At 68.1% G+C, this 102195-nt stretch carries 94 protein-coding genes; 32 read left to right on the top strand and 62 right to left on the bottom strand.

The genetic code is table 11. From position 1 onward, the window contains the following. A partial coding sequence (locus tag A5732_RS09485; RefSeq protein ID WP_076102045.1) for an SDR family NAD(P)-dependent oxidoreductase occupies positions 1-510 on the top strand: 510 nt, incomplete at its 5' end. Between the two features lie 34 nt (positions 511-544). Beyond that, positions 545-1420 (top strand): ABC transporter substrate-binding protein, encoded by an 876-nt coding sequence (locus A5732_RS09480; RefSeq protein WP_076102044.1) that lies wholly within the window; start codon positions 545-547, stop codon positions 1418-1420. 62 nt (positions 1421-1482) lie between these two features. On the opposite strand, the gene A5732_RS09475 is transcribed toward A5732_RS09480, so the two are convergent. The 5 genes from A5732_RS09475 to A5732_RS27460 all read right to left on the bottom strand — a co-directional run bounded on the left by A5732_RS09475 (position 1483) and on the right by A5732_RS27460 (position 7002). Then, positions 1483-2766: a fatty acid desaturase family protein gene (locus A5732_RS09475; RefSeq protein ID WP_076055996.1), complete on the bottom strand. Its 1284-nt coding sequence runs from the start codon at positions 2764-2766 to the stop codon at positions 1483-1485. Positions 2767-2863: 97 nt separating this feature from the next. After that, positions 2864-4024: a ferredoxin reductase gene (locus A5732_RS09470; RefSeq protein ID WP_076102052.1), complete on the bottom strand. Its 1161-nt coding sequence runs from the start codon at positions 4022-4024 to the stop codon at positions 2864-2866. A 137-nt stretch (positions 4025-4161) separates the two neighbouring features. Next, positions 4162-4683, bottom strand: coding sequence for a DUF6912 family protein (locus A5732_RS09465; RefSeq protein ID WP_076055979.1), 522 nt, complete (start codon positions 4681-4683; stop codon positions 4162-4164). Between the two features lie 4 nt (positions 4684-4687). Further along, on the bottom strand, positions 4688-5539 hold the full coding sequence (ppk2, locus tag A5732_RS09460; protein ID WP_076055977.1) for a polyphosphate kinase 2: 852 nt from the start codon (positions 5537-5539) through the stop codon (positions 4688-4690). A gap of 41 nt (positions 5540-5580) precedes the next feature. Beyond that, on the bottom strand, positions 5581-7002 hold the full coding sequence (locus A5732_RS27460) for a WS/DGAT/MGAT family O-acyltransferase (RefSeq protein WP_076055976.1): 1422 nt from the start codon (positions 7000-7002) through the stop codon (positions 5581-5583). Positions 7003-7214: 212 nt separating this feature from the next. Here A5732_RS27460 and A5732_RS09450 point away from each other — a divergent pair, with 212 nt between their 5' ends. Beyond that, complete coding sequence (locus A5732_RS09450) at positions 7215-7775, top strand: Rv3235 family protein (RefSeq protein ID WP_253189033.1); 561 nt, start codon at positions 7215-7217, stop codon at positions 7773-7775. Between the two features lie 13 nt (positions 7776-7788). On the opposite strand, the gene A5732_RS09445 is transcribed toward A5732_RS09450, so the two are convergent. The 3 genes from A5732_RS09445 to mddA are packed head-to-tail and all read right to left on the bottom strand — an operon-like array spanning position 7789 to position 10258. Beyond that, entirely contained in the window at positions 7789-8946 is a 1158-nt protein-coding gene (locus A5732_RS09445; protein ID WP_076055974.1) for a cation:proton antiporter, read from the bottom strand. 4 nt (positions 8947-8950) lie between these two features. Continuing rightward, positions 8951-9433: a cation:proton antiporter regulatory subunit gene (locus A5732_RS09440; RefSeq protein ID WP_064954854.1), complete on the bottom strand. Its 483-nt coding sequence runs from the start codon at positions 9431-9433 to the stop codon at positions 8951-8953. A 57-nt stretch (positions 9434-9490) separates the two neighbouring features. Continuing rightward, entirely contained in the window at positions 9491-10258 is a 768-nt protein-coding gene (mddA, locus tag A5732_RS09435) for a methanethiol S-methyltransferase (protein WP_076102043.1), read from the bottom strand. A gap of 188 nt (positions 10259-10446) precedes the next feature. Between mddA and A5732_RS09430 the strand changes: the two genes are divergently transcribed. Then, a complete protein-coding gene (locus A5732_RS09430; RefSeq protein WP_081396017.1) occupies positions 10447-12168 on the top strand; it encodes an ABC transporter ATP-binding protein/permease in 1722 nt (573 codons plus the stop codon). Positions 12169-12263: 95 nt separating this feature from the next. Here A5732_RS09430 and A5732_RS09425 read toward each other — a convergent pair whose 3' ends face one another. The 13 genes from A5732_RS09425 to A5732_RS09365 all read right to left on the bottom strand — a co-directional run bounded on the left by A5732_RS09425 (position 12264) and on the right by A5732_RS09365 (position 28456). Beyond that, a complete protein-coding gene (locus A5732_RS09425) occupies positions 12264-13067 on the bottom strand; it encodes an adenylate/guanylate cyclase domain-containing protein (protein WP_076102042.1) in 804 nt (267 codons plus the stop codon). A 68-nt stretch (positions 13068-13135) separates the two neighbouring features. Beyond that, positions 13136-14686, bottom strand: a complete 1551-nt coding sequence (locus A5732_RS09420) for an HD domain-containing phosphohydrolase (protein WP_076102041.1) — start codon at positions 14684-14686, stop codon at positions 13136-13138. Positions 14687-14885: 199 nt separating this feature from the next. After that, on the bottom strand, positions 14886-17714 hold the full coding sequence (gene secA, locus A5732_RS09415; RefSeq protein ID WP_076055968.1) for a preprotein translocase subunit SecA: 2829 nt from the start codon (positions 17712-17714) through the stop codon (positions 14886-14888). Positions 17715-17793: 79 nt separating this feature from the next. Further along, entirely contained in the window at positions 17794-18456 is a 663-nt protein-coding gene (gene hpf / locus A5732_RS09410) for a ribosome hibernation-promoting factor, HPF/YfiA family (protein WP_076055966.1), read from the bottom strand. A 333-nt stretch (positions 18457-18789) separates the two neighbouring features. Then, positions 18790-19422, bottom strand: coding sequence for a ComF family protein (locus A5732_RS09405; protein ID WP_076102040.1), 633 nt, complete (start codon positions 19420-19422; stop codon positions 18790-18792). A gap of 50 nt (positions 19423-19472) precedes the next feature. Further along, positions 19473-20135 carry a hemerythrin domain-containing protein gene (locus tag A5732_RS09400; RefSeq protein ID WP_253189036.1) on the bottom strand — a complete coding sequence of 221 codons (663 nt, stop codon included), beginning with the start codon at positions 20133-20135 and terminating at the stop codon, positions 19473-19475. Between the two features lie 193 nt (positions 20136-20328). After that, complete coding sequence (locus tag A5732_RS09395) at positions 20329-21552, bottom strand: cytochrome P450 (protein WP_076102038.1); 1224 nt, start codon at positions 21550-21552, stop codon at positions 20329-20331. A 264-nt stretch (positions 21553-21816) separates the two neighbouring features. Beyond that, positions 21817-23433, bottom strand: a complete 1617-nt coding sequence (locus A5732_RS09390; protein WP_253189035.1) for a GMC family oxidoreductase — start codon at positions 23431-23433, stop codon at positions 21817-21819. Between the two features lie 108 nt (positions 23434-23541). Further along, positions 23542-24348 (bottom strand): SDR family NAD(P)-dependent oxidoreductase, encoded by an 807-nt coding sequence (locus A5732_RS09385; RefSeq protein ID WP_364298345.1) that lies wholly within the window; start codon positions 24346-24348, stop codon positions 23542-23544. Continuing rightward, the gene (locus A5732_RS09380; protein WP_076102035.1) at positions 24284-25267 is read right to left on the bottom strand and encodes a nitronate monooxygenase; all 984 of its coding nucleotides are present in this window, start codon (positions 25265-25267) and stop codon (positions 24284-24286) included. Before A5732_RS09380 ends, A5732_RS09385 begins: the two co-directional genes overlap by 65 nt. A 31-nt stretch (positions 25268-25298) precedes the next feature. Further along, a complete protein-coding gene (locus tag A5732_RS09375) occupies positions 25299-26180 on the bottom strand; it encodes a Crp/Fnr family transcriptional regulator (RefSeq protein ID WP_081396015.1) in 882 nt (293 codons plus the stop codon). Between the two features lie 166 nt (positions 26181-26346). After that, positions 26347-27594, bottom strand: coding sequence for a condensation domain-containing protein (locus A5732_RS09370; RefSeq protein WP_171974994.1), 1248 nt, complete (start codon positions 27592-27594; stop codon positions 26347-26349). Positions 27595-27622: 28 nt separating this feature from the next. Then, positions 27623-28456 carry a class I SAM-dependent methyltransferase gene (locus tag A5732_RS09365; protein ID WP_076102034.1) on the bottom strand — a complete coding sequence of 278 codons (834 nt, stop codon included), beginning with the start codon at positions 28454-28456 and terminating at the stop codon, positions 27623-27625. Positions 28457-28658: 202 nt separating this feature from the next. Between A5732_RS09365 and A5732_RS09360 the strand changes: the two genes are divergently transcribed. From A5732_RS09360 to A5732_RS26755, 3 genes are all read left to right on the top strand, one after another. Further along, positions 28659-29651 carry a helix-turn-helix transcriptional regulator gene (locus A5732_RS09360; RefSeq protein ID WP_076102033.1) on the top strand — a complete coding sequence of 331 codons (993 nt, stop codon included), beginning with the start codon at positions 28659-28661 and terminating at the stop codon, positions 29649-29651. A gap of 69 nt (positions 29652-29720) precedes the next feature. Continuing rightward, the gene (locus tag A5732_RS09355; protein ID WP_081396012.1) at positions 29721-30824 is read left to right on the top strand and encodes an LLM class flavin-dependent oxidoreductase; all 1104 of its coding nucleotides are present in this window, start codon (positions 29721-29723) and stop codon (positions 30822-30824) included. A gap of 82 nt (positions 30825-30906) precedes the next feature. After that, positions 30907-31299 (top strand): PaaI family thioesterase, encoded by a 393-nt coding sequence (locus tag A5732_RS26755; RefSeq protein WP_171974993.1) that lies wholly within the window; start codon positions 30907-30909, stop codon positions 31297-31299. Between the two features lie 14 nt (positions 31300-31313). Here the strand turns inward: A5732_RS26755 and A5732_RS09345 are convergent, their stop codons facing one another. The 13 genes from A5732_RS09345 to A5732_RS09285 form a co-directional block, all read right to left on the bottom strand. Beyond that, positions 31314-32309, bottom strand: a complete 996-nt coding sequence (locus A5732_RS09345) for an AraC family transcriptional regulator (protein WP_171974992.1) — start codon at positions 32307-32309, stop codon at positions 31314-31316. A 35-nt stretch (positions 32310-32344) separates the two neighbouring features. Beyond that, positions 32345-33391, bottom strand: coding sequence for an AraC family transcriptional regulator (locus A5732_RS09340; RefSeq protein WP_076102030.1), 1047 nt, complete (start codon positions 33389-33391; stop codon positions 32345-32347). Between the two features lie 144 nt (positions 33392-33535). After that, positions 33536-34429, bottom strand: a complete 894-nt coding sequence (locus A5732_RS09335; RefSeq protein ID WP_253189032.1) for a class I SAM-dependent methyltransferase — start codon at positions 34427-34429, stop codon at positions 33536-33538. Between the two features lie 322 nt (positions 34430-34751). Continuing rightward, positions 34752-36506: an MtrAB system accessory lipoprotein LpqB gene (gene lpqB, locus A5732_RS09330; RefSeq protein ID WP_170880151.1), complete on the bottom strand. Its 1755-nt coding sequence runs from the start codon at positions 36504-36506 to the stop codon at positions 34752-34754. After that, positions 36506-38182 (bottom strand): MtrAB system histidine kinase MtrB, encoded by a 1677-nt coding sequence (gene mtrB, locus A5732_RS09325; protein WP_076055942.1) that lies wholly within the window; start codon positions 38180-38182, stop codon positions 36506-36508. The genes lpqB and mtrB overlap by 1 nt, the downstream gene beginning before the upstream one ends. A gap of 46 nt (positions 38183-38228) precedes the next feature. Next, entirely contained in the window at positions 38229-38915 is a 687-nt protein-coding gene (mtrA, locus tag A5732_RS09320) for a two-component system response regulator MtrA (RefSeq protein WP_065054460.1), read from the bottom strand. A gap of 111 nt (positions 38916-39026) precedes the next feature. Beyond that, entirely contained in the window at positions 39027-39683 is a 657-nt protein-coding gene (locus A5732_RS09315) for a dTMP kinase (RefSeq protein ID WP_076102028.1), read from the bottom strand. 58 nt (positions 39684-39741) lie between these two features. Next, on the bottom strand, positions 39742-41214 hold the full coding sequence (ahcY, locus tag A5732_RS09310) for an adenosylhomocysteinase (RefSeq protein WP_065054458.1): 1473 nt from the start codon (positions 41212-41214) through the stop codon (positions 39742-39744). 98 nt (positions 41215-41312) lie between these two features. Next, positions 41313-41909 (bottom strand): TetR family transcriptional regulator AlkX, encoded by a 597-nt coding sequence (alkX, locus tag A5732_RS09305; RefSeq protein ID WP_076055985.1) that lies wholly within the window; start codon positions 41907-41909, stop codon positions 41313-41315. An 86-nt stretch (positions 41910-41995) separates the two neighbouring features. Continuing rightward, positions 41996-42181: a rubredoxin gene (locus A5732_RS09300; protein WP_076055939.1), complete on the bottom strand. Its 186-nt coding sequence runs from the start codon at positions 42179-42181 to the stop codon at positions 41996-41998. Then, complete coding sequence (locus tag A5732_RS09295) at positions 42178-42351, bottom strand: rubredoxin (protein WP_076102027.1); 174 nt, start codon at positions 42349-42351, stop codon at positions 42178-42180. The genes A5732_RS09300 and A5732_RS09295 overlap by 4 nt, the downstream gene beginning before the upstream one ends. After that, positions 42348-43598, bottom strand: coding sequence for an alkane 1-monooxygenase (locus A5732_RS09290; protein WP_076102026.1), 1251 nt, complete (start codon positions 43596-43598; stop codon positions 42348-42350). Before A5732_RS09290 ends, A5732_RS09295 begins: the two co-directional genes overlap by 4 nt. A 99-nt stretch (positions 43599-43697) precedes the next feature. Then, positions 43698-45215, bottom strand: coding sequence for an APC family permease (locus tag A5732_RS09285; protein WP_076102025.1), 1518 nt, complete (start codon positions 45213-45215; stop codon positions 43698-43700). Positions 45216-45309: 94 nt separating this feature from the next. Between A5732_RS09285 and A5732_RS09280 the strand changes: the two genes are divergently transcribed. After that, a complete protein-coding gene (locus A5732_RS09280; protein WP_142256583.1) occupies positions 45310-46692 on the top strand; it encodes an FAD-dependent oxidoreductase in 1383 nt (460 codons plus the stop codon). Here A5732_RS09280 and manA read toward each other — a convergent pair. The 4 genes from manA to A5732_RS09260 all read right to left on the bottom strand — a co-directional run bounded on the left by manA (position 46670) and on the right by A5732_RS09260 (position 50974). Then, the gene (manA, locus tag A5732_RS09275) at positions 46670-47896 is read right to left on the bottom strand and encodes a mannose-6-phosphate isomerase, class I (RefSeq protein WP_076055930.1); all 1227 of its coding nucleotides are present in this window, start codon (positions 47894-47896) and stop codon (positions 46670-46672) included. The two genes, A5732_RS09280 and manA, sit on opposite strands and share 23 nt — an antisense overlap. A gap of 8 nt (positions 47897-47904) precedes the next feature. Continuing rightward, on the bottom strand, positions 47905-49026 hold the full coding sequence (locus A5732_RS09270) for a TobH protein (protein WP_076102023.1): 1122 nt from the start codon (positions 49024-49026) through the stop codon (positions 47905-47907). Further along, complete coding sequence (locus A5732_RS09265; RefSeq protein WP_076055927.1) at positions 49023-50420, bottom strand: phosphomannomutase/phosphoglucomutase; 1398 nt, start codon at positions 50418-50420, stop codon at positions 49023-49025. Before A5732_RS09265 ends, A5732_RS09270 begins: the two co-directional genes overlap by 4 nt. Before the next feature lie 119 nt (positions 50421-50539). Beyond that, a complete protein-coding gene (locus tag A5732_RS09260) occupies positions 50540-50974 on the bottom strand; it encodes a DUF3499 domain-containing protein (RefSeq protein ID WP_216351574.1) in 435 nt (144 codons plus the stop codon). Between the two features lie 188 nt (positions 50975-51162). Here A5732_RS09260 and A5732_RS09255 point away from each other — a divergent pair, with 188 nt between their 5' ends. After that, a complete protein-coding gene (locus tag A5732_RS09255; RefSeq protein ID WP_044484176.1) occupies positions 51163-51585 on the top strand; it encodes a metallopeptidase family protein in 423 nt (140 codons plus the stop codon). A gap of 71 nt (positions 51586-51656) precedes the next feature. Here A5732_RS09255 and A5732_RS09250 read toward each other — a convergent pair whose 3' ends face one another. Continuing rightward, a complete protein-coding gene (locus A5732_RS09250) occupies positions 51657-51995 on the bottom strand; it encodes a WhiB family transcriptional regulator (RefSeq protein ID WP_064954875.1) in 339 nt (112 codons plus the stop codon). Positions 51996-52384: 389 nt separating this feature from the next. On the opposite strand from A5732_RS09250, the gene cofD reads away from it, so the two are divergent. Genes cofD through A5732_RS09225 form a run of 4 tightly spaced genes read left to right on the top strand, consistent with a single transcriptional unit; the run spans position 52385 to position 56847 of the window. Further along, the gene (cofD, locus tag A5732_RS09240) at positions 52385-53380 is read left to right on the top strand and encodes a 2-phospho-L-lactate transferase (RefSeq protein ID WP_076055922.1); all 996 of its coding nucleotides are present in this window, start codon (positions 52385-52387) and stop codon (positions 53378-53380) included. Next, complete coding sequence (locus A5732_RS09235) at positions 53377-54729, top strand: coenzyme F420-0:L-glutamate ligase (RefSeq protein ID WP_076102020.1); 1353 nt, start codon at positions 53377-53379, stop codon at positions 54727-54729. The genes cofD and A5732_RS09235 overlap by 4 nt, the downstream gene beginning before the upstream one ends. A gap of 10 nt (positions 54730-54739) precedes the next feature. Continuing rightward, positions 54740-56314 carry a class I SAM-dependent methyltransferase gene (locus tag A5732_RS09230; RefSeq protein ID WP_076102019.1) on the top strand — a complete coding sequence of 525 codons (1575 nt, stop codon included), beginning with the start codon at positions 54740-54742 and terminating at the stop codon, positions 56312-56314. Beyond that, positions 56311-56847: an NUDIX hydrolase gene (locus A5732_RS09225; protein WP_076055917.1), complete on the top strand. Its 537-nt coding sequence runs from the start codon at positions 56311-56313 to the stop codon at positions 56845-56847. The genes A5732_RS09230 and A5732_RS09225 overlap by 4 nt, the downstream gene beginning before the upstream one ends. A 78-nt stretch (positions 56848-56925) precedes the next feature. On the opposite strand, the gene A5732_RS09220 is transcribed toward A5732_RS09225, so the two are convergent. Genes A5732_RS09220 through rfbD form a run of 3 tightly spaced genes read right to left on the bottom strand, consistent with a single transcriptional unit; the run spans position 56926 to position 59807 of the window. Beyond that, positions 56926-58017 (bottom strand): sugar phosphate nucleotidyltransferase, encoded by a 1092-nt coding sequence (locus A5732_RS09220; RefSeq protein WP_076102018.1) that lies wholly within the window; start codon positions 58015-58017, stop codon positions 56926-56928. Between the two features lies 1 nt (position 58018). Next, positions 58019-58909 (bottom strand): glycosyltransferase family 2 protein, encoded by an 891-nt coding sequence (locus A5732_RS09215; RefSeq protein WP_065055838.1) that lies wholly within the window; start codon positions 58907-58909, stop codon positions 58019-58021. Continuing rightward, on the bottom strand, positions 58902-59807 hold the full coding sequence (gene rfbD / locus A5732_RS09210) for a dTDP-4-dehydrorhamnose reductase (protein WP_076102017.1): 906 nt from the start codon (positions 59805-59807) through the stop codon (positions 58902-58904). Before rfbD ends, A5732_RS09215 begins: the two co-directional genes overlap by 8 nt. A gap of 98 nt (positions 59808-59905) precedes the next feature. On the opposite strand from rfbD, the gene A5732_RS09205 reads away from it, so the two are divergent. Together A5732_RS09205 and A5732_RS09200 are read left to right on the top strand one after the other, a co-directional pair. Beyond that, positions 59906-61378, top strand: coding sequence for an LCP family protein (locus A5732_RS09205; RefSeq protein ID WP_076102016.1), 1473 nt, complete (start codon positions 59906-59908; stop codon positions 61376-61378). Then, the gene (locus A5732_RS09200) at positions 61366-62082 is read left to right on the top strand and encodes a TIGR03089 family protein (RefSeq protein WP_216351573.1); all 717 of its coding nucleotides are present in this window, start codon (positions 61366-61368) and stop codon (positions 62080-62082) included. The genes A5732_RS09205 and A5732_RS09200 overlap by 13 nt, the downstream gene beginning before the upstream one ends. 57 nt (positions 62083-62139) lie before the next feature. On the opposite strand, the gene A5732_RS27735 is transcribed toward A5732_RS09200, so the two are convergent. Next, positions 62140-63516 carry a PPE family protein gene (locus A5732_RS27735; protein ID WP_076055913.1) on the bottom strand — a complete coding sequence of 459 codons (1377 nt, stop codon included), beginning with the start codon at positions 63514-63516 and terminating at the stop codon, positions 62140-62142. 50 nt (positions 63517-63566) lie between these two features. Then, entirely contained in the window at positions 63567-64955 is a 1389-nt protein-coding gene (locus tag A5732_RS09190) for a PPE family protein, SVP subgroup (protein ID WP_076102015.1), read from the bottom strand. Between the two features lie 354 nt (positions 64956-65309). Between A5732_RS09190 and A5732_RS09185 the strand changes: the two genes are divergently transcribed. Continuing rightward, positions 65310-65591 carry a DUF1490 family protein gene (locus A5732_RS09185; protein ID WP_009978763.1) on the top strand — a complete coding sequence of 94 codons (282 nt, stop codon included), beginning with the start codon at positions 65310-65312 and terminating at the stop codon, positions 65589-65591. A gap of 10 nt (positions 65592-65601) precedes the next feature. Continuing rightward, entirely contained in the window at positions 65602-67833 is a 2232-nt protein-coding gene (gene ctpC, locus A5732_RS09180; protein ID WP_076102014.1) for a manganese-exporting P-type ATPase CtpC, read from the top strand. A 4-nt stretch (positions 67834-67837) separates the two neighbouring features. On the opposite strand, the gene A5732_RS09175 is transcribed toward ctpC, so the two are convergent. Beyond that, positions 67838-68494, bottom strand: a complete 657-nt coding sequence (locus A5732_RS09175) for a cation transporter (RefSeq protein WP_076055908.1) — start codon at positions 68492-68494, stop codon at positions 67838-67840. Positions 68495-68632: 138 nt separating this feature from the next. Between A5732_RS09175 and A5732_RS09170 the strand changes: the two genes are divergently transcribed. Both A5732_RS09170 and A5732_RS09165 read left to right on the top strand, forming a co-directional pair. Further along, complete coding sequence (locus tag A5732_RS09170) at positions 68633-69550, top strand: class I SAM-dependent methyltransferase (protein ID WP_076102013.1); 918 nt, start codon at positions 68633-68635, stop codon at positions 69548-69550. Between the two features lie 13 nt (positions 69551-69563). Further along, positions 69564-70757, top strand: a complete 1194-nt coding sequence (locus A5732_RS09165; RefSeq protein ID WP_076102012.1) for a CoA transferase — start codon at positions 69564-69566, stop codon at positions 70755-70757. Between the two features lie 3 nt (positions 70758-70760). Here the strand turns inward: A5732_RS09165 and A5732_RS09160 are convergent, their stop codons facing one another. From A5732_RS09160 to A5732_RS09125, 8 genes are all read right to left on the bottom strand, one after another. Beyond that, positions 70761-72755, bottom strand: a complete 1995-nt coding sequence (locus A5732_RS09160) for a serine/threonine-protein kinase PknD (RefSeq protein WP_076102011.1) — start codon at positions 72753-72755, stop codon at positions 70761-70763. Positions 72756-72776: 21 nt separating this feature from the next. Further along, on the bottom strand, positions 72777-73880 hold the full coding sequence (pstS, locus tag A5732_RS09155) for a phosphate ABC transporter substrate-binding protein PstS (RefSeq protein WP_076102010.1): 1104 nt from the start codon (positions 73878-73880) through the stop codon (positions 72777-72779). A 289-nt stretch (positions 73881-74169) separates the two neighbouring features. After that, positions 74170-74619, bottom strand: coding sequence for a response regulator (locus A5732_RS09150; RefSeq protein WP_076053725.1), 450 nt, complete (start codon positions 74617-74619; stop codon positions 74170-74172). Further along, on the bottom strand, positions 74616-76214 hold the full coding sequence (locus tag A5732_RS09145; RefSeq protein ID WP_076102009.1) for a sensor histidine kinase: 1599 nt from the start codon (positions 76212-76214) through the stop codon (positions 74616-74618). Before A5732_RS09145 ends, A5732_RS09150 begins: the two co-directional genes overlap by 4 nt. Then, a complete protein-coding gene (locus A5732_RS09140; protein WP_076102008.1) occupies positions 76214-77404 on the bottom strand; it encodes a PP2C family protein-serine/threonine phosphatase in 1191 nt (396 codons plus the stop codon). Before A5732_RS09140 ends, A5732_RS09145 begins: the two co-directional genes overlap by 1 nt. A gap of 203 nt (positions 77405-77607) precedes the next feature. Next, positions 77608-78777, bottom strand: a complete 1170-nt coding sequence (locus A5732_RS09135) for an acyl-CoA dehydrogenase (RefSeq protein WP_076102007.1) — start codon at positions 78775-78777, stop codon at positions 77608-77610. 15 nt (positions 78778-78792) lie between these two features. Next, a complete protein-coding gene (gene purE / locus A5732_RS09130; RefSeq protein ID WP_076053714.1) occupies positions 78793-79311 on the bottom strand; it encodes a 5-(carboxyamino)imidazole ribonucleotide mutase in 519 nt (172 codons plus the stop codon). Continuing rightward, complete coding sequence (locus tag A5732_RS09125) at positions 79308-80627, bottom strand: 5-(carboxyamino)imidazole ribonucleotide synthase (protein WP_076102006.1); 1320 nt, start codon at positions 80625-80627, stop codon at positions 79308-79310. Before A5732_RS09125 ends, purE begins: the two co-directional genes overlap by 4 nt. A 110-nt stretch (positions 80628-80737) precedes the next feature. Between A5732_RS09125 and A5732_RS09120 the strand changes: the two genes are divergently transcribed. Beyond that, entirely contained in the window at positions 80738-81397 is a 660-nt protein-coding gene (locus A5732_RS09120) for a GtrA family protein (RefSeq protein WP_064954826.1), read from the top strand. On the opposite strand, the gene A5732_RS09115 is transcribed toward A5732_RS09120, so the two are convergent. Genes A5732_RS09115 through A5732_RS09105 form a run of 3 tightly spaced genes read right to left on the bottom strand, consistent with a single transcriptional unit; the run spans position 81352 to position 84311 of the window. Beyond that, positions 81352-81870, bottom strand: a complete 519-nt coding sequence (locus tag A5732_RS09115; RefSeq protein WP_076053733.1) for a PH domain-containing protein — start codon at positions 81868-81870, stop codon at positions 81352-81354. The two genes, A5732_RS09120 and A5732_RS09115, sit on opposite strands and share 46 nt — an antisense overlap. A gap of 42 nt (positions 81871-81912) precedes the next feature. Continuing rightward, entirely contained in the window at positions 81913-82737 is an 825-nt protein-coding gene (locus A5732_RS09110) for a biotin--[acetyl-CoA-carboxylase] ligase (RefSeq protein ID WP_076102005.1), read from the bottom strand. Positions 82738-82754: 17 nt separating this feature from the next. Then, positions 82755-84311 carry an FAD-binding protein gene (locus A5732_RS09105; protein WP_076102004.1) on the bottom strand — a complete coding sequence of 519 codons (1557 nt, stop codon included), beginning with the start codon at positions 84309-84311 and terminating at the stop codon, positions 82755-82757. Between the two features lie 39 nt (positions 84312-84350). Between A5732_RS09105 and A5732_RS09100 the strand changes: the two genes are divergently transcribed. The 8 genes from A5732_RS09100 (at position 84351) to A5732_RS09065 (ending at position 91347) form a co-directional block, all read left to right on the top strand. After that, positions 84351-85991: an acyl-CoA carboxylase subunit beta gene (locus tag A5732_RS09100; RefSeq protein WP_064877572.1), complete on the top strand. Its 1641-nt coding sequence runs from the start codon at positions 84351-84353 to the stop codon at positions 85989-85991. Further along, a complete protein-coding gene (locus tag A5732_RS09095) occupies positions 85988-86260 on the top strand; it encodes an acyl-CoA carboxylase subunit epsilon (protein ID WP_076102003.1) in 273 nt (90 codons plus the stop codon). Before A5732_RS09100 ends, A5732_RS09095 begins: the two co-directional genes overlap by 4 nt. Then, on the top strand, positions 86257-86898 hold the full coding sequence (locus A5732_RS09090) for a Maf family protein (protein ID WP_076102002.1): 642 nt from the start codon (positions 86257-86259) through the stop codon (positions 86896-86898). The genes A5732_RS09095 and A5732_RS09090 overlap by 4 nt, the downstream gene beginning before the upstream one ends. A 66-nt stretch (positions 86899-86964) precedes the next feature. Next, complete coding sequence (locus A5732_RS09085; protein WP_076053703.1) at positions 86965-87453, top strand: pyridoxamine 5'-phosphate oxidase family protein; 489 nt, start codon at positions 86965-86967, stop codon at positions 87451-87453. 39 nt (positions 87454-87492) lie between these two features. After that, a complete protein-coding gene (locus tag A5732_RS09080) occupies positions 87493-88383 on the top strand; it encodes a sulfurtransferase (RefSeq protein WP_076053701.1) in 891 nt (296 codons plus the stop codon). 10 nt (positions 88384-88393) lie between these two features. After that, complete coding sequence (locus A5732_RS09075) at positions 88394-88813, top strand: SufE family protein (protein ID WP_064954818.1); 420 nt, start codon at positions 88394-88396, stop codon at positions 88811-88813. Positions 88814-88938: 125 nt separating this feature from the next. Next, positions 88939-90735 carry an acetyl/propionyl/methylcrotonyl-CoA carboxylase subunit alpha gene (locus A5732_RS09070; protein WP_076053699.1) on the top strand — a complete coding sequence of 599 codons (1797 nt, stop codon included), beginning with the start codon at positions 88939-88941 and terminating at the stop codon, positions 90733-90735. 183 nt (positions 90736-90918) lie between these two features. Then, positions 90919-91347: an STAS domain-containing protein gene (locus A5732_RS09065; protein WP_076053697.1), complete on the top strand. Its 429-nt coding sequence runs from the start codon at positions 90919-90921 to the stop codon at positions 91345-91347. On the opposite strand, the gene A5732_RS09060 is transcribed toward A5732_RS09065, so the two are convergent. The 6 genes from A5732_RS09060 to A5732_RS09035 form a co-directional block, all read right to left on the bottom strand. Continuing rightward, entirely contained in the window at positions 91318-92106 is a 789-nt protein-coding gene (locus A5732_RS09060) for an RNA polymerase sigma factor SigF (protein ID WP_076053695.1), read from the bottom strand. The genes A5732_RS09065 and A5732_RS09060 overlap by 30 nt on opposite strands. Beyond that, on the bottom strand, positions 92103-92540 hold the full coding sequence (locus tag A5732_RS09055; RefSeq protein WP_065029813.1) for an ATP-binding protein: 438 nt from the start codon (positions 92538-92540) through the stop codon (positions 92103-92105). The genes A5732_RS09060 and A5732_RS09055 overlap by 4 nt, the downstream gene beginning before the upstream one ends. Before the next feature lie 410 nt (positions 92541-92950). After that, positions 92951-93262 carry a protein UsfY gene (gene usfY / locus A5732_RS09050; protein ID WP_064950936.1) on the bottom strand — a complete coding sequence of 104 codons (312 nt, stop codon included), beginning with the start codon at positions 93260-93262 and terminating at the stop codon, positions 92951-92953. Between the two features lie 47 nt (positions 93263-93309). Continuing rightward, positions 93310-93693: a hypothetical protein gene (locus A5732_RS09045; protein ID WP_064950937.1), complete on the bottom strand. Its 384-nt coding sequence runs from the start codon at positions 93691-93693 to the stop codon at positions 93310-93312. A 158-nt stretch (positions 93694-93851) separates the two neighbouring features. Further along, positions 93852-95189: an L-lysine 6-transaminase gene (gene lat, locus A5732_RS09040; RefSeq protein WP_076102001.1), complete on the bottom strand. Its 1338-nt coding sequence runs from the start codon at positions 95187-95189 to the stop codon at positions 93852-93854. A gap of 51 nt (positions 95190-95240) precedes the next feature. Then, entirely contained in the window at positions 95241-95693 is a 453-nt protein-coding gene (locus A5732_RS09035) for an Lrp/AsnC family transcriptional regulator (protein WP_064950939.1), read from the bottom strand. Positions 95694-95723: 30 nt separating this feature from the next. On the opposite strand from A5732_RS09035, the gene hglS reads away from it, so the two are divergent. From hglS to A5732_RS09015, 4 genes are all read left to right on the top strand, one after another. Then, entirely contained in the window at positions 95724-96977 is a 1254-nt protein-coding gene (gene hglS, locus A5732_RS09030; protein WP_076102000.1) for a 2-oxoadipate dioxygenase/decarboxylase, read from the top strand. Between the two features lie 53 nt (positions 96978-97030). Continuing rightward, on the top strand, positions 97031-98554 hold the full coding sequence (gene amaB, locus A5732_RS09025; protein WP_076102046.1) for an L-piperidine-6-carboxylate dehydrogenase: 1524 nt from the start codon (positions 97031-97033) through the stop codon (positions 98552-98554). A 46-nt stretch (positions 98555-98600) separates the two neighbouring features. Further along, the gene (locus tag A5732_RS09020; RefSeq protein WP_064950941.1) at positions 98601-99272 is read left to right on the top strand and encodes a TetR/AcrR family transcriptional regulator; all 672 of its coding nucleotides are present in this window, start codon (positions 98601-98603) and stop codon (positions 99270-99272) included. A gap of 37 nt (positions 99273-99309) precedes the next feature. Then, on the top strand, positions 99310-102195 hold a 2886-nt coding region (locus A5732_RS09015), incomplete at its 3' end, for a DEAD/DEAH box helicase (protein WP_142256580.1).

Genomic DNA, 102195 nt, shown 5'->3' with positions numbered 1-102195 from the left:
GTGTTTGAGGGACGGCTCGTGCACAACGCGCTCATCCCCTACGACGTCACCTCGTTCGCCGATCTGAGCTGGGAGCAGCTCGGCGGCAAGCTGGACCGCGAACTGCATGCCGCCTTCCTCGTGACCAAAGCCGTTGTCCCCGATATGATTTCGCGAAGATATGGCCGGCTGATCTATCTCACCACGATATTGTCGCGCCGGCCCAGGCAGGGCATGATCACGGTGGGAACCGCCAAGGCGGCAATGGACCAGTTTGTCCGCTACGTCGCACTCGAGCTGGCTCCGCACCAGATCACCGCCAATCTCGTCTCACCCGCCACCGTCGCCGATCCCACGGCGAACGCTCTGTTGACGGCCGAGGAGATACAGCAGCTCGGCGCGGCGAATCCCATGGGGCGGCTCGTCAGCCCCGAGGAGGTGGCCAACACGGTGGCGTTCCTGGCGGGCGAGGATTCCGGCTTCATCACCGGCCACTGCCTGGAGGTCAACGGCGGCCTCGCCATGGACTGACAGCGGATTCTGCGACCGGGAAAGGGGGTTCGGCGTGCAGACGATCGATCTCGCTTACGTCGGGCGGGGCATTCACGAGGAGCTGGTCGCCCATGTCGCCGATCAGGAGGACTACTACCGCGACGAAGGTGTCCACGTCGCCATCCGAGATGGGGTCGGCTGGAGCGCGCAGCGGCTGCGCCACGTCGCGGTGATCGGCCTGGGCCGGGCCCTGCTGTCGCGGCTGCACGACGGAATCGGCTGGAAAGCGTTGAGCGTCAATACGGATCGTCCGTTGTTCTGGTTTCTCGGCAACTCCGACGTGACGTCCATGGCGGACCTGCGCGGCCGGCGCCTGGCCGTGCACGCCGCCGACAACCCGCCGGGCACGTTCGCCCGGATCGTTCTGCGTATGCACGGCTTGGACCCCGACCGCGACCTGCACTGCGTGGTGCGGCACCCCGGCGACTACCAGATGGACCTGCGCCGGATGCGCGACGGCTCGATCGATGCGGCCTATGTCGGCAGCACCCTGTCCCCCGAACAGGTCGCCACCGAAGAGGGGTTTCATCTGCTGGCCTGGGTCGGCGATCACTTCCATATCCCCACGGTGGGCGTCGCCGTCGACCCCGCCCACATCCCCCCGAACAGCCCCGCGCTGCGGGCCATGATGCGGGCCCACCAGCGGGCGCTGCGGCTGCTCGTCGAACAACCCGGCCGCGCCGTCGAATACATCAACTGGTTCCTCGACCGGCTCACCGCCGATGAGGCGAAACGGCACTACGAGCGCTACGTCGGCCCGCACTTCACCCCGCACTATCGGGTGGACATGCGCCTCGCGCAGCGGGCGATCGACGCGGTCGCCGGCGAACTCGGCGTCGCCCCGATTGTTGCTACGGACTTCTATAAGTTTGGCATCGGCGAGCTGTAGCCAGGCGTGTCAAAATCGACCATTCCCGTCGATAACGGCGGGCCCGAAAAGCCAACGGGCGGTTAGGCGGCCAGGCCTTCGCCGGCAGGGCGGGCCACGGTTGCCCGCTTCCCGCGCCGCCAGCCGCGCACGGCGGCGATCGCGGACTTCAGGCCGCGGCGGCGGCCGGTGGCCGGATCGGTGCCCAGGAAACCGGGCTCGAGCTCGGCGAACATCCGCTCGCTGCGGGTCTCCGGCGCGTTGTCGGCGTCGTCGCGCAGGTACTTGTTCGGCAGCGACAGCTTGGCCAGCGTGCGCCAGGTCTTCGCGTACTGGAACAGGAAAGAGCCTGTGGTGTAAGGCAAGTCGTACTTGTCGCACACCTCGCGCACCCGCACCGAGATCTCGTGCAGCCGGTTGCTCGGCAGGTCCGGGTAAAGGTGGTGCTCGATCTGGTGGCACAGGTTGCCGCTCATGAAGCGCAGCGCCGGGCCGGCCTCGAAGTTGGCGCTGCCCAGCATCTGACGCAGGTACCACTGCCCCTTGGTCTCGCCGATCATGTCGGTCTTGGTGAATTTCTCTGCGCCGTCAGGGAAATGGCCGCAGAAGATCACCGCGTTCGCCCACACGTTGCGGATCACGTTGGCCGTCGCGTTGGCTGTCAGGGTCGACCGGTAGGTCGCGCCGGGTGACAACGAGGTCAGCGCGGGGAACGCGACATAGTCCTTGAGCACCTGCCGGCCGGCCTTGGCCAAGAACTCGTCGACCCGCTGCCGGGCTTCGTCGTTGTCCATCCGGCGCTTGGCGATCTTGCCGAGCTCCACATGCTGCAGGCCCACTCCCCATTCGAAGAGCAGCGCGAGCAGGGTGTTGTACACCAGGTTGAAGATGTTGAAGCGCTTCCAGCGCTGGTCGCGGGTGACGCGCAGCAGGCCGTAGCCCACGTCGTCGTCCATCCCGAGGATGTTCGTGTACTTGTGGTGCACGAAGTTGTGGGTGTAGCGCCAGTGCTTGGACGACCCGCTCATGTCCCACTCCCACGTCGAGGAGTGAATTTCGGGGTCGTTCATCCAGTCCCACTGGCCGTGCATGACGTTGTGGCCGATCTCCATGTTCTCGACGATCTTGGCCACGCCCAGCGTCACCGTCCCCGCCCACCAGGCCGAACGGCGCGAGCTGGCGGCCAGCAGCAGCCGCCCGGTCACCTCCAGCGCGCGCTGGGCCGCGATAGTGCGGCGGATGTAGCGAGCGTCCCGCTCGCCGCGTGAGTCTTCCACGTCCTGGCGGATGGCATCGAGCTCAACGGCCAGGTTTTCGATATCGGCGTCCGTCAGATGGGCGAATACGTCGACGTCTGTGATCGCCATCGTCGTCATCTCCCTGCGGTCGTTTGTTCGGTCCTTAACGTGTTCCAGACCTACGCTATCGTAACCTACGAAGCCGTAGGTTACCTATGAGTAGCCTTTAAATGTCGAGCATGCAATCGCCGGAAGCGGCGGACACACAGGTCTGCACCCGGGTCCCCGGGTCATGCTCCTGGCCGGTGCGCAGATCACGCACGTGACCCTCCACGAGGTTGACCACGCACGACTGGCAGATCCCCATCCGGCACCCGAAGGGCATCTGCACGCCGACGCCCTCGCCCGCGTCCATCAGCGACGTGGCCGCGTCGGCCTCGACGGTGCGTCCGCTTCGGGCGAAGGTGACGGTGCCGCCGGCGCCGGTCGGTGCGGCCTTGGACACCGCGAACCGCTCGAGGTGCAAGCGCTCACCGATACCCGCGGCCGACCATACCCGCTCGGCCTCGGCGAGCATGCCTTCCGGACCGCAGGCCCAGGTTTGGCGTTCGCGCCAGTCCGGCACCTGTTGGTCCAGCACGGAAAGGTCCAGTCGGCCCTGGGTGCGCGTCTCGCGCAGCCGCATCCGATAGCCGGGGTGCTCGGCGGCCAGCGCGGCCAACTCGGCGCGAAACATGACGTGGGACTGGGTGGGTGCCGAGTGCAGGTGGGCGATGTCGCCGATTTGGTTGCGGCGCACCAGGGTTCGCAGCATCGACATCACCGGCGTGATCCCGGAGCCGGCGGTGAGGAACAGGATCGACGCGGGCGCCGGATCGGGCAGCACGAAGTTGCCCTGCGGCGCGGCCAGCCGGACGATGGTGCCCGGCTCGACACCGGCAACCAGGTGCGACGACAGGAACCCCTCCGGCATCGCCTTCACGGTGATGGTCACGGTGCGCGCCGAGCCTGAGTCGGAGCGCGAGCCTCGGCCGGCCGGGGCCGAAGTGAGCGAATACGACCGCCAGCGCCAGCGCCCATCCATCAGCAGTCCGATGCCGATGTACTGGCCCGGCTGGTAGTCGAAGTTGAAGCCCCAGCCCGGCTTGATGACCAGCGTCGCGGAATCTTCGGTCTCGCGGCGCACCTGCAGGATGCGGCCCCGCAGTTCGCGTGCCGACCAGAGCGGGTTGGCCAGGTGCAGATAGTCATCGGGCAACAGCGGCGTCGTGATGCGCGCGGCGAGCTTGCGCAGCGCATGCCAGCCAGGGTGCCGGTCTGCGCCGGCGACAACAGGTCGCGTGGTATCGACGACGTTGCCCGTGATCGATGGGTTACGTCTGCCCAGGGAAAGCTCCTGCTCACGATGCGGCGTCTGGCTTGCCCTCACATTGTGATCGATTCTGTGCGCTTCACGAAACCTACGGTACCGTAACTTACGGTGTCGTAGCTAGCGCTGCCGCCGGGTTTGCCTCACATTCGGCGTCACATCAGCTCCAGCAGGAACGGCAGCTCCTGGTTGGCGTACCAGGCCAGATCGTGGTCTTGCGCATCGCCGACGATCAGGTCGGCGTCCTCGTCGCCCAGGTCGGCGGCGTCAACCGCTTCGATGGCCCTCGCGACCGCCGGTTCGGCCCCGGCGTTGTCGACGTAGGCGGCGATCACGTCGTCGATCGGCACCGGCCCGGCCAGCCGGACCACGGCGTCGTCGAGGTCGGGACGGTACGTGACGTCCTCCACCTCGGCGGCCAGCACCGCGCGGCGGGGCGGCGGTGGCTCCGACGACTCGTCGCCACCTTCGGCTTCCGAACCCGCCAGCAGCCGCAGCGACGCCAGCGCCGCCTCGCGCAACGCCACGTCGGCGAGCTCGTCGTCGTCGCCCTCGGCGTAGGCCTCGCGCAGCCTCGGCGTCAGTGCGAACGCGGTGCCGCTGACCGGCCACAACGAACCGTCGGCGACGAGCTGCGCCAACATGGGCAGCGTGGCGGGGATGTAGACGACCGTCATGGGGCTAGATCAGCGTGGCCGCGTAGTCGTCGACATACGTCGACAGCTCCCGCGGCGGGCGCTGGTAGTTGCCGCTGACGACGGGATGCGCCGGCAGCTTGACCTTGGGCGTCTCGACATCGTGGTACGGGACGGTGGACAACAAATGGGCCATCATGTTCAGTCGCGCGTGCTTCTTGATATCCGATTCCACGACATACCACGGGCTTTCCGGGGTGTCGGTGTGCACCATCATCTCGTCCTTGGCCCGTGAATAGTCCTCCCACCGGTATACCGATTCCAGGTCCACCGGGGACAGCTTCCAGCGCCGGACCGGATCGTTGCGCCGCGCCTTGAACCGGCGCAGCTGTTCGGCCTCGGAGACCGAGAACCAGTACTTGCGCAGCAGGATCCCGTCGTTGATCAGCATCTGCTCGAAGATCGGCGTCTGCCGCATGAACAGCGCATACTCGTGCGGCGTGCAGAATCCCATGACCTTTTCGATGCCCGCCCGGTTGTACCAGGACCGGTCGAAGAGCACGATCTCGCCCTTGGTGGGCAGGTGGGCGATGTAGCGCTGGTAATACCACTGGCCGCGTTCACGATCCGAGGGCACCGGCAGGGCGGCGACGTGGGCGACCCGCGGGCTGAGGTACTCGGTAATCCGTTTGATGGCACCGCCCTTGCCCGCGGCGTCGCGGCCCTCGAACAGCACCACCAGCCGCGCCCCGGACTGCCGCACCCACTCCTGCAGCTTCACCAATTCCGTTTGCAGCCGGAACAATTCGGCTTCGTAGACCTCATCGGAGATCCTGGGCACGGCCGACCGCGCCGACTTCTTCTTGGTCGGCGCGCCGTCGCTTTTCGCGGTGCTCACAGCAACGAATAATAGCCCCACGCAGGCGTTTTCACCGCCGACTAGGACCGGGACGCCTCCAGCAGTTCTTCGAGCGCCTGGTGTAGCAGTCCGGGCAGCAACTCGACATCGCTCATCGCTTCGCGGTCGGCGTTGATTCCGTAGTACAGCTCGCCGTTGTACGACGTCACGCCGATGGCCAGCGCCTGGTTGTGCAGCAGCGGCGGCACCGCGTAGGTCTCCAGCAATTTGGTGCCGGCGATGTACATCTGCGACTGGGCGCCGGGGGCGTTGGTGATCAGCAGGTTGAAGGTGCGCTTGGAGAAACTCGGGAAACTGGTCGCGACCCGGATGCCCATGGCGTGCAGCGTCGGTGGGGCAAAACCCGAGAGCGTGACGATGGTCCTGGCGTCCACCAGCTGGGCGGCCGTCGGGTTCGATTCGGTGGCGTGCGCGATCTGCGACAGCCGCACCACGGGGTTGGGCTCCCCCACCGGCAGGTCGACGAGGAACGGCATCACCTGGCTGATCGGCTGACCGGGCCCGCTCGTGTCGAGGTCGCCGTCGTCGTACACCGACAGCGGCGCCATCGCCCGCACCGTCGCGGTGGGCGAGACCGCCACCCCTCGCGACATCAGCCAGTTACCGAGCGCGCCGGCGATGACCGCGAGCACCACGTCGTTGACGTCGCAGTCGTACCTAGCGCGCACGGTGCGGTAATCCTCGAGGCTGCCCCGCGCGACTGTGAAGCGCCGGTGCCGCGACACGGTGGCGTTGAGCGGGCTGCTGGGCGCGGTGCCCCTTGCCACGGTGCGCACTAGGTCGACGGCCCGGCGTCCGGCGCCGAGCCACTCGCCGTGGTTGGTCAAGAGGCCACCGACCATCGAGCCGACGGCCTGCAGCTGGGCGCCCGGGCCGGTGACCCATTCGCTGACCGCGCCCAACACCAGCCGGGTGTTGCCGGGGTCGCGCTCCGGGATCCAGATGTCCTCCGGGAACGGTGGCGGGCGTTTCGTCCGGTCGCCGATGACATGGTTGATCTCCAGCGCCGACATGCCGTTGATCAGCGCCTGATGTGACTTGGTGTAGAGCGCGATCCGGTTCTTGGACAGGCCCTCGACGAGATACATCTCCCAGAGTGGACGGGACTTGTCCAGCGGCCGCGCGGCCAGCCGCGCGATCAGCTCGTGCAGCTGCTCGTCGCTGCCCGGCGAGGGCAACGCCGAGCGCCGCACGTGATAGGTGATGTCGAAGTCGTTGTCGTCGAGCCACACCGGCCGGGCCGTGCCGATCCGCACTTCCCGCACCTTCTGCCGGTAGCGCGGTATCTGCGGCAGCCGCTGCTCGACGGTGGCCAGCAGCGTCTCGTAGCTCAGGCCGGCTCGGGGACGACGCAGGATCAACAGGGATCCGACGTACATGGGGGTGGCGGTGTTCTCCATGCGGTAGAACGACGCGTCCGGCGGGGACAAGCGACTCACCATGCGGCGCTGTCCTCCTGGTCAGTTCGTCGCCCGTACGCTCGGGGCCCCGGGGCCATTGGGGCCCGATGTCCCGCCCACGGTAACCGTGTGGCCGTACACAAGTCAGCGTGGGTACGCGTGCGGTCGAGTTGTGCCATGATGACCACGACTAACCACCGTCTGCCCCTCTCCAGCAGCCTCGAAGGTCCGGCCGAAGAGTTGGAGAGTGCGCGTTGAACACTAGTCCTGTTCCGAATCCACCTGACGCTTTCACCGTCATACCAGTCGTCGACTACGAGCCGCCAACGCAGGACGTACCGCACACCGTCGCCCAGTGCCGGCAATCGCCACGCCCCGTATCGCGCCGCCGCAACAGCCACGCGCCGCCGCGGTCCTACACCGGGCAGCCCAGCCGGGCGCCGGCGCCGGATCCCGGCACGGTCATGTCCCCGCGGCTGCGTCAGGCGGCCATCTTCGCCGACGCCGCGCTGCGCCGGGTGCTGGAGGTCATCGACCGCCGCCGGCCCGCGGCCCAGCTCAATCCGCTGTTGGCGCCGAGCCTGGTGGATTCGGTGGCCGCAGTTGGCCGTTCGGCCGCGGGCCGTAATCGAGGCGCCGCGGTGTTGCGCCGCATGCGGCTACAGGCGGCCGGTCACCGTGATCCGGACTCGGCGGCCGAGGTCTTCGGTTCCTACAGCCGCGGCAACCGGATCCACGCCATCGCCTGCCGCGTCGAGCAGGTCGGCGCCGCGGGCGGCACCCGGTGGATGGTGGTGGCCCTGCACATCGGGTGACGGCGGCCCCCGGTCAGGCCGCCGGCGCCGCGCCGGCCGCCCGCGGACCGCCCGTGTAGCGGGTGAGGATGGGCCCCGCGATCGCCATGATGAAAACGTAGGACGTCGCCAGCGCCGCGACCGCGGGCAGCGACTTGCCGGCCAATCCGATGATGATCAACGAGAACTCGCCGCGGGCGATCAGCGCGGTGCCCGCGCGCAACTGCCCGCGCCGCGCCACCCCGTCATGCCGCGCGGCGAAGATCCCGGTGGCCACCTTGGTCGCCGCGGTCACCGCGGCCAGGATCAGCGCCGCCGGAATCATCGGGATCAACTCATGCGGGTCCACCGAGTAGCCGATTGCCAGGAAGAAGATGGCAGCGAACAAGTCGCGCAGCGGGCTGAGCACCTGGCGGGCCCGCTCGGCAGTCTCGCCGGTCAGGGTCAGCCCCACCAGGAACGCACCGACCGCGGCCGAGGCGTGCAGCGACTCGGCCATCGCCGCCACGATCAGGGTGATCCCCAGCACCCGCAGCATCAGCTGTTCGGAGTCGGGGTGTTGCACGAGCCGCTCCACGTGGTGACCCCACCGGTAGGACGCGGCGAACGCCACCACCAAAGCGCCCACCGCCACCGCCATGCCGCCGACTGCGTGCAGCCATCCGCCGCCCGACGCCAGGACCGCGAAGAGCGGCAGATAGGCGGCCATCGCGAAGTCTTCGAGCACCAGCACCGACAGCACGGCCGGCGTCTCCCGGTTACCCAGTCGCTTCAGGTCCTCCAGCAGCCGTGCGATGACTCCCGAGGAGGAGATGTAGGTGACGCCGGCCAGGCACAGGATGGCCACGCCGTCCAATCCCAGTAGCCAGCCGGCGATCGCGCCGGGCGCGGCGTTGAGGACGATGTCGACGGCCGCCGACGGCAGGTGGTGGCGCATGCTGCTGGAGAATTCGGCCACCGAGAACTCGCAGCCCAGGGTCAGCAGCAGCAACACGACGCCGATGGGTGCGCTGGTGGTGATGAACTGGCCACCGGTGGACACCGGCAGGATGCCGCCGTTGCCCAGGGACAGGCCCGCCAGCAGGTAGACGGGGATGGGCGACAACGCGAATCGCCTCGCGGCGGCGCCCAATACGGCCAGAGTGGCCAGGAGGGCGCCGAGTTGCAAAAGCAGCGTCCCCGAAATCTGCACCGGCTCAGCCTTTGTCGATGATCTTCTCGACGCCCGCGATGCCGTCTTCGGTGCCGATCACGATCAGAACGTCTTGGACGTGCAGCATCTCGGCGGGTCCGGGTGAGGCGAGCACTTGCTCGTTGCGCACGATCGCCACGATGGACGCGCCGGTGCGGGTGCGCGCCCGCGTGTCTCCCAGCGGGTGATCCACGAAGGGGCTGCCGGCCAGGATGTGCACCTGGCCGGTCTCGAGCCCGGGAATCTCGCGGGCCAGCTCGGTGAATCGCTGGGCGATCCGCGGCGCCCCCAGGATCTGGGCCACGGCCTCGGCCTCCTGGTCGCTGAGGTGCAGCAGCGGCCGGGCCTCGTCCGGATCTTCGCGGGCGTACACGACGACGTCGAAATCGCCGCTGCGCCGCGCGATGATGCCGATGCGGTCGCCCTTTTGATCGGTGAATTCGTAGCGAAGGCCGACCCCGGGGAGCAACACCTCCTTGACATCCATACCGTCAATCCTGACAGGTCGACGGGGGCTGCCGTAAGCGGCTGGAGGCAAAGAGTCTCAGCCCGGGGCGTCCGCCGGTCGGCTGGGGCCACCGCGCGGCCGGCGTCCTAGCGGCAGCAACGCCGGCACCTCGCGGCGGTAGTTGCGATAGTCATCGCCCAGCGCGGCCACCAGGTCGCGCTCCTCGATCCGGGTGGCGACCAGGATGTAACCGGTCATCACGATCGAGAACAGCAGGTGTCCGGCCGTCATGGTGGGCGCCGCCCAGAAGGCGATGATAAAGCCGAGCATGAGCGGGTGGCGCACCAGCCGGTAGAAGAACCGAACGTGAAAAGCTATGTGCGTGTAGGGTTTTCCGCGCCACGACAGATACACCTGCCGGAGCCCGAACAGGTCGAAATGGTTGATCATGAACGTCGACGCCAAGGCGATCACCCAACCGAGCCCGAACAGCGTCCACAACACCAGGCGTCCGGCCGGTAGTTCCACGTCCCAGATAACGGCCGGCATCGTCCGCCATTGCCAATAGAGCAGCACCAGCACGGCGTTGGACAGCATCACGTAAGTGCTGCGCTCTATCGGCGGCGGCACCACCCGCGTCCACCGCGCCTTGAACCCCGGCCGTGCCATGACGCTGTGCTGGAGGCCGAACAGACCGAGCAGCAGCATGTTGACCAACACCGCCTGGCCGATCGGCGCGGATACCCCATGGTCGACCGTTCGCGGCACCCAGAAGTTGCCCACGAATGCGACAAGGTACAGAAATACGGCAAGAAAAAGCAGATAAGCGGCCGCGCCGTAGCCGACCGTCAGGTAACGCTTCATTTGCTGATTGTGCGCCTGATCGGGCCGCGCGCAAATAGGTCATTTGCCCCAATTTCTGCGAGCGCGGTCTGGGCGTCGCTGACCGGGCGATTCGATCATTTGGGGCAAACGCCTCATGTGGCGGTGCCCGGGGTGGACCGATGATCGCCCGTGACAGGCCTACTTCGACAAAGCACGGAGATGAAATCATGAGCGAATCGACATGCAACGCCCCAGCCATCGAGCTGCTCGTTGCCCACCCAGCGCACGTGCCGGACGGCGCACGGATCGACGCAATCGATGTGGGCCGGCGCGTCAGCGGCCGGCAACTCCTGCAGACCATGTCGCTCTCCGTGGAGCCCGGCGAATTGGTCGCCATCGCCGGCGGTAGCGGAGCCGGCAAAACCACGTTGCTGGAGGTCCTCGCGGGATTGCAACCGCCGTCTGCGGGCGAGGTTCGGCACGACGGCGTCGTCCCCCGCGCCAGCGCCGGCGCGACGGTCGGCTACGTCCCCCAGGACGACATCATCCACCTCGAGATGCCCCTGCGCCGCACCCTGCGCTACGCGGCGCTGCTGCGGCTCCCCGCCGGCACATCCGCGGCCGAAGCGGAGCGGATCGTCGACGAGACCCTGCAGAGCCTCGACCTGTCCGACCGGGCCGATGTGCCGGTGCGGGCGCTGTCCGGCGGGCAGCGCAAGCGGGCCAGCATCGCGGTGGAGTTGCTGACCCGGCCACGCCTCTTCTTCCTCGACGAACCCACGTCCGGGCTCGATCCCTCGACCGCCGCTGAGGTGATGCGCCTGCTGCGCCGGCTCAGCCAACGCGGCGTCACCGTCGTCCTGACCACCCACGAGCCGGCCGCCATCGAGCAGTGCGACCGGGTGGTCTTCCTGGCCCGCGACGGCCACCTCGCTTTCACCGGCAGCCCGGGTGCGGCCCGGCGCTACTTCGGCGTGGAAAACCTCACCGAGGTGTACGAGCGCCTGGCTCAAGAGCGCACGCCGCGGATCTGGGCTGAGCGGTTCGCGGACAGCCGCGAGAAGCCGCCAGCCCGGCCCGGCTTCATTCGGAAGGTTGTATCGGCCACGGCGTCCGACGCCAACCGCACGGGCATGGTCCGGCAATGGTGGCTGCTGACCCGACGCAACGTCGACGTTCTCTTCCGCAATCGGCTGACCCTGGCGATCCTGCTCGGCTCGCCGGTGCTCGTGACGGTGATGATGGCGACGTTGTTCAAGCGAGGCTCGTTCGATCCGGGTGACGCCGCCGGCGTCGGCCCAGCCCAGATCGTGTTCTGGATCGCCTTCGACGGCTTCTTCTTCGGACTCACCTACGGCCTGCTACAGATCGTCGGCGAGATGGCCGTCTTCCGCCGCGAACGCCTGGCCGGTCTCAGCGTGGGCGCCTACGTGGCATCGAAGGTGACGGCGCTGCTTCCGGTTCTGGCCGGAGTGAGCGCGGTGTTGCTGGTGGTGCTGCGCGCGCTCGGACGGCTCCCCGCGCTCGGGTGGCACGTGTACGCCTTGCTGTTCGCCACGATTGTGATCGAAGCGATCTCGGCACTGGCGCTGGGGCTTTTCGCCTCGGCCGCGGTCTCCAACGCCGCGCAGGCGGCCCTTGCCCTGCCGATGCTGTGCTTCCCCCAGGTTCAATTCGGTGGTGCCATCGTGCCCGTCGACCAGATGGCCACGCCCGGACGCCTGATGAGCCTGGTCCTGTCCAACCGCCACGCCTTCGACGCGTTGGGCCGCGACCTGCAACTCGACCGCTACACCACCACGCTGCCCGCGATGTCCGCCTACCGGCAGACCTTTCAGGGCGGCAACGTGGTAAGCCTCCTCGCGCTGGTCTCGTTCGCCGTCGTCCTCACGCTGGCCACCGCGTGGTTGCTGGACCGGCGATCCCGGCCCGGCGCATCCAAGCGATGACGGCCACGCCGGAGCCCGCGATCCTTGACCGGGATCGCGGGCTCCGGCGTGTGTAAACCTAAGGGGCACACCATGGTTGAATTTTTGCCGCGGGCTCAGGCTTGGTGGACGAAAACGTTGATCGGCTCTTCTTGTCCCCGCAGGCTGAGCGTGCGCCGCGCCATGTTCGCCGTCATCTCGTCGGCGACGCCACTGGCGATCAACAACTCGCCACCGGCTGCACGTTGTTGCATCCGGGCCGCGGCGTTGACCGGGCGACCGAGGGCGGTGAAATCGACGACGGCCCCGCCCACGTTGCCCACGTATGCGACGCCCGCGTGCACCGCGACGCCGACGTCCAGCCACGCTCCACCGGGTGTGCCGTACCCCACCGCTTCGAGCAGGTCGACTCCCGCCTCGACGGCCCGTTGACGATACCCGGGGCCGCTGATGCCGCGGACGAAGAACGCCATCACCTCGTCGCCGATGAGTTTGTCGATCACGGCGTCATGGCGCAGCAGCGTTTGCGTTGCGGCGCAGTAGAACCGGTTGAGCAACGCGGCGAAGTCCGCGGCGGCCCGACGGTGACCCAGCGCGGTGGAGCCGCGAACGTCGGCGAACAGCACCGCGATGTCGACCTCCGCTCCGCCCTGCGGCAGCGCGTCGCAGCATCGCATGCACAGGTTGGGATTCTTGCGCGATCGGCGGAAGCCGGCCACGGCGAAGAGCCGGCCGACCGGTCCGCCGAACGGGTTGTTGCACAGCTTGCATCGCGGCGCCGACGGCAGGTAGCGAAACGCGTGCCTGGCCCTGACCAGCGGCGCGTGGCCGTCGGTGAGTACCCGATCCCAGAGCGCCGACGAGGGCGCCGGCTGCCCTTCCGATGGGGCGGCCGCTGGGCCACTGGAATTGCTAGTCATACAAAAATGTTCGCCTCGATTCCCGGCGGGGACATGGGGCGTTCGCCCCATAGATCGGAGGGGCTTGCTCAGTTGGCTGCGCCGCCGGTCAGGCCGTGGCGGGTCGCGTACAAGCTGGCCCCGATCCGGTTCGAGACCTCGATCTTGGCGTAGATGTGTTCGACGTGATTACGTACCGTCTTCTCGGAGATCCAGAGCGCCGACGCGATCTCCTTATTGGAGAGCCCCTGCGCGACATGGAGTAACACCTCGGCCTCGCGCCGGGTCAACCCCGCCGGCCTGGCGGCCCTGCGCGACGGCCGGTGGCCCGCGGCCTGCAGGACGGCCTCGACCGCGTCGCCGTCCAGGCGGCCACGGACCGCTTCGTCTCGCAGTTTCCTGGCCGCGGCGTCCCCGTCCCGGGCATCACGATAGGGTCGGGGTTCCGTTGAGGAGCAATAGCTTTCGGCGGCCGCGAGCAGACGGTCGCGAACCGACAGGTCATCACCGCGCAGGCCGTTCGGGTAGCCCGAGCCGTCCAGTCGCTCGTGGTGGTTCACCGCGACCTCGCGGACGGCCTTCAGTCCACCGACCCGGGCCAAAATCCTGCCCGTCAAATAGGGATGCAAATGCACCCGCTCGCGCTCGACATCGGTTAAAGCGCCCGGCTTTTCCCACACCCGGTTGGACACGCCGATGCGACCGAGATCGTGAACGTATCCGGCGCGACGCAGGATATCGATCTCGTCTTGCGGCAGCCCCGCGCATTGCCCGGCGCTTTCCGCCAGCTGCGCGACGGCACGCGAATGGCCGAGCGTGAAGGGGCATTTCAGATCCGCGAAGTCACCCATCGCGCACAGGAGCCGGTCCAGCGCGGGTCCGCTCAGCGCTTCGCCCGGATCTGGAGCCAGGCAGGCGGCGGTCGACCACACGTCTTCGTTCTCGCGCAGCAGGTCGTCGGCGGCGGCGGTGAACACCGCGACGATATCCGGGTCGAACTGTTTGCCGCTGCGACGGCGAATCTCCGCGACCGCGGCGCCCGCGCCGTAAGCGCGATGGTGCACGTCGGCGATGTCGGAGATTTGCGCCACCCGCATCGCCACGGGTATCTGGTGTCCGGCGGCTCCGGCGGGAAGGCCGCTGCCGTCCCACCGTTCGTACGCATAGGGCAGGGCTTTACACACATCGGCGCCCAGCCCGATCTCCTCGGCGAGCAGCGCGGCCGACAGGCAATGGGACTGCACCAACGCGCCGAGATTCCCGCGTGCGTCCCAGAAAACCTTGGCCGCCAACTGGGCGCGTTTCGGCAACGTCGTCCCACGGCCAAGATTGCTCATGAGAAATCGACGGTATGGCGTGCCGGACCAGTCGATGTAGTGGCTGTCATGTCGCACCGCGATGTCGTCGCCGAACCACTGCGCATACTCATGCGAGTCGGCGTGACAGCCGATCCACATCACCAGGGCCGTGTAGAAAACGGTCCCGCACTCGCGCTCGTCGAGCCCCAGCCGCGTCGCCAATCTCGAGCCCATCGCCGCCGACCGCAGCATGTGATCCATCGGCTGCCCGAGCCCGAGGTCGATAGCCAGAGATAGCGCTGCCAGGACGTCAGTCCGCGACACGGCTCCGTCGAAGGGCATGGAACTCGTCCCTTTCTCGGCCCGTCATCGGCGCGGCGTCTGTATAGCCACACGAAAGCCGATGCCTGATAAGCCTAGGGCATGGGGGTTGCTGCCGGGTCGACTTGCTGTCGCCGAGTGTGAAGTTAGACGCACACTCGCCGCCGAGTGTGGAGATATCTTCACGCTCGCGGGAAGGCGGGCGGCTGGGCCGGAAGCGCTAGCGCCGCTTGACCGACTTGGGTGGCTTGGCACCCCGGCCCTGCTGCCGCGCCGCGGCGCGCCGCTCGCGCCGGCTGGCGCCCCCGGGCACCCCGGCCGGCGCTTTGCCGTCGCCGCCGTTGCGCTGCACCGCCGCCGTGCCGTCCTCGGACGGGCCGGAGTACGTCATGGCCGGCGCCTCGTTGTCGATTCCCTTGGCGCGCAACCGGGTTGGAGCCTCTTCGCGCACGGCCGTCGCGGTGCTGCCCTGCTGCCCGGCCGCGGCGGTGGCGAACTCCTCCAGCCCCTCCGGCGCTTCGACCGGGGCGACCTGCGGGCTGGGCACCGCCTCGACGGTGACATTGAACAGGAACCCGACCGACTCCTCCTTCATGCCGTCGAGCATCGCCATGAACATGTCGTAGCCCTCGCGCTGGTACTCCACCAGCGGATCGCGCTGCGCCATCGCGCGCAGCCCGATGCCCTCCTTCAGGTAGTCCATCTCGTAGAGGTGCTCGCGCCACTTGCGGTCGATGACGTTGAGCAGCACGTTGCGCTCCAGCTGGCGCATCGCGCCCTCGCCGGCGATCTCCTCGAGCTCGGCTTCCCTTGTGGCATAGGCATTTTCGGCGTCCTTGAGCAGCTCCTCGAGCAGTTCCTCACGGGTGAGGTCGTCGCGGTCGGAGTCCGCATCGTGGTGGGTCAGCGTCGCATGGTCGATGCCGACCGGGTACAGCGTCTTCAGCGCCGTCCACAGGGCTTCGAGGTCCCAGTCCTCGGCGTAGCCCTCGGCGGTCGCGCCGTTGACATACGCTGTGATCACGTCGCGGAGCATGTCCAGCGCCTGGTCCTTGAGGTTCTCGCCTTCCAGGATGCGGCGGCGCTCGGCGTAGATCACCTTGCGCTGCTGGTTCATCACCTCGTCGTACTTGAGGACGTTCTTGCGGACCTCGAAGTTCTGCTGCTCCACCTGGGTCTGGGCGCTCTTGATCGCCCGGGTGACCATCTTGGCCTCGATGGGCACGTCGTCGGGCAGGTTCAGCCGGTTGAGCATCGCCTCGAGCGCGGCACCGTTGAACCGGCGCATGAGTTCGTCGCCCAGCGACAGGTAAAAGCGCGACTCGCCCGGGTCACCCTGCCGGCCGGAGCGGCCGCGCAACTGGTTGTCGATGCGCCGGGACTCGTGGCGTTCGGTGCCCAGCACGTACAGCCCGCCGGCCTCGATCACCTCGGCGGCCTCCGCGCTGACCTCCTCCTTGACCTTGGGCAGTTCCTCGTGCCACGCCGCGTCGTACTCGTCGGGCGTCTCGACCGGGTCGAGGCCGCGCTCACGCAGCCGCTGGTCGGTGAGGAAGTCGGCGTTGCCGCCGAGCACGATGTCGGTACCGCGGCCGGCCATGTTGGTGGCCACGGTGATGCCCCCGCGACGGCCGGCGACGGCGACGATGGTCGCCTCCTGCTCGTGGAACTTCGCGTTCAGCACGTTGTGCGGCACGCGGCGCTTCTGGAACTGCCGCGACAGGTACTCCGAGCGCTCGACGCTGGTGGTACCGATCAGCACAGGCTGGCCCTTCTCGTAGCGCTCGACGACGTCGTCGACCACGGCGATGTACTTGGCTTCCTCGGTCTTGTAGATCAGGTCGGACTGGTCGGCGCGGATCATCGGCTTGTTCGTCGGGATCGGCACCACGCCCAGCTTGTAGATCTCGTGCAGCTCGGCCGCCTCGGTCTGGGCGGTACCGGTCATGCCGGCGAGCTTGTCGTAGAGCCGGAAGTAGTTCTGCAGCGTGATGGTAGCCAGGGTCTGGTTCTCGGCCTTGATCTCCACGTGCTCCTTGGCCTCGATGGCCTGGTGCATGCCCTCGTTGTAGCGGCGGCCGTAGAGCACGCGGCCGGTGAACTCGTCGACGATCAGGACCTCGCCGTCGCGCACGATGTAGTCCTTGTCGCGGTTGAACAGCTCCTTGGCCTTCAGCGCGTTGTTGAGGTAGCTGACCAGCGGCGAGTTGGCGGCCTCGTAGAGGTTGTCGATGCCGAGCTGGTCCTCGACGAACTCCACGCCCAGCTCGTGCACGCCGACGGTGCGCTTGCGCAGGTCCACCTCGTAGTGGGTGTCCTTCTCCATCAGCGGCGCCAACCGGGCGAACTCGAGGTACCAGTTCGACGCGCCGTCGGCGGGCCCGGAGATGATCAGCGGGGTGCGGGCCTCGTCGATCAGGATGGAGTCGACCTCGTCGACGATGGCGAAGTTGTGTCCGCGCTGGACCAGATCGTCGAGCGAGTGCGCCATGTTGTCGCGCAGGTAGTCGAACCCGAACTCGTTGTTGGTGCCGTAGGTGATGTCGGCGTTGTAGGCCACCCGGCGCTCGTCGGGCGTCATCTGCGCGAGGATCACGCCGACGTCCAGGCCGAGGAAGCGGTGCACGCGGCCCATCCACTCGCTGTCACGTTTGGCCAGGTAGTCGTTGACGGTGACGATGTGCACGCCCTTGCCGCCGATGCCGTTGAGGTAGGCCGGCAGCACCGAGGTCAGGGTCTTACCCTCACCGGTCTTCATCTCGGCGACGTTGCCGAAGTGCAGCGCCGCGCCGCCCATCAGCTGCACGTCGAACGGGCGCTGGTCGAGCACCCGCCAGGCCGCCTCCCGGGCCACCGCGAAGGCCTCGGGCAGCAGGTCGTCGAGGCTTTCGCCGTCGGCGTGCCGCTTCTTGAACTCGTCGGTTTTGGCCCGCAACTCGGCGTCGGTGAGCTTCTCGATCTCGTCGGACAGGGTGTTGACGTAGTCAGACACCCGCTTGAGACGCTTGAGCATGCGACCTTCGCCAAGGCGCAGCAACTTCGACAGCACAGCTATGTCCCCTGTTGGTAGGAGTCTTCTCGTAAGCGACTCCCATGGTAGGCGACGAGCCCGTGGGTACCGCCGAACCTCAGGAGAGCCTGATCAGCCCGTAGTCGTAGGCGTGCCGTCGGTAGACCACGCAGGGCCGCTCGGTGTGCTTGTCGTGGAACAAGAAGAAGTCGTGCCCGACGAGCTCCATCTCATAGAGCGCGTCGTCGACCGTCATCGGCGTGGCCGGGTGCTCCTTGGTCCGCACGATCCGTCCGGGCTCGTGGTCCGGCTCCCCGCCGTCGTGCTCGGCCGGCGGGGGCTGCGGCGCAGTCGGGACGGGTGGCGGCACCGCGGTCGCGGCGGCCAGTGACACCGGGGTCTTGTCCCCGTAGTGCACCTTGCGGCGGTCCTTGACGCGGCGCAGCCGGTTCTCCAGCTTGTCGACCGCCGACTCGAACGCGGCGTAGAAACTGTTGGCGCAGGCTTCCGCCCGCGTCACCGGGCCGCGGCCACGGGCGGTGATCTCCACACGCTGACAGGATTTGCGCTGACGCCGGTTGGGCGCGTGCTTGAGCTCGACGTCGAAAAGATAAATGGAGCGATCGAACCGCTCGAGGCGGGCGAGTTTTTGCGAGACGTACAGACGGTAATGATCGGGGATTTCTACGTTGCGGCCCTTGAACACAACGTCGGCGGTGGTTGTCGGTTGGGCTTGCTCGTCGGTGACGGGCGGTTGGTCCAGAATTTGACCGGAATCCACGGATAGCCTTGACATACGTGACAACTCGTTTCTCTCTTCACGTCACACGCGCCCTGCGTGCCTGGCTGCTTGATGCGCCGACGAGGTGGGAGCGGTTCGAGACTGGCTACCGCCGCAGGCTGCCCGCCGGAGCAAGGTGTCGATTACTCACCCCTTCCCGCGGATGGGTCTCACCTGGAGATTTCGCGACCAGTGAGTCAGACCGATGAGTCGTTCTTCGTTGTTCTCGACGTTAGCTCGTGTTCGCCTGCCGATGCCACTAATTTGGTCGAGCTGTTGCGAGTTCTTCACATGCTCTTGGCTCGGTCTTGGATTGGGCGCAGCCGGCGGCGATCACACCGCGGCGATCGCCAGCACCGCCGCGACCCGGACCCCGGCGGCGTGCAGGATCCGCACCGATTCGCGCGCCGTCGCTCCGGTGGTGACGATGTCGTCGACGACCATGACTTCGGTGCGCGGCGGCTCACCGCGCAACACGACCCGGCCGGCGACGTTGCGCTCGCGCGCGGCGGTGCCCAGGCCCACCGAGTCGCGCGTCAGTGCCTTGAGCCGCAAGGCCGGCGCGACGGTGATGTCCGGATGCCGCGCCACCGCGGCCCGCGCCAACCGGGCGACGGGGTCACCGCCGCGCCGGCGCGCGGCCGAGCGCCGGGTCGGCGCGGGCACGACCGTCAACGGGGTGGGCACGATCCCCCACCACAACAGGCGGTGCACGCCGACGGCCAGCGCACGCGCCAGCGGGTCGACGAGGTCGGCGCGGCCCTGCTCCTTGAGCGCCAGGATCGCGTGCCGGCGGGCGTTGGCGTACCGGCCGAGCGCGAACACCGGGACTCCCGGGTCGATGCGCGGGTTCACCACATGCGGCTGATCGGCGGCCACCGACAGCTCGCCGGCACACGCGTCGCACCAACGGGTCGACGGCGCCCCGCAGCCGCCGCATTCGGCCGGCAGGAACAGGTCCAGCATGGCGCCAGTGTGGCGGTCGGGTGTGACAGGAGCAGCCGTCACGTTTGGCCCTAGTCCCCCATGCGCTCAAGTCGAGCGCGATAACCCTCCGCGACTCGTCGAGCAAACAACCTGACCAGCCACCTCTGCGGTGGCGGCATGCCGGCCAGGAAGCGTCGCCGCTCGTCAGCCGTGCATGTCTCCAGCGCCATGGCGACAAAGGCGAGGCCGAACCACATATTGCGGCCAGTCAGGAACGAGGCGCCCCGTTCCGTCACCGCACGCCACTCGGCATCGGACAGGTTCTCGTTGACAAGTGGTACGACCCGTTCCTCTTCAGCACTGAGGTGCTCACCGACCAACTCCGCGAGCGACTTGAGCTCGGCGAGCAACACGTCCGTGGCCCGCGCCTGGGCCGCAGGATGCACTATTGGGGACGCAGCTGCGCTGACCCACTCGGCCAGGCACAACTTGACGCTGATCACTGACTTCGCAATGAACTCGTGCTCTGTCTCCATACACCGAATGTCTCTCGCGTGCACGGGTATTCGTGCCGAAAGCTTTGGCCACAGCAGCTCGTCTTCGGCCATGTGGTGGTGATGCAACGCAGCGAGCACGTTCTGGATGTGGCCAGCCGCTCGCTTCGCGCGGCCATGCTGACCGGGCTGCACGCTGCGGATCAGCTCTGGAGCAATTTCGAGCTCGCACCGGAAAACGCGGTGCACCAAAGCCATTTCGAATGCGTCAGTCGGCATCGTCTACTCAACCCGACTCGGGACCGGCGACGATTGGACCATCCACAAGATCATTTCGGGCGCCGCCTGGCGAATATCAGGGCTGCACACACCATTCTCCTTTCAGTCGGGCTAAGAGGCTGGCTGATAGCCGATAGCCAGACGACGTATCTGGGTATCGAGATCTCTAAAATCATTGCGGTACAGATTGTTTCGATGGCGTGAATACGACCGGCATCGCCTCGGGCCCACTGATGAAATTTGACGACCGCCGAGGCAACTCGGCCTCGCCGGCCAGGCGCAAGTCAGGCAGCCTGCGCAACAGTGCCGTGAGCATGAGGGAGAGTTCTAGTCGCGCCAGCTGGCTGCCCAGGCAGAAATGTGTGCCGAAGCCAAAGGCCAAGTGCTTGTTGGGATTGCGGCCGATGCGGAAGTCCTCGGGATCACCGAAAATTGCTTCGTCGAAATTGGCCGACTCAAATAGGAGCATGATCTTTTCGCCAGCGCGCAGGTGAGTGCCGTGAAACTCGATCTGGTCGGTGACGGTGCGGCACATGTTCTTGATCGGCGAGGTCCACCGGAGCATCTCCTCGATCGCCAGAGATACCAGATCGGGGTCTTCGCGCAGCGCTTCCCACTGGCGGCGATCCCTTAACAACTGTTCGACGCCGCCCGAGAGAGTATGCCGGGTGGTCTCGTCGCCGCCGATCAGAATCAGTAGTGACTCGTAGACGATTTCGTCATCCGACAACCTGCGCCCATCGATTTCCGCGTTCACCAGGACACTGAACAAGTCATTCGATGGCTCCGCCCGGCGTTTGGCGATCACGTCCATAGTGAACGCTGTGTATTCGGCGAATGCGTCCATCACCGCTTGCACCGATGGCGCGTTGTCCGGCGAGCTTGGGCCACCCACGACATCGTCGGACCATTTCAGCAACATCGCGCGGTCCTCGGGCAACACACCAAGCATGTCGCCGATCACCGCCATCGGCAGCGGCGCCGCGATGTCACGGACGAAGTCACACTCCCCTGACTCACACACCGTATCGATCAGCTCGTCGCACAGCCTGCCGATGGACGACATCTTGCGCAGTATCCGTGTGCCGGTGAACGCAGAGCTGACCAGCCTGCGCCGCAACAGATGTTCCGGATCGTCCATTTCGACCATGTAGGGCTTGCCCGGGTACTCGGGCCTGATGCCACCGCCGTTGATGAACAGCCGCGGGTTGCGCTCTGCATCGATGACGGCCTGATACGTCGCCGCCGCGGCCAACCCGTTTCGGTCACGAAACACCGGCCGGTTCGCGCGCATCCAGCGATAGGCGTCGCGCGCGCCGCCGCCAGAGTAGAACCGGCCGTCCGTCAAGTCGACGTCAAGGGTCTGCAACTTGGATTCGCTCCCGTTAGCGCTCATTGCTGGTAACGCTATGTAGCCCAACCCAATCCAGCTATCCGCTGCGCGCGGACGGTTGGCCAGATTGCGTTACGGGCGGTCGCCGATGGCCGTGACGGCGGACCACCGGCTTGGGCGAGCCGCAGCATCATCGCCGGCCGCAGCGGCGAAACCGGCGAGTCAATCATTCCCACCACGCGTAGAAAACGTTCCGCCACAACGGTGTCCGTCTGCGCCGCTAGCATCACCCGCTCCAGAAAGGCGTTGGTGATTCGAGCATGGGCATCACGACCTGTCCAAGCCACTCACGGATTCGGCGTCGCGGAGCGCGGCCACGTCGAGGCCCGACATCCCATGTTCTGACTTGATCTCGTCGCCGGCGCGCTCGCCGATGACCACGCAGGGCGCCATCGTGTTTCCGCTGGTGATTCTGGGCATGATTGAGGCATCGGCGACTCGCAGGTTTTCGACGCCGTGAACCTTCAGGCTGCCGTCAACGACCGAGAGCGAATCGTGGCCCATCTTGGCCGTGCCCGCCATGTGCCAGTACGTAATTGCGGCATCCCGGAGGTAGCCCACAAGGTCTTCACCCTTCAAACGGCCAGGCATGATCTCGCGCTTGAAAAATGGCCGGGTCCGCAGCAGCGCGGAATTGCCGACAGCACGCATGTCCTCGACGCACTTCATGGCAAGGCGCAGATCGTCGGGGTGTGACAGACCGTTGTGGATCACCCTGGCGGGCTGCTCGGGATCTGGGCTCGTCAACAGCACGCTGCCGCGGCTGCTGGGATGGGTCAGCGCGCCGATCATCGTCCAGCCCATGTCGGGTAGGCCGAATCGCGCGGCATTCTCCTGGCTTGCCAGCAGCATCGCTCCCTGGCATGCGAACAGATCGGGCTCGTCTCGGTCGTCCCTGCTCGGCCAGAACATCACAGCATCACCCGGCTGATCGGCAGGAGGGCAGGAGGGGATTTCCCAGATGCATGAGAAGCCAAGGTGGTCTTGGAAGTTACGACCCACACCAGGCAGATGGTGTTTGGCGGGTATTCCCAAGGGCTGCAGGACGTCCTGGTCGCCGATCCCGGAAAGCATAAGGACTTTGGGGGTATGGATTGCCCCCATCGACAGCACGACTTCCGCGCCAGCCCGGAATCGTCGGAGTTCGTCGCGGTAACAGACCTCCACTGCGGTCGCCCGACTCCCATCGATGAGCACGCGCCGAACGAGAGCATTCGGCAGCACGGTCAGGTTAGGCCGGTCCATGTATGGATATGCGTACGAACGGAACACCGAACGCCGTTTGCCGCCGCGAGCTCGAACTTCGATGATCGCCGCACCGCCCTTGCCTTCCATCATCTTTCCGTTCGCCTGGTCGAAGCGGCCGATACCCAGACATTCGGCGGCTTGCAGCACGATTGGGCCGACAGGATGAGGATCGCATTTGGCTTGCACGTAAACAGGTCCACCGCTGCCCCGGTGTTCGGGGTCTGGGACTCCATGCCAGTCCTCGATACGCCGGTAGATGTCGAGGACCGACACGTAACTCCAGGCCTCGTTCCCCGACGCGGCGGCGAAGAAGTCCCAATCGGCCCGGTGGCCACGGGCCCAGGCCATCAGGTTGATGCTCGAACCGCCACCGAGGACCTTGCCCATCGAAAGCATCAGCGTCCGGCCGTTGAGGTGCTGGTTCGGTTCCGCCTGGAAGGCCCAATCCCTCGCGCTGCCCAGATTCGTATGCCACAGCTTCGATTCGGTGACACACGGCATGTCGTCGCTACCTCCCGCCTCCAGCAACAGGACGTTGGCTGAGGGATCCTCGGCCAGGCGGCGGGCAACAACGCAGCCCGACGATCCCGCACCACAGACAATGAAGTCGTAGTCCTGTTTCAAGTCAGCGGCCAGGCGCTCCTGGTTCGCCCGGACCCGCCGGTCCAATTCGTTGTCCACGTCATTGCTTGCAGCAGTTAACATCTGTCGTTACCTCCCTGACTCCGGGTCGAGCGGTTGTGGTCAATGGCCCGCGCTCTGTCCGCCGTCGACGTGGAGGATCTCGCCGGTGACGAAGGGCGCCGTTTCGAGGTAGAGCGCACCGTGCACGATGTCGGCGACGGTGCCTATCCGGTTTTGGGGATGCATCCCCGCGTAAGACGCGCGCGCATCGACGCCGGCGTGCATGGGTGTGTCGATGACGCCGGGCGATATGGCGTTGACGCGGATGCCGTGCCCGGCGTATTCGATGGCGAGCGATTTCGTGACTGCGGTGAGGCCGCCCTTGGTGAGCGCGGTCAGCGCCGACGGCACCTTGCCCTGAGCGTGCTCCACCAGCGTGGTCGTGATGTTGACCACATGACCGCCGTTGCCCTGCGCGAGCATCACGTCGATGGCGCGCTGCGTGACGTGAACAAAGCCCAGTAGGTTCACCGCCGTCACCCGTGCAGAGTCTTCGAGGTGGTACTTGGTGAAGGGCTTGGAGATGAAGACACCGGCGTTGTTGACCAGCGTGTCTATCCGGCCAAACCGAACCACCGCCGCCGCGACAAGGCGCTCGGCTGTGTTGGGATCCGCGATATCGCCTGCGACAGTGACGACTTCGGGGTGAGGCGAGTCGGTGATGGTGCGCGAATTGGCGATCACGCGGTAACCGTGCTTGCGGTATGCCTCGACCAAGCCCGCACCGATCCCGCGCGATGCGCCGGTGATGATCGCGACCTTCTCGTCGCCTGATTCCATTGCGGTATCTCTTTCTGTGTAATCAGCCGGCCAGCTCGCGCACGATGTCGGCGGCCGGGCCTGTCTTCGTATGACGGAAGGCGGCACCAGCCCACAGTGCGGTGCCGTGCGGATCGCCCAATTTCACTGCGGCAGCCTGGATCGGTGCGGTCATCATCGCTACGTCGGGAAAGCCGAATACCGCCTCGCCATCGTGCTTTTCGATGAATCGGTTACGCAATGCGCGGGCGTACCGCCCGGTGAACACGCGCGTCACCACCGTTTCGATGAACCGCGGATCGCGCAATGCCGCCCTGTGCACCGGATTGGTTCCGGCCTCGTCGGCGAGCAAGAACGCCGTGCCTAGTTGCACCGCCGCGGCACCGGCAGCGCGCAGCCGGCTGACATCACGAGATGTTCCCAGTCCCCCGGCCGCGACGACGGGACAGTCGAAACAGTTCACCAGGGCGGTGACCAGATCCTCCAGCGGATGCCCGGGCGGTGAGGCAAGCGCGTCGAATGTCGCGCGATGCCCGCCCGCACCGGGACCTTGGGCCACCAACGCATCCACGCCGGCGCTCAGCGCAATCATCGCTTCGCGGATCGTGGTGATTGTCGCGAGGTTCAAGATCCCGACACCCTTGAGACGCCGGCACTCGTCTTTGCTCGGTGAGCCGAACGTGAACGACACCACCTCCGGCCGCAGGTCGCACACCACCTCGAGTTTCGCGGTCCACTCGTTGTCGCCACCACATGGCTCACCGAGAGCTATGCCGTAGCATTCGGCCTCCTCAGCCAACGCCGCGGCGAACGCGGCGATCTGTTCGGGCTCGCCCGCCGGCCGTTGGGGCACGAAGAGATTCACCCCGAGTGGACCAGGTGTCAGCCTGCGCGCCGCGACGATGGCGTCGGCTAAGTCTCCGGCCGACGACATGCCAGCCGCGAGAAAGCCGAGTCCGCCGGCGCTGGTCACCGCGGCCGCCAGCTCAGGCGTCGACGGGCCTCCGGCCATCGGCGCCCCCAGCATCCGAACACTCAGATCCGTCAGGGTGAATCGATCAAGCACAAGACGCCTCCGAGGTATTGATCAGTCTCAAAGACGCGAGCGCGTGCCCGTCGACAATGACAACGCTGTTGTCCTCCAACCGGATCCAGCCGCGCTCCTCGAAGTCGCGCAGAATTGCAACGGTCGTCCTCGGTGCAACGCCGACGAGACGAGCGAACTCCTTCAATGTCAGGTCATGCACCACTCTCACCACATCGCCCTCCCGCCGGCCGAACCGTTTGCGTAAAGACAGCAGTCGGCTCGCGATGCGCTCCTGGGTATCCGCGAATGCGAAGTCGGCCAGCGAGTTCGTCGTTGCGTCTGCCCACCGGGCGAAAAGGCGCAGAACCTGCTCGCTGATCTCGGGATGTCCAACCATCCACGTCATCAGTTGATCGCGTTCAATCGGCACCGCCAGCATATCGGTGAGGGTGATTACACTGGTTTCTGGCGAGCACGGATCGAAAAGCGCTACTACGCCGAATGTTTCGTGCCGTCCCAGGATCGTCAGGATGACTTCACTACCGTCGGGAACCCGGTATGTGACCTTGGCTTTACCGGCAATGATCACGTACAGGCGTCGCGCGGGACCACGCTGAGTGTCCACGACGTATCCGGGCCCGAACTGCTCGGGTGCGAGCTGCTTGGCCCAGGCGGACACCGCCTCGGGATTGGTCCTGCTGAAGATTCCCGACTCGACCAGCGCCTTAAAGACATCGCCGCTATCGGAGTCTTCGCGGGGTGACTGGCTATCTGGAGCACACCGCTGCACTCGGTGCTGCGTGGTCGGCCGACCGGCGGTCGCCGAGGCCGTTGTTCGCAACGCTTTTCTCCTGCAACTGTTCTCGGCGGTCCGCCAGATAAGACTGGTTGTGTCCCACCACAACAACGCCATGGCTATTCACCTACGGGGAAGGATGACGATCGCTGGGTTAGTCATACCGCTAACGCTAGGTACGCACCGGCGGGACGACTACCCGCCGTACGCAGGGTGTTGGCCATACCGCGCACGGCCCAGTGCGATGCGGTGCAAGCTCGACGCGAACCTCTCAACGTCGATATCACGATTCGTATACGAGTATCTCGCAGACATTTTCGAGGAACTGCGCCGTGGGCGTGTGCGTGCAAGTGGTCATCCTCAGCTGCCCGTCGTAGGTGACGACCCCGGTCACATATTCCCCTGCGATCTGTGTCAGCACGACCGGACCCCAGATGGCTCGTGGCCGAATCGGTCGAGAGGCAGGCACGCTCTGCACACCCAAGTTGGTGATCGTCAGTTCAAAGGGCAACACGGTGCGAAGAAAGTGTTCCGCGGCGCCGCAGTCGGCGTCGATCGGTAAGTATTCTTCGATTACCGCCGAACCGAGCATCAGTGCGGCAGAAGACCTCATGCCCTTCAGCAGGTCACCGGTCTGGCGCGCCTGGCACCAAAACGCGCTGCCATCCCCCGGCGCCATCCCGGTACATGCGAAGGAGATGGATAAGCAGCAGCCGGGCCCTTGGGCGACAAGGTTCCTGGCATTTATCGGGCTGTAGGTGCGGACGAAATCTTCGTCACACACTGCGCCGCGCACGCGGGAGGCGGCTGCGACGATCGCTGCATGCACCGTTGTGCGTTCTTCCCGGCACCGCGCAACGAGCCGCGCAGTGGCATCGTGGTCCATGGCAACCCGGTGCGAGTACGGCGGACTCGCATCAAAAGCCCGGATGGTTGTCGGCACACCCATGCGCGGATCGCCGGCATCAGTTGGGATGGCGGTGATCTGGACAGGATCGAATCTACGAGTTGCCAGGTCTTCCAGCGAATCCGGTAGTGGCAGCGGCGGCAGTGGTTGACCGTTGAGTGCGGCAAGCAGGTCGTTGAGCACCAAGACGGAGGAAATGCCGTCGGAGATCACGTGATCGAATGTGAGCAGCAAAGTCGACGAATTAGCTTGAGTGACAAGCGTTGCCCGCATGAGTGGAGCGGTGGCAGGATCGAAGGGCCGCGTGAGTTCCTGGGCGGCGATAGCTTGCCAATCTTGCTCGGCGTCGCGCAGGAACGTCAGGCCTATCGATGCCACGGCGTCGGCGCGGTAGAACCCCAACCCCGCGTCGGGGTCGTCTTCGACGTGTGCTGATAGCAATGGATGCCGGCACTGCACGGCGTAAAGCGCATCGCCGATCAGATGGGCGTCGAGGGCCGCGTCGAATTCGGCGGCCAGGACGAACAGTAGCGGATTGCGCACGGAGTAGCGGTACAAGCAGCGTTCCCGGAGCCCGAGCGCCCGCAGAAAGGCGGCGGGTCGCGTTCCCAGCGATGCAGCCACTTTCGTCATCCAGAGCACATGCAGGGGGCTATATCTCGGTCCAGGCGCAAATCAGCGGAGGCATTACCGCCACGGCCTGTGCGGCGGCGATTTCGCCTTGCAAGCGATGCCTTACCGTGTCGAGATCGGCCAGCTCGGCCGGAACCAAACCGAGCCGCTCAGCCAAAGGAAAAATCGAGCGCCAAGTCTCCGCCACATAAGTCGCGATGTCGGTGTCGTCGGCCCCGCCCAGCGGTGCGCCGAGCGCCAGCCGCGGTGCACGCAGACCGGCGCGCCGGAACAGCGTCGGTAGTTTCGCCCCGAAGCACGGATCAAGGCCCGCGGCCTTAAAGGCCTCGGCCACAGTCGCTTTCATCGCTGCAAACAGGGGTAGGCCGCCGACGTTGTATGCGCCGTTGACGTCGGATTCACAAAATGCGACGAGGCCACCGGGACGCACCATGGAAGCGAGGCGGCGCAGCGCTGCGACGGGATCGGGCAGGTGCATGAGGATCAACCGCCCGACCACTGCATCGACGGGCTCGGTTAAGGAAATGTCATCGATCGCAGTTGCCTCGAAGCTCACGGTTTCAAGCCCGTGGTCTTTGGCACGCGTGCGCGCGAGCTCGATGACGTCGGCAGCCGCATCCACGCCCAGTACCGCGCCGTCGGGCCCCACCAGCCGCGCGGCGATGATCGACACATCACCCGGGCCACAGCCCACATCCAGCACCCGCATTCCGGGCCGCAGACCGGCCAGACGCAGTACGTGCTCGGTGAAGTCGTTGTGCAGACGACCCTGCAACAACAAGCGCTGGATCTCGGCGTCGACATGACCGAGCACATATGTGTTGTCATCCGACAACGTTTGATCAATGCTCATGACTCCAACCTCGCTCAATCGGGTAAGCAAGGGAAACGCTAATGAGCCCATCCAGTGCCGCCTAGCCACGGCACGCAACGCTCTGGCCGGATAGCGCGGGCTACCGGATTCCGGCTTGTGTCGCTGCGGCGTACCCTCGACACTGGCATCGACGGTGGCTCGCCGACGCGATGGTGCCGCAGAAGGTGGAAAGGCTGACCGAGTGATCGACCCGCGGACAGCTGGGGTTTCGGACACCGATGGATGGACGACGACGAATTCGCTCGACGACTTCGCCGTTCTGTGCTGCCAAGAACCCCACCTCAAGCTGCAGGGTAACTTAGACACTTTTTCGCTCACCCAGCGGACGGGCCGGATGGGACCGATCGCCTTCAGCGAATTCATCACCGGCTCAGACGTATTCATGGATTCCGGCGAGCACTGCAGCGGATATCGCATCAATGTGGTGCAGTCGGGCCGCCTCAAATCCATTCACAGCGGGCTTTCGCTGTGCACCGGTGCCGGCACCGTTGCCGTGTACCAGCCGGAGGGTTACGGTGCAGCGCGTTGGGTGGCGGACAGCAGGATGTTGGGCGTGAGGATCGACCGTGGCGCTGTCGACGACGCTCTCGGTGATGCACTCGGTCGATCCTTGAAGTCGCAAGTGGACTTCGCACCCATCACGCCGATCGATGCCGCGCCGACACGGAGCTGGGTCAACATGCTGATGCTGTTCGCGGAGCAGTTCTCCCGGCCCGACAGCCTCATTCATCAACCATTGGTCGCGGGTCCATATGTCGACAGCCTCGTGCGCGGATTCTTACTGGCCATCGATCACCCGCACCGCGAAGCCGTCGCAACCGGGGTCTGGCATGCTCCTCCTCGCACTATCCGCGTGGCGATCGACATCATCGAAGGTGAGGCCCACCTGCCGACGACCGTCTCCTCGCTTGCGGCGCGTAGCCACGTCAGTGTCCGTTCCCTCCAAGAAGGCTTCCGCAGCTATCTGGGCATGTCGCCGATGGCATATCTGCGCGAAGTCCGACTGCGTCGCGCACATCAGACGCTGCAGGAGGCCGACCCAACGGAGGTCACGGTGTCCTCCGTTGCTTACCGCTGGGGCTTCACCAATCTCGGCCGGTTCGCTACCGCGCATGCAAACCGGTACGGTGAGACGCCCTCGGCGACCCTGCACCGCAGAACATATCCGCGCTAGGCGCAATCTGGCCGTACCACTGCGTCTTTCGGCTAGTCGGGATGCAGCCGACACAATACCTTCGAAGGCATGCCTGAGCGCGGGATGGCCTTGCGCAGAATGGGTTTCCTCACCATCGGCCGATTCGACCCCGCCGATCCGGGATCCGGCCACGAGGAGACACTGCGGATGATCGAGCGCGCCGAGGTCCTGGGCTTCGACAGTGTTTGGGTACGACAACGGCATCTACAACCCGGCATCTCGTCGCCGGTGGCACTGCTGGCCGCCGCCAGCCAGCGCACCCGCCGAATCGAGTTGGGTACCGCGGTAATCCCGCTGGGCCTCGAGAACCCACTGCGGCTGGCCGAAGATCTGGCAACCGTCGACGTCCTGTCCGGTGGACGACTCAATCCGGGCGTCTCGGTCGGCACGCCACTCCTCTACGAACACTTCAAAGCCGCGCTGTATCCCGAGACCCACGAGGTGGAGGACTTCTCCAAGGGGCGGGTAGCACGATTGCTGGCGTGCCTGCGCGGTGAACCAGTCAGCGATTTCGAGGGGACCTTGGGCCACGACGATTTCTTCCGCCGAGTCCAGCCCCATTCCCCCGGGCTGGCCGGCCGCGTCTGGTACGGCGGCGGGATGCAGTCCGCGGTGTGGGCCGGGCTTAACGGCCTCAACTATCTCACCGCCAATCTGGTCAGCAGCGAAGGCACCCAATCGCGTGACTTCGCCACGATCCAGGCAACGCACATCGACGCATTCCGCGCACACCATCCCAGTCCCGAAACCGCCCGTGTGGCACAGGCATTGGTGGTTATCCCGACCGACTCCGCGTCGGCCAGACAGGTAGATCGGTACCGGGCCTACGCCCGAAGCCGCATCGACCGCACCGTGCAACCTCAAGGTCCGCGTGGCATGATCGTGTCGCCCGACTACGTCGGCACATCCGCGGAACTCGCCGAAGCGCTGCACGCCCACCGTGGATTTCAGCGCGTCGACGAGGTGGCCTTCGCTTTACCGCACGGCTTTGACGAAGACGATCAGGTGCAAATCATCACCGACATGGCCGAGCAACTCGGACCAAAGCTGGGGTGGGTTCCAGCTCAATCGGGTCATGAGCCGCCGCCGTGCCTAGAGCACAACCATATTCGCGAAACGGATGATCAGAAGCGGACCGTCGATGCAAAATAGCCTCACGTCGAGTCGGGATAGCTATCGACGACTGTTCGGCGAATCCGGAGCAGCGCTTTCCGAGCCAGAGTGGATCGTTGCGATGAATAACTCACTGCCGCCCCAGCTTTCGGCGCTGAACGCCCGATTTGAAACAGGGTCACGCCAAGACAAGTGCTTGAACGTCTCGTATCGCCCCGGACCTGACCGCTTCACGTCGTTCGATAGCCTCAGCGGTGGATCCATCGCGGAGATGCTAGATCAAGCTGCGACCCACTGTGGCACCCTGATGACGGGCCACGGGTTGCCGACGCTGACGATGACGGTGAACTATTTGCGGGCGGGGACGGGAAGCTTGTTTGTCGCCACCGCCCGGGTGCTGACGCTGACAAGTACCGCGGCGGTGGTCGGGGCGGACCTGGCCGACCAGCACGGAAAACCGATCGCCTCGGCGTCCGTCGTGGCGCAGTTGAGGGATATCAATCGCTACGTGTGAGGTCGGCTTGTCAACTAAGCACTGCGGCGCAACGTCTCCACCGGTGGCTCGCGGTAGCGAGCGGTGTGTGCGGCAGCGAACCTGCCGAGGTTGCTGAAGCCCCAGCGGTAAGCAACCGAGGCCACGGTAGCGGTCGATGGGTCCGACTCGAGCAGGGCCTGGTGAGCCCGGCGCAGCCGGACCTCGCGAAGGTATGCCATCGGGGTGGTGCCCAGGTGGCGCTGGAAGCCTTGCTGTAGCGAACGGACGCTGACACAGCTGCGCGAGGCCAACGTCGAGACCGTCCACGGCCGATCCGGTTCGGCCTCGATGACCTCGATTGCCGCGCCGATGGCGCGCGGCGGAGGTTCGGGCGCCTCGCCCGCCAAGGTTGTGCGGTTTGCGTGGTCCGTGGCCAGCAAGAGACCGCGGACCACGCTATCGACGAAGGGCATCCCGACCATCGGCTCGTGCAGGACACTGCGAGGCCGAAACAGCTGCTCGGTGAATACCGACACCATGGCAATCCAGCTGCGGACGGCTTGAGTGGTGGTTTGCATGATGGGCTCGAAGTCAATCTGGGAAGTTACCGGACGCCCGACCGCATCCGCCAAGGCGTCTTCGACGGCGTGACGGTCGATCATCACCGCCAATAGACGGCCGACGTAACCGTCCACGCCGGCGTTGCCCTCGGGTCGATAAACCGCGACTGAGCCAGGCTCCGCGGCGATGCGGAGATTAGCGTCCATGGCCGGGGGCGAGACGACCGGCAGAGTGACGTGATAATGAGGACGCAGCTCACCGCCATTTACCCATACGCTGTCGTGAAAGTCCACGTCCAGGACGGTGATCGGACCGAACCGGCGCATACGGTGTGTGAACGCAAAAGAGTTCGTGCCGCCAAGTGGCCCGATCTCGGGCCACCAGTGGGCCGACGACTCCATCTGGCTTTTCCGCAGCTCGGCAAAGTCATCCACCGACCCCACCGAAACCCACGCGTTTTCGTCTACTGTCACCGCGGCATCTGCCATCCGGTCCCCCATGGCGGACCTCTCCTTCGGCACGGCTATGCGGTCCTGGTGCGGATCACAAGATCCGGTGCGCTGCGCTGGACCACTCTGCGGCGCAACGTCTCGGTAGGAGTCTCACGATAGCGAGCCGCGTGCGCTGCGGCGAACCTACCGAGGTTGCTGAAGCCCCAGCGGTAAGCGACCGAAGCCACGGTATCCATCGATGGGTCGGACCTCAGCAAGGTTTCGTGCGCCCGGCGCAGCCGAACCTCACGCAGATATGCCATCGGCGATGTGCCCAAATGGCGCTGGAAACCCAGCTGCAACGTGCGGACACTTATGTGGCTTCGGGTGGCGATCGAGGACAGCGTCAATGGCAAGTGTGCTTCCTCTTCGATCATCTCGATCGCGTTACGTATCGCGCGCGGTGCCGCCAGTCGGTCGCCTCCGGTCAGGGCGTCGAGGTGGGGATGCTCGGCGGCGAGCAAGAACCCGCGCACCAGGCCGTCGACGAATGGCAGTCCGGCCAGCGGTTGGTTCAGCACGCTGTGGGGCCGGAAGAACTGCTCCTTGAACGACACCAGCATGTTGATCCAACTCTGAGTCGGCGCCGCATCGGTCGGCATGAGCGGCGTGAAGTCGACCTGAGACGTCACCTGCCGACCCAGTGCATCGCTGAGGGCATCATCGACCGCGAAACGGTCGATCTTCAAGCAGATTATTCTGCTTCCGGCGTCCCATTGCCCTTTGCCGAGACCCTCCGGCGCGAACACGGCCGCACTGCCCGGACCGCCGATGACGGTCCGGCCGCTGTGTTCAACCTCCGTGTGGCCCGCCTGCACCACGATCACGCGATAGCTGCCGCATACCTGGCCGCCATCCATGGGCAGGTCGGATCCGACGGCTATCTCGGACAAAGTGACCGGACCCATCCGGCCCACCCGTTGGGTCACCGAAAACGAATCGGGATCGGCCAGCAGATTCAGGTGTGGCCGGCCGCAGCAGACCCGGGCAAAGTCCTCGAACTCCTTTGCCGGTGTCCAGAGGTGCGCCTTCGACGCCTCCGCCGTCGGTCCGTCCGTCCCCGGTTTGTCCTTTTCCATCGTTCGCGGGTCCCTTCTCGACACCTGCGGACGCGACGCTAGTGGCGCCAACTTTGCTGCGCTACGCGGTCGGAGGAAGTCTGCGTGATCTGTCCAGAGGCGTGCGCGAACTGGCCAGAGCCTGCCCGAGGTGGACGCGATACCCTAGTCTCGGACCGGCCGGCATCCACGCTGGCGTTTGATTGCCTTGAGCCCGTAGACAACCGGGAATCGCGGCTCGCTTTCCGGCATCGCCCACCAGCCGTTGCCGGCTCGAACCATCTGCGGCCAGCGCTGCCAGGGAAGAAGGCATGTCTCGGTGAGGCTTTCGATGGTGAACCCGCTTTGCGCTATGGCGGTGATGACTTCACCTAAGCCGTGTGGCCACTCGTAGTGCACGGTGTCGCCGGCCAGGCCCGGGCCGTCCGTGTAACTATGGCTGCTGTCGCGTTCGACGGATCCACGACCGCCAAGATAATCGTGGCGGATCACCAAATCTGGAGCCGGGCTTGTATTTTGGGTGGGGCCGAGCGCGTTGAGCAGCGGATGGAATTCCACGAGGTAAAGGAAGCCGCCGCGCTTGAGCAGCCTCGCAACGGTTCGCGCCCACGCGTCCAGGTCGGGCAGGTAGCACAGCGCACCCTTGCCCGTGTAGACGATGTCAAAGCGTTCCGCCCCCAGCGCTTTTACAGCGTCGTAGACATCAGCGTGCACGTAATCGATTGTCAGGTCCGCGTCGCGAGCGATCCGCCGCGCTGCCTGCAGTGAGACATTCGAGAAATCCAGTCCGGTGGTGCGCGCGCCTTTGATCGCGAACGCCATAGTCTCCACGCCCAAGTGACATTGCAAGTGCAGGACTTCGCGACCGGCGAGCCGGCCGAGATCGCGCCATTCGAACGGAGCGAACCAGCTCATCGGATCTCGATCGCCAACCCCATAGAACTCGCTGGCCACATGGATGGGCGCGCGGGCATCCCAATTGTTCTTATTAGCAATGATTTTGGCTCGGGTGTCGTCATCAAACACCTGGTCACCTCCTCCCGCCTGCGCATCAACCACGTTAAATCCCATTGTCACCGCTGCGCCGTGCCGCGACGGGAAGTATGCGCACTCCGTCCAATGCGACGCACAATCCGGCTAGGCGCCCAGCAACCGCGCTCGTACCGTGATGTCCACGCCTTGACTTGGAGGTCTTATAGCTAGCGCCGAAGCTGGTCCGATTCAGCGCTTTTCGGATCGGCAGGTCGCTACACTGAGCGCGCGCCCGGCTGGCGACGCTGTGCACCCGGGCCATGCGGATTACGATGGCGCGCGCCGAATTTGGAACTACCTGGTCGATCAGCACCCCGCGGTGATCGTTCGCTTACATACTGCCGATGTGTCAGCCCGGCAGCACCGGGGCCGCCCCGGGCACCGTCAGGCCCGGCACCTCCGACCAGCCCTGCTGACCGTCGGCCGACGGCGAATACTGCAGCACCCCTTGGGGACCCGCGACGTAGGCCGTCGACGGGTTGGCGACCACCGTCGTCACCGGCATCTGCAAACCGTGCGGCGGCGCGTCGGAGTTCACCCCGTCGATGTTCACGTAGGACACCGGGTGGCTGGCGTCGGTGCGGGTCACCACGAGGTCGTCACCGGTGCGCCACGACAGCGACACCACCGAATTGCCCAACCCGAAACCGAGCCGGCGCGGGAAGGTCAGGGCGTACTGCCCGGCCTGGGTCTGCTCGACGCTGGCGAGAATCACCTGGCCCCCGATCACCATCGCGGCGCGGGTGCTGTCGCGGGACAGCTGCAGGTCGGTGATCGGCCCGGGGAACCGGGTCGCGACCGCCACGGAATCCACCGGAAGGCGCGCGGGTTGTCCGGAGGCCGGCTCCTGGATCGCCCGCAGCACGTTGTTGCCGTCGACCACCACCCAGACCACGTCGTCCACCGACCAGGTGGGCCGCGACAGGCTGTGCCCGTCCGCGGCCTGCACGGCTTCCTGGCCGAGGTCACCGATCCATAGGGACGCCGCCATGTCCGGGGCGCCGCGGTGCAGCGTCACCACCGACGCCACCTGCCGACCGGTCCGCGACAGCGCGGCCCCGGTCTGATCGCCCACGCGCCCGAACGCGCCGGGCACCGTCACGGCGTGCTGGCCGTCCAGCGACACCAGCGAGCCGTTCACCAGGGCGTGCAGCCCCGCGCCCGCGCCGTCGGCCGCGCCCGGATCGGTGGCCGCGACGTCGGAGGTGGTCCACCCGTCGCGGAACCGGTCGTCCAGCGGCGCGCCGTCGGCGCTGATCACGTACGGGCCGCGGATGTCGGCCCTGGCCAAGGTCCAAATGATCTGTGCCGCAAGCAATTGCCGGCTGTGCGGATCGGTGGTGGACAGCTTCTCCAGGTCGACGCGCGCCCCGCCGTATCCGCGCCCGATGCCGCTCTTGCCGCCGTCGGCCCGGGTCACCGGCCCGCGCAGCCGCAGCGGCGGGGCGAGCAGATTGCGGACCGTGTGCGCCATCTCGGGGCGCGGGCCGCCGATCAACTTGGAGATCAGCTCGGTGGCCAACTGGTCGTGGTCGGGCACCGCGACGTAACGCGGATCGGGAACCACCGTCTTGCCGGTCGGGTCGGCGAAGTAGAGCGTGTTGCGTTTGTAGGTGGACTGGAACTGCTGCCAGTCCAGGAAGACGCCGTTGGGCAGCCGGTCGATGCGCCAGCCGCCGGGGGTCTTGACCAATTCGATCGGCCCGGGGTCGGGCAGCACACCCTCGGCGGTCTCGAACACACCCATGTCGGACAGCGAGCCCAGCATGTCGGCCCGCATGGTCGCCGAAACTCGTTCGGCCGCACGGGTTTCGACGAATACCACGTGGTCGATCAGCAGCGCGCTACCGGCGTCGTCCCAGGCATTGGAGGCCGACTGGGTGAGGAACTGGCGGGCGGCCAGGTGCCGGTTCGCGGGATCGGCTGTGGCCTTGAGGAATTCGCGCAGCAGCACGTCGGGGTCCATGCCCGGGGTGGGCTTGGGTAGGTTCGACGGCGCCGGCCGCTCGACGGTGCCGATGGCCTGTGGCGCCGACGAGCTGGGCACCCCCGCGCAGCCCGCGAGCAGCATGACCAGCATCAGCAGGCCCAACAACCGCCGCATCACAGGCTTCTTTCGGCGTGTTCGTGTTGGCGCGGACGGTCTTTCGCGTGCTGCGGGCCGGTCGCGGCGGTCGGCGGAATAGGCTTCATGGGCAGCGGGCTGGTGGTGACCTTGTGACCGCGCACCAGCGGCAGTGTCAGCCTGAAGCACGAGCCCTGACCCGGTTCGCCCCACGCCTCCAGCCGGCCCTGGTGCAGTCGCGCGTCCTCGATGCTGATGGCCAGGCCCAGGCCCGTGCCGCCGGAGCGGCGCACCCGCGAGGGGTCGGCCCGCCAGAACCGGCTGAACACCAGCTTCTCCTCCCCCGGGCGCAGCCCGACGCCGTAGTCGCGGACCGTGACGGCGACCGTGTCCTCGTCGGCGCCCATCCGGATCTGGACCGGTTTGCGTTCGGCGTGGTCGATCGCGTTGGCGATCAGGTTGCGCAGGATCCGCTCCACCCGACGGGTGTCGACCTCGGCGATCACCTCTTCGGCCGGCAGGTCCACCAGCAGTTTGATCCGGGCGTCTTCGGCCAGGTGTCCCACGTTGCCCAGCGCGCTCTGCACGGTGGTGCGCAGGTCGACCGCCTCGACGGAAAGCTCGGCGACACCGGCGTCGTGCCGGGAGATTTCGAGCAGGTCGTTGAGCAGCGACTCGAACCGGTCGAGCTCGTTGACCATCAGCTCGGTGGAGCGTGCCAGCGTCGGGTCCAGATCCGCGCTGTGGTCATAGATCAGGTCGGCGGCCATTCGCACCGTGGTCAGCGGGGTGCGCAGTTCGTGGCTCACGTCAGAAGTGAAGCGGCGCTGCAGATTACCGAACTCCTCCAGCTGGGTGATCTGGCGCGACAGGCTCTCGGCCATGTCGTTGAACGACATGGCCAGCCGCGCCATGTCGTCCTCGCCACGCACCGGCATGCGTTCGGACAGATGCCCTTCGGCGAACCGCTCGGCGATGCGCGACGCCGATCGCACCGGCACCACCACCTGCCGCGACACCAGCAGCGCGATCCCGGCCAGCAGCACCAGCAACACCGCGCCGCCGGTGATCATGGTGCCGCGCACCAGCTGGATGGTGGCCTGCTCGTTCTTCAGCGGGAAGATCAGGTACAGCTCCAGGTTGGCCACCTGAGACGACGCCGGCGTGCCGACGATCAGCGCCGGCCCGGAGAACCCGTCGGTGTGCACCGCGGCGTATTGGTAGGCCGCCTGCCCCGCCTTGACGAAGCCGCGCAGGGAACTGGGCACCTGGTCGACGGGCCCCGCGGTGGTCGCGGCGCGCGGGCCGTCGCCCGGCACCATCAGCACCGCGTCGAAGGCGCCGGCCATCCCCGCACCCGAGGCCGGGTCCGTCTTGGAGGTCAGCGTGTTGCGCGCCAGCTGCAGGCTGCTGTCCAACGAGCGCGCCTCTTCCCCGTTGACGATCCCGCCCACGGTGGTGCGCGCCCGCTCGATCTGCTCGATGGCGGCCTTGACCTTGACGTCGAGCACGCGATTGGTGACCTGACTGGTCAATACGAAGCCGAGCGCCAAGATGACCGCCAGGGACAGCCCCAGGGTCAGCGCCACCACCCGCAGCTGCAGCGAGCGCCGCCAGGCAATGGCCACGGCGCGGCTCACCGCGCCCATGCCACGAGTCATGGGGCCGGAGCGTCCCCAGCGGCTTCGAGTGCGTCGCCGGGAGCCCCAGATCACTGCAGGTGCTCCTCCCTAACGCGACGCTTTACAACGTCGCCGCCGGTCACGGAGGTCCGGCCTTGTAACCCACTCCTCGAACGGTCAACACTACGGTCGGGTTTTCAGGGTCTTTCTCAACCTTGGCGCGCAGACGCTGGACGTGCACGTTCACCAGGCGGGTATCCGCCGGGTGACGATAGCCCCACACCTGTTCGAGCAGCACATCACGAGTAAACACCTGCCGCGGTTTGCGCGCCAACGCCACCAGCAGGTCGAATTCCAGCGGCGTCAGGGAGATCTGCTCGCCGTTGCGCGTGACCTTGTGCGCCGGCACGTCGATCTCGACGTCGGCGATGGACAGCATCTCGGCGGGCTCGTCGTCGTTGCGCCGCAGCCGCGCCCGCACCCGGGCCACCAGTTCCTTCGGCTTGAACGGCTTCATGATGTAGTCGTCGGCACCCGACTCGAGGCCCAAGACCACGTCGACGGTGTCGGTCTTGGCGGTCAGCATCACGATCGGCACGCCGGAGTCGGCGCGCAACACCCGGCACACGTCGATGCCGTTCATGCCGGGCAGCATCAGGTCCAACAGCACCAGATCGGGGCGCAGCTCGCGCACCGCAGTCAGGGCCTGGGTGCCGTCACCGATGACCGCGGTGTCGAAACCCTCACCCCGCAACACGATGGTCAACATCTCGGCGAGCGAAGCGTCGTCATCGACGACGAGAATCCTTTGCCTCATGGGGTCCATGGTGTCACCAGATCGGGACAAAATTGGGGCGCCACACGGGCGTTTCTTGGCCCGATGGCCAATTTTGGATGCAAATTCCGTTAATTTCGCTTATTTCTCCACCCCGGCGCATCAGTCCCGCGCCGTCGCGGCGCCCTCGGCGCCGGTCAACATGGCGGCCAGCCGCCCCGGATCGACGTCCGCGTCGACGCTCAGCCACGGACCACCCCAGCCCGCGGCGGCCAGTCCGGCGTAGACCGCGGCGGTGCGTTGCTGCAGCCCGTCGTCGCGTTCGTAGCTGTCGCGGGCGCGGCCCGGATCGGCCTCGGCCCGGCTGCGGGCGCGCTGCCCGGCCAGCTCGGCCGTCACCGCGAGCAGCACCTGCCAGTCGGGCGCGGGCAGCCCGAGCCGCCCGTACTCCAGCGCGTGTATCCACTCCACGGCCGGCCCGGCCGCGTCCTCGTGCAGACGTGCGGCGGTGTAGGCCGCGTTGGAGGCGACGTAGCGATCCATGATCACCACGTCGTGCTCGCGGCGCAGCGCATCGATTTCGCCGATCGCCCCGGCACGGTCCAGCGCGAAGAGCGTCGCCATCGCGTAGACCGACGACGCCAGGTCGCCGTGCTCGCCGTGCAGCGCCTCGGCCGCGAGGTCGGCCGTCACCGATCGCCCATACCGCGGGAAGGCCAGCATGGCCACCGACTTGCCGTCCGCCTGAAAAAGGTTGCGAAGCTTGTCCGTCAGCGTCCGCTTGCCGGCGCCGTCAATGCCTTCGATCGCGATCAGCACGGCGCGAGCCTATCGCCGCCGAGTGCCACGCTGGCGCGACACTCGGCGGTCGGGCGGCTCAGTAGCGGTAGTGGTCGGCCTTGTAGGGGCCGTCGACGTCGACGCCGATGTACTCGGCCTGCTCCTTGGTGAGCTTGGTCAGCTCGCCGCCGAGCGCCTCCACGTGGATGCGGGCCACCTTCTCGTCCAGGTGCTTGGGCAGCCGGTAGACCTCGTTGTCGTACTCGTCGTTCTTGGTCCACAGCTCGATCTGCGCGATGACCTGGTTGGAGAAGCTGTTGCTCATCACGAACGACGGGTGGCCCGTGGCGTTGCCCAGGTTCAGCAGCCGGCCCTCGGACAGCAGGATGATCGACTTGCCGGTGTCCGGGAACGTCCACAGGTCGACCTGTGGGCGGATGTTGGTCTTGGTGGCACCGGACTTCTCCAGCCGGGCCACCTGGATCTCGTTGTCGAAGTGGCCGATGTTGCCCAGGATCGCCTTGTCCTTCATCGCCTTCATGTGCTCGAGGGTGATGATGTCCTTGTTGCCCGTCGTGGTGATGATGATGTCGGCCTCGCTGATCACGTCCTCCACCCGCTTGACGTCGAAGCCCTCCATCAGCGCCTGCAGGGCGTTGATCGGGTCGATCTCGGTGACGGTCACGCGTGCGCCCTGGCCGGCCACCGACTCGGCGGAACCCTTACCGACGTCGCCGTAGCCGCAGATCAGCACCTTCTTGCCGCCGATCAGCACGTCGGTGCCGCGGTTGATGCCGTCGATCAGCGAGTGCCGGCAGCCGTACTTGTTGTCGAACTTGCTCTTGGTGACCGAGTCGTTGACGTTGATCGCCGGGAACGCCAGGTCGCCGGCGGCGGCGAACTGGTAGAGCCGCAACACACCGGTGGTGGTCTCCTCGGAGACGCCCTTGATCGACGCGGCGATCTTGGTCCACTTGTCCTTGTCGGTCTCGAACCGCTTGCGCAGCAGGTTCAGGAACACCCGGTGTTCGGTCGAGTCGTCTTCTTCGTCCGGCGGCACCACGCCGGCCTTCTCGTACTGCGCGCCGCGCAGCACCAGCATGGTGGCGTCGCCGCCGTCGTCCAGGATCATGTTGGCCGGCTCGTCGGGCCAGGTCAGCACCTGCTCGGCCGCCCACCAGTACTCCTCGAGCGTCTCACCCTTCCACGCGTAGACCGGAACGCCCTTGGGCTCCTCCGGGGTGCCGTGCGGGCCGACGACCACGGCGGCGGCGGCGTGGTCCTGGGTGGAGAAGATGTTGCAGGACGCCCAGCGGACCTCGGCGCCCAGCGCGACGAGAGTCTCGATCAGCACCGCGGTCTGCACGGTCATGTGCAGCGAACCCGAGATGCGCGCGCCCTTGAGCGGCTGCACGTCGTGGTACTCGCGACGCAGCGACATCAGACCCGGCATCTCCTGCTCCGATAGCTCGATGTCCCGGCGACCGTAATCCGCCAACGACAGATCGGCGACCTTGAAATCGATGCCGTTTCGAACGTCGGGGGTCAGTGCGTTTTCGGTCGTCGTCATAACGTGTTCTTCCTTCTTCGGCTCGCTCGGATCCAAGCGGTAATTAGCTTAGGTATGTTCTTGCGCCACTGTAGTCGCGGGTGGCCGCGCCTCGCGGGTCAGGGAACGTTGATGACGCCGTGACGCTCCGCGAACGGCGTCATCAACCGGGCCAGATCGGCCGCCACGTCGTGGTCCGCCTCCGGCGGCATCGAGACATAGCTCAGCGCCAGCCGCACGATGGCCCGCGCCAGCACCCCGGCGTCCTCGTCGCTGGTGGCCACCCAGCTGTGGGTCAGCGCCGCCGTCAGCCGTTCCGAGGCGCGGTTGATGATGGGGGCACTGTCGGTGGTGATGATCTGCAGCAGGTCCGGCTTGGCCACGCCCGTGAGTAGCGAGATCACCAGCGGGTCCGCCGATAACTCGGTGAACAGGTCGCGGAAGCCCTGCAGGAACGCCTCAAAGATGTTGCCGACGTTGGCTTCCAGCGCGGCGTTGACGGCGTCGACCAGCCGGTCGGCCAGGCGCAGGCCGTACCCCTGCGCCAGGCCCTGCCGGGAACCGAACTCGTTGTAGATCGTCTGCCGGCTGATGCCCGCGGCGCGGGCGACGTCGGACAGGGTGATGGCCGACCAGTCCCGGGTCAGCAGCAGATCACGCATCGCGTCCAGCACCGAGTCGCGCAGCAGGGCACGCGACGCCTCGGCGTAGGGCATCCGCTTCACAGGCGCGACAATAGCGGCTCGGGCCCCGGAATCGGTTTCTTGCCGCACGTCGGCCTCTTCCGCGGCGTCGCAGGCGGTCACGAACGGGCGATCTCCACCATCTCGAAATCGGTCTTGGCCGCACCGCAATCCGGGCAGCTCCAGTCCTCGGGGATGTCGTCCCACCGGGTGCCGGGGGCGATGCCGTCTTCCGGCCAGCCCTTGGCCTCGTCGTACTCGAATCCGCACTGCACGCAGATGAAGAGCTTGTAGTCGACGCTCATCGGTTCACTCCTATGGTTTCGAAATCGGCCTTCTCGAGCACCGCGCAATCGGGGCAGCACCAGTCCTCGGGGATGTCGGCGAAGGGCGTGCCCGCGGGAAACCCTTCCCGCGGTGCGCCTTTCGCTTCGTCGTAGGTGTAGTCGCAGCCGGGGCAGCGATACGCGCTCATGCCGCACCCGCCTGCGGGGCCCCGTAGCGCGCCAGCAGCTTCTCGCGCAGCCTGGGTTGCACATTGACCCGGGTGATGTCGCCGTCGTAGTGCGCCAGCACCCGGTGATCCATCACCTTGCGCCACAGCGGCGGGAAGTAGGTGAGCGAGATCATCGACGCGTAGCCGCTCGGCAGGTTGGGCGCGCCCTCCATGCTGCGCAGCGTCTGGTAGCGCCGGGTCGGGTTGGCGTGGTGGTCGCTGTGCCGCTGCAGGTGGTAGAGGAACAGGTTGGTCACCACGTGGTCGGAGTTCCAGCTGTGCACCGGGGTGCAGCGCTCGTAGCGGCCACTCGAATTCTTCTGCCGCAGCAGGCCGTAGTGCTCCAGGTAGTTGACCGATTCCAGCAGGCTGAAGCCGAACACCGCCTGGATGATCACGAAGGGGATCAGCGCCGGGCCGAAGATCGCGATCAGCGCGCCCCACAGCACCACCGACATCAGCCAGGCGTTGAGGACGTCGTTGGAAGCGTACGTCTTGGGGTGCCACGGGCTGGCGCCCTGCCGGCGGATCCGTTGCGCCTCCAGCCGCAGCGACGAGCGCAGGCTGCCGAACACGCTGCGCGGCAAGAACTCCCAGAAGGTCTCGCCGAAGCGCGCCGACGCGGGGTCTTCGGGGGTGGCGACCCGCACGTGGTGGCCGCGGTTGTGCTCGATGTAGAAGTGCCCGTAGCAGGTCTGCGCCAGGGTGATCTTGGACAGCCAGCGCTCCAGCGAGTCCTTCTTGTGGCCCATCTCGTGGGCGGTGTTGATACCGACGCCGCCGAGCACGCCGACCGACAGCGCCAGCCCGAGCTTGCCCGCCCAGCTGAGCCCGCCGTCGAAGCCGAGCCAGCTCAGGTTCGAGGCGGTGAACAGGTAGGCGCCGAAGGCGACGCTGAGGTACTGGAACGGGATGTAGACGTAGGTGCAGTAGCGGTAGTACTTGTCGTTCTCCAGCCGCTCCATGACCTCGTCGGGCGGGTTCTGCCCGTCGGGCCCGAAACGCAGGTCGAGGATTGGCAGCAGGATCCAGAGCAGGATCGGCCCGATCCACAGCGGCACCTGCGCGGCGGCGTGCCAGCCCAGCCGGTTCAGACCCCACATCAGCGGCAGCATCACGAACAACGCCGTCGGGGCGATCAGCCCCATCAGCCATAGGCGGCGCTTCTTGTCCCGCCAGGCGAGCGGCTCGGATTCCCGGCTCAGCTGCGGTTCGAATGTGGTCATAGGCCAAACCTCCTTGTGAGTCACACCACGTTGAGGTTGGACAATACCTATGTTTGCGTCTTCTGTCTAGACAAAAGACGCTTGTTTGTAAAGCAGTGGTTAGGGAACCGGGCTGTGCGGATCGACCTCGAGGGCGTCGCGGTGCTCGGTCTCCCCCTCCCCCCGCCGGCCCTGCACCGAGTGCCAGTAGCCGTAGCCGGCGTAGATCGCCGTGCCGACCACCAGCCACACCCCGAACCGGACCCAGGTCAGCGCGGTGAGGTTGAGCATCAGCCACAGGCACGCGGCGATCGAGGCGATCGGCAGCACCGGCACCCACGGCGCCTTGAACCCCCGCTCCAGGTCCGGCCGGGTCCGGCGCAGGACGATCACGCCGGCCGAGACCAGGACGAAGGCGAACAGGGTTCCGACGTTCACCATCTCCTCGAGCTTGGTGATGGGGAATACCGATGCCGTCACGGCGACCACCAAGGCGACCAGCACGGTGATCCGCACCGGGGTCCCGTGCGAGCCCGTCTTGGCCAGCGATCGCGGCAACAGCCCGTCGCGCGCCATGGCGAACAGGACCCGGCACTGGCCGAGCATCAGCACCATCACCACGGTGGTCAGTCCCGCCAGCGCGCCGATGGAGATGATCTTGCTCGCCCAGTGGATACCGTTCGCGGTGAAGGCGGTGGCCAGGTTCGCCTGCCCGTGGCCCGGGACGGTCTTGAGTTGGGTGTAGGAGACCATCCCGGACAGCACGATGGCGACCGCGACGTAGAGCAGCGTGACGATGCCCAGCGACGCCAGGATGCCCCGCGGCACGTCGCGCTGCGGATTTTTGGTCTCCTCGGCCATGGTGGCGACGATGTCGAACCCGATGAACGCGAAGAACACGATGGACGCCCCCGCCAGCACGCCGTACCAGCCGTAGTGGCTGCTCTGCGCGCCGGTCAGCAACGACAGCACGGACTGGTCGATGCCTTTGGCCTCGCGACCGGCTTCGGGCTTGGGGATGAACGGCGAGTAGTTGGCGCGCTTGATGTAGAAGACGCCGACCACGACCACGAAGAGCACGACCGACACCTTGATCGCGGTGACCACCGCGGAGAACCTGGACGACAACTTGGTGCCCAGCGCGATCAGGGTCGCCACGCCCCCGACGATCACCAGCGCCCCCCAGTCCACCTGGGCCGAGCCGAATTTGACCGTGCCGCCGGCGAATCCGAACACCGTGCCCAGGTAGCTCGACCAGCCCTTGGCCACCACGGCCGCGCCGATCGCCAACTCCAGCAGCAGGTTCCAGCCGATGATCCAGGCCAGGAACTCCCCGAAGGTGGCGTAGGAGAACGTGTACGCGCTACCGGCCACCGGCAGCATCGAGGCGAACTCGGCATAGCACAGCGCGGCCAGCGCGCAGGTGCCCGCCGCGATCACGAACGACACCCAGATCGCCGGGCCGGTGATGTCGCCGGTCGTCGATGCGGTGACCGTGAAGATACCGGCGCCGATCACCACCGCGACGCCGAACACGACCAGGTCTCGCCACGTCAGGTCCTTGCGGAGCTTGGTGTCCGGCTCGTCGGTATCGGCGATTGATTGCTCGATCGACTTGGTCCGCCATCGATTGGCCATGCATTCGCCCTTTCCCAACGCACCATTGGTCCGTCACAGTACTGGGTACTCTCCGCGAATGCCGGATAGCGCAGCAACGGCCAGGGACCACGCCGTGGTCATCGGGGGCAGCATCGCTGGTCTTTGCGCGGCGCGGGTGCTTTCGGATTCGTATTCGCGGGTGACGGTGTACGAGCGCGACGAGTTGCCGGCCCAACCGGCGAACCGGGCGACGGTGCCCCAGGACCGCCACCTGCACATGCTGATGGCCCGCGGGGCCATCGAATTCGAGGACCTTTTCCCGGGCCTGCTCGACGACATGGTGGCCGCCGGCGTGATCAAACTCGAGAATCGGCCCGATTGCATCCACCTGGGCGCCGCGGGCCACGTGCTGGGCACCGGGCAGACCCTGCGCGACGAGTTCACCGCCTACGTGCCCAGCCGCCCGCATCTGGAATGGCAGTTGCGCAAACGGGTTCGCGACCTCGACAACGTCACCGTGGCGCGCCGCTCGGTGGCCGAGCCGCGGTTCGACCGCGCGCGGCAACGGGTGACCGGCGTGCTGCTGGATCCCGCCGGGGCCGACGGCGACGACCCGGAGTTCATCGCCGCGGACCTCGTCGTCGACGCGGCCGGCCGTGGGACCCGGCTGCCGGTGTGGCTGACCGATTGGGGCTTCGAGCGCCCGGTCGAACAGGCGATGGACATCGGCATCCACTACGCCACCCAGCGGTTCGCCATCCCCGACGGGCTGATCGCGGAGAAGGTGGTGGTCGCCGGCGCCTCGCACGATCAGTCGCTGGGGCTGGGCATGCTGTGCTACGAGGATGCCACCTGGGTGCTGACCACGTTCGGCGTGGCAAACGCCAAACCGCCGGGGACCTTCCCGGAGATGCTGGATCTTGCCCGGCAGCTGCTGCCGGCCCACTTCCACGCCGCGCTGACGCGGGCCGAGCCGCTGGGGGACCCTGCGTTTCACGCCTTCCCGGCCAGCAAGTGGCGGCGCTACGACAAGCTGGAGCGCCTGCCGGGCGGCATCATCGCCTTCGGCGACGCGGTGGCCAGCTTCAACCCCACGTTCGGGCAGGGCATGACGATGACGTCGCTGCAGGCCGGGCACCTGCGCCGCGCGCTGCAGTTCCCCGACGATCGGGTTGCCGCGGAGCTGAACCGGGCCACCGCCAAGAGCACCTTCCCGGTGTGGATGATGAACGCGATCGGCGACGTCACGTTCCACCACGCCGGCACCAAGGGGCCGATCCCCTGGTGGTGGCGGCCATCGGGGGCGCTGTTCGATCAATTCCTGGGTGCCGCGGAGACCGAACCCGTGCTGGCGGAATGGTTCCTGCGGCGGTTCTCGCTGCTCGACAGCCTCTATATGGTTCCGCCGCCGCGGATCATCGGCCGCGCGATGGCGCACAACCTGCGGCTATGGGTGAGCGAGCGGCGCGACGCCGCCAAACGGCGGCGGGCCTTCACAGCCCAACCGTCGCCCTGAACAGCTTGGTGGGTTCGTGCGCGACCAGCCGGATCGGGGCGTCGTCGGCGGCCACCCAGGCGGCCATCCCCCGCTTCAGCGTCAGAGAGCCGGACTTGCCGTGCACCGTCGTGCAACCCTGGCTGCACAACAGGATCTGCGGACCGTCGTGAGTGCACGTCGCGTCCACCTCGTGGCCGACGTACTCGTCGTCGAGCTCCAGCAGCGCGACGGCGAACTCGTCGGCCGGTGTCTCATAGATCAGTCCGAAGCCCTCGCGGCGGATGCGCGGCCGCAGTTGCTCCTCGGTGGTGGGCGTGAAGTCCAGCACGCGCAGCAGCTCAGGCACGTCGACGTGCTTGGGGGTCAGGCCGCCACGTAACACGTTGTCGGAGTTGGCCATCACCTCGACGGCGAAGCCCCGCAGGTAGGTGTGCAGGTTGCCGGCGGAGACGAAGATGGCCTCGCCGGGCGCCAGGCTGACGCGGTTCAGCAGCAGCGCCGCCAGCACGCCCGCGTCACCGGGATAGCGTTCGCCGAGCTCGAGCACCGTCTTGGCCTCCGCGGCGAATTCGGTTGCGCCCGAACTGACATACGCGATGGCCCCGTCCAGCACGGCGGTCACCAGCACGTCGATGTCGGGCTGCGGGGCGGTGATCCACGTGGTGAACAGCGCGCGCAGGCCGTCGGCGTCGGACTGGTCGTTCAGCAGGTCGATGTAGGGGTCGAGGTCGGAGACGGCCAGAGCCCGCAACAACTCGACGGTGCGCGCGGCCTGACGGAATCCGGCCAGCGCCTCGAACGGATGCAGCGCCACCAGCAGCTCGGGCTTGTGCGACATGTCGCGGTAGTTGCGCACCGGCGAGTTCAGCGGGATGCCGACCCGCTCCTCGCGCATGTACCCCTCGGCCGCCTGCGCGGCGCTCGGGTGGGCCTGCAGCGACAGCGGCTCGTCGGCGGCCAGCACCTTCACCAGGAACGGCAGCACGTCCCCGAAGCGCGCCCGCGACACCGGCCCGAGCTGACCCTCCGGGTCGTCGCCCAGCGCCTCGAGCAACGTGATCTCGCCGTTGCCCGTCTCCAGCCAGGCCGGATCGCCGGGGTGCGCGCCGAACCAGAGCTCCGCCTCGGGGTGCGCCGCCGGCACCGGACGCTCGGTGAATTCGGCGATGGCAGTACGCGAACCCCAGGCGTACGTTCTCAAGGCACCGCGAAGCAGTTCCACTGTTGTATCTATCCCCGCACCAGTCGCATATAAACCGCGGCCATTTCCAGCCGGAGGGCCAATACTGCCAGTTGCTGCTCGGGGCGCTGAGCACCGGCCGACCCGCGGGAACCGTCGGACCCGATCGGACCCCCGGCCGCATCCGGCCCCTCGGGCACGTCCTCGGCAGCAACCAGATCGGCGTCGCTCAAGCCGGCCAGCCGGGCGGCCACCACAGTGCGCTCGGCGGCCAGCGTGAGCGCCAGCACCCGCAGTCGCTGCGGCAGCGGTCCATCGATCTCTTCGTCGTGGAACAGGGCGGCGTCCGGATCTCCGAAGCCGGCCCCGAAACCGGCCGACGCTCCCGAGCGCAGGGCGACGACGGCGTCGGCCAGGCAGGTGGCCGCGGTGACCTGGTGCGCGATCCGCAGCAGCGTCGAGCTGCCGTGCCGGGCCAGCGCCAGCGTGGCGGCGCTGTCGCCGGCCAGCGCCACCTGGCGCTCGCCGATCCGTGCGGCCAGGGTCTTGGCCGGGTTGGTGAACAACTCGCGGGCGGCGCTGTTGCGCAGCGCCTCGGCGTCCAGCTCGTCGGCCAGCAACGCCAGGTCGACGCTCGGGCGCGGGTCGACGGCGTGCAGCACGGCCAGCCCGGCGGCCAGATACCGGCACAGGCCGAATTCGTCGGGCACCGACAGCCGGGGCGACAGCACCGCCACTCGCCCCGCGGTGGAATCGCGCAGCGGGCCCTCGAACGTCGCGGCCACCACCACCCGGGCGCCGCGGCGCACGCCGGTCGCCGCGGCGGCGACCAGCGCGGGATCACCGGGATCGTCGCCGGCGATGATCAGCACGTCGAGCGGGCCCACCCATGGCGGCGCCTCAACGGTCAGCGTGAACGGCTGCGAGGCCGATCCCCCCAGCGTGGCGGCCAGCATCGCCCCGGCCGTCTCGGCGGTACCGCGCCCGGCCACCCAGATGACGCTGCGCGGACGATCGTCGGCGCGCAGCGGGTCCAGCGCACCCTCGTCGACCGCCGCGGCCACCGCACGCACCTGGGCACCGGCCGAGGACACGGCGCGCAGCAGGCCGTCACGGTCGGCGGCCAGCAGGCCCTCGGTGTCCTCGAGATCGATCGACCGGGTGGCGTTCACGTCGCGGCCTTCACGCCCGAGGTCGTCGTGGCGATTTCGGCACTGATCTGGGCGACGACCGCGGCCACGTCCTCGGCCGTGCGGGCCTCCACGTTCAGCCGCAGCAACGGCTCGGTGTTGGAGCTGCGCAGGTTGAACCAGCTGCCGTCGCCCAGGTCGGCCGTGACCCCGTCCACGTGGTCGAGGGAGTGAATCCGGGTGCCGAACGACTTCAGCACCGCCTCGGTGCACTGCCCGGCGTCGGAAACCGTGAAGTTGATTTCGCCGGACGATTCGTAGCGCTGGTAGTCCGCGGTGACCTCCGACAGCGGGCGGTCCTGCTCGCCGAGCGCGGCCAGCACGTACAGCGCCGCCAGCATCCCGGAGTCGGCGCCCCAGAAGTCGCGGAAGTAGTAGTGCGCCGAATGCTCACCGCCGAAGATCGCGCCGGTGTCGGCCATCAGCGCCTTGATATAGGAGTGCCCCACCCGGGACCGCAGCGGCGTGCCGCCGCGTTCGGCGACGAGTTCGGGCACCGCGCGCGAGGTGATCACGTTGTGGATGATCGTCGCGCCGATCTCGCGGCCCAGCTCGCGGGCGGCCACCAGGCTGGTCACCGTCGACGGCGACACCGGGTTGCCGCGTTCGTCGACCACAAAGCAGCGGTCGGCGTCGCCGTCGAAGGCCAGCCCGATGTCGGCGCCGGTCTCACGCACATAGGCCTGCAGGTCCACCAGGTTGGCGGGGTCGAGCGGGTTGGCCTCGTGATTGGGAAACGAGCCGTCGAGCTCGAAGTACAACGGCTCCAACGTGATCGAGCCGATCGGGCCGAGGACGGCGGGCGTCGTCAGACCGGCCATGCCGTTGCCGGCGTCCACGGCCACCCGCAGCGGGCGGAGCCCGGAGGTGTTCACCAGCGATCGCAGGAACTGTCCGTAGTCGGCCAGCACGTCGCGATCGCTCACGCTGCCCGGTGTCCCGTCGTAACCCTCGACGCCGGCGATCACGTCATCGGCGACCACGCGCAGGCCGGTCTCGGCGCCGACCGGTTTGGCCCCCGCCCGGCACAGCTTGATGCCGTTGTAGGCCGCCGGGTTGTGGCTCGCGGTGAACATGGCGCCGGGGCAGTCCAGCAGCCCGGAGGCGAAGTAGAGCTGATCGGTGGACGCCAGGCCGATGCGCACCACATCCAGTCCCTGGTTGGTCACGCCGGCGGCGAACGCGGCGGCCAGCGTGGGTGAACTGTCGCGCATGTCGTGGCCGATCACGACCTGGCGGGCGCCCTCGCCGCGCATGAGTTTGGCGAAGGCTGCGCCGAGATCGGTGACCAGCGGCTGGTCGAGCTCTTCGCCGACTAGCCCACGCACGTCGTAAGCCTTGACGACACGGTGGACAGTCGCGGCGGGCCGAGACATGCGGGACTCCTGACGACGTGAACTCTTGGCCGTCAGCCTATCGGGCCGCGGAGAACTGGAGCCGCCGCGGTGCGTGGGGATTTCGCGTCCGGTCGGTCAGCGCCGCGGGTCGCCACGCACTAGTCACTGGGATCGGGCAACACCCGCAGATGTCCGCGGCGCCGTCCGGAGCGATGCTCGGGCGGTGCCAGCAGGCTGCTGCTGGGCGCGGTGGCCTGAGACCCGGCGTGATGGATGTGCGCGTCGGCGAAGCCGCTTACCGGTGTCGCCGCGTACGGCGCGCCGCGATCGCCGCCCCGGCGCACCGCGTCGGCCAGGGCGACCAAGTCGTCCTCGTCCGGATGGGTGGGCAGCGGGCCGGCATGGCGCACCAGCTCCCACCCGCGGGGCGCGGTGATCCGGCCGGCATGGTTGACGCACAAGTCCCAGGAATGCGGTTCCCGCGCGGTCGCCAACGGACCGACGACTGCCGTCGAGTCCGAATAGACGAACGTCAGGGTCGCCACGGCGTAGTGCGGGCACCCGGGCCGGCAACAGCGACGGGGAACGTTCACGCTCGAAAGGCTATCGTGCGCAAACGCCGCCGAAGCGCCGGACACGCGCAACTCCCGGGCCCTCGATGTGCAACCGTTACCATCGGCGCGTGGGCGATTCGCGCAGCTCCCCGCGAAGAGATCGGTTTTCCGACGGTTCGGCTCCGCGGCGGACCGCTAGCCATCGACTCTTTCGCAGGGGCCGCGATATGCGCGGCCCGCTGTTGCCGCCGACCGTACCGGGGTGGCGCAGCCGCGCCGAGCGGTTCGACATGGCGGTGCTGGAGGCCTACGAGCCCATCGAGCGGAGCTGGCAGGACCGGCTGGCCGAACTGGACGTGGCGGTCGACGAGATTCCCCGCATCTCGGCCAAGGATCCCGAGAGTGTGCAGTGGCCACCCGAGGTGATCGCCGATGGGCCGATCCCGCTGGCGCGGTTGATCCCGGCCGGCGTCGACATCCGCGGCAACTCCACGCGGGCACGAATTGTGTTGTTCCGCAAGCCAATTGAGCGACGGGCGAAAGACACCGTCGAACTCGGCGACCTGCTGCACGAAATCCTGGTGGCCCAGGTCGCCATCTATCTCGACGTTGAGCCGTCGGTCATCGATCCGACGATCGACGACGAATAGCTTTTTCCGTTGCGCGTCGCGCGTTGAACGCTGGAGGCTTAACGCTCAGCGCGCGTTGCGATCAGGATGGGTCAGATTATGCCGCGCTTGAGGCGGCGGCGCTCGCGTTCGGACAAACCGCCCCAGATACCGAAGCGCTCGTCGTGCTCGAGGGCGTACTCGAGGCACTCATGACGCACCTCGCAACCCAGGCAGATCTTCTTCGCCTCGCGGGTGGAACCACCCTTTTCCGGGAAGAAGGCCTCGGGGTCGGTCTGGGCGCACAGCGCGCGGTCCTGCCACTGGTCGGCGGCCGGCTCCGGCAAGGGCTCGGGCTCGAAAGCGATTGGCGCATCAGGAACCACGGTCAAATGCGGCCGAGCGGGGCGGTCCAGTGCCGGGTCGATGTCGGTGTGCGGCGTGCTCGCCATGGCGCTTCGAAAAGTTTCGTAAGACATACGGTCGTCCGCCTCCTCAGCTTGATTGAGAGAGTGTGATTGGTTTCCCACTGTTCTGATGTACAGACAATTCGAACAAGTGATCGAATCTCGGTCTGCGACACCGGAGTCGGCCGGCCAACCGGGAAATGACACTGTTGTGATTAGACACGGGTTGATCTGCCGGGTCAAGCACTTCGGCGCATTTCCATACCATCTCGTGATCGAATTTCGGCGTTTCTGTTGTTTTGGGCGTTCGGCGTGTCGATCACACGGCCCTCAACTTTCCCACGCGTTGCCCACAACCGCTGGGGAACCGCAACTTTGAGGCACCCCCAATGGGCCCGTCACAGCACTGCGGCCGGGCAGTACTGTCGTGCAATGTGAAGGTCACCGTTCTGGTCGGTGGGGTTGGCGGCGCCCGCTTCCTGCTGGGGGTTCAACAGCTGTTCGGGCTCGGTCAGTTTCAATCGCAACGGCGCCCGGAGGCCGGCAGTCACGAGCTGACGGCGATCGTCAACATTGGCGATGACGCCTGGATCCACGGACTGCGAGTCTGCCCCGATTTGGACACCTGCATGTACACCTTAGGTGGAGGTGTAGATCCGGAGCGAGGGTGGGGTCACCGGAACGAAACTTGGCACGCCAAAGAGGAATTGGCGCGCTACGGCGTGCAGCCGGACTGGTTCGGGCTCGGCGACCGTGACCTGGGCACCCACCTGGTGCGCACCCAGATGCTCAACGCCGGCTACCCCCTGTCGCAGATCACCACGGCGCTGTGCGACCGTTGGCAACCCGGCGCGCGGCTGCTGCCCGCCAGCGACGATCGGTGCGAGACCCACGTGGTGATAACCGATCCCGACGACGGCAGCCGGCGGGCCATCCACTTCCAGGAGTGGTGGGTCCGCTACCGGGCCCAGGTGCCCACGCACAGCTTCGCCTTCGTCGGCGCCGAAAAGGCGGCCGCCACAACTGATGCCACGGCGGCCATCGCGGACGCCGACGTGATCCTGCTGGCGCCGTCGAACCCGGTGGTGAGCGTCGGCGCCATCCTGGCCGTCCCCGGCATTCGCGGAGCGTTGCGCGCGGCGCGCGCACCGATCGTCGGGTACTCGCCGATCATCGGTGGAAAGCCATTGCGCGGCATGGCCGATGCCTGCCTGTCCGTGATCGGGGTGGAATCGACCGCGGAGGCGGTCGGCCGCCACTACGGCGCGCGCCGCGACACCGGCATCCTGGACGGCTGGCTGGTGAGCGAGGACGACCATGCCGACATCGACGGCGTCAAGGTGCGCTCGGTGCCCCTGGTGATGACCGACCCGGCGGCGACGGCCGAGATGGTCCGGGCCGGGCTGGACCTCGCGGGGGTGGGTCCGTGACCTCTCCGCCGGGCGAGCACGGCAGCGCCGCCGCCATCGAAATCCTGCCCGTCGCCGGGCTGCCCGAGTTCCGGCCGGGCGACGATCTGGGCGCCGCCGTCGCCGCGGCCGCGCCGTGGCTGCGCGACGGCGACGTCGTCGTGGTCACCAGCAAGGCGGTGTCCAAGTGCGAGGGCCGGCTGGTGCCGGCGCCGCGGGATCCCGAGGAGCGCGACGAGCTGAGGCGCAAGCTGGTCGACGACGAAGCCGTCCGGGTGCTCGCCCGCAAGGGCCGAACCCTGATCACCGAGAACCGGATCGGCCTGGTGCAGGCCGCCGCCGGCGTGGACGGATCCAACGTCGGCCGCGACGAGCTGGCGCTGCTGCCGGTCGACCCGGACGGCAGCGCCGCGGCGCTGCGCGCCGGGCTGCGCGAGCGGCTCGGCGTCGAGGTCGCCGTGGTCATCACCGACACGATGGGCCGCGCGTGGCGCAACGGCCAGACCGACGCGGCCGTGGGCGCGGCGGGTCTGGCTGTGCTGCACGGCTATTCGGGGGCCGTCGATCAGCACGGCAACGAGCTGCTGGTCACCGAGGTCGCGATCGCCGACGAGATCGCCGCGGCCGCCGATCTGGTCAAGGGCAAACTGACCGCGATGCCGGTGGCGGTGGTGCGCGGCCTGTCCGTGACCGACGACGGCTCCACGGCGCGGCAGTTGCTGCGGCCGGGCACCGAAGACCTGTTCTGGCTTGGCACCGCCGAGGCCGTGGAGATGGGCCGGCGCGAGGCGCAGCTGCTGCGCCGATCGGTGCGCCGGTTCAGCGCCGAGCCGGTGCCGGCCGATCTGCTGGAGGCCGCCGTCGCCGAGGCGCTGACCGCACCGGCGCCGCACCACACCCGCCCGGTGCGGTTCGTCTGGCTGCGCACCCCGGCCACCCGGACCCGGCTGCTGGACCGCATGAAGGACAAGTGGCGCGCCGACCTCGCCGGTGACGGCCGGCCCGCCGACTCCATCGACCGCCGGGTCGCGCGCGGCCAGATCCTCTACGACGCGCCCGAAGTCGTCATCCCGATCCTGGTGCCCGACGGCGCCCACGCCTATCCCGACGCCGCCCGCACCGAGGCCGAGCACACCATGTTCACCGTCGCGGTCGGCGCGGCCGTGCAGGCTCTGCTGGTCGCGCTGGCGGTGCGCGGGCTGGGCAGCTGCTGGATCGGCTCGACGATCTTCGCCGCCGACCTGGTGCGCGCCGAGCTCGAACTGCCCGCCGACTGGGAGCCGTTGGGCGCCATCGCCATCGGCTATGCCGCCGACCCGGCCGGGCCGCGCGATCCGGCAGACCCCGGTGATCTGCTGATCCGCAAGTAATACTGAGCCCATGAAGTTCGCGGGCAAGGCGACGGCCTCGGCCGACAAGGTCCGCGGCGGCTATTACACCCCGGCGCCGGTGGCCCGCTTCCTGGCCGCCTGGGTCCGCGCGGCGGGGCCCAAGATCGTCGAACCCTCCTGCGGCGACGGCGCCATCCTGCGCGAGCTGGCCCGGCTCAGCGACCAGGTCCGCGGCGTCGAGCTGATCGCCGACGAGGCGGCCAAGTCCCGCCGGTTCGCTCCCGTCGACGCCGAGAGCCTGTTCGCCTGGCTCGCCACCGCCGAGGCCGGCGGCTGGGACGGGGTCGCCGGCAACCCGCCCTACATCCGGTTCGGCAACTGGTCGTCGCGGCAGCGCGACCCGGCGCTGGACCTGATGCGGCGCGAGGGTCTGCGGCCCACCCGGCTGACCAACGCCTGGGTCCCGTTCGTGGTGGCGAGCACCGTGCTGGCGCGCGACGGCGGACGGGTAGGCCTGGTGCTGCCGGCCGAGCTGCTGCAGGTCACCTACGCCGCGCAGCTGCGCGACTTCCTGCTGAGCCGGTTCCGCGAGATCACCCTGCTGACCTTCGAGCGCCTGGTGTTCGACGGCATCCTGCAGGAGGTCGTGTTGTTCTGCGGTGTCGTCGGCACCGGCCCCGCGCGCATCCGCACCGTCCACCTCGGGGACGCCGACGCCCTGGCTGAGGCCGACCTGGACGTCGCATCGGCGCCGGCGCTCTTACACGAGGACGAGAAGTGGACCAAGTACTTTCTGGACCCCGCCGCGATCCGGCTGCTGCGGGGGCTCAGAAGCTCGGGCAGCCTGACCCGGCTCGGATCGGTCGCCGAGGTCGACGTCGGCATCGTGACCGGACGCAACGCCTTCTTCACCTTCACCGACGCCCAGGCCGGCGAGCTGGGGTTGCGGCCGCACTGCGTCCCGCTGGTCTCGCGCAGCGCCCAGCTGTCCGGGCTCGTCTACGACACCGATTGCCGCGCAACCGATCTCGCCGCCGGGCAGCGCAGCTGGCTGCTCAACGCGCCGCCCCAACCGGCCGATCCAGCGTTAAGAGCCCACATCCGCGCCGGCGAGGCGGCCGGGGTGCACCGCGGCTACAAGTGCTCGATCCGCAAGCCGTGGTGGGTCACGCCGTCGCTGTGGGTGCCCGACCTGTTCCTGCTGCGCCAGATCCACCGGGCGCCGCGGCTGACCGCCAACGCCGCGGCGGCCACGAGCACCGACACCGTGCACCGGGTGCGCCTGACCGCCCGGGTCGAACCGGCCGCGCTGGCCGCCGCGTTCCACAACAGCGTGACGTTCGCCTTCGCCGAGATCATGGGCCGCAGCTACGGTGGCGGCGTGCTGGAGCTCGAGCCCCGCGAGGCCGAGCAGCTGCCCATCCCCGCGCCGGCGCACGCCGATGCCGAACTCGCCTGCGATGTGGACCTGCTGCTGAAGGCCAACGAGATCGAGAAGGCGCTCGACGTCGTCGACCGCCGCGTGCTGATCGACGGCCTGGGCTTGCCCGCCGACGGGGTGGCGGACTGCCGAGCGGCGTGGGTGTCGCTGCGGGATCGGCGGAAACGGCGGAGGTCACGATGAGCGTTCGGGAATCGGCGATCGCCGTGCTGTCGGACTGGGAGCCCTCCGACCCGGCCCAGGATTCGTTGCGGCACGCCGTGCTTGCCTTCGTGCACGCCCGCGCCGACGCGTGCCTGCGCGAGTGCGTGCCCGGCCACGTCACCGCGTCGGCGCTGGTGCTCGACCACACCGGCAAACAGGTTCTGCTGACGCTGCATCGCCGCCTGGGCCGGTGGGTACAGCTGGGCGGCCATTGCGACGATGACGACGCCGACGTCCTCGCGGCGGCGCTGCGCGAGGCCACCGAGGAGTCCGGGATCGACGGGCTACGCATCGAGCCCCGGCTGGCCGCGGTGCACGTGCATCCGGTGACCTGTTCGCTGGGAGTGCCGACTCGCCACCTCGATCTGCAGTTCGTCGCGCACGCGCCGGCCGGCGCGCAGATCGCGATCAGCGACGAGTCGGAGGACCTGCGATGGTGGCCCGCCGACGCCCTGCCGGACGGGACGGATCACGCGCTGGCCTATCTGGTCGCCCAGGCCACGCGTTCTTGATCACCCGCCGAGTGTGCGGCTAGCTTCACATTCGACGCCGAGTGTGCGGCTAGCTTCACACTCGGCGAAAGCGCGCGCCTAGACGTCGGACGAGTACCGGATGCCGCCGTCGGGAATCGACACGCCGGGCCACACCCGGGCGCCGCGCAACAACTCGCAGCGCGCCCCGATGTCGGCGCCGTCGCCGATCACGCCGTCGCGGATCAGCGCCCGCGGACCGATGCGCGCGCCGAAGCCGATGATCGAGCGCTCGATCACGCTGCCGGCCTCGACCTTGACACCGTCGAAGATCACCGCGCCGTCCAGCCGGACGCCGGGGCCGATCTCCGCGCCCCGCCCGACGACCGTGCCGCCGATCAGCACCGCGCCCGGCGACACCGCGGCACCGTCGTGCACCAACTGCTCGCCGCGGTGGCCGTGCAGCGCCGGCGACGGGGCGATGCCGCGCACCAGATCCGCCGAGCCGCGGACGAAGTCCTCGGGCGTGCCCATGTCGCGCCAGTAGCTGGCGTCGACGTAGCCGCACACCTTGACGCCTGGATCGGACAGCAGCGCGGGGAACACCTCGCGTTCCACCGAGACCTCCCGGCCACGCGGGATCCGGTCGATCACCTGGCGGGAGAAGACGTAGGTGCCGGCGTTGATCTGGTCGGTCGGCGGGTCCTGCGTCTTCTCCACAAAGGCGGTGACCCGGCCGTCGTCGTCGGTGGTCACGCAGCCGAACGCCCGCGGGTCGCCCACCCGCACCAGGTGCAGGGTGACGTCGGATTGCTGGGCGGAGTGGAAGTCGAGCATCTGGCCCAGATCGGCGCCGGAGAGCACGTCGCCGTTGAACACCATCACGGTGTCGTGCCGCAGGTGCCCGGCGACGTTGGCGATGCCGCCGCCGGTGCCCAGCGGGTGCTCCTCGGTGACGTAGTCGATCTGCAGGCCCAGCTTGGAGCCATCGCCGAACTCCGCCTCGAACACCGCGGCGCGATACGACGTGCTGAGGATGACGTGCTCGATGCCGGCCGCGGCGACCCGCGACAGCAGATGCGTGAGGAATGGCAGCCCCGCGGTGGGCAGCATGGGCTTGGGCGCCGACAGGGTGAGCGGACGCAGCCGGGTGCCCTTGCCGCCGACCAGGATCACCACATCGACTTCTGGACCCCGCGAGAGATCTGCCACCTCAGTGTCGCCCTTCTACCAGTTTCCGCCGTCCGGAGGCGCGCAGCGCGCTGCGCACCATCAGGCGCGACCGCACCGCCAGCGAGGCGCGCAGGATCCAGCGCAGCGGAGCGCGCAACCAACCGGAATGCCGGTCGGCCAGGAACATATACGTGCTCTTGTGGTGGGCGGCCAGATGGTTGGCCGGATCCCCGCCGGTGGAGTGGCCCTTGTGATGCAGCACCTCCGCCGACGGCACGTAGACGGACAGCCAGCCGGCCTTGCCGAGCCGGTCGCCGAGGTCGACGTCTTCCATGTACATGAAGTAGCGCTCGTCGAACCCGCCGATCTGGCCGAACGCCGAGCGGCGCACCAGCAGGCACGACCCCGACAGCCAGCCCACCGGCCGCTCGCTGGGCTCCAGCCGCTCCTGGCGGTACGCGGCCGACCACGGGTTGCGCTTCCAGAACGGTCCGACGACCGCGTGCATGCCGCCGCGGATGAGGCTGGGCAGGTGCCGCGCCGACGGGTACACCGATCCGTCGGGATCGCGGACCAGCGGGCCCAGCGCGCCGGCGCGCGGCCAACGCGACGCGGCGTCCAGCAGTTCGTCGATGCTGCCCGGGCCCCACTGCACGTCCGGGTTGGCGACGATGACCCAGTCGTCGTCGCGGTCCAGCTGGGCGACGGCGCGATTCACCGCGGTCCCGTAGCCGAGGTTGGCTCCGGTGTGGAACAACCGCACGTTGGGATAGCGCTCGACGGCGGCCTCGGGGGTGCCGTCGGTGGAGCCGTTGTCGGCCAGCAGCACGCACACCTCTCGCTCGGTGGCCAGCGACAGCGAGGCCAGGAAGCGCTCCAGGTGCGGGCCCGGTGAGTAGGTCACCGTCACGACCGGCAGGACGTCAGTCACGCGTAGAGGGTAACGGTCGATCGGCCGTTACAGCGCCATCGGCGGCGGCCAGCGCCGCGGCAAGCGCGGGGCGCCAGGGCCTCAGCGGCCGCATCCCCGCCGCCACGGACTGGCCGCTGGACAGCGCGGAGTAGGCCGGCCGGGGCGCGGGGCGGGGGAAGTGGTCGGTGGTGACCGGTCGCACCCGCTCCGGGTCGGCGCCGCACTCCTCGAAGACGGCGCGGGCCTGTTCGAATCGCGAGCAGGCGCCCTCGTTGGCGGCGTGCAGGATCGGCCCGGGCACACCGTCGTCGACGATCTGCATCAGCGCGGCGGCCAGGTCGCCGACGTAGGTCGGGGAACCGGTCTGATCCTCGACCACGTCCACCGGTCCGTCCCCGGCGGCCAGGCGGCGCATGACGGCGACGAAGTCCTTGCCGGTGCCGCCGGTGTAGACCCAGGCGGTGCGAACCACGACCGCCTCCGGCAGCGCCGCGAGCACGGCCCGCTCCCCCGCGACCTTGCTGCGGGCGTACACACTCTGCGGCGCGGTTTGGTCGGTGGGCTCATACGGCCGGGGCGCCGCGCCGCCGAAGTCCCCGTTGAACACGTAGTCGGTGGAGACGTGCACCAGCTGGGCGCCGGCCTGCGCGCAGGCGCGGGCGATGTGCCCGGGCCCGGTTTCGTTGACCGCGAACGCGCCGGCCTCGTCGCTCTCGGCGCCGTCGACGTTGGTGTAGGCCGCGCAGTTGATCACCACGTCGCCGGGCCGCACGATCCGCTCGGCGGCCGCGGGGTCGGTGATGTCCCACTGCGACGACGTGAACGCCACGGCGTCGCGGCCCTGACTGGCTGTTAGCGAGGTCAAATAGCCGCCCAGCTGCCCGCCGGCGCCGGCGATCACGATCCTGCCTGACATGGTTCGAGTTTGGCATGGCCCGAAATCCAGGGGCCAAGCCCGGGGCACGCGGGGCTTCGCTACCCGTGAAGCTCCTGTGTCGCAAGTAATGTAGTGGGATGCCTGTGCAACGTGTGGTTCGTGTGATTGCCACCGCGCTGACGCTCGCGGTCGTCGTCGGCACCGGTATCGCGTGGAGCAATGTCCGATCTTTCGAAGACGGCATCTTTCACATGTCCGCGCCCTCGCTGGGCAAGGGCGGCGACGACGGCGCGATCGACATCCTGCTGGTCGGGATGGACAGCCGCACCGATGCGCACGGCAACCCGTTGTCGCAGGAGGAACTGGACACGCTGAAGGCCGGCGACGAGGAGGCCACCAACACCGACACGATCATCCTGATCCGCATCCCGAACAACGGGAAGTCGGCGACCGCGATCTCGATCCCGCGCGACTCCTACGTCGCCGCCCCGGGTTTGGGCAAGACCAAGATCAACGGCGTCTACGGCCAGACCCGGGAGGCCAAGCGCACCGCCCTGGTCAAGGCCGGTGCCTCCGCCACCGAGGCGGCGGCCCAGGGCACCGAGGCGGGTCGCGAGGCCCTGATCAAGACCGTCGCCGACCTCACCGGCGTCACCGTCGACCATTACGCCGAGATCGGCCTGCTCGGATTCTCTTTGATCACCGACGCCCTCGGCGGCGTCGACGTCTGCCTCAAGGAACCGGTGTTCGAACCGCTGTCGGGCGCCGACTTCCCGGCCGGCCCACAACGACTCAGCGGCCCCGAGGCGCTCAGCTTCGTGCGCCAGCGCCACGAGTTGCCGCGCGGCGACCTGGACCGGGTGGTGCGCCAGCAGGTGGTGATGGCCTCGCTGGCCCACCGCGTCATCTCGGGCAAGACGCTGTCCAGCCCCACCACGGTCAAGCGGCTGGAGGCCGCAGTCCAGCGCTCGGTGGTGATCTCCGCGGGCTGGGACGTGATGGACTTCGTGCAGCAGATGCAGAAGCTGGCCGGCGGCAACGTCGCCTTCGCCACCATCCCGGTGCTCGACGGTGCCGGGTGGAGCGACGACGGCATGCAGAGCGTGGTGCGACTGGACCCGCATCAGGTCGCCGACTGGGTGGGCGGCCTACTGCACGACCAGGAGCAGGGCAAGACCGAGGAGATCGCCTACACCCCGGCCAAGACCACCGCCAGCGTGCTCAACGACACCGACATCAACGGCCTGGCCTCGGCCGTGTCAGACGTGTTGAGCTCCAAGGGGTTTGCCACCGGTACGGTGGGCAACAACGAGAGCGGGCACGTCAAGGCCAGCCAGGTGCGCGCCGCCAAGAGTGACGACCTGGGGGCGAAGGAGGTCTCCAAGGAATTGGGTGGACTGCCGGTGGTCGCCGACACCTCGCTGGCCCCGGGTGCGGTGCGGGTGGTGCTGGCTAACGACTACAGCGGTCCCGGCTCGGGCCTGTCCGGAGACGCGACGATCATGCCCGCCAAGGTGTCCACCGCCGGCGCGGTGGCGGCCGACCCCAAGGTCCCCGCGCCCTCACCGATCCTGACCGCCGGCTCCGACAAGCCGGAGTGCATCAACTGAGCACGCTGAGCGGGGCCATCCTCGATCCGATGCTGCGGGCCGATCCGGTGGGCCCGCGCATCACCTACTACGACGACGCCACCGGCGAGCGCATCGAACTGTCCGGTGTGACGCTGGCCAACTGGGCCGCCAAGACGGGCAACCTGCTGCGCGACGAGCTGGGCGCCGGGCCGGGCAGCCGGGTGGCGATCCTGTTGCCCGCGCACTGGCAGACGGCGGCGGTGTTGTTCGGGGTGTGGTGGATCGGCGCGGAGGCGGTACTGGCGGGCCCGGCCGACCTCGCGCTGTGCACGGCGCAGCGACTGGACGAGGCGGACGACGCCGTATCGGGGGGTGAGGTGGCGGTGTTGTCGCTGGATCCGTTCGGCCGCCCGGCACCCGACCTGCCCATCGGCGTGACGGACTACGCCACCGCGGTGCGGGTGCACGGCGATCAGATCGTGCCCGAACCGAGCCCGGGACCGGCGCTGGGCGGTCGATCGGTCGACGAGGTGCTGGCCGACTGTCAAAGCTCCGCGGCCGCAAGGGGTTTGACGTCGGGCGACCGGGTGCTGTCCGGCGCGTCGTGGTCGGAACCCGCCGAGCTGGTGGACGGCCTGCTGGCGATCATGGCGGTCGGCGGCTCGCTGGTGCAGGTGGCCAACGCCGACCCCGCCGGGCAAGAGCGCCGGATCGAGACCGAGAAAGTCACCAGGGTGCTGTAGAACGGCGGTGGTTCGTCGGGGTCGGTGGGGCTCGCGCGCTATCGATCGTCGACTGACCTACTGGCCGAACGAGATTTCGAGCAAGCTCTTCTTCTGCTCGGTGTATTCCTGCTCGCTCAGCCGTCCAGCGGCCCGCTGTAAAGCGATGTGCCGGATCGCGGCGGCGACGCCGGTCATGACGGTCCGCGGCGCGGGCAATACCTCGACGTCCTCGGCCGGTGCATCCTCGGTGCGGCCGGTGAGCCGCGCCGCCCCGCCAGTCTTCTGCACGTCCGCGCCGGCCGGCGGGCCGGCCATCGCCTGTCCGGCCATTGCGGCGATTCCCACCTGGTTCCACGTGTTTGCCGCGTCGAATTCTGCGGCCGGCGCCGTTGCCGCGTTCGCGCTCGGCAGCGGTGTGGTCAGTGCGGCCGGGCGTACTTCGGTTGCGGCGGTGGCGATTTGGGTCCAGTTTGGCGGCACCCTCAACGCCCCGACCGTTTTCGCCGTGCCGAAGGCCGCTGACATCGTCGGCGTGGGAAGACCGCCAGGGGGCAGGTTCGCAAGGGGCGCCACAAACGGCTCCACGGGTGCCGGTTCGGTACCCGGCCAGGGCTCTATCCCGTTCCAGGCACTGAAAGTGCGATCGTCAGCGGCACCCGAAGCAGTGGTAAAAGCGGCGAGAGGAAAATCCCCAAAATTGGCAAACACCTCTGCCGGCAGGAGCCCGAAAATAGTCACCGCGTCACTCGGCGCAACGAACAGGAGCGCGGCCAGACTGGCCAGCAGTTCGAGGTCGAGCAACTCGGCCTGGGCCGGTACCGCCATCGCGGACAACGCCTGCGGCACAACCGATATGGCACCTTGCACATTGCTTGCCAGGGTGCCGAATTGGCTGACCGCGGCGGCTTGGCTGGCCGTACCGCCCGGGTCGGTGTTCTGGTGCGGAGAGGTAAACGGGGTCAGCACGGCCGCGGCTGCTGACGAACCTGCATAGTTGTACATCGCCAGGGCGTCCTGCGCCCACATCTCGGCGTAGAGCGCCTCGGTGGCCGCGATCGCCGGCGTGTTCTGTCCCAAAAAGTTCGTCGCCACCAGCACCGCCAGCAGGGCGCGGTTGGCGGCGATCTCCGGTGGCGGCACCGTCGATGCGAACGCCGCCTCGTACGCGGCGGCCGCCACCCATGCGTGGGCGGCGGTCTCCTCGGCTTGCGCGGCGGTGGCGCTCAGCCATTCGACATACGACCCGGCCGCTGCGCTCATCGCCGCGGACGACGGACCCGACCAAGCCCCTTCGGTAAGTTCCGACACCACCGACTGATATCCGGAGATCGCTGTGGACAGCTCGTCGGCCAGGCTCTCCCAGGCCTGCGCAGCGGCCAGCATCGGCCCCGGGCCCGGACCGGCATACATCCGGCCGGAGTTGATCTCCGGCGGATAGAGTCCGAAATCCACTGCTGCGCATACCTCTTCTCGATGACCGATGCATTCGCCCGACGGGCGGTTCAGCGACCCAGCAGGCGGTTCTTCTGCTCGGTGTATTCCTCGTCGGTCAAAATCCCCTCGTCACGGAGCTTGGTGAATTCACGCAGCTCGGCCGCGACTCCGGTGACCACGGCCCGCGGCTTGTCGGTTGGTGCCTCGCCGGTTTCGCCGGCTGCCGCATTGTCACCGGCGGTCGCCGCAGCTCGGGCGCGAGCCGGCCCAAGTGCCTCGTTCACCGCCTTGCCGCCCCGCCGGCCGGGGCCGACGGTTCCGGCGATGGCTTGTCCGGCCATGCCCGCCAGTGCCGTCTGGCTGAGCGTGCTGCCCAAGCCGGCTCCCGCCGCGGGGACAGCGGTTTCACTCAGCGCCGGCAGCGTGTACGCGACGGGGCGCACCGCCGGGGTGGCTGCGGTCCACGCCGGTGGCACGGATAACGCCCCGACGGTGTTCGCCTCACCCAGACCGACGGACACCCTCGGCGGCGGCAGCGCGCCCGCCGGCAAGTTGAGCAGCGGCGCCGGGAACGGCTTCAGCGGCGCCCGCTCGGTGCCCGGAAAGGGCTCCACGCCCTCCCAGCCGCTGAGGATCTCGTCGGTGTGAAGTCCCACCAGGGTGCCGTAGACGGCCACCGGAAAGGCGGTCACCCCTATCACGTTGGCAGGTATGCCGACACCAAAGGTGGCGATGCCCGCTGGCACGCCGAAGAACAGGGTGGCCAGATCGGCCAGCAGGCTCAACAACTCCAATTCGTCCATCGGAAGCGTCGCGGCCGCGCCCTGCAGCGCGCTGGGCACGGCGGAGAACGCCTGCTGGACCGTGCTTTGCGCGACGCCGGCGATGCCGGCTTCACCGGCGGCGGCTTCTTGTTCTGCTAAGCCACCCGGCTCAGTGGTCTGCGGGGGTGGATTGAACGGCGTCAATGCGGTCGCCGAGGCTGACGAGGCTGCATAGACGTACATCGCGGCCGCGTCCTGGGCCCACATCTCCGCGTACTGTGCTTCGGTGGCCGCGATCGCCTGGGTGTTTATTCCGAACACATTGGTCGCGACCAGGGTTATCAGCTGGCTGCGGTTGGCCGCCAAAATCGACGGCGGAACCGTCGCCGAAAACGCGGTTTGGTAGGCAGCCGCCGCGGTCTTGGCCTGAGCGGAGGTTTCTTCGGCCTGTGCGGCGGTGACTCGCAACCACAGCGCATACAACGCGGCCGCAGCGCTCATCGACGCCGACGACGGCCCCAACCAGGGTCCAGCGGTCAACGCCGATACCACGGCTTGGTACGAATCCGCCGCCGAATCCAGTCCGGCGGCGAGCGCAGCCCACGCCTCGGCCGCGGCCAACAACGGTCCTGACCCAGCACCAGCAAACATACGGGCCGAGTTGACCTCCGGCGGATAGCTGCCGAAATCCATGGCTCGTGGCTCCTCGAGACACCGTGGTCGGGTGAACTCATCGCACCGCACATGGTGCGGCGACGCGACGAAGGAATCACCGGCAGGCCCACGCTACATTGCCCGCACACCTCGTGTCCGCCAACGCAATCAAGTCATTGCTCACGCATATATTGCCTGCTAGCGCAGTCAGACAGCCGTCCAGGGCATGGCCAGCCGGGGTGACAGACTCCCGCTGATCCCGGACGGTTGATTGCCGGCGCGCCCGCCGACTTCCGGCGATAAGGCCAGCAATTCATATTGATATCGCTATATTTCGATGTTAACGTCGTGCAAGCATGGGCTTAACGCTGAGGCGATAGGAAGGTTGCGGCAATGGCGGTGTACGGGCTCCTGGCGAAGGCGGCAGGCACGGTGGTCACGGGGTTGGTCGGCGTGACCGCCTACGAGGTGGTGCGCAAGGCCGTGGCCAAGGCGCCGCTGCACGAGACCGCGGTCAAGGGCGCCGAGCTCGGACTGCGCGGCACCCGCAAGGCCGAGGAGGCCGCCGAGTCGGCGCGCCTCAAGCTGGCCGACGTCATGGCCGAGGCCCGCGAACGCATCGGCGAGGAGGCGCCCACCCCCTCGATCGCCGACACCCACGACCACGAGCACTGATCGAAGCGATATGGACCTCGCCCTAGTCCCCGACATCGCAGACGAGGCGCTAACCGAAGACCCTGCGCTGCAAGTTATTTCGGATGCGGCCGGACGCATGCGGGTCGCCGTCGACTGGGTGCGTGCCGACTCCCGGCGCGCCGTCGCGGTCGAGGAGGCGGTCGCCAAGTGCGAGGGCGTGCGCGTGGTGCACGCGTACCCGCGCACCGGATCGGTCGTGGTCTGGTATTCGCCGCGACGCTGCGACCGCTCCGCGGTGCTGGCCGCCATCGGCGAGGCGTTGCACGTTGCCGCCGAACTGATCCCGGCCCGCGCGCCGCATTCCTCGGAGATCCGCAACGCCGACGTGCTGCGTATGGTCATCGGCGGTGCCGCGCTGGCCCTGCTCGGGGTGCGCCGCTACGTCTTCGCGCGGCCGCCGCTGCTGGGTCCCGGCGGCCGGGTGTTCGCCACCGGCGTCACCGTGTTCACCGGCTATCCGTTCCTGCGCGGCGCGCTGCGCTCGTTGCGTTCCGGCAAGGCCGGCACCGACGCGCTGGTCTCGGCGGCGACGGTGGCGAGCCTGGTGCTGCGCGAGAACGTCGTCGCGCTCACCGTGCTGTGGTTGCTCAATATCGGTGAGTACCTTCAGGATCTGACGTTGCGCCGGACCCGCCGCGCCATCTCCGAGCTGCTGCGCGGCAGCCAGGACACGGCCTGGATCCGGCTCACCGACGGCCCCGAGGCCGGAACCGAGGTCCAGGTGCCGATCGACACCGTGCAGATCGGCGACGAGGTGGTGGTTCACGACCACGTCGCCATCCCGGTGGACGGCGAGGTGGTCGACGGGGAGGCGATCGTCAACCAGTCCGCGATCACCGGCGAGAACCTGCCGGTCAGCGTGGTGGTCGGCGCGCACGTACACGCCGGTTCGGTGGTGGTCCGCGGACGCCTGGTGGTGCGCGCCCGGGCCGTCGGCAACCAGACCACCATCGGCCGCATCATCACCCGGGTCGAGGAGGCCCAGCACGACAGGGCGCCGATCCAGACCGTCGGCGAAAACTTCTCCCGCCGTTTCGTTCCCACTTCGTTCATCGTCTCGGCCATCACGCTGGCGGTCACCGGTGACGTACGCCGGGCGATGACCATGCTGCTGATCGCCTGCCCGTGCGCGGTGGGCCTGGCCACCCCGACCGCGATCAGCGCGGCGATCGGCAACGGCGCTCGCCGCGGCATCCTGATCAAGGGTGGCTCGCACCTCGAGCAGGCGGGCCGGGTGGACGCGATCGTGTTCGACAAGACCGGCACGCTGACCGTCGGCCGCCCGGTGGTCACCAATATCATTGCACTGCACAAGGATTGGCAGCCCGAGCAGGTGCTGGCGTATGCGGCCAGCTCGGAGATCCACTCCCGGCACCCGCTCGCCGAGGCGGTGATCCGGTCCACCGAGGAACGCCACATCACCATCCCGCCGCACGAGGAGTGCGAGGTCCTGGTGGGCCTGGGCATGCGGACCTGGGCCGACGGCCGGACCCTGCTGCTGGGCAGCCCCGGGCTGCTGCGCGCCGAAAACGTGCGGGTGTCCAAGAAGGCGTCGGAGTGGGTGGACCGGCTGCGCCGGCAGGCCGAGACGCCGCTGCTGCTGGCCGTCGACGGCAAGCTGGTCGGATTGATCAGCCTGCGCGACGAGGTGCGCCCCGAGGCGGCGGACGTGCTGAACAAGCTGCGCGCCAACGGCATTCGCCGCATCGTCATGCTCACCGGCGATCATCCGGACATCGCCGAGGTGGTGGCCGGCGAGCTCGGTATCGACGAATGGCGCGCCGAGGTGATGCCGGAGGACAAGCTCGCGGCGGTGCGCGACCTGCAGGACGAGGGCTACACCGTCGGCATGGTCGGTGACGGCATCAACGACGCGCCCGCGCTGGCCGCCGCCGACATCGGCATCGCGATGGGGCTGGCCGGAACCGACGTCGCCGTGGAGACCGCCGACGTGGCGCTGGCCAACGACAACCTGAACCGCCTGCTCGACGTCGGCGACCTGGGTGCCCGCGCGGTCGACGTCATCAGGGAGAACTACGGCATGTCGATAGCCGTCAACGCCGCCGGGCTGATCATCGGCGCGGGCGGGGCGCTGTCCCCCGTGCTGGCCGCGATCCTGCACAACGCGTCGTCGGTGGCGGTGGTGGCCAACAGCTCGCGGCTGATCCGCTACCGGCTGGACTCACCGCGCGGCGCGGCGAACGGCGAGCGCGCCGGCTGAAAACTCAGCAGCCGCAATCCTCGCCGCGCCAGGCCCGCACACCCTGCCAGACCGCGACGCCGGCGATGGCCAGCCCCACGGCCGGATCGACCCACCACGCGCCGGACCACAGCGCCGTCGCCGCGAGGCCGAGCAGCACCCCGGCGGCCTGGGCGGCGCACAGATAGTTCTGGATCCCCTCGGCCTCGGTGGCACCCGACCCCAACCGCGTGCCCAACCGGTGGTTGGCCCGGCCCAGCACGGGCATGAGCACCAGCGCGAGGGCGGTCAGCCCGATGCCGATGACCGACGTCTCGGCGTGGTGTCCACCCGTCAGGCCGTGCACGGATTCGGCGGCGATGTACGGGGCCGTCAGCCAGAACGATATGGCGACGCCGCGCTGCGCGCGCCGCTCGGCGCTTGCGGAAAGGGTGCGCACCCCGCTGAACCGCCACACCACCATGGCGCTGGCCAGCGCCTCCGATGCGCCGCCCAGGGCCCACCCGGTCAGGGCGACTGAGGCGACCGCGAACCCCTGCCACAGCCCGACGACGCCCTCGACGAGCACGACGGCCAGGCTGACCCACGCCAGCCGCCGCGCCCATTCGGCGCCGCGCCGCCAGTCGGCGTCGTGCGCCGCGATGCCCCGGCACTCTTGCGTGATGGCAACCGAAGTGGTCATGGCGCGAGGCTAGCGGCGCCGCGGCGGGGCCCGCCGCCGCAACGCCCGGCCGTGATCGATCTGTGTCGCACCTCGCGCCGGGGCGCCCGGCGCTGGTCGTTATGGTGGCTAACCAGTAGATCGGAAGGGATTTCCTCCATGGCGCGCACCGACGACGACACCTGGGACCTGGCGACCAGCGTGGGAGCGACCGCCACCATGGTGGCCGCCGGGCGAGCCCGGGCCACCCTGGACGGGCTGATCGACGATCGGTTTGCCGAGCCGCTGGTGCGCGCGGTCGGCGTCGACTTCATGACCCGGTGGGCCGCCGGCGAGCTCGCCTCCGCCGACGTCGACGAGCCGGACGCCCCGTGGGGCATGCAACGCATGACCGACATGATGGCCGCGCGTACCCGGTATATCGACGCGTTCTTCGCCGAGGCGGGCGCCGCGGGCATCGACCAGGTGGTCATCCTGGCCTCCGGCCTGGACGCGCGCGCCTACCGGCTGCCGTGGGCGCCGGGCACCACCGTGTTCGAGATCGACCAGCCGCAGGTGTTGGAGTTCAAGGCGGCCACCATCGCCGAGCCCGGCGCCGCGCCCACCGCCGCGGTGCGCGACGTTCCGATCGACCTGCGCCACGACTGGCCGTCGGCGCTGCGGCAGGCCGGCTTCGACACCGGGCGCCCCGCCGCCTGGGCGGCCGCGGGCCTGGTCGGCTTCCTGCCGCCCGAGGCCCAGGATCGGTTGCTGGACAACGTCACCGCCCTGTCCGCCGACGGCAGTCAGCTGGTGGTCGAGGTGTTCGCGAACACGGGGGTCAGTGGGGACGCGCTGAACGCCGCGAGCGAGAAGTGGCGGCGCAACGGCCTCGACATCGCCCTGGGCGAGCTTGGCTTCCCCGGCGAGCGCAACGACGTGGCGACCTACCTGCAGCAGCGGGGCTGGCAGCCGGTCCGCACCCCCCTGAACCAGATGCTGGCCAACAACGGCCTGCCGCTGCAGTCGACCGAACCCGATGCACCCTTCGCGCAGAACTACTACTGCACCGCGGTGCTGCACCGGTCAGGTTCTTAGGAAGGCGAACACGATGCCAAACAGCAAGCCCGCCAAGCCACTTGACGGATTCCGGGTGCTCGACTTCACCCAGAACATCGCCGGGCCGATGGCCGGGCAGGTGCTGGCCGACCTGGGCGCCGAGGTGATCAAGGTCGAGGCGCCCGTCGGCGAGGCGGCCCGGCACATCACCGCGGTCCTGCCCGGGCGCCCGCCGCTGGCCACCCTGTTCCTCCCCCACAACCGGGGCAAGAAGTCGGTGATGGCCGACCTGCGCAGCGACGAGGCCAAGCAGCAGATCCTGCGGTTGGTCGATACGGCCGACGTTGTGCTGGAAGGGTTTCGGCCCGGGGTGATGGAACGCATGGGCCTGGGCCCCGAGGAGCTGCAGTCCCGCAACCCCAGACTGATCTACGCGCGCCTGTCCGCCTACGGCGGCAACGGCCCCGAGGGCAGCCGCCCGGGGGTCGACCTGATGGTGGCCGCCGAATCGGGCATGACGACCGGAATGCCCACGCCCACCGGCAAACCCCAGATCATCCCGTTCCAGCTCGTCGACGCCGCCAGCGGTCACGTGCTGGCCCAGGCGGTGCTGGCCGCGCTGCTCAACCGGGAACGCCACGGGGTGGCCGACGTCGTGCGGGTCGCCATGTATGACGTCGCCGTCAGCCTGCAGGCCAGCCAGCTGACCATCCACCTCAACAAGCCGAGCGAGGCCCCGAAGCCGGACGCGGCGCCAAAGCCCAAGAAGCGCAAGGGTGTTGGCTTCGCCACCCAACCGTCGGACGCCTTCAAGGCCGCCGACGGCTACCTGGTGATCAGCGCGTACGTGCCCAAGCACTGGGACAAACTGTGCGAGATCATCGGCCGGCCCGACATGCGCGACGACGAGCGATTCGTCGACCAGCGCGCGCGGGCGCTCAACTATCCCGAACTGACCGAGGAACTCGAGAAGGCCCTGGCCGCCAAGACGGCGGACGAATGGGTCCAGCTGCTCCAGGAGGGCGGCCTGATGGCGTGCCACGCCTACACCTGGAAGCAGGTGGTCGGCACCGCGCTGTTCGCCGAGAACGAGCTCGCCCTGCCGGTCGGCGAGGGCGCGGACGCGGTCACGGTAATCCGCACTCCGGCACGCTATTCCAGCTTCGACGCCGCGGCCGCCGAACCCCCGCCCGCCCTCGGCCAGCACACCGAGGAGTACCTGGGCGCACCGCAACCCGCGCCGTAGGCCTCACGGCGTCAGCTTGACCACCCGGTTGTTGCCGCGGTCGGCGACGTAGACGTTCTGGTCCTTGTCGACCGTCACCGCCAAGGGAGTGTTGAGCCCGTTGAACGGCAGGACGGTCCCCGTGGTCGCGCCCTGCGGATACTTCACCACGTCACTCTTGTCGTGCTCGGTGACGTAGACGGTGCCGCTGTTGTCCACGGCGATACCCCACGGCACCGACAGGTCATGAAATGGCAACTCCGACTGGGTATTCGACGCCGCATCGAGCTTCACCACCCTGTTGTTGTCGGTGTCTGCGACGTAGACGCTGCCCGCGGGATCGACGGCCACCCCGTCCGGGTTGTGGAGCCCGTTGAAGGGCAGCACGGTCTGGGTGTTGGATCCCGCCGCCAGCTTGAGCACCCTGCTGTTGCCGCGGTCGGCGACATACACGGCGCCCTGGCTGTCGACCGCGACGCCCTCCGGGTAGCTCAGGCCGGTGAACGGCAGTTCCTTCTGACTGTTGGATCCCGCGGCCATGCTGATCACCCGGTTGTTGAAATCGGCGACGTACACGGTGCCCGCACCGTCGACCGCCAAGCCCTGCGGCTGATAGAGCCCATTGAACGGGAGCACCGTTGTGGCGTCCGAACCGGTCGTCAGCTTCACCACTCGTCCGTACATGCCCTCGCTAGTGACGTAGACGTTGCCGGCGCTGTCCAGCGTCACCCCACCGGGAGACAAACGAAAGTCAATGCCGTTGAACGGCAACACACTTTGACCGCTTGCCTGCTTCGACGGTCCCGACGATTCGGTGGACAGGTAGCCGACGACCGCCACGACGAAGGCGACCAGCGCGACCAGAGCGACGGCGCCGACGATGATCCACTGTTTACGTTTGTTGTCGCTCGGCACGGTGGGATGCCTGAAGTCCGGGCCGGGTCGATAGACGCGGCCGGAAGTCGTTGGGGCGGCACGGATCAGCGACGGCCCAGGGCCGGACCGGACGCTCCTGTTGCTTCCGCTGCCCCCGGCGGGCCACGGACCCGCCACAGTGTCGGCGCTCGGTGCCGAGGCGAACGAATCCGGTTCATGCGTCAGGCGTGGATCGCCCGGGCCGGCGGCCATCACCGCGCTCTCTCCCTCGCGCAGAATCGTGGTGGCCTTCCGCTGCTCGGATGTGTTCAGCGCCTGGTGGGCGGCGGCGGCGAATTCGCCTGCGGTGCGATAGCGCTCTGCGGGATTCTTGGCCATGCCCTTGGCGATCACCTGGTCCAGGGCGGGAGGAAACGCGCCGGGGCGTAATTGGCTGGGCGGCGCGGCCGTCTTCGTCAGATGCGCGGCGACCAGCCGCTCGACGGTATCCGCCCGGTAGGGCGGCGAACCGGTCAGGCACTCGGTCAAAACACATGCGAGCGAATAGATGTCGACGCTGTGGGTGACCTCATCATCGGTGAATCGTTCCGGGGCCATGTAGTAGTACGTACCGATCGCGGTCCCCACCTGGGTCAGCCCCGGATCGCTCGCGCCCCGCGCGATGCCGAAATCCGCCAGGTAGGCGAAGTCATTGGGGGTGACCAGAATGTTCCCCGGTGTGACGTCGCGGTGCGTCACACCGGCGGCGTGCGCCGCGTCCAACGCGGCGGCGACCTGGCTGATGATGGCGATCGCCCGCGGTGGGGCCAACGCCCCGTCCCGATGCAACAGCGTCGCCAGATTGACGCCGTCGACGAGGCGCATGTCCACGTAAAAGCGCCCGTCGAACTCACCGTAATCGTGGATCGGCACCACGTGCGGTTCGGTCAGCCGTCCGGCGATATCGGCCTCGCGCTGCAAGCGCGCACGGAACTCCAAGTTGCCGGAGAACTGCTGCGAGATCAGTTTCAGGGCCACCATGCGGCCCTTGCGGGTGTCCTCGGCCTCGTAAACCTCACCCATGCCGCCCTGGCGCAGCAGTCGCACCAGCCGGTAGGGGCCAAACCAGGACCCGACCCGCGAGGCCGGCGCGCTATCGCTCACCCTCGAGCCTCCTTCGCATCGTCAGGAAATCGCATTGACCGCGCTCGACAGCTTCGCCGTGAACGAGCTGGGCAGCGGGATGGAACCGTACTGGTCCAGGCCGTCCTGGCCCGGACCGATCGCCGCCTGCATGAACGCCTTGACCGCCGCTCCCGTGGCCGCGTCCGGGTACTTCGAGCAGACGATTTCATATGTCGCGAGCACGATCGGGTACGCCCCGGACTGCGTCGGCCGGTAGAACGACGAGGTGTCCAGCACCAGGTCGTTGCCCTGCCCGCTGAAGGTCGCGCCGCCGATCGTCTTCTCGACGGAATCCTTGGTGATCGGCACCGCGTCCGGCCCCGCCGACGTGATGATCGACGCCATGGTCAGTTGCTTGCCCACCGCGAAGGACCACTCGTTGTAGGTGATCGACCCCTCGGTGTTCTGCAGCAGAGCGGACGTGCCGTTGTTCCCGCTGGCGCCCTGCCCGACGCCGCCGTTGAACGTCTCGTTGGCACCCTTGCCCCACGCGCCGTTGGACGCGCCGTCCAGATACTTCTGAAAGTTCGCCGTGGTACCGGATTTATCACTGCGGAAGATGACCGCGATGGGTGTCGACGGCAGGTTGAGGCCCGAGTTGATGGCCTTCAGCGCCGGGTCGTCCCACTTGGTGATGTTGCCGTTGAAGATCTTCGCGACGGTGGGACCGTCCAGTTTCAGCCCGCTCACCCCGGTGAGGTGGTAGGTGACCGCGATCGGCCCGAACACGGTGGGCAGATCCCAGGCCGGCGAACCGCATCGCTGTGCCGCCCGGTCGTACTGACCGGTGGAGGGGTCAAGGGGGATGTCGGAACCGGCGAGGTCGGTTTGATTGTTGAGGAATTGGGTCAGGCCGGCACCGGACCCGTTGGCGTTGTAATCCAGCGTGTAACCCGGGCAGGCGCGAATGTAGGCGTAGACGAACTGCTCGATCGCGTTCTGCTGCGCGGTCGAGCCGCTGTCTTTCAGCACCTTCTTGCCGCCGCAGTCCACCGGCGCCGACTTGGCGCCGGAGCCAGACGAGCTCGAGTTGCCGCACCCCGTCAGCGCCAGGGCGGTGACGGCCACCAGGCCCAGCGCCGCGCCATATCGAGCGAACCTCACGAAACTCCTTCGCCACGTCGCGGCGGCGAGTCCGCAGGCTCACCGCCGGCTGCTACCCAGGGGACAACAAAAGTTAACCAATCGTGAATATACAAAGCCTTGACATTAAATAAGAGGTAACTGTGCGGAAGCTGTTCGCCGAGCACCGACACGTAGCATCGGTGAGCGATGCGAAATGAGTCGCCGGCAACACTCCCCGGCATGACACGGCCGTCTAGTAGACCGTGTTTTTGCTGCTGATCATGCTCGGGTTGCTGGTCACCCGGCTATCGAGGCGCAAGTCGCGCAGTCAGGCCCCGTTGCCCGGCAGCCGCACCACCTGAACGAAGAACTCGTCGATCTGCCGGACGGCCTTCATGAACTGGTCCAAGTCGACGGGTTTGGTGACGTAGGCATTGGCGTGCAGCTTGTAGCTCTTGAGGATGTCTTCCTCCGCCGAGGAGGTGGTGAGCACCACGACCGGGATGCGCGCCAGGTCGGGGTCGGACTTGATCTTCTCCAGCAGCTGGCGGCCGTCGTATTTGGGCAGGTTCAGGTCGAGCAGGATGAGGTCGGGCCGCGGCGCGTCGGCATACTCACCGCGCCGGTACAGGTAGTCGAGGCCTTCCTCTCCGTCGTGCGCGACGTGGAGCCTGTTCTTGAGCTTGTTGTGCTCGAATGCTTCTCGGGTGATGAGCTCGTCGCCCGGGTCGTCCTCGACGAGCAGGATGTCGATCGCTCTGCCTTCTGTTGTCGTCATTGATGCGCTCCTTCCAAAGCGACCGGGTCTGCTTCGTCGACGGGTCTGGGACCGGGCAGGGTGAATTCGAATCGGGTCCCATCGGTGTAGGACGTGTCGATCCGGACGGTGCCGCCATGGTGCTCGATGATCTTCTTGACCAGTGCCAGCCCGACTCCGGTTCCGGCGTACACGTCGCGGCCGTGCAGCCGCTGGAAGATCACGAAGACCTTGTCGGAGAATTCCTCCGGGATGCCGATGCCGTTGTCGGCCACGCTCAGCAGCCATTCGCCGTCATGGGGGCCGGTGCCGGGCGCGCAGTCGATGACGACGCGGGGCCGGCGATCCTTGTGCCGGAACTTGATCGCGTTGCCGATCAGGTTCTGCCACAGCATCGTGAGCAGCATCGGATCCCCGACGATCTGCGGCAACGGCTGCTCCGGGCGCACGATCTGCGCCTCGGTCTCCTCGATCGCGGTGGCCAGATTCGCCAGGCCGGCGTCGAGCGTCGCGTCGAGCAGCACCTCGGTTTCCGTAGTGCCCAGCCGGCCGACCCGCGAGAAGGTGAGCAAGTCGTTGATCAGCGCCTGCATGCGCTTGGCGCCGTCGACCGCGAATCCGATGTATTCGATGCCGCGCTCGTCGAGCTGGTCGCCGTAGCGCTTCTCCAGCAGCTGGCAGAAGGACGCGACCTTGCGCAGCGGTTCCTGCAGATCGTGCGATGCGACGTAGGCGAACTGCTCGAGTTCGGTGTTCGATCGCCGTAATTCGGCGGCCTGTTCATCCAATTGCGCCTGCGCCGACCGCGACACCTCGAGCTCCTCGACGATGCGCTTGCGCATGTCCTCCACGTCGATGGCCATTTTCCGAATGTCCCTGGGCCGGCGCGGAGGCGAGATCGTCTCCTCGAAGTTGCCCTGGGTGATGCGCCGGCAGGCCGCGGCCAGTGCCGCGATCGGCCGGGTGATCGCGGCGCGGCTGAGCAGCCCCAGCACCAGGGCGGCTCCGATCACGATGAACACCGTGGCGCCCAGCACCCAGTCGCGCCAGCCGTTGATCTCGTTGAGCTCGTCGATGGCCGCCGCCGAGGCCACCGCCAGGTGGGTGTTCTGCGTATCGAAAAGCTCACGGAGATGGTCGAATTTGTTTTTGCCCGTGTCGGCCGTGTGGGGGCTGATGTACCTCGGCGTCTTGGGGGCCACGTTGGAAATCAGGGGCTCGGCATAGTTCGTCCGCCAGTCCGCGGCGGCGGCTTCCACCGCATCCAGATCGGCCATCAGTTCCATGCGCCCGCCCACCAGACGCCGGATCTCGTCGGCCGCAGCCTGTTCGGTGCGCTGCCCGTCGTAATACGGCGCGAGGAACTGCCGGTCGGCGGAGATCAGGTAGCCGCGCATGCCGGTCTCCTGATCGCGCAACGCCGACTGCAGGCGTGCCGCGGCGACGCGCGCCGGCTGGATGTTCTGGGCCACCTGGCGCGACACCTCGTCGGTGCGATGCAGCAACACGGCACCGACCACCGCCCCGACCAGCACGGTCGCGCCCATGATCCACAGCACCAACGCCAGCCATCCCCGCACGGTGAGGTCCGTGAGCCGAAGCGGACGCGATGGCATCACTTGGTAGTCCTCTCGACGCGCAGGACGGCGATGTCATCGGTCAAACCGCCGCGGGGCTGGGCGAGCTCCTGGGCGCCGTATATGAGCGCGTCGACGAACGCGGGGCCGGGCTTACTGGCGTGCGAGCGAGCCAGGGCGAGCAAGCCGTCCTCGCCGAGCCGCTGCGTACCCTCGCCCGAATATCCCTCGTAGAGTCCATCGGTCAGCAAAAGCAGGCCATCACCCGCGTGCAGCTCGAGCTCTTCGGATGGCCAGTCGCCGGCGTGCAGACCCAGCGCCGGGCCGCCCGCCGGCTCCAGCCACTCCACGGTTCCGCCGGCCTGCACCAACATCCCGGGGTGCCCCGCCCGGATGACGCCGACGCGCGGGCTGTCGGGCGAGATCTCCAGGCTGAGCACGGTCGCGAAGATTCCGGTGCCGGTACGCTCCGAATACAGGACCCGCTCGAGCTGCCGCATCAGTTCGACGCCGTGCACACCGGCAAAGGTCAACGCGCGGAACGCGATCCGCAACGCCGCGCCCAGCGCGGCCTCGTGCGGGCCGTGCCCGGCGACGTCGCCGATCAGCACATGCACGACCCGGTCGGGCGTCTGGACGACGTCGTAGAAGTCACCGCACAGCAGCGCGTCTTCGCGGCTCGGCCGGTACCGGGCGACGATGTCGACGCCCGGGTTGTCCAGCAGCAGCGGCGAGGGCAGCAGGCCGCGTTCCAGCAGCGCGTTCTCCCGGGCCCGCAGCTGCGTGGCGTGCAGGTCGGCGGCGATGAGCTCGGCGCGCTTGCGCTCGATCGCGTACAGCAGTGCGCGGCGCAGCATTTCCGGCTCGACCCGGCCCTTGACCAGATAGTCCTGGGCACCGGCGGCCACCGCCGACGCCCCGAAGTACTCGTCGTTCAGTCCGGTCAGCACCACGATCGGCACCGTGGCGTCGAGGTTGGCGATGCGGTTCAGCGCATCGATCCCACTGGCGTCGGGCAGGTGCAGGTCCAGCAGCACGCAGTCGGGCCGGGCGGACTCCAGCTCGCGTTCGGCGTGCGCCATCGACTTCGCCCACACCACCCGGATGTCGGTGACCGCGTCGGTGATCAGGTCTTCCACCAGCACCGCGTCGGCGCGGTCGTCCTCGACCAACAGCAACGACAATGACTGCCAACTCGCCGTCGGGGTGACCGGAGTTTGCACGGGCATCAAATCCCGGTCGCCGGGCGCCGCGCAGGAGAAATCACGCTCTGCACCGCAGACCCCCTTGCCGCGAAAAGCCCTTTGCTCTGTGACGGTGGTCGGACGTGGGTCGGTGCCTGTTTACCGACCGTCGGTGTGGACTTCACTCACCGAGTGCAGATCCTAGGCGGTCCGCCGCGGCCTTTCGCAACAGCACCGCCGGAAAGCGATCAGCGCAGCAGCGCCCGCGACATCACCACGCGCTGAATCTGATTGGTGCCCTCGTAGATCTGAGTGATCTTGGCGTCGCGCATCATCCGCTCGACCGGGAAGTCGATGGTGTAGCCGGCGCCGCCGAACAGCTGCACCGCGTCGGTGGTGACTTCCATCGCGACGTCGGAGGCCAGGCACTTGGACGCCGCGGAGATGAAGCCCAGGTGGGATTCGCCGCGCTCGGCGCGGGCGGCGGCGTGGTACACCATCAGCCTGGCGGACTCGACCTTCATGGCCATGTCGGCGAGCATGAACTGCACGGCCTGGAAGCTGCTGATCGATTGCGCGAACTGCTTGCGATCCTTGGTGTATGCGATGGCGGCGTCCAGGGCGCCCTGGGCGATGCCGACCGCCTGGGCGCCGATGGTGGGCCGGGTGTGATCCAGCGTCGCCAGCGCGGTCTTGAAGCCGGTGCCGGGGTCACCGATGATCCGGTCGCCGGGGATGCGACAGTTCTCGAAGTACAGCTCGGTGGTGGGCGAACCCTTGATGCCGAGCTTCTTCTCCTTGGGCCCGACCGTGAAGCCCTCGTCGTCCTTGTGCACCATGAACGCCGAGATGCCGTTGGCGCCCTTGTCCGGGTCGGTCACGGCCATCACCGTGTACCAGCTCGACTTGCCGCCGTTGGTGATCCAGCACTTGGCGCCGTTGAGGATCCAGTCGTCCCCGTCGGCCGTCGCCCGTGTCCGCATGGACGCCGCGTCGCTGCCGGCCTCGCGCTCGCTCAGCGCGTAGGACGCCATCGCCGTGCCGTCCGCGATCGAGGGCAGCACCTGCTTCTTCAGCTCGTCGGAGCCGCGCAGGATCAGCCCCATCGTGCCCAGCTTGTTCACGGCGGGAATGAGCGACGCCGAGGTGTCGACGCGGGCGACCTCCTCGATCACGATGCATGCCGCCACCGAGTCCGCGCCCTGCCCGCCGTACTCCTCGGGCACGTGCACGGCGTTGAACCCGGAGGTGTTCAGCGCCTCCAGCGCCTCCTCGGGGAAGCGGGAGTTCTCGTCCACGTCAGCGGCGTGCGGGGCGATCTCCTTCTCCGCCAGCGCACGGATCGCGGCGCGCAACTCCTGGTGCTCTTCGGGCAGTTGGAACAGATCGAAGTCGGGGTTTCCGGCCCATCCAGCCATCTCGGCCTCCTCTTACTACTCGCCGGTAACTTTACCCTGACGCTGCTGCAGCGCCTCATCCTTGGCCCGCACGCTGCGCGCCAGCTGCTCCTGGAACTCGACGATTCGCGCACGCAACGCCGGGTCCGACGACCCGAGGATGCGCACCGCGAGCAGCCCGGCGTTGCGGGCTCCCCCGATGGACACCGTGGCCACCGGGACGCCGGCGGGCATCTGCACGATCGACAGCAACGAGTCCAGACCGTCCAGGCGCGCCAGCGGCACCGGCACACCGATCACCGGCAGCGGCGTGGCGGACGCGACCATCCCGGGCAGGTGCGCGGCTCCCCCGGCGCCGGCGATGATCACCTCGATGCCGCGCCCGGCCGCGTCGCGCGCGTAGTCGAACATCACCTGGGGGGTGCGGTGCGCGGAGACGACCCGGACCTCGGCCGGCACGTCGAACTCGGCCAGCGCCGCGGCGGCGTCCTGCATCACCGACCAGTCGCTGTCGCTGCCCATGATCACCCCGACGCGAGGCGCTTGCTCGGTCATTTCCGCCGCTTCTCCTCGTCTTTTCCGATCGCACTGCCCTGTTTATCGTCGCCGGCGCCATGTGGATCCCATCCGTCCGTCCACTGCCCGTGTGACAACCAGTGTGCCGCCAGCTCGGCGCGTTCCCGCAGCGTCGCCACGCTTTCCCGATCCGCCGGGCCGGACCCGGCGAAGTTGATGTGCCCGACCTTGCGGCCGGGACGTTCTTCCTTGCCGTAGAGGTGGACGCGGGCGTCGGGCATCCGGGCGAACAGGTGGTGCAGTCGCTCATCGACGCTCATCTCCGGGACCTCGGCGGCGCCCAGCACGTTGGCCATCACGGTCACCGGCGCGATGGCGTCGGTGTCGCCGAGCGGGTAGTCCAGCACCGCGCGCACATGCTGCTCGAACTGGCTGGTGCGCGACCCGTCCATGGTCCAGTGCCCCGAGTTGTGTGGCCGCATCGCCAGCTCGTTGACCAGCAGCTCGCCGTCGACCGTCTCGAAGAGCTCGACCGCCAGCACCCCGACCACGCCGAGATCGGCGGCCAGCCGCAACGCCAACTGCTGCGCGGCGGCGGCCCGTTCGCCGGACAGCTCGGGCGCGGGCGCGATCACCTGCACGCAGATCCCGTCTCGTTGCACGGTCTCGACCACCGGCCACGCCGCGCCCTGACCGAACGGCGACCGCGCCACCAGGGCCGACAGTTCGCGGCGCAGGTTCACCTGCTCCTCGGCCATCACCGGCACGCGAGAGGCCAGGAAGTCGGTCGCAATCTCGCGGGCGTGCAACGGGTCGCGCGCCATCCGCACCCCGCGCCCGTCGTAACCGCCGCGGACCGCCTTGACCACCACGGGCCCGGCGATGCGCCACGCGAAGGCGTCGAGCTCGTCGACGCTGCGGATCTCGGCGTAGCGGGGCACGGGGACGCCGAGGGCCTCGAGCCGGCGGCGCATGACGAGCTTGTCCTGCGCGTGCACCAGGGCCTGCGGCGGCGGCGCCACGTTGACGCCCTCGGCGACCAGCTTCTCCAGCAGTTCGTTCGGCACGTGTTCGTGGTCGAAGGTCAGCACGTCGGCGCCCGCGGCCACCCGGCGCAGGGCATCGAGATCGGTGTGCGACCCGATGACGACGTCGGGCGCGACCAGCGCGGCCGGCTCGTCGGCGGCGGTGGCCAGCACCCGCAGCGACTGCCCCAGCGCGATCGCCGCCTGGTGGGTCATCCGGGCGAGCTGACCGCCACCGACCATTGCGACGACGGGGACGACGCGGGGGGCGGCTCGGGGTGCTGCGACGGGGGCTGCGCCCGGCGGGCGTGTACTCGGCACGGCCATCATGGTGTCACGGCTAAAGCAACCGGCGCTAAAGGCGTGTTGACCGGGGCCGACACCGAATTGTTATGTACGATTTTGCGTCGAATTTGTGTCCATCCGTAGACTGACGTGTTGTGTCCTTCGCCGAAGCCACGATCGCGCGTCTACCTAGGGTTATGCAGCCCTATTTGCTACGCCACCACGAACTGATCAAATTCGCCATCGTCGGCGGAACCACATTCGTCATCGACTCGGCGATTTTCTACACGCTGAAGCTGACAATTCTCGAACCGAAACCGGTGACCGCAAAGGTCATTGCGGGCATTGTCGCGGTCATCGCGTCCTACGTGCTGAACCGGGAATGGAGCTTCCGCAATCGCGGCGGGCGCGAGCGCCACCACGAGGCGCTGCTGTTCTTCGCGTTCAGTGGCGTGGGGGTGCTGCTCTCCATGGCGCCGCTGTGGTTCTCCAGCTACGTGCTGCAGCTGCGCGAGCCGACGGTGTCGCTGGCGGTGGAGAACGTCGCCGACTTCATCTCGGCCTACATCATCGGCAATCTGCTGCAGATGGCGTTCCGGTTCTGGGCGTTTCGGCGCTGGGTGTTCCCCGATCAGTTCGCGCGCGACCCCGAGAAGGCGCTGGAATCCGCGCTTACCGCCGGCGGCATCGCCGAAATCTTCGAGGACGAGATCGAGGGCGGCAACGTCACGCTGCTGCGCGCTTGGCGCAACCGGGCCAGCCGGCTGACTCAGCTGGGCGATTCCTCGGAACCCAGGGTGTCGAAGACTTCGTGATACAGCAGCGCGTGCACCTCGCGCAGCCGCGGAATGTCGTAGAACTCCAACGGATCTTGTGACGCCGACTCGATGATCAGCGTCCCGGTGCGGAACATGCGCTCGGTGATGCGGTCACGGAATTCCACGCTGTTGATCCGGGCCAGCGGGATGTCGATGCCGGTGCGGGTCAGCACCCCGTGCCGGAACATCACCCGCCGGTTGGTGACGACGAAGTGGGTGGTCAGCCAGCTCAAGAACGGCCACAGCGTCAGCCACCCCACGATCACCAGCCAGATCCCCCAAATGACGCCGTAGATGATGTTCTTGGCGAGCTGGTCCCAGTGCGTCGAGTTGAGGTATCCGGAGCCGAACGCCGCCAGCCCGGTCACCAGGATGAGGACCAGCACCGGCCAGATCAATCGCTTCCAATGCGGATGGCGGTGCACGATCACGTGTTCGCCGGCGGCCAGAACGTTATCCGGGTAGCCCATGCCCGCCGACATTAGCTGTGCAACGCGACATTCCGCGCCTAACTAGCGCAAATGCACCACGTCGCCCGCCGCGACGACGACGGTCTGCCCACCACTCTCCAGGCAGAGCCGGCCCTGATCGTCGATGGCGCTGGCGGTCCCGTCGACCTGCTTGCCGCCGGGCAGGTGCGCGCGCACCCCGTTGCCGATGGTCAGGCTGCGCGCCCGGTAGTCGGCGGCCAGCGCCCAGTCGGCCCCGCGCGCGGCGCGCCAGGCCACGATCCGCCGGCCCAGCTCCCGCAGCAGCGCAGACACCAGTTGGGTGCGGTCGGGCGCGGCCACACCGAGGTCGAGCAGCGACGTCGCGCCGGGGCCGTCGATCTCGTCGGCGGACTGAGTCACGTTGAGCCCCAAGCCGATAACCACGACGGGCTTGGCCACCTCGGCGAGGATGCCGGCCAGCTTGCCCGGCGAATCCGGCGGGCCGGCCAGCACGTCGTTGGGCCACTTGAGTCCCGCCTGCGCCCCGGTCCCCGCCAGCAGCGGCGTCACGACGTCGACCACCGCCACGCCGGTGGCCAGCGGCAGCCAGCCCCATCCGGTGGTGGGGACGTCGACGACGCTCACCCCGACGGACATGGTGATCTGGGCCCGCGGCGTGGCCGACCAGCCGCGGCCGTGCCGGCCCCGCCCGGCGGTCTGGTGCTCGGCGATCAACACGGCACCGGCGACGTCGTCGCCCGACGCCGCGCGCGCCAACAGGTCGGCGTTGGTGGAACCGGTCTGCTCGACTACGTCGAGCTTGCGCCAGCCCAGCCCGGTGCCGATCAACTCGGCGCGCAATGCGCTCTCGTCCAACGGTGCTCGAAGCCGATCTCGTTCTGTCACCGGACCCAGCCTAGAACTCAGGGCCGGCGGTCGCGCATGTCCAGCACGGCCAAATGGCTGAACAGCATGCTGGTTCCGATCGGGTTGCCGCCGCCGGGATAGGCGGTGCCGCTGGGCGCGGCCATCGTGTTGCCCGCCGCGTACAGACCGTCGATGGGGTTGCCGGCCGCGTCGAGCACCCGTGCCGCGGCGTCGGTGCGCAGCCCGCCCTTGGTGCCCAGATCGGAGATGCCGAACGCGGCGGCGTGATACGGCGGCGAGTCGATGGGCACCAGCGGCGACGCGCCCGCCGAGAAGGCGCGGTCGAAGGCCTCGTCACCGCGGCCGAAGTCCTCGTCGACGCCGGTGGCGGCGAAGCCGTTGAACCGCGCGACGGTCGCCACCAACCGCTCTGCCGGCACGCCGATCTTGGCGGCGAGTTCCTCGAGGGTGTCCGCGGTGTGCCACAGGCCGGCCGCGACGTACTTCTCGGTCTCCACGATGGAGACGTTGGCCGCCTTCACCGGAGGGATCTCGCCCTCCTTGTCGTCGTAGATCATCCAGTACGGCAACGTCATCGACCCGTCCTGCAGCTGCGCGATGATCTCGCGGCCGGCCCGGTCGTAGGCGCGGGACTCGTTGACGAACCGGTTGCCCGACTGGTTGACGAAGATGCCGCCGGTGAACCACAGCGCGAACGCGGACCGGCCGTCGGGATGGGTCATGCCCGGCGACCACCAGGCCTGGTCCAACAGGTCGGTGTCGGCGCCCGCGGCGATGCCGGCCTGCAGCGCCAGGCCACGACTTCCCGGGCCGCCCATGGTGTCTCGCGACGTTCCCGGCACGCCGTAGCGCCGGCGCAGCTCCTCGTTGGCCTCGAAGCCCCCGGCGGCCAGCAGCACGCCCCGGCGGGCGCGGATCGCGCGGCGCTCGCCGGCGGTCTCGACGATCGCTCCCCTTACCCGCCCGTCCGACACCACCAGCTCGACCAGCGCGGTGTCGAGCCGCAGCGACGCCGTCGGGTACTGCCCGATGGCCTTGAGGAATCGCGCGATCAGTGCGCGACCCCCGAGGTAGTAGTCGGACGGCGGTTCGGCGCCGAGCCGGTCGGTGTCCAAGGGCCCGCGGATCGCCTCGCGGAATTCGGGGGCGGCGGCCACCTGCAGCGGCTTGGCCGCGATGTGGCGCTGACCGTCCAGGCGCGCCTTGGGCGCCGCGCCGTAGTAGTCGGGCCAGGGCAACGGCACGAACTTCAGGTTCGGGTCGGCCTCCAGGTACTCGATCAGCGGCGCGCCGCCGCGGACGTAGGTTTCCTGCAGCTCGCGCGGGGTGCGGTCGCCGACCACGGCGCGGTAGTAGGTGAGCGCGTCCTCGATGGTGTCGTCGTCCATGCCGGCGCGGAGCAGGACGGGGTTGCACGGGAACCAGACGCCGCCCCCGCCGGAGTACGCCGTGGTGCCACCGAATTTCGACGTCGCCTCGACCAGCACGACGTCGAGCCCCTCGCGCGCCGCGGTGTACGCGCCGGTCACGCCGCCGCCGCCGGACCCCGCCACCAGCACGTCGCACTCTTGGCTCCACTCCACCGTGCCCATAGTCAGCGCAGCCTATCTGCGCCGCTAAGCTCGACACCCATGACGAGCGTTACCGACCACACCGCGGAACCGGCCGCCGAGCACTCCATCGACATCCACACCACGGCCGGCAAGCTGGCCGAGCTGCACAAGCGCCGCGAAGAGTCGCTGCACCCGGTGGGCGAAGAGGCCGTCGAGAAGGTGCACGCCAAGGGCAAGCTGACCGCCCGTGAGCGCATCCTGGCCCTGCTCGACGAGGACTCGTTCGTGGAGCTCGACGCGCTGGCCCGGCACCGCAGCAAGAACTTCGGCCTGGAGAACAACCGACCGCTGGGCGACGGCGTGATCACCGGCTACGGCACCATCGACGGCCGCGACGTGTGCATCTTCAGCCAGGACGCCACGGTGTTCGGCGGCAGCCTCGGCGAGGTGTACGGCGAGAAGATCGTCAAGATCCAGGAGCTGGCGATCAAGACCGGCCGCCCCCTGATCGGCATCAACGACGGCGCCGGCGCGCGGATCCAGGAGGGCGTCGTCTCGCTGGGCCTGTACAGCAAGATCTTCCGCAACAACATCCTGGCGTCGGGCGTCATCCCGCAGATCTCGCTGATCATGGGCGCCGCCGCCGGTGGGCACGTCTACTCCCCCGCCCTGACCGACTTCGTGGTCATGGTCGACCAGACCAGCCAGATGTTCATCACCGGGCCCGACGTCATCAAGACCGTCACCGGTGAGGACGTCACCATGGAGGAGCTGGGCGGCGCCCACACTCACATGGCCAAGTCGGGCACCCTGCACTACGTCGCCTCCGGCGAGCAGGACGCCTTCGACTGGGTTCGCGACCTGCTCAGCTACCTGCCGCCCAACAACGCGACCGACGCGCCGCGCTACGCCGAGCCGCATCCCCCGGGCGCCATCGAGGACAACCTCACCGAGGAGGACCTCGAGCTGGACACGCTGATCCCGGACTCGCCCAACCAGCCGTACGACATGCACGAGGTGATCACCCGCATCCTCGATGACGACGAGTTCCTGGAGGTTCAGGGCGGTTACGCGCAGAACATCGTCGTCGGGTTCGGCCGCGTCGAGGGCCGGCCGGTGGGGATCGTCGCCAACCAGCCGACCCAGTTCGCCGGTTGCCTGGACATCAACGCCTCGGAGAAGGCGGCGCGGTTCGTCCGGACCTGCGACTGCTTCAACATCCCGATCATCATGCTGGTGGACGTCCCGGGCTTCCTGCCGGGCACCGGCCAGGAGTACAACGGCATCATCCGCCGCGGCGCCAAGCTGCTGTTCGCCTACGGCGAGGCGACGGTGCCGAAGATCACCGTCATCACCCGCAAGGCCTACGGCGGCGCCTACTGCGTCATGGGGTCCAAGGACATGGGCTGCGACGTGAACCTGGCCTGGCCGTCGGCGCAGATCGCGGTGATGGGCGCCTCGGGTGCCGTAGGGTTCGTCTACCGCAAGCAGCTGAGCGAGGCCGCCAAGGAGGGCAAGGACGTCGACGCGCTGCGCCTGCAGCTGCAGCAGGAGTACGAGGACACGCTGGTCAACCCGTACGTCGCCGCCGAGCGCGGCTACGTCGACGCGGTCATCCCGCCGTCGCACACCCGCGGCTACATCGGCACGGCGCTGCGGCTGCTGGAACGCAAGATCTCCCACCTGCCCCCCAAGAAGCACGGGAACATTCCGCTATGAGTGAGACGACCGAGGCGCAGACCGACGACGCTGTGGCCGACGAGACCGCGCAGCCGCAGGCGCACGAGCCGCACATCCAGATCCTCAAGGGTGAGCCCACCGTCGAGGAGGTGGCCGCGCTGGTCGCGGTGCTGGGCAGCGCCGGCGGTGCGCCGGAGCCCGAACAGCCCGAGCGGACCCGCTGGGGCCTGCCGGTCGACCGGCTGCGTTTCGCGATGACGAACTATCAGCGGCTCACGTTCCAGCAAATGACCCACATGAGGCATTGACCCGCCTGGTGCTGGCGTCGGCCTCCACCGGCCGGCTCAAGGTGCTGCGCCAGGCCGGCGTCGATCCGCTGGTCGTGGTCTCCGGTGTCGACGAGGACGCCGTCGTCGCCGCGCTGGGCCCGGACGCGGCGCCGGGTGACGTTGTCTGCGCCCTGGCCCGCGCCAAGGCCGACCAGGTGGCGGGCGGGCTCGACGGCGACATCGCGTCCGATTGCGTTGTCATCGGCTGTGATTCGATGCTCTCCATCGACGGCCGGCTGTGCGGGAAGCCCGGGTCGGCCGATGCCGCCGCCAGCCAGTGGCGCCTGATGGGCGGCCGCTCCGGCGAGCTGCACACCGGACACTGCCTGCTTCGGCTCACCGCCGGTGACATCACCCATCGTGAAGTCGAATCACTAAGCACCACAGTGCATTTCGCCACACCGTCGGAGGCGGACCTGCGGGCGTATGTCGATCACGGGGAGCCGTGGCACGTGGCCGGCGGCTTCACCCTGGACGGCCTGGGCGGCTGGTTCGTCGACGGCATCGACGGCGACCCGTCGAACGTGATCGGCGTCAGCCTGCCGCTGCTGCGGTCGCTGCTGGGCCGGGTCGGGCTGTCGGTGTCCGCGCTGTGGACGGCACCGCCGAGCCGCTAAATCCGCGGGGCCGCTCGCGCTTTCGCCGCAAAAATACAAGTCGGTGCCGAACCCTAGGGTCAAGCCATGACCACCTGGACCGAGTTCACCGCCCAAGCGCCGCGCATCGCCGGCATCTTCACCCGTCGCCATCGAGCCAGCGGCAACCTGTGCATGCTGGCCACCCTGCGCTCCGACGGCTTCCCCCGGATCAGCCCGATGGAGCCGCGGATCTTCGAGGACGAGTTATGGCTGCCGGGGATGCCGGCCACCACCAAGTTCCTCGATCTGGCGCGCGACCCGAGGTTTTGTCTGCACACCGCGACGGTCGACACCGAGGTGACCGACGGGGACGCAAAGTTGTGGGGGCTGGCCCGCGTCGTTCCCTACGGCGCGGTGCACCGGCGCTTCGCCGAGGCGCTGTTCTCCGATACCGGATTGGACCTGCGCGACCAGCGATTCGACCTGCTCGGCGCCGATGTCACCGGCGCATCGGCGGTCGAGGTCCGCGACGGCCACCTGGATGTCACCATCTGGAATCCCGGCGTGCCCGAGCGGGTGGTCCGCAAGCACTGACCTGCTGGCCGTTTCGGAGCTGGCGGTAGGCTCGACAGTGTGGCATTACCCCCCGATCCAAGCCCGACATTGTCGGCCTACGCCCACCCCGAGCGACTGGTCACCGCCGACTGGCTGTCCGCCAATCAAGGCACCCCCGGCCTGGCGATCGTCGAATCCGACGAGGACGTCCTGCTCTACGACGTCGGTCACATCCCCGGCGCGGTGAAGGTCGACTGGCACACCGACCTCAACGATCCCCGGGTCCGCGATTACATCAACGGCGAACAGTTCGCGGAGCTGATGGACCGCAAGGGCATCGCCCGCGACGACACCGTGGTGATCTACGGCGACAAGAGCAACTGGTGGGCGGCCTACGCGCTGTGGGTGTTCACGCTGTTCGGACACCCCGACGTGCGGCTGCTCAACGGCGGTCGCGACCTGTGGCTGGCCGAACGCCGGGAGACCACGCTGGACGTGCCCACCAAGACGTCCAGCGGCTACCCCGTCGTCACCCGCAACGACGCGCCGATCCGCGCCTTCAAGGACGACGTGCTGGGCATTCTCGGCAGCCAGCCGCTGATCGACGTGCGCTCGCCGGACGAGTACACCGGCAAGCGCACCCACATGCCCGAATACCCCGAGGAAGGCGTGCTGCGCGGCGGACACATCCCCACCGCCCGCTCGATTCCGTGGGCCAAGGCCGCCGACGAGAACGGCCGGTTCCGCAGCCGCGAGGAGCTCGAGGAGCTGTACGGCTTCCTGCAACCGGACGACAAGACCGTCGTGTACTGCCGCATCGGCGAGCGGTCCAGCCACACCTGGTTCGTGCTGACGCATCTGCTGGGCAAGCCCGGGGTGCGCAACTACGACGGCTCGTGGACCGAATGGGGCAACACCGTGCGCACGCCGATCGTGGCGGGTGAAGAGCCCGGCTCCGTCCCGGTGTGATGGAGCCGCGATGAGCATGCCCGCGCCGCTGGCCGAGGTGGTCTCCGACTTCGCCGAGGTCGAGGGCCAGGACAAGCTGGCGCTGCTGCTGGAGTTCGCCAACGAACTCCCGGCGCTGCCGCCCGACCTGGAACAGGCGGCGATGGAGCCGGTGCCCGAGTGCCAGACCCCGCTGTTTTTGCATGTCGACGCCAGCGACCTCGAGCGGGTGCGGCTGCACTTCAGCGCGCCCGCCGAATCGCCCACCACGCGGGGGTTCGCCTCGATCCTGGCCGCCGGTCTCGACGAACAGCCGGCCGCCGAGATTCTCGCGGTGCCCGAGGATTTCTACGCCGACCTCGGGCTGGCCGCTCTGATCAGCCCGCTGCGGCTGCGCGGCCTGTCTGCGATGCTCGCCCGCATCAAGCGCAGGCTGCGCGAGGCGTCCTGAAAAAGGTGGACCGCCTCGTCGGGCCGAACGGCGCGGCGCTTAGACTTCCCGAGAACTCGTTGTAAGAAATTCTCTTAGAGAAGCCCGCAGAAATACGTCTGCGGTTATGCCAAACAGGAGGCGCAGTGGCTAGTCACGCCAGCTCGAGGATCTCCAAGGTGCTCGTCGCCAACCGCGGCGAAATCGCCGTCCGGGTGATCCGCGCGGCCCGCGATGCGGGCCTGTCCAGCGTGGCGGTGTACGCCGAGCCCGACGCCGACGCGCCGCACGTGCGTCTGGCCGACGAGGCGTTCGCTCTGGGCGGTCAGACGTCGGCGGAGTCGTACCTGGACTTCGGCAAAATCCTTGACGCGGCGGCCAAGTCGGGCGCCAACGCCATCCACCCCGGCTACGGCTTCCTGTCCGAGAACGCCGATTTCGCGCAGGCGGTCCTGGACGCGAACCTGATCTGGATCGGGCCCAGCCCGCAGTCCATCCGCGACCTCGGTGACAAGGTCACCGCCCGCCACATCGCCGCCCGCGCGCAGGCCCCGCTGGTGCCCGGCACCCCCGACCCGGTGAAGGACGCCGACGAGGTGGTGGCCTTCGCCGAGGAGTACGGCGTGCCGATCGCCATCAAGGCGGCGTTCGGCGGCGGCGGCCGCGGCATGAAGGTGGCCCGCACCATCGAAGAGATCCCCGAGCTGTTCGAGTCGGCCACCCGTGAGGCCGTCGCGGCATTCGGCCGCGGCGAGTGCTTCGTCGAGCGCTACCTGGACAAGCCGCGCCACGTCGAGGCGCAGGTGATCGCCGACCAGCACGGCAACGTCATCGTCGCCGGCACCCGCGACTGCTCGCTGCAGCGCCGGTTCCAGAAGCTGGTGGAAGAGGCTCCCGCGCCGTTCCTGACCGACGCGCAGCGCAAGGAGATCCACGAGTCGGCCAAGCGGATCTGCAAGGAGGCGCACTACTACGGCGCCGGGACCGTCGAGTACCTGGTCGGCCAGGACGGCCTGATCTCCTTCCTGGAGGTCAACACCCGTCTGCAGGTCGAGCACCCGGTCACCGAGGAGACCGCCGGCATCGACCTGGTGCTGCAGCAGTTCAAGATCGCCAACGGCGAGAAGCTGGACCTCACCGAGGACCCCACGCCTCGCGGGCACGCCATCGAGTTCCGGATCAACGGCGAGGACGCCGGACGCGGCTTCCTGCCCGCGCCCGGCCCGGTCACCCGCTACGACATCCCGACCGGTCCGGGTGTCCGGCTGGACTCGGGCGTCGAGGCCGGTTCGGTCATCGGCGGCCAGTTCGACTCGATGCTGTCCAAGCTGATCGTGTACGGCGCCACCCGCGAGGAGGCACTCGCCCGCTCCCGCCGGGCCCTGGACGAGTTCCACGTCGAAGGCCTGGCCACAGTCATCCCGTTCCACCGCGCCGTGGTGTCCGACCCGGCGTTCATCGGCGACGGCGACGGCTTCTCGGTGCACACCCGGTGGATCGAGACCGAGTGGGACAACACCATCGAACCGTTCACCGGCGGCGAGCCGCTGGACGACGAGGACGCCCGGCCGCGCCAGAAGGTGGTCGTGGAGGTCGGCGGCCGCCGGCTCGAGGTGTCGCTGCCCGGCGACCTGGCGCTGTCCAGCGGCGGCGCGGCCGACCCGGCCGGTGTCATCCGCAAGAAGCCGAAGGCGCGCAAGCGCGGGGCGCACGCGGGTGCCGCCGCGTCGGGCGACGCGGTGACCGCCCCCATGCAGGGCACTGTCGTCAAGGTCGCGGTCGAGGAAGGCCAGGAGGTTGCCGCGGGTGACCTGGTGGTGGTGCTCGAGGCGATGAAGATGGAGAACCCGGTCACCGCGCACAAGGACGGTGTCATCACCGGACTCGCGGTCGAGCCCGGCGCCGCCATCACTCAGGGCACGGTGCTCGCCGAGATCAAGTAGCGCTGCGGCGAGAGTTTTTCAGACAACGTTGTCGGCCCTGGCCATCGCGAGTAGGGTTTCGGTCAAGGTTGAGTTCACAGCCGCCCGGGGTACGTCAGTGACGTGAGGGTGGGCGGAATTCCCTCCTTCTCCGAACTGTTTGCATGTGGCTGACGTATCCACAGGAGGAATCCTCCTCAACGGATGGAGTCAGCGATGTCTGTGGCGCAATCGTGGCAGCAAAGCCGCACAGCACAATTCACCGCCCGCTGGGGCCCGACGGGCACCCTGATCACGGTGGACGGCGAGCTCGACGCGGCCAACACCGATCAGCTCGTCGCGTACGTGCAGCAGAGCACCAGCCGCTCCCGGCGGATGGTCCTTGACCTCCGCGGCCTGAAATTCATTGGTACCGCGGGCTTTTCGGCGCTGCACCGGATCAATGTGAAATGCTCTGCCGCCCAGGTGTCCTGGGCCATGGCGCCGAGCCCGGCGGTGGCCAGGTTGCTGCGGGTCTGCGATCCGGACGGCACCCTGCCGGTGACGACGCAGCAGGCCGAGCCGCTGCTGGAACCGCTGTGGGTTGAGGACGAGGCCGGGCCGCTACTGCAGCTGGTCACGGAGCCGCGTTAGCGACTTCGCCAGCAACCGCGATACGTGCATCTGGGAGATGCCGACCCGCTCGGCGATCTGGGTCTGCGTCATCGACTCGAAGAATCGCAGCACCAACACCGTTCGCTCGCGCTCGGGCAGCGCCTCGAGCAGCGGACGCAGCGCTTCCTGATCCTCGATCCGGTCCAGGCCGGTGTCGACGTCGCCGAGGGTGTCGGCGATCGCGCGGGCTTCTTCTTCCTCGCCGCCACCACCGCTGTCGATGGACAGGGTGTTGTACGAGCTGCCGGCGACCAGGCCCTCGACCACCTCTTCGCGGTCCATGTCGAGTTCCGCGGCGAGTTCGGTCGCGGTGGGCGCCCGGCCCAGCCGCTGCGACAGGTCGGCGGTGGCGGTGCCCAGCCGCAGGTGCAGTTCCTTCAGCCGCCGCGGGACCTTGACCGACCAGCTGTTGTCGCGGAAGTGGCGGCGGACCTCGCCCATGATCGTGGGCACCGCGAAGGAGACGAAGTCCGAGCCGGCGTCGACGTCGAAGCGGACCACCGCGTTGACCAGCCCGACGCGGGCCACCTGAACCAGGTCGTCGCGTGGTTCGCCGCGCCCCTCGAAGCGGCGCGCGATGTGGTCGGCGAGCGGCAGGCACCGCTCGACGATCTTGTCCCGTTGACGTTGAAATTCCATCGAGTCCGGCGTGGCAGTCGCCAACTCACGGAACATGTCCGGAACATCGGCGTATTCGTTCGGACGCGATACCGAACCGCCGGCAGCTCGCGCTGTCACCTGCTGGAGGCCGCCCGTCGCGCCGTCAGTGTGATGCCGAAGACACTGCCGGTTTCATTGGGTTCGCGACCGTCATGGAAAGTCTGGACGTCGTCGGCGAGCGACGTCAGCACGTGCCAACTGAAGCTTCCGGGCGCCACCACATCGTGGGTGTCGCACGCCGCGGATGCTTCGACCACCAATTGGTCATCCTGCGGATCGACCACGACGATCAGGGTCGCGTCGGGAGTCGCCGAACGAATCAACCGGGTGCACACTTCGTCGACCGCGAGCCGCAGGTCCGCCACCGCGTCGAAATCCAGGTCTTCGAAGGTGCCGATGGCACCGACCAGGGTGCGCAGCATCGCGAGGTTCTCCAGTCGCGCAGCAACGTGAAGCTCAACGGCGCGATGTCCGCGCGGACGCTCGTTAGCGTGCAATCCAGCATCCTTCATATGGTCTCCCGGCAATGTTTGACTGACACTACTACTGCTCCGCAGTCCGCCGTGGACCTCGCGTTCGAGCCGGTTAGTCATGATCGCCGCCGGGTATTCGGCCCACCATGGGTGGGCCTGACACGACCGACACAGCCGCGGCGCGCCGATAACGGTGCGTCGCGGTGATCGCCGGGGTCACGCTGGTCATATCCAGAGTCGTTGCAGTAGGCATATATGTCGGTGCGTTGGTGATCCTGCTCCCCACGATGGGGTGACCACGCTAACGCAACCGTTCCGGCACTCATCATGGTGCCAACCTGATACCCAGAAGTCAGCGCCCGTAACCTCCGAATCGGCTTTCGAGCGAATTTTCACACCACCCGCGTCCGGGCAGGTCACCGGTGGAAAAGTTTAGTCGTCGGCGCGCGTCAGCTGGCCGGCCACTGCCGGTGCACCTCCGGATGTTCGGCGTACCAGCGATCGGCGATCCGGCGAATCCTGCGGTGCTCCACCGCGAGCCAGGCCAGCCCGAGCACCGTGGCGATGATCGCGACGATCCCCGCCGTCATGCCCTCGTGGTGATGTCCGCTGCCGAAGGCCGCAAGGCTGCCGCAGGCCCCGATCACGCCCGCGACGACTAAGAGATACCCGGGCCAGTGCAGGACGTCGATCAGCGACTCGCCGGCGAGCGGCCGCGTGGTCCTCAGATGATCGACAGGGTCGTGGTAGGTGTCTCCCATAGCTGCTCCTCACCGCACCATCAACGTTAGATCGCGGCAGGACAAACCTAAAGAGCCAGTACCGGACCGGCGATCGGAGCAACACCCATGGCGACCATCAGCGCCATCGCGGTCAGCAGGAACCAGCCCGCGCCGTGCCATCCCCACCACGTGCCCCGGGCCTTCCACACCAGATAGGTGCGCACGAAGGCCCAGATCCCGGAGGCGAGCGCGATCAGCGGGCCCCCGAATGCCAGCAGGGTGCGCTGCGGCGCGCCACACGCGACCGTGTCCACGCTGACTCCCGGGCAGGTGCTCACCCACACCGCGGCGATCAAGACGAAGCCGACGGCGGCCAGCGTGGACAGCACGGCAAACCGGATGGCGGCATGCACCTCGCCGTCCTCCTGACCCAAGCGGTCACCGCCGGATCGAGCGTCCGCTTTCTGCATCGTTGGTCACCTCCCTCAAGGGTCCGCGCTTAGTTCATCGCTCGCTACGTCGCATTAGTTACCGGGCAGCATCACCGCGCTGGTAGCAGCGGAAGGCGCACGGGATCAAATACCCCGCGGCAAACCGCGGTAAACGGGATCGATGTGAGGTCGAAGGCCTAGCGTAGTGCCCGCAGAGCGGCGCGGACGGCGCACAGGGTGGCGTCGATCTCCGCGCGCGAGACGGTCAGCGCCGGACGGAACCGGACGCCGTCGTGCCCGGAGGGCAGCACGATCACCGAGTAGCGCCACAGCAGGCTGATCAGCTCGTCGCGGTCGGCGGTGGTCGGCACGCTGAACGCACACATCAGGCCGCGGCCGCGGGGGTCGAGCACCAGGCCGGGAAATTCGCCGGCGAGCTCGTCGAGGCGCGCACGCAGGTAGGCGCCTTGTTCGGCGGCCCGGTCGAACAGTCCGTCGGCCTCGATCACCTCCATGATGCGGCGGGCGCGCACCATGTCGACCAGGTTGCCGCCCCACGTCGAGTTCACCCGGGAGGACACCGCGAACACGTTGTCGCTGACCTCGTCGACCCGGCGGCCGGCCATGATGCCGCACACCTGGGTCTTCTTGCCGAACGCCACCACGTCGGGTTGCACGCCCAATTGCTGGTAGGCCCAAGGCGTTCCGGTCAAGCCGCAGCCGGTCTGCACCTCGTCGAAGATCAATAGGGCGTCGTACTCGTCGCACAACTCACGCATGGCCGCGAAGAACTCCGGCCGGAAGTGACGGTCGCCGCCCTCGCCCTGGATGGGCTCGGCCACGAAGCAGGCGATGTCGTGCGGGTGGGCCTCGAACGCCGCACGGGCCTGGCGCAGCGACTCGGCCTCCAGCGCCGCCATGGCGGCGCCGTCCAGCCCGGGCCGGAGGAACGGCGCGTCGATGCGGGGCCAGTCGAACTTGGGGAAACGGGCGACGGTGACCGGCTTGGTGTTGGTCAGCGACAGCGTGTATCCGCTGCGGCCGTGGAATGCGCCGTGCAGGTGCAGCACCCGGGTGCCCAGCGCGGGATCGATGCCGCGCGCTTCGTTGAACCGGCTCTTCCAGTCGAACGCCACCTTCAGCGCGTTCTCCACCGCGAGGGCGCCGCCGTCGACGAAGAACAGGTGCGGCAGGACCGGGTCGCCCAGCACCCGGGCGAAGGTCTGCACGAAGCGGGCCATCGCCACCGAGTAGACGTCGGAGTTGCTGGGCTTGTTCAGGGCGGCCTGCGCCAGCTCGGCGCGAAACTCCTGGTCATCGGCCAGCGCGGGGTGGTTCATGCCCAGTGCCGACGACGCGAAGAACGTGAACATGTCCAGGTAGCGCCGGCCGTCGCGGGCGTCGTACAGGTAGGAGCCGGTAGAGCGGGCCAGATCGAGCACGAAGTCGAAACCGTCGACCAGCATGCTGCGCGCCAGCACCTCGTGGACCCGGTCGGGCTCGGTGCGGGTGAGGCGTTCCAGGGTGGCGGTCACGGCCCTATGGTAGCCGATTTTTACGGAATCATAAGGACTTCACCGTATATTTTATGGTATTCGTTGCCTATCAGCGTAAAAAGTATTCAATATGATGGTGCTTCGCGTCCTGACGTTCGCCGTCGTCCGGATCCGCTGCAGCAGGTCCTCCAGCGCCCGGGCGGACGGAACGCGCACCAGCAGGATGTAGCTTTCCTCGCCGGCCACCGAGTGACACGATTCGATCTCCTCGATGTGCTCGAGGCGGGCGGGCGCATCATCGGGTTGAGAGGGATCCAAGGGAGTGATGGCCACGAACGCCGACAGCAGGTGTCCGACCGCCTCCGGGTCGACGCGCGCCGCGTATCCCGAGATGACGCCGCGCGCCTCGAGCCTGCGCACCCGGGACTGCACCGCCGAGACCGACAGCCGGGCGCTGGCGGCCAGCTCCGCCAGCGTCGCGCGGCCGTCGGCGACCAGCTCGCGCACCAGAATCCGGTCGACCTCGTCGAGCGTCTCACTCATGGCCGGAGACTATCGCAGGAACGGCCCGTCGTGACCCGCACGAAATGGCTGGAAACCTGGCAGCTTCGGGCGCAGTTCGCCGCGGGCCTGTCGGCGATGTACGCGGCCGAGGTCCCCGCCTACGGCACCCTGGTCGAGGTCAGCGAGCGGGTCAACGCCGATTACGCGGCGCGTCATGCCGATCCCGAACGGTTCGGCTCGCTGCGGCGGGTCACCGCCGAGCGGCACGGCGCCATCCGGGTGGGCAGCCCGGCCGAATTGGCGGCCGTCGCCGACCTTTTCGCCGCCTTCGGCATGCTGCCGGTGGGCTACTACGACCTGCGTCGCGCGGCGTCACCCGTCCCGGTGGTGTCGACCGCCTTCCGGCCCATCGACGCAACCGAGTTGTCGCGCAACCCGTTCCGGGTGTTCACCTCGATGCTGGCCACCCGCGACCCGCGCTACTTCGACCGCGACCTGCGCCGGCGCGTCGATACCTTCCTGGCGAGGCGCCGGCTGTTCGACCCCGCGATGACGGCCCGGGCGCGAGTGATCGCCGCCGAGGGTGGCTGCGATGCCGACGAGGCGCGGCCGTTCGTCGCGGCGGCGGTGGCGGCCTTCGCGTTGTCCGGCGAGCCGATCGAGCGATCCTGGTACGACGAATTGGCGCGCGTCTCCGCGGTAGCCGCCGACATCGCGGGCGTCGGCTCCACACACATCAACCACCTAACGCCCCGGGTGCTCGACATCGACGACCTGTACCGGCGGATGACCCGGCGCAGCATCACCATGATCGACGCCATCCAGGGGCCGCCCCGCACGGACGGGCCGGCGGTCCTGTTGCGCCAGACCTCTTTTCGTGCCCTGGCCGAACCGCGCCGCTTCATATGCGACGACGGCCGCATCACCGAGGCAACGCTGCGGGTGCGCTTCGGCGAGGTGGAGGCGCGCGGCGTCGCGCTGACCCCCAAGGGCCGGGAACGCTACGACGCCGCGATGGCCGCCGCCGACCCGGCCGCGGTGTGGGCGGACCACTTCCCGCGCACCGACGCGGAGATGGCCGACGCGGGACTGGCCTACTACCGCGGCGGTGACCCGTCGGCGCCGATCGTCTACGAGGACTTCCTTCCCGCGTCGGCGGCGGGCATTTTCCGGTCGAACCTGGACTCGCCCGCCTGCATCGAAAGCCATTGCACCGTCGACGATTCCGGCTACGACGCCCAGTGGCTGGCCGAGTCCATCGGCCGCGAGATCTACGACCCCTACCCGCTTTACGAAGCGCTCTCCCAGGAGGCACCGCGATGACTATGCCCGCCGCCGATGACGATGCAGAGCGAAGCGATGAGGAGGAACGGCGCATGCCGACAGCCGACGACTTACGCGCGCGGGCGCGGGACGCCCTGCGGGCGATGGGGGCCGACATCGCACTCGGTGAACCGGACGCCCACGGGATGCCGGCCAGCACACCGATCACCGGCGAGGTGCTGTTCACCGTCGCCCCCACCACGCCCGATCAGACCGACCATGTGATATCCAAAGCCGCGCAAGCGTTTTCGGTGTGGCGCGCCACCCCGGGCCCGGCTCGCGGCGCGCTGGTGGCGCGGCTCGGCGAGCTGCTGACCGAGCACAAGGACGAGCTGGCCACCCTGGTGACAATCGAGGTCGGCAAGATCACCTCCGAGGCGGCCGGCGAGGTGCAGGAGATGATCGACATCTGCCAGTTCGCCGTCGGCCTGTCGCGTCAGCTCTACGGTCGCACCATCGCCTCGGAGCGCCCCGGCCATCGACTGCTGGAAACCTGGCACCCGCTCGGTGTCGTCGGGGTGATCACCGCGTTCAACTTCCCGGTCGCGGTCTGGGCCTGGAACGCCGCGCTGGCCCTGGTGTGCGGGGATCCGGTGGTGTGGAAGCCCTCGGAGCTGACCCCGTTGACGGCGCTGGCCACCCAGTCGTTGATCGCCCGGGCCGCCGCCGGCGTCGGCGCCCCGCCCGCGGTGAGCTCTCTGCTGCTGGGCGACCGCGACCTCGGCGAGCTCCTGGTGGACGACCCCCGCATCGCCCTGGTGTCGGCGACCGGTTCGGTAAGGATGGGCCGGGCCGTCGGTCCCCGCGTCGCCGCCCGTTTCGGCCGGGTGCTGCTGGAACTGGGCGGCAACAACGCCGCCATCGTGACGCCGTCGGCCGACCTGGACCTCGCGGTGCGGGCGGTGGTGTTCGCCGCGGCCGGCACCGCCGGTCAACGCTGCACCAGCCTGCGCCGGCTGATCGTGCACCGCTCGGTCGCCGACGAGGTAGTCGCGCGCGTCGCGTCCGCCTTCGGGGAGCTCCGGATCGGCGACCCGTCCGCACCGGGCACCCTGGTCGGACCGCTGATCCACGAGACCGCCTACCGCGACATGGTGGGCGCGCTGGAGCAGGCGCGCGCCGACGGCGGTGAGGTCATCGGCGGCGGGCGAACCCACCCCGGTGTTGCCGAACACCCGAGTTCCTACTACGTCGCGCCGGCCCTGGTGCGGATGCCCGCGCAGACCGCCATCGTGGCGGCCGAGACGTTCGCGCCCATCCTCTACGTGCTGACCTACGACGAGCTGGATGATGCGATTGCACTCAACAATGCTGTGCCGCAAGGTCTTTCGTCAGCGATCTTCACCACCGACCTGAGGGAGGCCGAGCGGTTCCTGGCCGAATCCGACTGCGGAATCGCCAATGTCAACATCGGCACGTCCGGCGCGGAGATCGGCGGTGCGTTCGGCGGTGAGAAGGAAACCGGCGGCGGACGCGAATCCGGCACCGACTCCTGGAAGGCCTACATGCGCCAAAGTACCAATACCGTCAATTATTCCGGCGAGTTGCCGCTGGCCCAGGGCGTGAAGTTTGGATGAATCCAATGTGGCCGGCGTCTCATGTCGTATGAGTACTATCTGACACATGCCGACAGCCCGCAGGCGCTTGTCCCCCGAGGATCGACGCGCTGAGCTGCTCGCTTTAGGGGCAGAGGTCTTTGGGAAGCGACCCTACGACGAGGTCCGCATCGATGAGATCGCGGAACGCGCCGGGGTGTCGCGGGCCCTGATGTACCACTACTTCCCCGACAAACGGGCATTCTTCGCGGCGGTGGTCAAGGACGAGGCCGACCGCTTGTACGAGAACACCAACATGGACGACGCCACCGGCCTGACCATGTACGAAGAGGTCCGGACCGGTGTGATGGCCTACATGGCCTACCACGAGCAGAACCCCGAGGCCGCGTGGGCCGCCTACGTCGGCCTGGGCCGTTCCGACCCGGTCCTGCTGGGCGTCGATGACGAAGCCAAGAACCGGCAGCTCGAGCACATCATGAGCCGGATCACCGACCTCGTGGCCAAGACGCCCGCGAGGAAGCTGGAACCCGACGTCGAGCGGGACCTCCGGGTGATCTGCCACGGCTGGCTGGCCTTCACCTTCGAGCTGTGCCGGCAGCGCATCATCGACCCCACCACCAATGCCGATCGCCTCGCCGACGCGTGCGCGCACTCCCTGTTCGACGCCATCGCACGGGTCCCCGAGATCCCCGAGGAACTGTCCCACGCGATGTCGACCGCTCGTATCGAGCCGCGCTAGCCGACGACTTGTCGGTGCCCGTTGGCACCATGGATAGGTGAGCAGTCGCGCCGATGCCGGGCAGCCCGGCCGTTCCGACCCGTTGGGCCGGTTCAGCGCGATCACCCGCGAGTGGTTCACCAGCACGTTCGACGCCCCCACCACCGCCCAGGCCGAGGCCTGGAACGCGATCGCCGACGGCCACAACACCCTGGTGATCGCGCCGACCGGCTCGGGTAAGACGCTGGCGGCGTTCCTGTGGGCGCTGGACAGCCTGGCCGGGTCGACGGAGCGCCCGCCCGGCACCCGCGTGCTCTATGTCTCCCCGCTCAAGGCGCTGGCCGTCGACGTCGAACGCAACCTGCGCACTCCGCTGGCCGGCCTCACCCGCATCGCCGAGCGCCAGGGCGTGCCAGGCCCGGACATCAGCGTCGGGGTCCGCTCCGGCGACACCCCGCCCGCCACCCGTCGCCAGCTGATCAACCGCCCGCCCGACGTGCTGATCACCACACCCGAGTCGCTGTTTCTTATGCTCACCTCGGCCGCGCGCGAGACCTTGGCCGGCGTGCAGACGGTGATCGTCGACGAGATCCACGCCATCGCCGCGGGCAAGCGCGGCGCGCACCTGGCCGTGTCGCTGGAGCGCCTCGACGCGCTGCGGGAGGACAAGCCCGCCCAGCGCATCGGGTTGTCGGCCACGGTGCGCCCGCCCGAGGAACTCGCCCGGTTCCTGTCCGGGCAGGGGCCGACGACCATCGTGGCCCCGCCGTCGGCGAAGACGGTGGAGCTCACCGTGCAGGTGCCGGTGCCCGACATGGCCAACCTGGCGAACAACACCATCTGGCCGGACGTCGAGAACCGCCTGGTCGACCTGATCGAATCGCACAACTCCACCATCGTCTTCGCCAATTCACGGCGCCTCGCCGAGCGGCTTACCGCCCGCCTCAACGAGATTCACGCGGAACGCAGCGGTGTGGAGCTAACCACCGACGCCAATCCGAAGGTGGCCGGCGGCGCTCCGGCGCACATCATGGCCAGCGGGCAAACCTACGGCGCCGACCCGATACTGGCCCGCGCCCACCACGGTTCGGTCAGCAAGGAGCAGCGCGCCCTGGTCGAAGAGGACCTCAAGCGTGGGCTGCTCAAGGCGGTGGTCGCCACCTCGAGCCTGGAGCTGGGTATCGACATGGGCGCCGTCGATCTGGTGATCCAGGTGGAGGCGCCGCCGTCGGTGGCCAGCGGCCTGCAGCGCATCGGCCGGGCCGGCCACCAGGTGGGCGAGGTCTCGCAGGGGGTGCTGTTCCCCAAGCACCGCACCGACCTGATCGGCTGCGCGGTCAGCGTGCAGCGCATGCTCACCGGCCAGATCGAAACCATGCGGGTGCCCGCCAATCCGCTCGACATCCTGGCGCAGCAGACCGTGGCGGCCGCGGCGCTGGAACCGTTGGACGCCGACCGGTGGTTCGACACGGTCCGGCGGGCCGCGCCGTTCGCGACACTGCCGCGCAGCGTGTACGAGGCCACCCTGGACCTGTTGAGCGGCAAGTACCCGTCCACCGAATTCGCCGAGCTGCGACCGCGGTTGGTGTACGACCGCGACACCGGCACCCTGACCGCCCGCCCCGGCGCGCAGCGGCTGGCCGTGACGTCCGGCGGCGCCATCCCCGACCGGGGGCTGTTCACCGTATACCTTGCTTCCGAAGCCGAAAAGCCTTCGCGGGTAGGCGAACTCGAAGAGGAAATGGTCTACGAGTCGCGCCCCGGCGACGTCATCTCGCTGGGCGCCACCAGCTGGCGGATCACCGAGATCACCCACGACCGGGTACTCGTCATCCCCGCGCCCGGCCAGCCGGCCCGGTTGCCGTTCTGGCGCGGCGACGGCCTGGGCCGCCCGGCCGAGCTGGGCGCTGCGCTCGGCGCGTTCACCGGCGAACTGGCCGGGCTGCAGCGCGAGGCCTTCGACACCCGCTGCGCCGCACTGGGTTTCGACGCGTACGCCACCGATAACCTGTGGGGTCTGCTCGACGAGCAGCGCAGCGCCGCCGGGGTGGTGCCCACCGACACCACCCTGCTGGTCGAGCGGTTCCGCGACGAACTGGGCGACTGGCGGGTGATCCTGCACTCGCCGTACGGGCTTGCGGTCAACGGACCGCTCGCGCTGGCGGTGGCCCGCCGGCTGCGCGAGCGCTACGGCATCGACGAGAAGCCCACCGCCTCCGACGACGGGGTCGTGGTGCGACTGCCGGACACCATTTCCGATTTCGCGTCCGACACGGGAACCGACGCCCCGCCGGGCGCCGACCTTTTCGTCTTCGATGCCGAGGAGATCGACCCGATCGTCACCGCCGAGGTCGGCGGCTCGGCGCTGTTCGCGTCGCGGTTCCGCGAGTGCGCGGCCCGCGCCCTGCTGCTGCCGCGCCGGCACCCCGGCCGCCGCTCGCCGCTGTGGCAGCAGCGCCAGCGCGCCGCCCAGCTGCTGGAGGTGGCCCGCAAATACCCCGACTTCCCGGTGGTGCTGGAGACCATCCGCGAGTGCCTGCAGGACGTCTACGACGTCCCTGCCCTGACCCTGCTGATGACCGGCATCGCGCAGCGGCGGGTGCGGGTGCTCGAGGTCGAGACGCAGCGGCCGTCGCCGTTCGCGGCGTCGCTGCTGTTCGGCTACGTCGGCGCGTTCATGTACGAAGGCGACAGCCCGCTGGCCGAGCGCCGGGCCGCCGCGCTGTCGCTGGACAGCACGCTGCTGGCCGAGCTGCTCGGCCGGGTGGAGCTGCGCGACCTGCTCGATCCCGAGATCATCGCCGCCACCGGCCGCCAGCTTCAACACCTCGCGCCCGACCGGGCCGCCCGCGACGCCGAGGGCGTCGCGGACCTGCTGCGGCTGCTGGGCCCGCTGACCGAGGACGAGGTGGCCGCCCGCGCCGCGGCCGCCGACGTGGGCGGC

Origin of the sequence: Mycobacterium colombiense (assembly GCF_001953985.1) — a bacterium.
Taxonomy (GTDB): domain Bacteria; phylum Actinomycetota; class Actinomycetes; order Mycobacteriales; family Mycobacteriaceae; genus Mycobacterium; species Mycobacterium colombiense_B.
Note: the sequence above shows the minus strand (reverse complement) of the source record. Positions and strands in the feature narration are given on the sequence as shown.

What these genes read in the sequence shown, in the direction of transcription:
- A5732_RS09475 (WP_076055996.1), bottom strand. Translation starts at nt 2,766, where the DNA reads ATGGCGATCACAGACGTCGACGTATTCGCCCATCTGACGGACGCCGAT.
- A5732_RS09465 (WP_076055979.1), bottom strand. Translation starts at nt 4,683, where the DNA reads ATGACGGTCGTCTACATCCCCGCCACGCTGCCCATGTTGGCGCAGCTC.
- A5732_RS27460 (WP_076055976.1), bottom strand. Translation starts at nt 7,002, where the DNA reads ATGGTGAGTCGCTTGTCCCCGCCGGACGCGTCGTTCTACCGCATGGAG.
- A5732_RS09440 (WP_064954854.1), bottom strand. Translation starts at nt 9,433, where the DNA reads ATGGATGTCAAGGAGGTGTTGCTCCCCGGGGTCGGCCTTCGCTACGAA.
- mddA (WP_076102043.1), bottom strand. Translation starts at nt 10,258, where the DNA reads ATGAAGCGTTACCTGACGGTCGGCTACGGCGCGGCCGCTTATCTGCTT.
- A5732_RS09430 (WP_081396017.1), top strand. Translation starts at nt 10,447, where the DNA reads ATGAGCGAATCGACATGCAACGCCCCAGCCATCGAGCTGCTCGTTGCC.
- A5732_RS09425 (WP_076102042.1), bottom strand. Translation starts at nt 13,067, where the DNA reads ATGACTAGCAATTCCAGTGGCCCAGCGGCCGCCCCATCGGAAGGGCAG.
- A5732_RS09420 (WP_076102041.1), bottom strand. Translation starts at nt 14,686, where the DNA reads ATGCCCTTCGACGGAGCCGTGTCGCGGACTGACGTCCTGGCAGCGCTA.
- A5732_RS09405 (WP_076102040.1), bottom strand. Translation starts at nt 19,422, where the DNA reads ATGCTGGACCTGTTCCTGCCGGCCGAATGCGGCGGCTGCGGGGCGCCG.
- A5732_RS09400 (WP_253189036.1), bottom strand. Translation starts at nt 20,135, where the DNA reads ATGGCTTTGGTGCACCGCGTTTTCCGGTGCGAGCTCGAAATTGCTCCA.
- A5732_RS09395 (WP_076102038.1), bottom strand. Translation starts at nt 21,552, where the DNA reads ATGAGCGCTAACGGGAGCGAATCCAAGTTGCAGACCCTTGACGTCGAC.
- A5732_RS09380 (WP_076102035.1), bottom strand. Translation starts at nt 25,267, where the DNA reads ATGCTGGGGGCGCCGATGGCCGGAGGCCCGTCGACGCCTGAGCTGGCG.
- A5732_RS09375 (WP_081396015.1), bottom strand. Translation starts at nt 26,180, where the DNA reads ATGGCGTTGTTGTGGTGGGACACAACCAGTCTTATCTGGCGGACCGCC.
- A5732_RS09365 (WP_076102034.1), bottom strand. Translation starts at nt 28,456, where the DNA reads ATGAGCATTGATCAAACGTTGTCGGATGACAACACATATGTGCTCGGT.
- A5732_RS09355 (WP_081396012.1), top strand. Translation starts at nt 29,721, where the DNA reads ATGCCTGAGCGCGGGATGGCCTTGCGCAGAATGGGTTTCCTCACCATC.
- A5732_RS26755 (WP_171974993.1), top strand. Translation starts at nt 30,907, where the DNA reads ATGAATAACTCACTGCCGCCCCAGCTTTCGGCGCTGAACGCCCGATTT.
- A5732_RS09345 (WP_171974992.1), bottom strand. Translation starts at nt 32,309, where the DNA reads ATGGCAGATGCCGCGGTGACAGTAGACGAAAACGCGTGGGTTTCGGTG.
- A5732_RS09340 (WP_076102030.1), bottom strand. Translation starts at nt 33,391, where the DNA reads ATGGAAAAGGACAAACCGGGGACGGACGGACCGACGGCGGAGGCGTCG.
- lpqB (WP_170880151.1), bottom strand. Translation starts at nt 36,506, where the DNA reads ATGCGGCGGTTGTTGGGCCTGCTGATGCTGGTCATGCTGCTCGCGGGC.
- mtrA (WP_065054460.1), bottom strand. Translation starts at nt 38,915, where the DNA reads ATGGACCCCATGAGGCAAAGGATTCTCGTCGTCGATGACGACGCTTCG.
- ahcY (WP_065054458.1), bottom strand. Translation starts at nt 41,214, where the DNA reads ATGACGACGACCGAAAACGCACTGACCCCCGACGTTCGAAACGGCATC.
- alkX (WP_076055985.1), bottom strand. Translation starts at nt 41,909, where the DNA reads ATGCCCTACGCCGAGGCGTCGCGTGCCCTGCTGCGCGACTCGGTGCTG.
- A5732_RS09300 (WP_076055939.1), bottom strand. Translation starts at nt 42,181, where the DNA reads ATGAGCGTCGACTACAAGCTCTTCATCTGCGTGCAGTGCGGATTCGAG.
- A5732_RS09295 (WP_076102027.1), bottom strand. Translation starts at nt 42,351, where the DNA reads ATGAGCGCGTATCGCTGCCCCGGCTGCGACTACACCTACGACGAAGCG.
- A5732_RS09290 (WP_076102026.1), bottom strand. Translation starts at nt 43,598, where the DNA reads ATGACCACATTCGAACCGCAGCTGAGCCGGGAATCCGAGCCGCTCGCC.
- A5732_RS09285 (WP_076102025.1), bottom strand. Translation starts at nt 45,215, where the DNA reads ATGGCCAATCGATGGCGGACCAAGTCGATCGAGCAATCAATCGCCGAT.
- A5732_RS09265 (WP_076055927.1), bottom strand. Translation starts at nt 50,420, where the DNA reads ATGTCTCGGCCCGCCGCGACTGTCCACCGTGTCGTCAAGGCTTACGAC.
- A5732_RS09255 (WP_044484176.1), top strand. Translation starts at nt 51,163, where the DNA reads ATGCGCGGCCCGCTGTTGCCGCCGACCGTACCGGGGTGGCGCAGCCGC.
- A5732_RS09250 (WP_064954875.1), bottom strand. Translation starts at nt 51,995, where the DNA reads ATGGCGAGCACGCCGCACACCGACATCGACCCGGCACTGGACCGCCCC.
- A5732_RS09230 (WP_076102019.1), top strand. Translation starts at nt 54,740, where the DNA reads ATGAAGTTCGCGGGCAAGGCGACGGCCTCGGCCGACAAGGTCCGCGGC.
- A5732_RS09225 (WP_076055917.1), top strand. Translation starts at nt 56,311, where the DNA reads ATGAGCGTTCGGGAATCGGCGATCGCCGTGCTGTCGGACTGGGAGCCC.
- rfbD (WP_076102017.1), bottom strand. Translation starts at nt 59,807, where the DNA reads ATGTCAGGCAGGATCGTGATCGCCGGCGCCGGCGGGCAGCTGGGCGGC.
- A5732_RS09205 (WP_076102016.1), top strand. Translation starts at nt 59,906, where the DNA reads ATGCCTGTGCAACGTGTGGTTCGTGTGATTGCCACCGCGCTGACGCTC.
- A5732_RS09190 (WP_076102015.1), bottom strand. Translation starts at nt 64,955, where the DNA reads ATGGATTTCGGCAGCTATCCGCCGGAGGTCAACTCGGCCCGTATGTTT.
- A5732_RS09185 (WP_009978763.1), top strand. Translation starts at nt 65,310, where the DNA reads ATGGCGGTGTACGGGCTCCTGGCGAAGGCGGCAGGCACGGTGGTCACG.
- ctpC (WP_076102014.1), top strand. Translation starts at nt 65,602, where the DNA reads ATGGACCTCGCCCTAGTCCCCGACATCGCAGACGAGGCGCTAACCGAA.
- A5732_RS09175 (WP_076055908.1), bottom strand. Translation starts at nt 68,494, where the DNA reads ATGACCACTTCGGTTGCCATCACGCAAGAGTGCCGGGGCATCGCGGCG.
- A5732_RS09170 (WP_076102013.1), top strand. Translation starts at nt 68,633, where the DNA reads ATGGCGCGCACCGACGACGACACCTGGGACCTGGCGACCAGCGTGGGA.
- A5732_RS09165 (WP_076102012.1), top strand. Translation starts at nt 69,564, where the DNA reads ATGCCAAACAGCAAGCCCGCCAAGCCACTTGACGGATTCCGGGTGCTC.
- A5732_RS09150 (WP_076053725.1), bottom strand. Translation starts at nt 74,619, where the DNA reads ATGACGACAACAGAAGGCAGAGCGATCGACATCCTGCTCGTCGAGGAC.
- A5732_RS09145 (WP_076102009.1), bottom strand. Translation starts at nt 76,214, where the DNA reads ATGCCATCGCGTCCGCTTCGGCTCACGGACCTCACCGTGCGGGGATGG.
- A5732_RS09140 (WP_076102008.1), bottom strand. Translation starts at nt 77,404, where the DNA reads ATGCCCGTGCAAACTCCGGTCACCCCGACGGCGAGTTGGCAGTCATTG.
- A5732_RS09135 (WP_076102007.1), bottom strand. Translation starts at nt 78,777, where the DNA reads ATGGCTGGATGGGCCGGAAACCCCGACTTCGATCTGTTCCAACTGCCC.
- purE (WP_076053714.1), bottom strand. Translation starts at nt 79,311, where the DNA reads ATGACCGAGCAAGCGCCTCGCGTCGGGGTGATCATGGGCAGCGACAGC.
- A5732_RS09125 (WP_076102006.1), bottom strand. Translation starts at nt 80,627, where the DNA reads ATGATGGCCGTGCCGAGTACACGCCCGCCGGGCGCAGCCCCCGTCGCA.
- A5732_RS09115 (WP_076053733.1), bottom strand. Translation starts at nt 81,870, where the DNA reads ATGGGCTACCCGGATAACGTTCTGGCCGCCGGCGAACACGTGATCGTG.
- A5732_RS09105 (WP_076102004.1), bottom strand. Translation starts at nt 84,311, where the DNA reads ATGGGCACGGTGGAGTGGAGCCAAGAGTGCGACGTGCTGGTGGCGGGG.
- A5732_RS09100 (WP_064877572.1), top strand. Translation starts at nt 84,351, where the DNA reads ATGACGAGCGTTACCGACCACACCGCGGAACCGGCCGCCGAGCACTCC.
- A5732_RS09095 (WP_076102003.1), top strand. Translation starts at nt 85,988, where the DNA reads ATGAGTGAGACGACCGAGGCGCAGACCGACGACGCTGTGGCCGACGAG.
- A5732_RS09085 (WP_076053703.1), top strand. Translation starts at nt 86,965, where the DNA reads ATGACCACCTGGACCGAGTTCACCGCCCAAGCGCCGCGCATCGCCGGC.
- A5732_RS09075 (WP_064954818.1), top strand. Translation starts at nt 88,394, where the DNA reads ATGAGCATGCCCGCGCCGCTGGCCGAGGTGGTCTCCGACTTCGCCGAG.
- A5732_RS09065 (WP_076053697.1), top strand. Translation starts at nt 90,919, where the DNA reads ATGGAGTCAGCGATGTCTGTGGCGCAATCGTGGCAGCAAAGCCGCACA.
- A5732_RS09055 (WP_065029813.1), bottom strand. Translation starts at nt 92,540, where the DNA reads ATGAAGGATGCTGGATTGCACGCTAACGAGCGTCCGCGCGGACATCGC.
- usfY (WP_064950936.1), bottom strand. Translation starts at nt 93,262, where the DNA reads ATGGGAGACACCTACCACGACCCTGTCGATCATCTGAGGACCACGCGG.
- A5732_RS09045 (WP_064950937.1), bottom strand. Translation starts at nt 93,693, where the DNA reads ATGCAGAAAGCGGACGCTCGATCCGGCGGTGACCGCTTGGGTCAGGAG.
- A5732_RS09035 (WP_064950939.1), bottom strand. Translation starts at nt 95,693, where the DNA reads ATGAGTGAGACGCTCGACGAGGTCGACCGGATTCTGGTGCGCGAGCTG.
- amaB (WP_076102046.1), top strand. Translation starts at nt 97,031, where the DNA reads ATGCCGACAGCCGACGACTTACGCGCGCGGGCGCGGGACGCCCTGCGG.
- A5732_RS09020 (WP_064950941.1), top strand. Translation starts at nt 98,601, where the DNA reads ATGCCGACAGCCCGCAGGCGCTTGTCCCCCGAGGATCGACGCGCTGAG.